The organism is Candidatus Bipolaricaulis anaerobius (genome assembly GCF_900465355.1).
Classification (GTDB): Bacteria; Bipolaricaulota; Bipolaricaulia; order Bipolaricaulales; family Bipolaricaulaceae; genus Bipolaricaulis; species Bipolaricaulis anaerobius.
Map to the genome: position 1 here is coordinate 1,019,714 of NZ_LS483254.1, position 115,343 is coordinate 1,135,056.

General features: G+C 67.3%; 99 protein-coding genes, 7 tRNA genes, 1 pseudogene and 5 riboswitches (2 of these 112 running past the window's edge). Of the genes and pseudogenes, 76 read left to right on the plus strand and 31 right to left on the minus strand.

Features of this window, described 5'->3' with window-relative positions; genetic code table 11:
* From BARAN1_RS04940 to BARAN1_RS04980, 10 genes are all read left to right on the plus strand, one after another.
* Positions 1–90: the 3' portion of a DUF401 family protein gene (locus BARAN1_RS04940; RefSeq protein ID WP_122031457.1), read on the plus strand. 1,086 nt of this gene lie to the left of the window's left edge; only the last 90 of its 1,176 coding nucleotides appear in the window; the start codon falls outside the window, past its left edge; it ends in the stop codon at positions 88–90.
* A 132-nt stretch (positions 91–222) separates the two neighbouring features.
* The gene (gene metK, locus BARAN1_RS04945; RefSeq protein ID WP_122031791.1) at positions 223–1,377 is read left to right on the plus strand and encodes a methionine adenosyltransferase; all 1,155 of its coding nucleotides are present in this window, start codon (positions 223–225) and stop codon (positions 1,375–1,377) included.
* A gap of 11 nt (positions 1,378–1,388) precedes the next feature.
* Positions 1,389–2,618: an endonuclease Q family protein gene (locus BARAN1_RS04950; RefSeq protein ID WP_122031458.1), complete on the plus strand. Its 1,230-nt coding sequence runs from the start codon at positions 1,389–1,391 to the stop codon at positions 2,616–2,618.
* A gap of 43 nt (positions 2,619–2,661) precedes the next feature.
* On the plus strand, positions 2,662–3,747 hold the full coding sequence (locus BARAN1_RS04955) for a CaiB/BaiF CoA transferase family protein (RefSeq protein ID WP_231944299.1): 1,086 nt from the start codon (positions 2,662–2,664) through the stop codon (positions 3,745–3,747).
* A gap of 4 nt (positions 3,748–3,751) precedes the next feature.
* Positions 3,752–3,994: a hypothetical protein gene (locus BARAN1_RS06725; RefSeq protein ID WP_231944244.1), complete on the plus strand. Its 243-nt coding sequence runs from the start codon at positions 3,752–3,754 to the stop codon at positions 3,992–3,994.
* Positions 3,970–4,335: an aminotransferase class V-fold PLP-dependent enzyme gene (locus BARAN1_RS06730; RefSeq protein WP_231944245.1), complete on the plus strand. Its 366-nt coding sequence runs from the start codon at positions 3,970–3,972 to the stop codon at positions 4,333–4,335. Before BARAN1_RS06725 ends, BARAN1_RS06730 begins: the two co-directional genes overlap by 25 nt.
* A gap of 193 nt (positions 4,336–4,528) precedes the next feature.
* Positions 4,529–4,978 (plus strand): nucleoside-diphosphate kinase, encoded by a 450-nt coding sequence (gene ndk, locus BARAN1_RS04965; protein ID WP_122031459.1) that lies wholly within the window; start codon positions 4,529–4,531, stop codon positions 4,976–4,978.
* Between the two features lies 1 nt (position 4,979).
* Positions 4,980–7,607 carry a valine--tRNA ligase gene (locus tag BARAN1_RS04970; protein ID WP_122031460.1) on the plus strand — a complete coding sequence of 876 codons (2,628 nt, stop codon included), beginning with the start codon at positions 4,980–4,982 and terminating at the stop codon, positions 7,605–7,607.
* Positions 7,608–7,629: 22 nt separating this feature from the next.
* The gene (uppS, locus tag BARAN1_RS04975; RefSeq protein WP_269460761.1) at positions 7,630–8,451 is read left to right on the plus strand and encodes a polyprenyl diphosphate synthase; all 822 of its coding nucleotides are present in this window, start codon (positions 7,630–7,632) and stop codon (positions 8,449–8,451) included.
* Positions 8,448–9,266 carry a phosphatidate cytidylyltransferase gene (locus BARAN1_RS04980; RefSeq protein WP_122031461.1) on the plus strand — a complete coding sequence of 273 codons (819 nt, stop codon included), beginning with the start codon at positions 8,448–8,450 and terminating at the stop codon, positions 9,264–9,266. Before uppS ends, BARAN1_RS04980 begins: the two co-directional genes overlap by 4 nt.
* A gap of 6 nt (positions 9,267–9,272) precedes the next feature.
* On the opposite strand, the gene BARAN1_RS04985 is transcribed toward BARAN1_RS04980, so the two are convergent.
* Entirely contained in the window at positions 9,273–10,718 is a 1,446-nt protein-coding gene (locus BARAN1_RS04985) for a TldD/PmbA family protein (protein WP_122031462.1), read from the minus strand.
* A 23-nt stretch (positions 10,719–10,741) separates the two neighbouring features.
* Positions 10,742–10,963 carry a NifU family protein gene (locus BARAN1_RS04990; protein WP_122031463.1) on the minus strand — a complete coding sequence of 74 codons (222 nt, stop codon included), beginning with the start codon at positions 10,961–10,963 and terminating at the stop codon, positions 10,742–10,744.
* A gap of 131 nt (positions 10,964–11,094) precedes the next feature.
* On the opposite strand from BARAN1_RS04990, the gene BARAN1_RS04995 reads away from it, so the two are divergent.
* Positions 11,095–11,823 carry a PD-(D/E)XK nuclease family protein gene (locus BARAN1_RS04995; protein WP_122031464.1) on the plus strand — a complete coding sequence of 243 codons (729 nt, stop codon included), beginning with the start codon at positions 11,095–11,097 and terminating at the stop codon, positions 11,821–11,823.
* Here the strand turns inward: BARAN1_RS04995 and BARAN1_RS05000 are convergent.
* Positions 11,816–12,298 carry a hypothetical protein gene (locus BARAN1_RS05000; protein ID WP_157959489.1) on the minus strand — a complete coding sequence of 161 codons (483 nt, stop codon included), beginning with the start codon at positions 12,296–12,298 and terminating at the stop codon, positions 11,816–11,818. The two genes, BARAN1_RS04995 and BARAN1_RS05000, sit on opposite strands and share 8 nt — an antisense overlap.
* A gap of 30 nt (positions 12,299–12,328) precedes the next feature.
* Complete coding sequence (locus BARAN1_RS05005) at positions 12,329–13,471, minus strand: GerMN domain-containing protein (RefSeq protein ID WP_122031466.1); 1,143 nt, start codon at positions 13,469–13,471, stop codon at positions 12,329–12,331.
* A 164-nt stretch (positions 13,472–13,635) separates the two neighbouring features.
* Here BARAN1_RS05005 and BARAN1_RS05010 point away from each other — a divergent pair, with 164 nt between their 5' ends.
* Entirely contained in the window at positions 13,636–14,079 is a 444-nt protein-coding gene (locus BARAN1_RS05010) for a hypothetical protein (protein ID WP_122031467.1), read from the plus strand.
* A 16-nt stretch (positions 14,080–14,095) separates the two neighbouring features.
* On the plus strand, positions 14,096–14,560 hold the full coding sequence (locus tag BARAN1_RS05015) for a GNAT family N-acetyltransferase (protein WP_122031468.1): 465 nt from the start codon (positions 14,096–14,098) through the stop codon (positions 14,558–14,560).
* Here the strand turns inward: BARAN1_RS05015 and BARAN1_RS05020 are convergent.
* The 7 genes from BARAN1_RS05020 to gyrB form a co-directional block, all read right to left on the minus strand.
* Positions 14,535–17,342: a calcium-translocating P-type ATPase, SERCA-type gene (locus BARAN1_RS05020; protein WP_122031469.1), complete on the minus strand. Its 2,808-nt coding sequence runs from the start codon at positions 17,340–17,342 to the stop codon at positions 14,535–14,537. The two genes, BARAN1_RS05015 and BARAN1_RS05020, sit on opposite strands and share 26 nt — an antisense overlap.
* Positions 17,343–17,352: 10 nt before the next feature.
* Entirely contained in the window at positions 17,353–19,410 is a 2,058-nt protein-coding gene (locus tag BARAN1_RS05025) for a sodium-translocating pyrophosphatase (protein ID WP_122031470.1), read from the minus strand.
* A 241-nt stretch (positions 19,411–19,651) separates the two neighbouring features.
* Positions 19,652–25,201 carry a CLIPPER-2 domain-containing protein gene (locus BARAN1_RS05030; protein ID WP_162297753.1) on the minus strand — a complete coding sequence of 1,850 codons (5,550 nt, stop codon included), beginning with the start codon at positions 25,199–25,201 and terminating at the stop codon, positions 19,652–19,654.
* 168 nt (positions 25,202–25,369) lie between these two features.
* Positions 25,370–25,444: riboswitch (cyclic di-GMP riboswitch) on the minus strand.
* 30 nt (positions 25,445–25,474) lie between these two features.
* Positions 25,475–25,702: a ribbon-helix-helix protein, CopG family gene (locus BARAN1_RS05035; RefSeq protein WP_122031472.1), complete on the minus strand. Its 228-nt coding sequence runs from the start codon at positions 25,700–25,702 to the stop codon at positions 25,475–25,477.
* Positions 25,703–25,763: 61 nt separating this feature from the next.
* Positions 25,764–25,838, minus strand: a riboswitch (cyclic di-GMP riboswitch).
* A gap of 67 nt (positions 25,839–25,905) precedes the next feature.
* Positions 25,906–26,976, minus strand: coding sequence for a S8 family serine peptidase (locus BARAN1_RS05040; RefSeq protein ID WP_122031473.1), 1,071 nt, complete (start codon positions 26,974–26,976; stop codon positions 25,906–25,908).
* A riboswitch (cyclic di-GMP riboswitch) is annotated at positions 26,976–27,050 on the minus strand. Its footprint overlaps the gene before it by 1 nt.
* Before the next feature lie 265 nt (positions 27,051–27,315).
* Positions 27,316–27,388: transfer RNA gene (locus BARAN1_RS05045), tRNA-Ala, on the minus strand.
* A gap of 36 nt (positions 27,389–27,424) precedes the next feature.
* Positions 27,425–29,332: a DNA topoisomerase (ATP-hydrolyzing) subunit B gene (gyrB, locus tag BARAN1_RS05050; protein WP_122031474.1), complete on the minus strand. Its 1,908-nt coding sequence runs from the start codon at positions 29,330–29,332 to the stop codon at positions 27,425–27,427.
* 126 nt (positions 29,333–29,458) lie between these two features.
* On the opposite strand from gyrB, the gene sucC reads away from it, so the two are divergent.
* From sucC to BARAN1_RS05065, 3 genes are read left to right on the plus strand one after another with little or no spacing between them, the layout of a single operon-like run.
* Positions 29,459–30,580, plus strand: a complete 1,122-nt coding sequence (gene sucC, locus BARAN1_RS05055) for an ADP-forming succinate--CoA ligase subunit beta (protein ID WP_122031475.1) — start codon at positions 29,459–29,461, stop codon at positions 30,578–30,580.
* Positions 30,577–32,307 (plus strand): SpoIVB peptidase S55 domain-containing protein, encoded by a 1,731-nt coding sequence (locus BARAN1_RS05060; protein ID WP_122031476.1) that lies wholly within the window; start codon positions 30,577–30,579, stop codon positions 32,305–32,307. Before sucC ends, BARAN1_RS05060 begins: the two co-directional genes overlap by 4 nt.
* Positions 32,308–33,687: a UDP-N-acetylmuramoyl-tripeptide--D-alanyl-D-alanine ligase gene (locus BARAN1_RS05065; RefSeq protein WP_122031477.1), complete on the plus strand. Its 1,380-nt coding sequence runs from the start codon at positions 32,308–32,310 to the stop codon at positions 33,685–33,687.
* A 54-nt stretch (positions 33,688–33,741) separates the two neighbouring features.
* On the opposite strand, the gene BARAN1_RS05070 is transcribed toward BARAN1_RS05065, so the two are convergent.
* Complete coding sequence (locus BARAN1_RS05070) at positions 33,742–34,434, minus strand: DUF554 domain-containing protein (protein ID WP_231944246.1); 693 nt, start codon at positions 34,432–34,434, stop codon at positions 33,742–33,744.
* Positions 34,435–34,483: 49 nt separating this feature from the next.
* On the opposite strand from BARAN1_RS05070, the gene mscL reads away from it, so the two are divergent.
* Entirely contained in the window at positions 34,484–34,963 is a 480-nt protein-coding gene (gene mscL / locus BARAN1_RS05075; RefSeq protein WP_420196450.1) for a large conductance mechanosensitive channel protein MscL, read from the plus strand.
* A gap of 281 nt (positions 34,964–35,244) precedes the next feature.
* Here mscL and BARAN1_RS05080 read toward each other — a convergent pair whose 3' ends face one another.
* The gene (locus BARAN1_RS05080; RefSeq protein WP_157959490.1) at positions 35,245–35,649 is read right to left on the minus strand and encodes an ACT domain-containing protein; all 405 of its coding nucleotides are present in this window, start codon (positions 35,647–35,649) and stop codon (positions 35,245–35,247) included.
* Positions 35,650–35,746: 97 nt separating this feature from the next.
* On the opposite strand from BARAN1_RS05080, the gene metG reads away from it, so the two are divergent.
* The 12 genes from metG (at position 35,747) to BARAN1_RS05140 (ending at position 44,333) form a co-directional block, all read left to right on the plus strand.
* The gene (metG, locus tag BARAN1_RS05085) at positions 35,747–37,711 is read left to right on the plus strand and encodes a methionine--tRNA ligase (RefSeq protein ID WP_122031480.1); all 1,965 of its coding nucleotides are present in this window, start codon (positions 35,747–35,749) and stop codon (positions 37,709–37,711) included.
* A 44-nt stretch (positions 37,712–37,755) separates the two neighbouring features.
* The gene (gene rplU, locus BARAN1_RS05090) at positions 37,756–38,073 is read left to right on the plus strand and encodes a 50S ribosomal protein L21 (RefSeq protein ID WP_122031795.1); all 318 of its coding nucleotides are present in this window, start codon (positions 37,756–37,758) and stop codon (positions 38,071–38,073) included.
* 6 nt (positions 38,074–38,079) lie between these two features.
* Positions 38,080–38,400 carry a ribosomal-processing cysteine protease Prp gene (locus tag BARAN1_RS05095; protein WP_122031481.1) on the plus strand — a complete coding sequence of 107 codons (321 nt, stop codon included), beginning with the start codon at positions 38,080–38,082 and terminating at the stop codon, positions 38,398–38,400.
* Positions 38,401–38,409: 9 nt separating this feature from the next.
* Entirely contained in the window at positions 38,410–38,670 is a 261-nt protein-coding gene (rpmA, locus tag BARAN1_RS05100; RefSeq protein WP_122031482.1) for a 50S ribosomal protein L27, read from the plus strand.
* A gap of 8 nt (positions 38,671–38,678) precedes the next feature.
* Entirely contained in the window at positions 38,679–39,950 is a 1,272-nt protein-coding gene (obgE, locus tag BARAN1_RS05105) for a GTPase ObgE (protein ID WP_122031483.1), read from the plus strand.
* Complete coding sequence (gene nadD, locus BARAN1_RS05110; protein WP_162297754.1) at positions 39,934–40,551, plus strand: nicotinate-nucleotide adenylyltransferase; 618 nt, start codon at positions 39,934–39,936, stop codon at positions 40,549–40,551. Before obgE ends, nadD begins: the two co-directional genes overlap by 17 nt.
* A gap of 24 nt (positions 40,552–40,575) precedes the next feature.
* Positions 40,576–41,124, plus strand: a complete 549-nt coding sequence (gene infC / locus BARAN1_RS05115; protein WP_122031485.1) for a translation initiation factor IF-3 — start codon at positions 40,576–40,578, stop codon at positions 41,122–41,124.
* Positions 41,084–41,275, plus strand: coding sequence for a 50S ribosomal protein L35 (gene rpmI, locus BARAN1_RS05120; RefSeq protein WP_122031486.1), 192 nt, complete (start codon positions 41,084–41,086; stop codon positions 41,273–41,275). The genes infC and rpmI overlap by 41 nt, the downstream gene beginning before the upstream one ends.
* 13 nt (positions 41,276–41,288) lie before the next feature.
* Positions 41,289–41,645, plus strand: coding sequence for a 50S ribosomal protein L20 (gene rplT, locus BARAN1_RS05125; protein WP_122031487.1), 357 nt, complete (start codon positions 41,289–41,291; stop codon positions 41,643–41,645).
* Positions 41,646–41,746: 101 nt separating this feature from the next.
* Complete coding sequence (locus tag BARAN1_RS05130) at positions 41,747–42,925, plus strand: Rne/Rng family ribonuclease (protein WP_157959492.1); 1,179 nt, start codon at positions 41,747–41,749, stop codon at positions 42,923–42,925.
* Positions 42,926–42,970: 45 nt separating this feature from the next.
* Positions 42,971–43,043: transfer RNA gene (locus BARAN1_RS05135), tRNA-Val, on the plus strand.
* 9 nt (positions 43,044–43,052) lie between these two features.
* Positions 43,053–44,333 (plus strand): ATP-binding protein, encoded by a 1,281-nt coding sequence (locus tag BARAN1_RS05140; RefSeq protein WP_122031489.1) that lies wholly within the window; start codon positions 43,053–43,055, stop codon positions 44,331–44,333.
* Between the two features lie 7 nt (positions 44,334–44,340).
* On the opposite strand, the gene BARAN1_RS05145 is transcribed toward BARAN1_RS05140, so the two are convergent.
* From BARAN1_RS05145 to BARAN1_RS05205, 13 genes are all read right to left on the minus strand, one after another.
* Positions 44,341–45,840: a cytochrome c biogenesis protein CcdA gene (locus BARAN1_RS05145; RefSeq protein ID WP_157959493.1), complete on the minus strand. Its 1,500-nt coding sequence runs from the start codon at positions 45,838–45,840 to the stop codon at positions 44,341–44,343.
* A gap of 58 nt (positions 45,841–45,898) precedes the next feature.
* A complete protein-coding gene (locus BARAN1_RS05150) occupies positions 45,899–46,363 on the minus strand; it encodes a TlpA family protein disulfide reductase (RefSeq protein ID WP_157959494.1) in 465 nt (154 codons plus the stop codon).
* A gap of 79 nt (positions 46,364–46,442) precedes the next feature.
* Positions 46,443–47,513 (minus strand): rhodanese-like domain-containing protein, encoded by a 1,071-nt coding sequence (locus tag BARAN1_RS05155; protein WP_122031492.1) that lies wholly within the window; start codon positions 47,511–47,513, stop codon positions 46,443–46,445.
* Between the two features lie 23 nt (positions 47,514–47,536).
* Entirely contained in the window at positions 47,537–47,785 is a 249-nt protein-coding gene (locus tag BARAN1_RS05160) for a thioredoxin family protein (protein WP_122031493.1), read from the minus strand.
* A 33-nt stretch (positions 47,786–47,818) separates the two neighbouring features.
* Positions 47,819–48,007 carry a hypothetical protein gene (locus BARAN1_RS05165; protein ID WP_122031494.1) on the minus strand — a complete coding sequence of 63 codons (189 nt, stop codon included), beginning with the start codon at positions 48,005–48,007 and terminating at the stop codon, positions 47,819–47,821.
* Positions 48,008–48,016: 9 nt separating this feature from the next.
* On the minus strand, positions 48,017–49,324 hold the full coding sequence (locus tag BARAN1_RS05170; protein ID WP_122031495.1) for a permease: 1,308 nt from the start codon (positions 49,322–49,324) through the stop codon (positions 48,017–48,019).
* On the minus strand, positions 49,321–49,626 hold the full coding sequence (locus tag BARAN1_RS05175; RefSeq protein ID WP_122031496.1) for an ArsR/SmtB family transcription factor: 306 nt from the start codon (positions 49,624–49,626) through the stop codon (positions 49,321–49,323). Before BARAN1_RS05175 ends, BARAN1_RS05170 begins: the two co-directional genes overlap by 4 nt.
* Before the next feature lie 441 nt (positions 49,627–50,067).
* Complete coding sequence (locus tag BARAN1_RS05180; RefSeq protein WP_122031497.1) at positions 50,068–50,943, minus strand: diacylglycerol/lipid kinase family protein; 876 nt, start codon at positions 50,941–50,943, stop codon at positions 50,068–50,070.
* A 72-nt stretch (positions 50,944–51,015) separates the two neighbouring features.
* A tRNA-Arg gene (locus BARAN1_RS05185) sits at positions 51,016–51,089 on the minus strand.
* A 54-nt stretch (positions 51,090–51,143) separates the two neighbouring features.
* On the minus strand, positions 51,144–55,517 hold the full coding sequence (locus BARAN1_RS05190; protein ID WP_122031498.1) for a GAF domain-containing protein: 4,374 nt from the start codon (positions 55,515–55,517) through the stop codon (positions 51,144–51,146).
* Between the two features lie 100 nt (positions 55,518–55,617).
* Entirely contained in the window at positions 55,618–56,646 is a 1,029-nt protein-coding gene (hypE, locus tag BARAN1_RS05195) for a hydrogenase expression/formation protein HypE (RefSeq protein ID WP_122031499.1), read from the minus strand.
* Positions 56,643–57,758: a hydrogenase formation protein HypD gene (gene hypD / locus BARAN1_RS05200; RefSeq protein WP_231944247.1), complete on the minus strand. Its 1,116-nt coding sequence runs from the start codon at positions 57,756–57,758 to the stop codon at positions 56,643–56,645. Before hypD ends, hypE begins: the two co-directional genes overlap by 4 nt.
* A gap of 42 nt (positions 57,759–57,800) precedes the next feature.
* Entirely contained in the window at positions 57,801–58,094 is a 294-nt protein-coding gene (locus BARAN1_RS05205) for a HypC/HybG/HupF family hydrogenase formation chaperone (RefSeq protein ID WP_122031500.1), read from the minus strand.
* 97 nt (positions 58,095–58,191) lie between these two features.
* Here BARAN1_RS05205 and BARAN1_RS05210 point away from each other — a divergent pair, with 97 nt between their 5' ends.
* The 7 genes from BARAN1_RS05210 to BARAN1_RS05240 all read left to right on the plus strand — a co-directional run bounded on the left by BARAN1_RS05210 (position 58,192) and on the right by BARAN1_RS05240 (position 66,931).
* On the plus strand, positions 58,192–59,064 hold the full coding sequence (locus BARAN1_RS05210) for a TRAP transporter TatT component family protein (protein WP_122031501.1): 873 nt from the start codon (positions 58,192–58,194) through the stop codon (positions 59,062–59,064).
* A gap of 121 nt (positions 59,065–59,185) precedes the next feature.
* Positions 59,186–59,261: riboswitch (cyclic di-GMP riboswitch) on the plus strand.
* A 14-nt stretch (positions 59,262–59,275) separates the two neighbouring features.
* Positions 59,276–59,737 carry a hypothetical protein gene (locus tag BARAN1_RS05215; RefSeq protein ID WP_122031502.1) on the plus strand — a complete coding sequence of 154 codons (462 nt, stop codon included), beginning with the start codon at positions 59,276–59,278 and terminating at the stop codon, positions 59,735–59,737.
* Between the two features lie 157 nt (positions 59,738–59,894).
* Positions 59,895–59,973, plus strand: a riboswitch (cyclic di-GMP riboswitch).
* Positions 59,974–60,019: 46 nt separating this feature from the next.
* Entirely contained in the window at positions 60,020–60,529 is a 510-nt protein-coding gene (locus BARAN1_RS05220; RefSeq protein ID WP_157959495.1) for a hypothetical protein, read from the plus strand.
* A 76-nt stretch (positions 60,530–60,605) separates the two neighbouring features.
* Positions 60,606–61,529: a hypothetical protein gene (locus tag BARAN1_RS05225; protein WP_157959496.1), complete on the plus strand. Its 924-nt coding sequence runs from the start codon at positions 60,606–60,608 to the stop codon at positions 61,527–61,529.
* 23 nt (positions 61,530–61,552) lie between these two features.
* The gene (locus tag BARAN1_RS05230; RefSeq protein WP_122031505.1) at positions 61,553–62,560 is read left to right on the plus strand and encodes a dockerin type I domain-containing protein; all 1,008 of its coding nucleotides are present in this window, start codon (positions 61,553–61,555) and stop codon (positions 62,558–62,560) included.
* A gap of 69 nt (positions 62,561–62,629) precedes the next feature.
* Positions 62,630–65,515 carry an SdrD B-like domain-containing protein gene (locus BARAN1_RS05235; RefSeq protein ID WP_122031506.1) on the plus strand — a complete coding sequence of 962 codons (2,886 nt, stop codon included), beginning with the start codon at positions 62,630–62,632 and terminating at the stop codon, positions 65,513–65,515.
* Between the two features lie 129 nt (positions 65,516–65,644).
* Entirely contained in the window at positions 65,645–66,931 is a 1,287-nt protein-coding gene (locus BARAN1_RS05240; RefSeq protein ID WP_122031507.1) for a TetR/AcrR family transcriptional regulator, read from the plus strand.
* Positions 66,932–67,212: 281 nt separating this feature from the next.
* On the opposite strand, the gene BARAN1_RS05250 is transcribed toward BARAN1_RS05240, so the two are convergent.
* Positions 67,213–67,428, minus strand: coding sequence for a hypothetical protein (locus BARAN1_RS05250; protein WP_122031509.1), 216 nt, complete (start codon positions 67,426–67,428; stop codon positions 67,213–67,215).
* Positions 67,429–67,647: 219 nt separating this feature from the next.
* Between BARAN1_RS05250 and BARAN1_RS05255 the strand changes: the two genes are divergently transcribed.
* From BARAN1_RS05255 to acs, 16 genes and pseudogenes are all read left to right on the plus strand, one after another.
* Positions 67,648–68,835, plus strand: a complete 1,188-nt coding sequence (locus BARAN1_RS05255; RefSeq protein WP_231944248.1) for a thiolase domain-containing protein — start codon at positions 67,648–67,650, stop codon at positions 68,833–68,835.
* A gap of 11 nt (positions 68,836–68,846) precedes the next feature.
* Positions 68,847–69,173 (plus strand): annotated as a pseudogene (locus BARAN1_RS06875) (Zn-ribbon domain-containing OB-fold protein); the annotation flags it as partial.
* A 168-nt stretch (positions 69,174–69,341) separates the two neighbouring features.
* Positions 69,342–70,319, plus strand: a complete 978-nt coding sequence (locus tag BARAN1_RS05265) for a 3-oxoacyl-ACP synthase III family protein (RefSeq protein ID WP_162297755.1) — start codon at positions 69,342–69,344, stop codon at positions 70,317–70,319.
* Between the two features lie 14 nt (positions 70,320–70,333).
* Positions 70,334–71,071, plus strand: coding sequence for a 3-oxoacyl-[acyl-carrier-protein] reductase (gene fabG, locus BARAN1_RS05270; protein ID WP_122031513.1), 738 nt, complete (start codon positions 70,334–70,336; stop codon positions 71,069–71,071).
* Positions 71,072–71,105: 34 nt separating this feature from the next.
* The gene (locus tag BARAN1_RS05275) at positions 71,106–71,852 is read left to right on the plus strand and encodes an SDR family NAD(P)-dependent oxidoreductase (RefSeq protein ID WP_157959498.1); all 747 of its coding nucleotides are present in this window, start codon (positions 71,106–71,108) and stop codon (positions 71,850–71,852) included.
* Between the two features lie 11 nt (positions 71,853–71,863).
* Positions 71,864–72,610, plus strand: a complete 747-nt coding sequence (locus BARAN1_RS05280) for an SDR family NAD(P)-dependent oxidoreductase (protein ID WP_157959499.1) — start codon at positions 71,864–71,866, stop codon at positions 72,608–72,610.
* A 32-nt stretch (positions 72,611–72,642) separates the two neighbouring features.
* Positions 72,643–73,467 (plus strand): enoyl-CoA hydratase/isomerase family protein, encoded by an 825-nt coding sequence (locus tag BARAN1_RS05285; protein ID WP_157959500.1) that lies wholly within the window; start codon positions 72,643–72,645, stop codon positions 73,465–73,467.
* Positions 73,454–74,275, plus strand: a complete 822-nt coding sequence (locus tag BARAN1_RS05290; RefSeq protein WP_122031517.1) for an alpha/beta fold hydrolase — start codon at positions 73,454–73,456, stop codon at positions 74,273–74,275. Before BARAN1_RS05285 ends, BARAN1_RS05290 begins: the two co-directional genes overlap by 14 nt.
* A 79-nt stretch (positions 74,276–74,354) precedes the next feature.
* Complete coding sequence (locus BARAN1_RS05295; protein WP_231944249.1) at positions 74,355–75,575, plus strand: ABC transporter substrate-binding protein; 1,221 nt, start codon at positions 74,355–74,357, stop codon at positions 75,573–75,575.
* A 69-nt stretch (positions 75,576–75,644) separates the two neighbouring features.
* Positions 75,645–76,580: a branched-chain amino acid ABC transporter permease gene (locus BARAN1_RS05300; protein WP_122031519.1), complete on the plus strand. Its 936-nt coding sequence runs from the start codon at positions 75,645–75,647 to the stop codon at positions 76,578–76,580.
* Complete coding sequence (locus BARAN1_RS05305; protein ID WP_122031520.1) at positions 76,577–77,515, plus strand: branched-chain amino acid ABC transporter permease; 939 nt, start codon at positions 76,577–76,579, stop codon at positions 77,513–77,515. The genes BARAN1_RS05300 and BARAN1_RS05305 overlap by 4 nt, the downstream gene beginning before the upstream one ends.
* A gap of 106 nt (positions 77,516–77,621) precedes the next feature.
* Positions 77,622–78,314, plus strand: a complete 693-nt coding sequence (locus BARAN1_RS05310; RefSeq protein ID WP_231944250.1) for an ABC transporter ATP-binding protein — start codon at positions 77,622–77,624, stop codon at positions 78,312–78,314.
* Complete coding sequence (locus tag BARAN1_RS05315) at positions 78,314–79,015, plus strand: ABC transporter ATP-binding protein (RefSeq protein WP_122031797.1); 702 nt, start codon at positions 78,314–78,316, stop codon at positions 79,013–79,015. The genes BARAN1_RS05310 and BARAN1_RS05315 overlap by 1 nt, the downstream gene beginning before the upstream one ends.
* A 35-nt stretch (positions 79,016–79,050) precedes the next feature.
* Positions 79,051–79,647 carry a flavodoxin family protein gene (locus BARAN1_RS05320; protein WP_231944251.1) on the plus strand — a complete coding sequence of 199 codons (597 nt, stop codon included), beginning with the start codon at positions 79,051–79,053 and terminating at the stop codon, positions 79,645–79,647.
* A 10-nt stretch (positions 79,648–79,657) separates the two neighbouring features.
* Positions 79,658–81,292: a class I adenylate-forming enzyme family protein gene (locus BARAN1_RS05325; protein ID WP_162297756.1), complete on the plus strand. Its 1,635-nt coding sequence runs from the start codon at positions 79,658–79,660 to the stop codon at positions 81,290–81,292.
* A gap of 246 nt (positions 81,293–81,538) precedes the next feature.
* The gene (gene acs / locus BARAN1_RS05330; protein ID WP_122031523.1) at positions 81,539–83,452 is read left to right on the plus strand and encodes an acetate--CoA ligase; all 1,914 of its coding nucleotides are present in this window, start codon (positions 81,539–81,541) and stop codon (positions 83,450–83,452) included.
* Positions 83,453–83,513: 61 nt separating this feature from the next.
* Here the strand turns inward: acs and BARAN1_RS05335 are convergent, their stop codons facing one another.
* A complete protein-coding gene (locus tag BARAN1_RS05335; protein ID WP_122031524.1) occupies positions 83,514–85,094 on the minus strand; it encodes a hydantoinase B/oxoprolinase family protein in 1,581 nt (526 codons plus the stop codon).
* Positions 85,091–87,115: a hydantoinase/oxoprolinase family protein gene (locus BARAN1_RS05340; RefSeq protein WP_122031525.1), complete on the minus strand. Its 2,025-nt coding sequence runs from the start codon at positions 87,113–87,115 to the stop codon at positions 85,091–85,093. Before BARAN1_RS05340 ends, BARAN1_RS05335 begins: the two co-directional genes overlap by 4 nt.
* Positions 87,116–87,404: 289 nt before the next feature.
* Between BARAN1_RS05340 and BARAN1_RS05345 the strand changes: the two genes are divergently transcribed.
* The 11 genes from BARAN1_RS05345 (at position 87,405) to BARAN1_RS05395 (ending at position 107,326) form a co-directional block, all read left to right on the plus strand.
* Positions 87,405–90,989 carry a DUF8742 domain-containing protein gene (locus tag BARAN1_RS05345; protein WP_122031526.1) on the plus strand — a complete coding sequence of 1,195 codons (3,585 nt, stop codon included), beginning with the start codon at positions 87,405–87,407 and terminating at the stop codon, positions 90,987–90,989.
* A gap of 98 nt (positions 90,990–91,087) precedes the next feature.
* On the plus strand, positions 91,088–92,305 hold the full coding sequence (locus BARAN1_RS05350) for an ATP-binding protein (protein WP_231944252.1): 1,218 nt from the start codon (positions 91,088–91,090) through the stop codon (positions 92,303–92,305).
* Positions 92,287–95,238, plus strand: coding sequence for a DUF1156 domain-containing protein (locus tag BARAN1_RS05355; RefSeq protein WP_122031528.1), 2,952 nt, complete (start codon positions 92,287–92,289; stop codon positions 95,236–95,238). Before BARAN1_RS05350 ends, BARAN1_RS05355 begins: the two co-directional genes overlap by 19 nt.
* Positions 95,235–96,608: a DUF3696 domain-containing protein gene (locus BARAN1_RS05360; protein WP_122031529.1), complete on the plus strand. Its 1,374-nt coding sequence runs from the start codon at positions 95,235–95,237 to the stop codon at positions 96,606–96,608. The genes BARAN1_RS05355 and BARAN1_RS05360 overlap by 4 nt, the downstream gene beginning before the upstream one ends.
* Positions 96,592–97,119 (plus strand): hypothetical protein, encoded by a 528-nt coding sequence (locus BARAN1_RS05365; protein ID WP_157959501.1) that lies wholly within the window; start codon positions 96,592–96,594, stop codon positions 97,117–97,119. The genes BARAN1_RS05360 and BARAN1_RS05365 overlap by 17 nt, the downstream gene beginning before the upstream one ends.
* Positions 97,100–100,432 carry a Swt1 family HEPN domain-containing protein gene (locus BARAN1_RS05370; RefSeq protein WP_122031531.1) on the plus strand — a complete coding sequence of 1,111 codons (3,333 nt, stop codon included), beginning with the start codon at positions 97,100–97,102 and terminating at the stop codon, positions 100,430–100,432. Before BARAN1_RS05365 ends, BARAN1_RS05370 begins: the two co-directional genes overlap by 20 nt.
* Before the next feature lie 62 nt (positions 100,433–100,494).
* A complete protein-coding gene (miaB, locus tag BARAN1_RS05375; RefSeq protein WP_122031532.1) occupies positions 100,495–101,790 on the plus strand; it encodes a tRNA (N6-isopentenyl adenosine(37)-C2)-methylthiotransferase MiaB in 1,296 nt (431 codons plus the stop codon).
* Positions 101,787–102,755, plus strand: a complete 969-nt coding sequence (locus BARAN1_RS05380; RefSeq protein WP_122031533.1) for a 1-phosphofructokinase family hexose kinase — start codon at positions 101,787–101,789, stop codon at positions 102,753–102,755. The genes miaB and BARAN1_RS05380 overlap by 4 nt, the downstream gene beginning before the upstream one ends.
* A complete protein-coding gene (locus BARAN1_RS05385) occupies positions 102,752–103,189 on the plus strand; it encodes a CBS domain-containing protein (RefSeq protein WP_122031534.1) in 438 nt (145 codons plus the stop codon). Before BARAN1_RS05380 ends, BARAN1_RS05385 begins: the two co-directional genes overlap by 4 nt.
* Positions 103,186–105,591, plus strand: coding sequence for an ATP-dependent DNA helicase (locus tag BARAN1_RS05390; protein ID WP_122031535.1), 2,406 nt, complete (start codon positions 103,186–103,188; stop codon positions 105,589–105,591). The genes BARAN1_RS05385 and BARAN1_RS05390 overlap by 4 nt, the downstream gene beginning before the upstream one ends.
* 13 nt (positions 105,592–105,604) lie before the next feature.
* Positions 105,605–107,326 (plus strand): proline--tRNA ligase, encoded by a 1,722-nt coding sequence (locus BARAN1_RS05395; protein ID WP_157959502.1) that lies wholly within the window; start codon positions 105,605–105,607, stop codon positions 107,324–107,326.
* 44 nt (positions 107,327–107,370) lie between these two features.
* On the opposite strand, the gene BARAN1_RS05400 is transcribed toward BARAN1_RS05395, so the two are convergent.
* Positions 107,371–107,664, minus strand: a complete 294-nt coding sequence (locus BARAN1_RS05400) for a nucleotidyltransferase domain-containing protein (protein WP_157959503.1) — start codon at positions 107,662–107,664, stop codon at positions 107,371–107,373.
* On the minus strand, positions 107,661–108,047 hold the full coding sequence (locus BARAN1_RS05405) for a HEPN domain-containing protein (RefSeq protein WP_157959504.1): 387 nt from the start codon (positions 108,045–108,047) through the stop codon (positions 107,661–107,663). Before BARAN1_RS05405 ends, BARAN1_RS05400 begins: the two co-directional genes overlap by 4 nt.
* A 117-nt stretch (positions 108,048–108,164) precedes the next feature.
* On the opposite strand from BARAN1_RS05405, the gene BARAN1_RS05410 reads away from it, so the two are divergent.
* The 13 genes from BARAN1_RS05410 to rplA all read left to right on the plus strand — a co-directional run.
* Entirely contained in the window at positions 108,165–110,123 is a 1,959-nt protein-coding gene (locus BARAN1_RS05410) for an elongation factor G (protein ID WP_157959505.1), read from the plus strand.
* A complete protein-coding gene (locus BARAN1_RS05415; protein WP_157959506.1) occupies positions 110,113–110,673 on the plus strand; it encodes a CBS domain-containing protein in 561 nt (186 codons plus the stop codon). The genes BARAN1_RS05410 and BARAN1_RS05415 overlap by 11 nt, the downstream gene beginning before the upstream one ends.
* Positions 110,670–111,065 carry a secondary thiamine-phosphate synthase enzyme YjbQ gene (locus tag BARAN1_RS05420; protein ID WP_231944253.1) on the plus strand — a complete coding sequence of 132 codons (396 nt, stop codon included), beginning with the start codon at positions 110,670–110,672 and terminating at the stop codon, positions 111,063–111,065. The genes BARAN1_RS05415 and BARAN1_RS05420 overlap by 4 nt, the downstream gene beginning before the upstream one ends.
* Positions 111,066–111,147: 82 nt before the next feature.
* A tRNA-Thr gene (locus tag BARAN1_RS05425) sits at positions 111,148–111,220 on the plus strand.
* A 63-nt stretch (positions 111,221–111,283) separates the two neighbouring features.
* Positions 111,284–111,370: transfer RNA gene (locus tag BARAN1_RS05430), tRNA-Tyr, on the plus strand.
* A 44-nt stretch (positions 111,371–111,414) separates the two neighbouring features.
* A tRNA-Thr gene (locus BARAN1_RS05435) sits at positions 111,415–111,487 on the plus strand.
* Between the two features lie 74 nt (positions 111,488–111,561).
* The gene (gene tuf, locus BARAN1_RS05440) at positions 111,562–112,776 is read left to right on the plus strand and encodes an elongation factor Tu (RefSeq protein ID WP_122031541.1); all 1,215 of its coding nucleotides are present in this window, start codon (positions 111,562–111,564) and stop codon (positions 112,774–112,776) included.
* A 1-nt stretch (position 112,777) separates the two neighbouring features.
* Positions 112,778–112,939, plus strand: coding sequence for a 50S ribosomal protein L33 (gene rpmG / locus BARAN1_RS05445; RefSeq protein ID WP_122031542.1), 162 nt, complete (start codon positions 112,778–112,780; stop codon positions 112,937–112,939).
* Positions 112,940–112,993: 54 nt separating this feature from the next.
* Positions 112,994–113,069: transfer RNA gene (locus BARAN1_RS05450), tRNA-Trp, on the plus strand.
* Positions 113,070–113,091: 22 nt separating this feature from the next.
* Positions 113,092–113,274, plus strand: a complete 183-nt coding sequence (gene secE, locus BARAN1_RS05455; RefSeq protein ID WP_157959507.1) for a preprotein translocase subunit SecE — start codon at positions 113,092–113,094, stop codon at positions 113,272–113,274.
* 10 nt (positions 113,275–113,284) lie between these two features.
* Complete coding sequence (locus BARAN1_RS05460; protein ID WP_122031544.1) at positions 113,285–114,394, plus strand: transcription termination/antitermination NusG family protein; 1,110 nt, start codon at positions 113,285–113,287, stop codon at positions 114,392–114,394.
* Between the two features lie 10 nt (positions 114,395–114,404).
* Positions 114,405–114,833 (plus strand): 50S ribosomal protein L11, encoded by a 429-nt coding sequence (rplK, locus tag BARAN1_RS05465; RefSeq protein WP_122031545.1) that lies wholly within the window; start codon positions 114,405–114,407, stop codon positions 114,831–114,833.
* Positions 114,830–115,343, plus strand: partial view of a 50S ribosomal protein L1 gene (rplA, locus tag BARAN1_RS05470; protein WP_122031546.1) — the 5' portion only. The gene runs 194 nt beyond the window's last position; only the first 514 of its 708 coding nucleotides appear in the window; the start codon lies at positions 114,830–114,832; its stop codon lies off the right edge, out of view. The genes rplK and rplA overlap by 4 nt, the downstream gene beginning before the upstream one ends.

The following is a 115,343-nucleotide window of genomic DNA, read 5'->3' on the forward strand; positions in this document are numbered from 1 at the left end:
GTTCCCCTCCGGGCAGCGTGGCAGCAGCTCATCGGCCCAACCCTGGTCGCCTTTCTGATCACCGTCGGGGCAAGCCTCATCGTCCTGTAGAAGAGCGAACACTCGGGCACCCGCCGGCGCGTTTCCGATCATCCCGCGGAGGAAGCGGCCCCCTGGCCGACGGCCCCCCTGCCGGATAGGCTTTCCACTGCCACCGTCAGGGTGGACGAGGAGCGATATGCCATGAACAGACTGATCACCGCGGAGTCCGTGGCCGAGGGGCACCCCGACAAGCTTGCGGATCGTGTCTCGGACGCGATCCTCGATGCCGTGCTCGCTCAGGACCCTCAGGGGAGGGTGGCCTGCGAGACCTTCATCACCGAGGGCCTCGTCATCGTGGGCGGCGAGATCGCCTCCACCGCGCACATCGAGCCGGCGATCCTCGCCCGGCGGGTGGTCCGCGACGCGGGGTACGTCAAGCCCGAGTACGGCCTATCGTTCGACGCCTGCGCTGTGGCGACCCTCATCCGCCAGCAGTCGCCGGACATCGCCCAAGCCGTACAGCGGAACGGGGCCGACGACCCCCGCGACCGGATCGGGGCCGGCGACCAGGGAATCATGTTCGGGTACGCTACGAATGAGACTCCGGAGCGGATGCCGCTCCCGATCATGCTCGCCCACAAGCTGGCCCGCCGCCTGGCGGCGGTGCGCAAGGACGGTTCCCTCCTCTACCTGCGCCCGGACGGGAAGACGCAGGTCACGGTGGAATACGAAGGGCATCGCCCGATCCGCGTGCACACGGTGCTCCTCGCGGCCCAACACGCGCCGGAGGCCCTCCTCGACGAACTGCGCGCGGACCTCCGGACGCTCGTCGTGGAACCGGTGCTCGATGGGTGGATGGACGAGAGAACGGACGTGTTCGTGAACACATCGGGGCGGTTCGTGGTCGGGGGCCCGGCGTCGGACACGGGGATGACGGGGCGGAAGATCATCGTGGACACGTACGGCGGGTACGGCTCCCACGGCGGGGGGGCGTTCTCGGGCAAGGACCCCACGAAAGTGGACCGGTCGGGGGCGTACATGGCCCGCTACGTCGCGGTGAACCTCGTCGCGGCCGGGCTCGCCGCGGCGTGCGAGGTGCAGGTGGCGTACGCGATCGGCCGCGCCCACCCCCTCGCCCTGAGCGTCACGGCCGAGCGGCCGACGGTGCCTGCCGCCGCCCTCGACCGCGCGGTGCGGCAGGTGTTCGATTTCCGACCGGCGGCGATCATCGACGCCCTCGACCTGCGGCGGCCGATCTACGAGCCCCTGTCCTGCTACGGCCACTTCGGTCGGCTCGACCTCTCCCCGACCTGGGAGGAGCCGGACCGGGTCGAGGCACTGCGGGCCGCGGCCTAGGGGGACAGAGGATGCGTCTCGTCGCCGACCTTCACCTCCACTCCCGCCACTCGCGGGCCACCAGCCCGGACATGGTCCTCCCCGGCCTCGCGCACTGGGCAAAGCGGAAGGGCATTGACCTCCTCGGCACAGGGGACTTCACCCATCCCGAGTGGTTCCGCGACCTCTCCCGTCACCTCCTCCCCGTGGGGGAGGGCGTATACGCGTATGGGGGGGTCCGGTTCATGTTCACAACCGAGGTCGCCGCCACCTGGACCCATGCCGGCCACATGCGGCGGGTGCACTTCCTGCTCCTCGCCCCCAGCGCGGACGGCGCCGCCCACATCAACCAGGAGCTGGAGAGGATCGGGAACCTCGCCGCCGACGGCCGGCCGATGCTCGGCGTAAGCGGGGAAGCGCTCGCCGCAGCTGTGCTCGGGGCGTGCCCCACCGCCGCCCTGATCCCGGCCCACGCCTGGACGCCCTGGTACTCGATCTTCGGATCCCAGTCGGGGTTCGATTCCCTGGACGACGCGCTCGGGGGAGCCGCAGAACACGTGTGCGCGATCGAGACCGGGCTCTCCTCGAACCCGCCCATGAACTGGCGCGTATCCGCCCTCGATCATCTGGCCCTGGTCTCGTTTTCGGATGCCCATTCTCCATCCCGGCTCGGCCGCGAGGCGTGCGTGTTCGATCTCCCTGAACTCTCCTACCCCGCTCTCGTCGCTGCCCTGCGGACGCGTGATCCCCAGCGCTTCCTGAGTACGCTCGAGTTCTTCCCGGAGGAGGGGAAGTACCACTACGACGGGCACCGCACGTGCGGGGTCGTCCTCTCCCCCACCGAGACGGCCTCCCACCGCGGCCTCTGTCCCGTGTGCGGCCGACCGGTCACGGTGGGGGTGATGCACCGGGTGGAGGACCTCGCTGACCGTCCCTGGGGATACCGTCCCCCTGACGCGATCCCGTACCGATCGCTCGTCCCCCTCGCCGAGGTCCTCGGCCAAGCACTGGGGCAGGGGGCGGATACGAAGGGCGTGACCGCCGCCTACGATGTCCTGGTGGACCGGTTCCAAAGCGAGCTCGCGATCCTCCTCGACCTCCCCCTGGCCGAACTCGGGCGGGGAGCTCCCCCGCGGGTGGTGGAGGCGATCGCCAAGGTTCGAGCCGGGGACCTCGAGATCCGGCCCGGCTACGACGGCCAGTACGGGGAGATCCGCATCCCGCTCCAGGAGGGACCCCACGAATTGCCCCTCTTTTCCTGACCCAAAGCCCCTCCACGGCATCCGCGTCCTCGACCTGTCCCGGATCCTCGCCGGCCCGCTCGCGACGATGTGGATGGCCGACCTCGGGGCAGAGGTGATCAAGGTCGAGCGCCCGGGGACCGGTGACGAGACGCGGCGCTGGGGCCCGCCGTTCGTGGGCGGGGAGTCGGCGTATTTCCTCGCCGTGAACCGGGGGAAGCTCGGGATCTCCCTCGACCTCGGGCGGGACCGGGAGGCCCTGGAAGCGCTCATCCGGACGAGCGACGTCCTCGTCCACAACTTCCTCCCCAAGACACTGGCCACGCTCAGCCTCGCCTACCCCAACGTGCAGGAGTTGAACCCGCGCCTTGTCTACACCGCCGTGGCGGGGTTTCCACCGGGCCCATACCGCCACGAGCCGGGGTTCGACGCCCTCATTCAGGCGCTGGGCGGCCTGATGGCGATCACCGGCGACGGGGACCGACCGGTCAAGGTGGGCGTGGCGATCGTGGACGTCCTCGCCGCCTGGGCGGCGCTCGCCGGGACCCTCGCGGCCCTCCTTTCCCGGACAAAGACCGGGCGTGGGCAGGCTGTGGAGACGACGCTCATCGAGTGCTCAGCCGCGGGGCTGGCCAATGTCTCCCAGGCATTCCTCCTCACCGGAGTGGAGCCGGAACGGCGGTGGACTGCGCATCCCCACATCGTCCCCTACCAAGCGTTCCCCGCCCGGGACGGCCTCCTCATGGTCGCCGTGGGCACGGACGCCCAGTTCCAAGCCCTCTGCTCCGCGCTTCGGCGGCCCGACCTCGCCACCGACCCGCGGTTTGCCACGAACCCCGACCGCGTGAGGAACCGCGACGAGCTGGTCGAGCTCCTAGCGAAGACCTTCCAATCCCGATCGCGGGCGGAATGGACAACCGTTCTAAAGGGGGCCGGCGTCCCAGCGGGCCCGGTGAACACCCTGAGGGATCTGTTCGGCGATCCGGGGCTCGTGGGGCGGCTCCTGGTCGAGGTGAACCACCCCACGGTGGGCCGGTACACGAGCATCGGCTGCCCGATGTCCGTGGCCTGGCCGCCGAGCCCGCTCCCCCCGCCGCGGCTCGGCGAGCACACGGACGACGTGCTCAAGCCCTTGGGGATCGGAAGCTAGCGCTATGCCCGCCCCACCGAGCCTGTGCGACCTGTTTTCCCTCCGACAGGACGTCGTCTTCCTCGATCACGGTCCGTTCGGCGCCTGTCCGCAGCCCGTGTTTGCGGCCTACCAGCGCTGGCAACGGGAGCTCGAGGAGGAGCCGGTGGAGTTCCTCGATCGCCGGTTCGACGCCCTGATGGCTGATGCTCGGAGGGCTCGCTTCCATCCCGGGATGAGGTTGTGGAACGGATCTGGGAACGGGTGACGTCCCGCACGCGGGTCCTCTCCCTATCCCACATCACCTCGCCCACCGCGATGGACCTCCCAGTCGGGGAACTCGTGGAGCCGGCGCGTGAGTGGGGGATCCTCACGGTGGTCGGCGGCGCCCACGCTCTTGGCCAGATCCCCATCGACCTGGGCTCCTTGGGGGCAGACTTCTACGCCGGGAACTGCCACAGGTGGATGATGGCCCCCAAGGGAGCCGGGTTCCTCTATGCGCGCCGGGAACGCGAGCCCCTCCTCCGCGTCTCTGTGCAGGGCTACAACACATCACAGGACCTCGCTGCGCTGGTCCGGGCCTTAGGCCGGGAGATCCATAGCGTGTAGCAGGTGGAGACAGATCCGGTGGTCTGGGGCGGCCGTCCCGGCCTTTCCCCCGGGGGGAGCCTCGGCGGCATGCTGATCGGCTTGCATCCCTCGTGCCCTCCACGTTCCGCCCTGCGAGCGCGGGCTGCAGCGGGATGCGCTGGTGCGGTACACTCGGGCCGTTGTCTGTATCGGGGGATTCCCAGGAGGAACCATGGAACGGACGCTTGTACTGCTGAAACCGGATGCGCTCCAGCGGCGGCTGGTGGGCCCGATCATCGCCCGGCTCGAGGCGAAGGGGCTCACCATCGTGGGGATGAAGTTCCTTCAGGTGCCCCGCGACCTCGCCGCGCGCCACTACGCCGAACACGTCGGGAAGCCGTTCTACGAGGAGCTCGTTTCGTTCATCACCTCGGCCCCGGTGATCGCCCTCGTGGTCGAGGGGCCGCGGGCGATCGCAGCCGTGCGGGCCCTGATGGGGAAGACGAACCCATTCGACGCCGCCCCGGGCACGATCCGCGGCGACTTCGGGCTCTCGGTGGGGATGAACCTCGTCCACGGCTCGGATTCCCCGGCCGCGGCGGCGCGGGAGATCTCGCTCTTCTTCTCTCCCGAGGAGATCCTGACCTACTCCATGGCCGACGCGGCCTGGCTCGGAGGGTAAGGTGCTCCCTCCCCGTTACGATCCGACCGAGGTTGAGCCGCGCATCCTCGCATCGTGGGAGAAGGCGAACCTGTGGCGCTGCGACCCCCGCAGCGGGAAGCCCCCGTTCTCGATCGTCATTCCGCCCCCCAACATCACGGGCCGCCTCCACCTCGGGCACAACCTCGTGTACACCCTCCAGGACCTCCTCATTCGCTACAAGCGGATGGCGGGGTTCGAGGCGTGCTGGTTCCCAGGGACCGATCACGCCGGGATCGCCACCCAGAACGTGGTGGAGAGGGCCCTCGCCAAGGATGGGCTCACCCGCCAGGCCCTCGGCCGGGAGGAGTTCGTGCGCCGGGTGTGGGAGTGGAAGAACCGCTACGGGAACGAGATCGTGGATCAGCTGAAGGTCCTCGGTTGCTCCTGCGACTGGTCGCGGCAGAGGTTCACCCTCGACGCGGGCCTGTCCCGGGCGGTGGCGCTGGCGTTCGTTCGCCTCCATGAGGAAGGGCTCATCTACCGCGGGGACTACATGGTCCACTGGTGCCCCCGCTGCGGAACGGCCCTCTCCGACATCGAGGTCGAGCACGAGGAGGTGGACGGCCATCTCTACTTCATCCGCTATCCGCTGGAGGGTGGAGGATCCGTCACCGTGGCCACGACGCGCCCGGAGACGATGCTCGGGGACACAGGGGTCGCCGTGAACCCCCGCGACGAGCGATACCGCAGCCTCATCGGGAAAACGGCGCTCCTCCCCCTCCTCGGACGGAAGCTACCCCTCGTGGGGGCCGATGAGGTGGATCCCACGTTCGGGACTGGCGTCCTCAAGATCACCCCGGGACATGATCCCGTGGACCGGGAGATCGGCAAGCGCCACGGGCTTCCCACGATCGACATCCTCAACCCCGATGGGACGATCAACGACCACGGCGGCCCGTTCGCGGGGTTGGACCGGTTCGCGGCGCGGGAGGAGATCGTCACCCGGCTCAAGGCGGAGGGGCTCCTGGAGAAGGTCATCCCGTACCGTCACGCCGTCGGACACTGCCAGCGCTGCCGGAGCCAGGTTGAGCCGCGGATCTCCACCCAGTGGTTCGTGCGCATGAAGCCCCTCGCCGAGCCGGCGCTCGAAGCGGCGCGGGCGGGGAGGGTCCAGTTCATCCCCGACCGGTGGGCGAAGGTGTACTTCGATTGGCTGGAGGGGATCCGCGACTGGTGCATCTCCCGCCAACTGTGGTGGGGACACCGGATCCCCGCCTGGTACGGTCCGGATGGGGAGACGTTCATCGCGCTTGACGAGGCGGGGGCGCGCCGCCTCGCAGCGCAGCACTACGGCCGCGACGTGCCCCTCCGCCAGGACGAGGACGTCCTCGACACCTGGTTTTCGTCATCCCTATGGCCGTTCTCGGTCATGGGGTGGCCGGAGAAGACGGTCGAGCTCGAGGTGTTCTACCCAACGTCGGTCCTCGTGACCGCGTTCGACATCCTCTTCTTCTGGGTGGCGCGAATGGTGATGATGGGCCTCCACTTCATGGACGAGGTGCCATTCCGCGAGGTCCTCATCACCCCGTTTGTCGTGGATGAGCACGGCCAGAAGATGAGCCGGTCGCGGGGGAACATGATCGATGCCCTCGAGGTGAAGGAGAGCCACGGCATGGACGCCCTTCGCTTCACGATGGCCCAGAGTTCGACCAAGGGGCGCGAGATACGGGTCTCGCTGCGCCAGCTCGATGAGGCACGCAACTTCGAGAACAAGCTGTGGAACATGGCTCGTTTCATCCTGATGAATACGGAAGATCTCCCCCCGGCGGCCACGCTCGAGGGGCGATCGCTCGCTCCCGAGGATCGCTGGATCCGGTCCCGGCTGAGCTGGCTCGTGGACAAGGTCCGCACGGAGCTCGATCGCTACAACTTCCACCTCGCGAGCGATGCCCTGTACCACTTCGTCTGGCACGAGCTGTGCGACTGGTACCTGGAACTGGCCAAACTGCGGCTGGGAGGGGAGGACGGAGAGGAGAGGGTGACCTCCCAACTCGTCCTCCGTGAGGCGCTGGACATCGTAGTCCGGCTCCTCCACCCGTTCATGCCGTTCATCACCGAGGAGATCTGGGGGCACATGGGGCAGGGGGGGGCACTCGCCCGCGCCGAGTACCCCGTGCTGCGCCCGGAGTGGCGGGACGAGGAAGCAGAGAAGAGGCTGAACCGGGTGATGGACCTCATCCGCGAGGTGCGGGCGGTGCGCGCAGAGGTCGGCGTGCCGGCCGGGACGGAGGTGGAGGTCGTCCTCGTCTCGGGGGGAGGAGCCCGGGATCTCGCGGACACGTTCGCCCCCGCGATCCAGCGCCTCGCCCGCGCGCGGGAGGTCCGCTACGCGCCGGGGGCCCGTCCGCCCGCGGCCGCGGCCCGCGGGGTGGCGGGCGAGATCGCGTTTTTCCTCCCCGTGGGGGGCCTCGTGGACTGGGAGGCGGTGCAGGATCGGATCCGCCGCGACCGGGAGAAGACGGAGGCCGAGCTTGGGAAGCTGGAAGGGCGGCTGGCGAATCCCCAGTTCCGGGAGCGGGCGGCCGCGGAGATCGTGGCCAAGGCGGAGGCAGAGGCGGAGGCCCTACGGACCCGCCGGTCGCGCTTGGAGCGGTACCTCACGGAGTGAGGGCGCAGCGGGGGTTGGCGGGATGGGCATCCGCGCGGAAGATGGGGTGGTGATGATCCCGGGCGGGGTGGACGCGGCGAGGGGGGATAGCCGGGGTCCCGCGACGGACGGGGACCTTCTCGAAGCGGTGCGGGCACGGTCCCTTCCCGGGCACGTGGCCCTGATCATGGACGGCAACGGCCGTTGGGCCCAGGCACGCGGCCTGCCGCGCCTGGAGGGCCACCGCCGGGGGGTCGCCGCTGCCGAGCGGGTGGTACGGTTCGTGGCCGAGGAGCGGCTGTTCCCCTGCCTGAGCTTGTTCGCGTTCTCCACCGAGAACTGGAACCGCCCGCCGGAGGAGGTGGAGTCGCTCTTCACTCTCCTTGAGCAGTTCATCCGCGCCCGGGGGGACGAGTTCGTGGAGCGGGGCGCTCGTCTCGAGGTGTTGGGGGCGATCGGCGCCCTGCCCGCCTCCCTCCGCCAGGCGATCGTGGAGATCGAGGAGCGGACGCGGGGCGGGGACGCCCTCCACCTTGTCGTGGGGATCAACTTCGGGGGGCGGTGGAGCATCCTCGAAGGCGTTCGGCAGGCGATGGCCCTCGCCCGAAAGGGCGACCTGACCCCGGATGCGCTCGACAACGCCGCGTTCTCCCGCCTGCTGCCCACGGCGGGCCTCCCAGAGCCGGATCTCATCGTGCGAACGGGGGAGGAGAAGCGGATCTCCAACTTCTACCTCTGGGAGGCGGCGTACTCCGAGCTTTACTTCACCCCGACCCTGTGGCCGGACTTCGACGAGAAGGCGCTCCTCCTCGCGATCCAGGACTTCCAGGGCCGCCGGCGGCGGTTCGGGGGGGGGACGCAATGACCTCGCTCGCCAAGCGCCTGCTCACCGCGGCCCTCGCCATCCCCCTCGTCCTCGCCGTGTTCTGGGCCTGCGACCACTACCACGTGGACTGGGGGGTGTGCTTGTTCCTATCCATCGTGACGATGATCGCAGGCTGGGAGTACCTCCACCTCGTGGCAAACCTGGGGATCCCGCTGCCGCGGGAGCTCATCATGTTCGCGATCCCGGCGTACCTCATGCTCCTCGTCCCGTGGGGAGGGCAGTACGCGATCGTGCTCGCGGGGGCGGTGGTGTACCTGATCGTGTTCTACAGCTTCTCCCGCCGCGGAGCGCGGGAGGGGTTCTTTGCCTCGCTCGCCGGAACCTTCGGGTTCCTCTACCTCGCGGTCACGATCAGCTTCATCTACCTCTTACACCAAGCGGGGTTCCCCTACATCGTCCACTTCCTGCTCATGGTGTGGGGGTACGACTCCGGGGCGTACTTCACGGGCAGCCTGTTCGGCCGGCACCAGCTCCTCCCCCGGATCTCGCTCGCCAAGACGTGGGAGGGGGTGGCAGGGGGGATCGCGCTGGCCATCGTGGCCGCCGCGATCCTGCCCGAGTTCTGGGGTGACATCCCACGCTGGCTGCCCCACATCGTCGCCCTCGGTGCACTCGAGGGAGCGTTCTGTCAGATGGGCGACCTGTTCGAGTCCCTGGTAAAGCGGGCCGCTGGGGTGAAGGACGCCGGCTGGCTCCTCCCCGGGCACGGGGGGATGCTCGACCGGATCGACGGCCTGCTTGCCGCCGTCCCCGTGTACTACTTCTACATGCACTTCGTCATCGGCCTCATCTGATCCCGCTCACGCGGCTCCCCGCACCTGGACCCGGGCGAACTTGGCCGGTGCGGTGCCATGTCCGACCTGCATCACCTGCCCCGGCTCCCCTTTCCCGCAGTTCGGCACGCCCCACATGTGCCACTCCTCCGGCCCCGCGATCGCCACGCATGACCCCCAGAACTGGGGCGTGATCCCGGTGTAGAGCGGATTCTTCAGGATGCGGGCCTTTCGTCCGCCCTGGATCTCCCACGCGATCTCCGTCCCGAACTGGAAGTTCACCCGTCGGTCGTCAATGGACCACGACTTGTTCGTCTCGAAGTAGATCCCGTGCTTCGTGTCCCGGATGAGGTCATCGCACGTCCCCTCCCCGGGGAGGAGGTTGATGTTCGTCATCCGGATGAGCGGGATCCGGGCCCAACTCGACGCGCGGGCGGCCCCTCCGCTGCGGCGGGCCCCGACCTTGAGGGCCGTCTCCCGCGACGTGAGGTAGCCCACAAACAGGCCCTCCTTCACGAGGTCCACCCGCTGGGAGGGGACGCCCTCATCGTCGTACCCGAACGTGCCGAGGCCGGTGGGGACTGTGGCATCGGCCACGATGTTCACAAGGTTCGAGCCATAGCGGAACTTCCCCCTCTTGTCCAGGGTGAGGAAGCTCCCCCCAGCGTAGGAGAGCTCCGTCCCCAGCACCCGGTCGAGCTCCGTGGGATGGCCCACCGACTCGTGGACCTGGAGCGCGAGCTGCGATCCCTCGAGGATGATGTCGAACACGCCGGTGGGACACACCGGAGCCGAGAGGAGGGCCACCGCCTCCTCGGCGATCCGCGATGCGTGGCCGAGGAGGTCGAGCCCGGTGACGAACTCGTAACCGGCGCTCGCGAAGTTCCCGCCGAACGAGCAGGGGTAGGAGCGGCGCTGGAACTCCCCTGCCCCGGCCGCGTAGGCCTCGATCCCCGCTCCGCAGCTGGTGAGGGTCTGGCGGATGTGGCTGCCCGTGGTGTTCCCGAAGAACTTCTCCACCCGCCAGGAGGAGATGGCCCCCTTGGCCATCGCCACCCCGGGGACGGCGAGGATCCGCTCAGCACAAGCGAACAGGAGTTCGAGCTTCTCGCTGAGGGGGACGGCGAGCGGGTCCCGCTCGCACGGACCGGTGAACGTGGCGCGGTGGGCAGGCTCGGGCGCAAGCGCGACGCGCTCCCGCTGTACAGCTGCCGTGGCACGGGCGATGGCGAGGGCGGACTGCGCCGTGCGGGCGATCGCGTCCTTGCCCGTATCCCCGGTCGCGGCGAACCCCCATGCCCCGTTGTGGAGGACGCGGATCCCGATCCCGCGCGACTCGCGGCGGGAGAGGGAGTCCACCTCATGGTTCCTCGTGTGCACGTCCTCCTCGGTGCGGTGCTCAGCGCGCACCTCTCCGTAGTCCACGCCAAGCGCCTCCAGTGCGTTCAGGCCTTCTTCAACGATTCCCTCCATCGCATTCCCCCTTTCCGGTTGGCTCAGGCGGCCTCGACCGCCACCACCTCGGGCACTTCCTCCCTCAGCATCCGCTCAATCGTGTTCTGGAGCGTCATCATCGCCATCGGGCACCCGTGACAGGCCCCGACGAGCCTCACCCGTACCACGCCCTCCTCCGTGACTTCCACGAGCTCCACGTCGCCGCCGTCGGCCTGGAGGTACGTTCGGATCCCCTCCAATGCATCCCGCACCTTGTCTTCCATGGAACACGCCTCCTTAGTAGGTCTCGCAGGGAAGGATACCCGCTCCGGGCCATCAAGGGGATGCGCCCCTCGTGGGCAGCCGTGAGGCAGCCCGTTGTTTGCCTCTCCCCCCCCGGGTAGACTGACGGGCCATGCTCGTTGAGAAGCTCGACCAGTACTTCCAGCGCGAGGAGCGAACCCGGCCGCGGGACTACTTCTACGTGAGCGAGGTCGGCAAGTGCCCCCGCCAGATCTACTACGCGATCAAGGGATTCCCCCGCCCACCGCTCGATGGCCTCACCGCCCGCAAGCTGGCCGTGGGGGACGAGGCCCACAAGCGGCTCGCCCAAGCCCTGTTCGGGATGGGGGTCGTCGTCGCTGCCGAGGTCCCGATCCCGCCGGGGAACCTGTTCCATGGCCGATGTGACCTGATCGTGTCCCTCGACGGCAAGAATTACGTGGTGGAGGTGAAGACCGCCCACCCGTACACCTTCGACCAGATGGCCTCTGCTCCCCGCCGCGACCACTACCTGCAGCTCCAGCTCTACCTTCACTACTTCGGAATCCCTCAGGGGGTCATCCTCGCCGAGAACAAGGCCACCCAGGAGCTGCGGGAGTTCGTGGTCCCCCTCGACAAGGAGGAGATGGGGCGGGTCATTCGCACCTTCGAACGGCTGCAGCGCACGATCTTCGTCGCCGGGCAGCTACCCCCCCTCCCTGGCCAGGAGGAGAAGAGGGATTGGGAGTTCGACCAGTGTCGGTACTGCCCCTATGTTCCGTTCTGCAGCGAGGACGTCGCCGAGATCCCTGGCCACAACGAGGTGGACCTCGCCGCCGCGGAGACGGCCGGCCCGCGGACGTTGTTCGACGACCTCACCTAGCCCCCACGTCACCGCCCATGGTGGGGGGTCCCCCTGCCAGCGCGCCGACGTTGAACCCGGCGGTGGCCAGCGCGGCCGCGAGGGGAGGCGCAAACGGGATCGCCGTCTCGGAGATGTCGAACGCGAACCCGATTCCGAACGCAGCCCCCGTCCCCCCCGCTGCGCCGAGGAAGCACAGGCCAACGTCCCCCTCAACCCCCAGGGCCGAGCCGGCCACGATCACCCCCACCCCCGACCCCACGATCGTGCCCCCCGCGAACCCGAGGAACGCCCCGAAGATCGTCCGGGCGAGGGCGTCCCAGCCGGTGGCCCCCGCAGCGAACACCCACGCCAGGGTCTGGGCGCCAATGACGGCTCCCGCGTAGCCACCGAGCGTGCCGACGAGGAATTCGGGGAGGATCGCATCCTCCGGCTGGGCGGCCCACGCCGACCCACCCACGAGGAGCACTAAACCCAGCACCAGCACCCTCTTCACGGTCAACCATCTCCTTGAGTATCCGCTACCCTACGGCTGGAGGGCCTCCGGCGGGAGGATGCGGACCTCCGCCACGCCGGGGAACTGGAGGGCGGTCTTCTCGATCTGTGCCCGCAGGATCCCCGTCCGACACGCTCCCCCCGACGTTCCATGCTCCGGGTCGGCGAGGACGACGGCCAGCACCCCATCCTCAGCGTACACCTCGGCCAAGGATACGCCCGGAAGGGGGAACTCAGAGGTGTAGCCGGCCTCGCCCTCCCAGGGCGCGAGTCCCTCGCCCAGGAGGAGGGTCAGGGCCGCCACCAGCGGTGAGGCATCGAGCGGCACCCACCGCGCCAGGGGCAGCACCGCGTCCGCACTGCACGCAAGGTACCCGTGGAGGAGGAGGTCCACCGCTGGGTGGTAGGCGAACACCTGGATGGCCCACACCTCGTCGGGGACCCTCCCGACGGGCAGGTCCGGCACCCGCACCAAGCGTTCCCCGGCTACCCGGCACTCGAACTCCCGGCCCTCGTTCGCCAGGCGGACCACGTAGCCAGGGGTGATGGCTTGGGCGTAGGCTGTCCCCGGCACGCGCACCCCAAGGCTTGCGTCGGGGAACTCGCGGGCGAGGACCTCGACTACCTCAAACTTCCGCGCGCATACCTCCAGGTCCATAGCGAGGGCGGCCCGCGCCCAGGCCACCGCGCGCCGCGCGTCCGGGTCCGCCTGCCAGAAGGGGTGGTCGGCCACGGCGATCGTGTACGGGGTGAGCGGGGAGATGAACCTCTTCGGTGCGATGAGGACCTGCCTCCCGGCCTCATCGGCCGCCACGGAGAAGGTCACCTCGGTCGTCCCCTCGCAGGGCTCGCCCCACGTGAGGGTGTACGTCCCCGCGGGAAGGCGGATCCGCCAGTCCACGAAGTTGCGCGCCTCGCCAGGGTCAAGGGACAGGGGAACGGCAAACGTGGCCACGATGCGCCACGATCCGCCCTCCGGCCCAAGCGACCCGTGAAGCTCGGCCGGGCCGGTGTACCCCGCCGGACCGACCGGGGCCACCCCGCACCGCATGCGAACGCTTCCCACCGCGTCCATGGTCAGGGTGACGTTCGGCTGAAGCGCCTCCACCATCGGCCCGGCAGCCACTGCCCACCCTGCGAGCACGCACCCGATCACCGCCCCGACGCCCCTCATCGCGCACCTCCTCGGCTCGGCCCTCCTGCCCCGATGGGGCGGGAAGGCACTGGGGGGAGGATACCCAGTTTCAGGAAAAACCGCTCCCCGGGCCCCCTGTCCCGCCGGCCCCTGCCCGTTACACTAGCTCCCGCCCGACAAGCGCCGGGCGACAAGGAGGCGCGATGCGAGCGCGAACGTGGATCGGGGTAGCTGTCGTCATCGTCGTGACCGCCCTGCTCGTGGTCATCCTCTGGCCGACGCCGGACCCGTTGGCCAACGTGGAGACGGTGGCCATTCGCCCCCCGGATTGGGAGCGGACGGATCAGGCGCTGTGGGCGCCGTTCATGGATGGGCTCACCGTATCCCTGGGCGCGAAGGACGTTCGGATCGTTACGGACGCCGATGAGGCGGATGCCGTGCTCGTGGTCCGGGATGTGCGGGTGGATTCGGTCGAGCTCCGGCTCGACTCCGGGGAGATCATAGGGCGGATGAGCGCAACGTGCGCCCTCACCGAGCTCCGCACCGGACGGACGCGGGTGATGGACTTCCGCCTCGACCTCCGCAACGGCACCGTGCGCGCGACCCTCACCCCCCGCAAGTTCTGGCAGTTCTGGAAAGGCAGCTGAGGTCCCCGGAGCCACTGTGCAGGTCCGCCCGGCCCGTCTCACCGACCTCCCCGCCATCGCCGCGATCGAGGCACGCAGCTTCCCCAACCCCTGGCCGGAGGCCCTCCTCGCCGGCTACTTCGACGATCGCCAGACCCTGATCATCCTGGCCGAGGAGGAGGAGCCGCTGGGGTTCCTCATCGCCCGGGCCGAGTCCACGCCCTGCGGCGGCCGGACCCTCCACATCCACGACCTGGCCGTGGACCCCCCTCACCGACGCCGCGGCGTGGGGAGCGCGCTCCTCACCGCCCTGACGCAGGCCGCTCTCCGGGAGCACATCCCCTGCCTCCAGCTCGAGGTGCGGGTCGGGAACGAGGCCGGGCTGCGGTTCTACGAGCGACATGGGTTCCGCGTGACCCGACGGCTCGCCCACTACTACGAGGACCGCGAAGCCGCCCTGCGCATGGAGCGCCACCTCACGCCCGCTTCGCCCTCCAGCTGAACCACAGCTTGCGCACCTCAACGAGGAGCGCGGGCAGGAACACGAGGGGCAGCACGATGAGCCACTCCTGGGCCCGCAGCGGCCGCGTGTCGAACGCCTGCTGCAGACCAGGCACGTACAGCACAAGCATCGTCAGGGCCAGGGACACCACGACCGCCCACTGCATCCAGCGGTTGGTCAGGAACCCGATCTGGTAGAGAGGTACGTGCTCGGAACGGGCGGTGTACGCCCGCGCGAGCTCGGCGAGGACCAACGTCGTGAAGGCAAGCGTCATCGCGTCCTCGTGGAGGATCCCGTGGCCGAGGTGCCCGAGGGCGTACACGCCGAGGACTGCGGCGGTGAGGGCCCCCGCCTGGAACAGGATCCCGATCGCCATCTCGCGGTTGATGATCGGCTCCCGCGGCGAGCGCGGCGGCCGGTTCATGATCCCCGGCTCGCCCTTCTCCACCCCCAGCGCCAGTGCCGGGGCACCGTCGGTGAGGAGGTTGAGCCACAGGAGCTGGATTGCCGTGAGCGGGGCCGGCCACCCGATGAGGCTCGCCCCGAAGATGACCGCGATCTCCGCGAAGTTGCAGGAGAGGAGGAAGTTCACCGTCTTGCGGATGTTGGAGTAGATGATGCGCCCCTGCTCCACCGCCGCCACGATCGAGGCGTAGTTGTCGTCGGTGAGGACCATGTCCGCCGTATTCTTGGCGACGTCCGTGCCCGCGATCCCCATCGCGATCCCGATGTCCGCCCGCCGCAGGGCGGGGGCATCGTTGACCCCGTCCCCGGTCATGGCCACGATCTCCCCCCGCGCCCGCAGGGCATCGACGATCTGGACCTTGTGGTAGGGAGAAACACGGGCGAAGACGTCGATCTCCTCAATCTGCAGCGCCAGTTCCCCCTCCACCATCCGGTCGAGGTCGGCCCCCGACGCGACGCGCCGCCCGGGCTGGAGGAGGCCGATCTCACGGGCGATCGCCTCCGCTGTCGCGACGTGGTCGCCGGTGATCATGATTGTGCGCAGCCCGGCCTGGCGGGCCCGAGCGATCGCCTCCGCCACCTCCGGCCGCGGCGGGTCCTGCATCCCAACGAGCCCCAGGAACACGAGGTCCGTCTCCACGGTCTCCGGGGCGACCTCCGTCGGCAGTTCCCCCAACGGCTTGTAGGCCACGGCGAGCACGCGCAGCCCCTGGGAGGCCATCCCCTCGTTCGTGCGGTTGATCCCCGCCCGCCGGTCGTCGGAGAGCGGCGCAGGGCCCGTCGCATCTTGAATCCTCGTGCACAGGGAGAGGACGACGTCCGGAGCTCCCTTGACGAGGGATACGTAACGTCCCCCTGGGACCACAAGCGGGGCGGAACTGTCCAGGGCGTGCAGGGTCGCCATCCTCTTCCGCTCGGAGTCAAACGGGGCCTCCGCCACCCGGGGGAACGCCGCCACGGTGGCCTTGTCCATCCCCGCCTTGGCCGCCGCCACCACGAGGGCACCCTCCGTCGGGTCGCCGATGATCCGGTACCCCTTCGCCTCCTGGCGGAGCTCGGCGTCGTTGCAGAGGAGCCCCGCCCACAGGGTCGCGAGCAGCACAGGTTCTTCCTCGACCCGGATCTCGCGCCCGTCGCACCGGAACCCTCCCACCGGCTCGAACCCCTGGCCGGAGACAGCGAATGTCTTCCCCCCTGCCCAGATCTGCGTCACCGTCATCTGGTTCTGGGTGAGGGTTCCTGTCTTGTCCGTGCAGATGACGGTCGCCGAGCCGAGGGTCTCCACCGAGGGCAGGCGCCGCACGAGCGTGTGGCGACGCAGCATCTCCCGCGTCCCCAGGGCGAGGCACATCGTGACGATCGCCGGCAGCCCCTCGGGGACAGCGGCCACCGCCAAACTCACCGCGACCATGAAGAACCCGATCAAGGCGTGCTGGGCGTGGTCAAGGTAGACACGCAGGCCCTCCGTCCACAGAAGGTTGATTTCGGTCTGGCGGAGGATGGACAGGACAAACACCAGCACGCAGACCACGAGGATGGCCGTCCCGAGGACCTTCCCGAACACTTCGAGCTTTTTCTGAAGCGGGGTCTCCTCGACCGTCTCCTCGATCATCTCCGCGATCGCGCCGAGCTGGGTGTCGGTGCCGGTCCCCACCACGATCCCCCGGCCCCGACCGTAGACGACGGTCGTCCCCATGAACGCGGAATTGGCGCGATCGGCGATCGGCGTCTCTGCGGCGAGGACAGGTTCCGCCTTCTTCTCCACCGGGACGGACTCCCCGGTGAGGGACGATTCATCCACCCGCATCTGCGCTGCCTCGATCAGGCGCAGGTCAGCGGGCACGATCGTGCCCGCCTCGAGGAGGACCACATCGCCGGGGACGAGATCCCGCGCTCGAACGGTCGTCCTCTCCCCGTCGCGCACGACTTGAGCCTCGGGCGCCGCCATTTCCTTGAGGCTCTGCAGCGCCTGCTCGGCCCGGCTCTCCTGCGTCGCGCCCACGAACGCATTGAGGATAACGATCGCGAGGATGATGACCGAATCAAGCCATCCCAGTGGCTCAGGCTCAATCACCTGCACAATCAGCGAGATGAGCGCTGCTGCAAGGAGGATCCACACCACGAATCCACGCAGCTGCGCAACGAGCCGCTTCCAAAACGGCGTGGGTGGGGTCTCAGGGAGGGCGTTCGGGCCGTAGCGGGCGAGCCGCTCCCGCGCCTCCGCCGAGGTGAGCCCCGTCCCGGGGTTCACCTCGAGGGCGGCGGCGACGTCACTAGCCGAGAGAGCGTGCCACGTCTTCTTCGTTTCCACCGTCATCTCCTCCCCACTACGCCCAGAGGAGGAGGATCACCGGTGCGAACACCTCGGCGACGAGCGACATCACGGTGATCATCGTGTTCAGGGACGGACCCGCGGTGTCCTTGAACGGGTCGCCCACCGTGTCCCCCGTGACCGCCGCCTTATGGGCCTCCGATCCCTTTCCGCCGTAGGCCCCGGTCTCCACGTACTTCTTGGCGTTATCCCACGCCCCACCGGCATTGGCCATGAACAGAGCGAAGATGATCCCGGTGAGGATGCTCCCCGCCAGGAACCCCGCCAACGCCTCCTTCCCCAACAGCAGCATCACCACCACGGGCACGAGGATCGCGAGCGAGCACGGGAACAGAAGCTCACGGAGCGCGCCCCGGGTCGCGATGTCCACGCACGTCTTGTAGTCAGGTTTCGCCTTCCCCTCGATCAGCCCGGGGATCTCCCGGAACTGCCGCCGCACCTCCTCCACCATCCGCCCCGCGTTCCGCCCCACGGCGAGGATGAGGAGGGCCGAGAAGAGCGGGGGCATCATCGCCCCCAGGAACAGGCCGATGATCACGGGGTAGCTGATGAGGTTGATCCCCTGGGCGAGGTCGATGTCCACCAGGTGGGTGTACGCAGCGAACATGGCGAGCACGGTGAGGGCCGCCGCCCCGATCGCGAACCCCTTCGTGACCGCCTTCGACGTGTTGCCCTGCGCATCGAGGGCGTCTGCCACGGCGAGCGCGTCCGGGCCCAGGTCACCCTGCTCCGCGATCCCGCGGGCGTTATCCGAGATCGGGCCGAACGCATCGGAAGAGATGATCGTGGCCACGATGGACAGCATCCCCACCGCGGATACCGCGATCCCGTAGAACGGGTTGACCCCGAACATCTCCGCCAGCGTCCAGGAGGCGAACGTGGCGATGCAGATCCCGAGGATGGAGGGAACGATACTGAGCAGTCCATATGAAAACCCGGTCATGATGTTGATCGCTGCGCCCTTCGTCGCCGCCTCGGCCGTGTTCAACGTGGGACGGCGGTCGATCGAGGTGAAGTAGTCCGTGGTCATTCCGATCACAATCCCCGCCCCCAACCCGGCCAGGGTGGGGAGGAACACGCCCAGCCACTCCTGCCCCGGGAGCCCCGCGGTGTAGGTGACCGCGAACAGGAGCACGAGGAACAAACCGGATGTCGCAAAGAGACCGCCGTTCAAAGCCGCCCCCGGGTTGCCCCGCATGAGGAAGCGCACCATGAACACCCCAGCGATGGAGGCAACCAGCCCTACCGTGGCGATCATCAAGGGGAGCAGGGTGAAGACCCCCCCCCCGAGCTCCGCGCCGAGGATCATCGCCGCCACGATCGCCGCGATGTAGGAGTCCACAAGATCGGCGCCCATCCCCGCCACGTCGCCCACGTTGTCGCCAACGTTATCGGCGACAACGGCTGGGTTTCGCGGGTCGTCCTCAGGGATCCCGAGCTCCACCTTGCCCACGAGGTCCGCGCTGATGTCCGCCGTCTTCGTGTAGATGCCGCCACCGGCCTTGGCGAACAGGGCGAACGCGCTCGCTCCGAAGCTGAACCCGAGCGTGACCTGGGCCGCGTCCATCTCGGTCCACCCCAGGGCGGTCCGGCCGAGGTAGTAGATGAGGCTGATCCCAAATAGGGAGAGGCCCACGATCGCAAGGCCCATCACCGCACCACCGTAGTAGGCGACGGGGAACGCGGCAGTCAGCCCCTCCCGTGCCGCATTGGCCGTGCGCACATTGGCCCGCACCGCAGCCGTCATCCCCAGCGACGCGGCAAGCGTAGAGCAGCCTGCGCCGAGCAAGTACGCTACGGCTATCGCCACTCCGTGTTCGGCCCCCTGGGTGACCCCCACCAGGATCCCGATCACGGGGGCCACGATCCCGAGGAATGCGAGCAACGTCACGTTCTGACGCCGAAGGTAGGCGCTCGCCCCGTCCTGAATCGCTTTCGCCACGTCCAGCATCCGGTCCGTGCCGCCCGCGCGACGCGTCACCTGGCGATACAGATAGAGAGCGAACAGGATAGAAACAAGACCGGCTCCCGCCGCAACGAACTCCCACATCATCTACCATCCCTCCTTGCCCCGCGCCGCTCGTTTCCCTCCGGCGCACGGGACACCCTAAGGGCCCGATCATCTCTTGGAAGTGTCCCCCCCGCAACCTCGGCCAGTCGACGCGTCAGGATGGCAGTGCTGTCCCATACCGAGAAAACACCCACCCACAGGATGCGGAGCAGGCAATAGGAAACCCGGGAGCCGAAGCCCCCGGGTTCACGCCTCGTTCACCCGTTGTCCCAGGATCACGCCCTCACATGCCGGGAGCCGCCACGATCTGGAACACAACGACGCGGACCACCGTGCTCCCGAGGGAAATCCACAACCGATAGGTCCCGAGCGCGAGGTCAGCGGTAGCGAACTGGAACTGGTAGTTGTCCGTAGGTTCGATCCGCTTCCCCACCAACACCCTCTTTCCGAGATCTGGCGTGACCACTGCCCCAGCACCGCCCGCCAACTCATCCGCCGCCGTGAGGACGGCATGGGGGAGGCACGGGACCGCGCCGCACGCGGCCGGGGCGACCACCGCCACCGTGATCACCTCTCCCCGGCGGACCGTCTGCGGCACCTGCTCCCCGGCGAACCGGATCAGGACAGGCTCGTTCGTCGTACGGGCCGTGGCCGCCAAGCACACTGCGGCAGCGTCGAGCCCGTTGATCACGATGTAGTGGTTACCGTCCCAGCTCGTATCTAGATCAGGGAGCGAGGGATCCACCCGTTCCATCGTCGCGTACTTCTCCGCCCCGCGCACGCCGTAACCCGCCGCCCACCCATCGCGGTGGGGGTCGTCGGCGTTGGCGGTGTCTACGATGTTCCCGGCCGGATCGACGAGCTCCAGGATCTCCCCCCGGTCGGCGAGATCGAGGACAAACGGAAGGAACACGAGCTCAGACGGGAACCAGGTTGGGTCCACGTCAGGATAGGCCCAGAGGAGGAACTGTTCGTTCACCGCCTGCGCGGTACCGACGAGCGGGTTTCCGTTCCGGTCGGCGCCATGCGTGAGGATGCCTTCGTTGGCGCGCCAGTTCTGTTCCGTGTCCCGCGCGAACGGGTTCACCCTCTCCATCGTCGCGTACGGATGGGCGCCACCCACGCCGTAGCCAGTGGCCCACCCGGACCGCCCGAGGCGTTCCGCGTTCGCCGTGTCCACCGCTGTGCCCACCGAATCCACAAGCTCCACGACCTCACCCTGCGGATCGAGGGGCACGTTGTAGATGAGGTCAGCCGGGATGCCGCGAACCACGTCGTCACTACCCCGCTCGAGGAGGTACGTTGCGTACGGGGCAATCGTCCCGCGGAGTTCGACCACCTTCCACTCCGGCTCCCCGGCCGTGGCCGGCTGGGTAAGGCGCCAACGGAGGGTCCACCCTGTGAGGTCCACCGCGTTCTCCGTAATGTTGGTCAGCTCGATCCACTGATCGTTCGGGCTTGCCGCGGTCCCCCCCCACGCGATCTCCGTGATGACGACCGGTCCCGTCTCCTCGTAGATGAGGTCGGCCGCGATGTCGCTCACCACGTCATCGGTGCGGCGCTCCATGAGGTAGAACCCGAACTCGTCGATCGCCCCGCGGAGCTCCACGGTTTTCACGTATTGCTCCATCACGTGCCCCGGCTGCTTGCGGCGCCAGCGGAGGGTCCACCCGGTGAGGTCCAGCGACTCGTCGAATGAGCTATAGAGCTCAACCCATTCGTGCACCGGATCGGCTTCCGTGCCGCCCCAAGCGACCTCGTTGATCACGATCCGCGGCCCGAGGGCGCCGCCTCCACCGGCGATCTCCTCGCCGCAGTCCACAACCGTGATCCGAACCGTTCCCACCGCGAACGCGCCGGTAGGGTCGGTGACGGTGTACGTGATGAAGTCGGTCCCCAGGAAATCAAGCTGCGGTGCATACACCACGTCCACCGACGCCTCGTGGGGCGCGCTGTACGTGACAGCACTCAGGTTCCCGCTCAGGGCACCGTAGGTCGGGGCCCCCACGATCGCGAGCGTCAATGGATGCGACGCCGGGGCCGCTGGGTTCACGTTGGGGTCGCTGCCACGCAACGAGAAGGTCAGCGGGGTGTTCTGGCATGTGACGAGGGACAGGCTCTCCGCGGTGGGGGGCTCGTTATTGCGCACCCAGCTCTTGAGGGCGTCCGGGCCGTTCACTCCACCTGAGCCGGTTGCCCTGCGCAGCACGAGTCCGCCCATGGTCACGTCCGCCATCGCCCGAATGACGACACTGCCCTGATTCGACGCAAACACGGTCACCGAGGCCACGCCGCCGCGGGTCGTGGTGGTCGAGGCCGTGACGAAGGTGGCTCCGGCTGCGTTGTTGAGAAGTGTGAACACGACCGATGTCCCATCGGGGGCGAGCACCCAACCCGCTCCGGTGCTAACCTCCACGAGCGCGGTCACCGTGTGGTTCGTGCCCACCGGGTTCACCGCCTCAAGCGGAGCAACACCGATCCGGGCGTCGACGTAGGTCTTCTCGGCGTTGTTGCCGCTCCCGGCCGTGCCCGTGGTGCGGATGACCGTCCGATCGCCGAACACGTCCGCCGCGGCCTGGACGACCACCGTTCCCGGTGCAGAGGAGACGATCTGGACCGTCGCCTGCCCAGCCCCGTTCGTGACCGCGGTGTTGACCCCACCCACGAAGCTTGCCACCCCGCTTAGGATGGAGAACGTTACCTCGGCCCCTCCTGCCGGTGACCAGGTGGACCCGTTACTCGACGTCTCCACAGTCGCCACGATCGTGTGGGGATCGCCCACCTCGTTTGAGGCGGACACCGGACTCAGGCTGATCCGACCCTGTACATAGGTCTTCTGCGCCGGCATGGTGCTCCCGCCCCGGCCATCCGTCGTCCGTACGACCTGCGTTCCGCCAGGGAACGACATCGTTACCGTCGGGACCGCCGTGAGAACAGAGGGGACAGCGCTGTTGACCGTCAAGCTCCACGTCGCGCTCATCCCATCCGAGGACACCGTTGGTCCGCTCAGGCTCTGGCTCCCCGGCGTCGGTACCACAGTGTAGCTGAGAGCCCACGAAATCGGTGCCGCCCCCTGCGCGTGCGCCGCGATCGCGAACGTGTGCGGGGCACCCACTGCATTCGTCGCGTGCCCCGGGGTGATCGCGATGTAGCCGCTCACGTACGCCTTCGTCGCCAAACCGGTTGACCCGCCCGAGCCGTTCGTCTCCACGGTAACGCCCCCCACTGTCGCCTGGGCCTTCACCGTCACGGTTCCGGGTTGGGTAGCGCCGATCGTCGCCTGGGCCTGGCCCCCGCTGGTCGTGGTGGAGCTCGATCCCACAAACGTAGCTCCGATCTGGTTTGAGACGAAGCTGAACGTGACCGGCGTGCTATCAGGGGCGGCGATCCAGCCTACTCCCACCACGTACGCCTCGACCGTGGCCGTGAAGGTGTGGTCGTCGCCGACCTCGTTGGTGTCGGCAAGAGGGCTGAGGCGGATCCGTGCCTGGCGGTACTCGTACGTCTTCTCGGCGTCGGGGCCGCTTGAGCCGACGCCGGTTTCGGCGACCACCGTTCCAGTGCCGAGGGCGTCGGCCACGGCGTGGACCTTGACCAGACCCGGCGTGATGGCGCGGATCGTGACCTGAGCTTGTCCGCCGACAAGGGAGGCGGGGTTCGGGCTCACGATGGTGGCGGAGCCGGTGGTATCCGAGGCGAGGGAGAAGGTGACCGACCCGCCGTCGGGGGGCACGACCCAACTCGTCCCGTTCCACACCCGCACCGTGGCCGTGATCACATGGTTATCCCCTGCTTCGTTCGTGTCAGAACCCGGGGCAAGGTCGATCTTCGCCTGGCGGTACGCGTAGGTCTTGGTGGCGGGGGCGCTGTTGGGGGAGATTCCGTTCGTCGTCAGCACCACTTGCGTCCCGCCGGAGAACATCATCGTCACCGTGGCCGATGCCGTGAACACGGCCGGGCTGGCGTGGTTGATCGTGAGGTTCCAGGTGGCACCCATCCCATCAACGGCTACTGTGGGCCCGCTCAGACTCTCACTGGCTGAGGTTGGACTCACCGTGTAGGCCAAGTTCCACCCGCTGGGAGCCGTCCCCTGAGCGTACGCCGTGATCAGGAACGTGTGGGAGGCCCCCACCTCGTTCACAGCCGACTGCGGCGTGATCGCGACGTAGCCAGCTACCCCTACGTAGTGGCTCGGATCGGTGGCGCTCACCGTCTGCCCGCTGTACGTCGTCTGCGCGGTTCCCACGTTCGCGTACTGCCCAGCAACGGCCGCCCCTGTCTTGGTCAGCGTCGCGCTCGCTCCCACCCCCAACGTCGGGATCGTCCCGATCGTGCCCGCCTTATCGTCGGTGACAGCGATGTTCGTCAGCGTCACGTTCCCCGTGTTCGTCACTTCGTACGTCCAGGTGATCGTCGACCCCACCACCACCACCGGACCAGTCGGACCATCGGCGTCTTGCCCGTTCGTCCTCTTCTCAAGCGAGAGGCTCGGGGCCTGCGTGGCCGTGATCGTCTCATCGTCTTGCCCCGTTACGTTCGGCCCCGTGGGCGGTGTCCCGGTGGCGGTTGCCACGTTGGCAACGGTTCCCGCATCGAGATCGGACTGGCTGATCGTGTAGGCGGCCTGCGCCGTCCCTATCTGCCCTGGCCCCAGCGTCGCCGGCGTCACAACGAGGTTCGCGACCCCTAGTCGCACATCGTCGATCTTCACGCTCGTGAGCGTCACGTTCCCCGTGTTCGTCACCGCGAACGTGTACGTGATCCCTTGTCCTACCGCGCTGTACGTCTTCGGGCTCGCGCTCTTCACCACCGCCAGCGCCGGCGCCGCCACCAACGTCTGGGTGTCATCGTCGGTGTCGCTCACGTTCGATCCCACCGGCGGCGTCCCGGTCGCTGTCGCTACGTTCGTGAACGTCCCCGCGTCGATGTCCGCTTGCGTAAGGGTGTAGCTGCCGCTGAATGTTGTCGTGTCCGTAGCCCCCGCCGCCAGCGATGCGATCGGCCCACCCGTCACCGTGACCTTCGAGTCCGTCACGACCACGTTCGTCAACGTCACGTTCCCCGTGTTCGTCACCGCGAACGTGTAGCTAATCGTATCTCCCGCGTCCGCTCGCCCGTTACTCCCTAAGTTCAGCGTCCCGCTCTTCGCAAGCCCGATCGAGGGCTGCGCTCCGTAGTAGTGGCTCGGATCGGTGGCGGTGACCGTCTGCCCGCTGTACGTCGTCTCGGCCTTCCCTACGTTACTGTACTGCCCAGCAACGGCCGCCCCTGTCTTGGTCAGCGTCGCGCTCGCTCCCACCCCCAACGTCGGGATCGTCCCGATCGTGCCCGCCTTATCGTCGGTGACAGCGATGTTCGTCAGCGTCACGTTCCCCGTGTTCGTCACTTCGTACGTCCACGTCACCGTCGACCCCACCACCACCACCGGACCAGTCGGACCATCGGCGTCTTGCCCGTTCGTCCTCTTCTCGAGCGAGAGGCTCGGCTGCGCGGGAGGGGGGCATGCTGGTCCCTCGACTTGGTAGTCGCACTTCTCCTGCCCAGCCTTGACAGCGACCTGGGTGCGCCCAGTGGGCCAGTACCCCCGCAGCGTGACCCAGTAATCCCGGCATTCCCTGTCGCTGAACCCCTGATCGAACTTCACCCCGAAGATCCCCGTCGTGGGATCTCTATTGCACTCGTACTTGTGGCTTGTCGCGACCACATCCTTGCACGTAGCACAGCTATCGGGAAGCTCCAGGACCCAATGGCTGATCGCAGGAGAGTCACTGGAGCACACGCGGTAGCTAAACGTGGTGTTCGCCCCGTCGAACGTGGCCCCGAGGAGCGTCACCGTATACTTGGAGCAGTCACAGGCCGAGGATGAGACCGAACTCCCTGCACTCAGCAACACGACGAGCAGGAGAGGGAAAAGCGCTCTTCCTGTCTGTCGAATCCACGAATTTTCCGTCCTGCCACTCCCAAACAACCTAGCCATGGTTCCCTCCCTCCCAGCTTGCGCTTCGGCAGCCTGGCGGCCTCAAGGAGGTCCATGGCTTTGCGCCCCCGGATCGCTCCAGGTTTACCTTTTCGGCAGACGCGACTATGCTTCGATCATGCTCCTACCCTAACTTCGGTTGAACCGGCCCTGGACAACCAGGGCCCGCTTCACGGTCTCGTCGCGGACCAAACCCTTCTCAACGAGGATCTCCCCTAGACGTTTCCCACGCTCGAAGTGCTCCTCGAGGATGGACATGATCACTGCAGACCGAGACTTGCGCTCCCGTTCGGCCAGCTCGTCCACCAGTTCCAGGAGGTACTGGTCCTCTTCGTTGTAGTACAACGTTACCTGCACGTCGCCGCCCTCCTTTTGTGCTGCCCCGCCCAATAAAAAAGGGCTCCAGGTGGTTTGCCCTCCTGGCAGCCCGACTACCCGTCCTGGGTTCGTAGCTTTGCGCCCCCACGTTCCCGTGGGTTTGCCCTTTTCAGGCTCTGTTTATGTTGGTTTGCACTGTAAGCCGGCCGGCGTTCCTTGTCAAGCGGACATTCGTCCGAGACCTACCGGCCCGCGGCCGACGCGGTCGCCACCGCCGCACCCGCATCCACGAGCCCAGCGCCGAACCGCGGATCGCACCCCTCGGCAAGAGGGGTGGAGCTCTCAAGGAGGATATCCACCGCCTCGGACGCCGTGAGCGAAGGATCGGCGGAGAGGATGAGAGCAATGGTTCCGGCGACGTGGGGCGCCGCGAACGAAGTCCCCGAGTTCCGGGCGGCGCGACCTCCGGGGAGGAGGGAGGCCACTTCGTGCCCCGGTGCGGCCACCGCTACCTCCGGTCCCCACGAGCTGAACGGAGCCAGGCCGTCCGTCGCGTCGGTGGCCGATACCGCGAGCACGGTCGGGTATTTGCCCGGATACAGGACTTCGGGGTTCGCCTCGTTCCCAGCAATCCCCACCACGACCACACCCTGGGCCGCGGCATAGGAGAGAGCCCGTTCGACGACCGCGGGGGGAATGCCCCTGGCGTACAGGCTGAGGTTGATGATCCGAGCGCCGTTATCCACCGCATACCGAATGGCCTCCGCCAACCGATCCCAGTCCCTCGTCAAGAAGAGCCCGCGCGAGTCGAGGAACCGCACGTCCATGATCCGCACGGTAGGGGCCACGCCCGCCGCTCCCTCCACCCCCGCTCGGGCGGCGATGATCCCAGCGACACAGGTTCCATGCCAGTAAAGCGGCGTGCGCCGGCGATCTGCCGGTACCCCATCGCGAAAATCCCACCCGAAGACATCATCCACATACCCGTTCCCATCGTCATCGATGCCGTTCGTGGGGATCTCGTGAGGGTTCGTCCACCGCACCGCGGCGAGCTCGGGGACCGTCCAGTCAATGCCGCTATCGATCACGGCGACGACGATCTCCGGGCTCCCCATTGTGACCTGCCACGCTGCGGGAACACGGATTCGCTCCAGGCCCCAGGGCAGGTTCGCCGTCACCGGGCTCGGGGAGCCCGCCGTCCCTGCCCCGCCAGCGATGTCCGGGCCATCAAGGGTGGGTGTGGCCAGGAAGAGGAAGAACAACCCCAGGCCGGTCCCTACCCACCGCCACCGCACGTGTCGTCTGCGTTCCATTCGGCAACCCGGCTGTCCTCATGGGACCCGTGGCTTTGCGTCCCCCCCTCGCGAGGGGTTTGCCCTTGTCGTGGCCCGCTTCGGGCGGCGCCACTGGTTTATAGTGGAATATACGAGATCCTAGGACTCCCGTCAAGCCCACCTCCCGGAAAGTGTGATCGGAACAAAGTGCGCCGCGGGGCGATCGCGTCGGGAGGAGCGAGATCCTGGCCACCCAGGGCGACCTCCCCCGACGAACGAGCCTTGGGATAAATAGAGGTCCCAGTGGGGGATCCGATGAGCCTCTTGGGCACCGCTGAAAGAGGAGCTAAAGGCTAGAGAGAGGACGGTGCTACCAACTGGAGCCGACGGGAGTCGAACCCGTGGCCTCTAGCATGCCATGCTAGCGCTCTCCCAACTGAGCTACGGCCCCACCCGATTCTCCCCGTCGGGGCCCGCGATGCAACCGCTAGATGTCCAGCGCCACCACCCGATGCGCGTTCTCGCGGATGAAGTCCCGCCGCCGTGGGACATCGGTGCCCATGAGGGTGGTGAACACCTCGTCCGCCTCCAATGCGTCGCGGATCGTAACCTGGCGCAGGATACGGGTCTCCGGGTTCATCGTCGTCTCCCACAGCTCCTCGGGGTTCATCTCCCCAAGGCCCTTGAACCGGCGCACGATGTACTTGCCGTCCTCCTCGGCCTGATAGGCCTCGAGCTCCTCATCGGAGTACAGGTACCTCCGCACCTGGCCCCGCTGGGCGAGGTAGAGGGGGGCCTTGGCGATGTACACGTGGCCGCGCTCGATAAGGGGGCGGAGGTTGCGGAAGAAGAACGTGAGGAGGAGCGTGCGGATGTGCGACCCGTCCACATCGGCGTCGGCCATGATGATCACCTTGTGGTAGCGCAGCCCGTCGAGGTTGAACTGGTCGCGGATCCCGGTCCCGAGGGCGGTGATGATCGCTCGCAGCTCCTGGTTGTCGAGGAGCTTCCCCAACCGGGCCTTCTCCACGTTGAGGACCTTTCCCCGGAGGGGAAGGATCGCCTGGAAGTTCCGGTCTCGGCCCTGCTTGGCCGACCCGCCGGCCGAGTCGCCCTCGACGATGAACAGCTCCGACTCCTCCGGGGAGCCGCTCGTACAGTCGGCGAGCTTTCCGGGGAGACCACCCCCGAACAGGGCCTCCTTCCGCCGCACGAGCTTCCGTGCCTTCGCCGCCGCCAGCCGCGCCCGGTGGGCGGAGAGCGAGTTCTCGATGATCGCCCTCCCCACACTGGGGTTCTTCGCCAAGTACTGGCCCAACTGCTCGCGGACCACTTCCTCCACGAACGCGCGAATCCCCGGGCTCCCCAGCTTGGCCTTCGTCTGCCCCTCGAACTCCGGCTGCTGGAGTTTCACGGACACGATCGCCACCAACCCCTCGCGGATCGCCTCCCCGGGGAGGGCTTCGTCCTCCTGGCGCAAGATGCGCTTCTCGCGGGCGTAGTCGTTGAGGACCTTCGTCAGCGCGGCGCGGAACCCCGTGAGGTGGGTGCCCCCCTCGCGGGTGTTGATGTTGTTGGCGAAGGTGAACACCTCCTCCTCCATCGCGTCCGTGAACAGCATCGCCACTTCCACGGATTGGCTCCCGCGGCTCTCGGCGAGGTAGATCGGCCCCTCGTGGAGAGGTTCCTTCCCCGTCGCGAGCTCCTGCACGAACGCGGCGATCCCGCCCTCGGCGTGGAAGGCCCGCTTCACACCGGTGAGGCGGTTGTCAAACTGGATCGTGAGCCCGGCGTTGAGGTAGGCGAGCTCCTGCAGCCGGTGAGAGAGCTTAGAGAAATTGTAGTGGATCTCGTCGAAGATCTCCCGATCGGGGAGGAACGTGATCGTCGTGCCTGTCTCGTTGCTCTCGCCCACCACCTCCAGCTCGGTCGTCTTCCTCCCCCGGCAGAACTCCTGGCGGTAGACCTTCCCATCCCGCCACCGCACCTCGACCACGAAGTGTTCGGACAGGGCGTTCACCGCCGATACACCCACCCCGTGGAGCCCCCCCGACACCTTGTACCCTCCCTCGTCAAACTTCCCTCCGGCGTGAAGGGTGGTGAGCACGAGCTCGACCGTGCTCACCCCAGCCTCGGGGTGGATCCCAACCGGGATCCCTCGCCCGTCGTCGCGGACGGTGATCCGTTTGTCCTCGTGGATCACGATCTCGATCGTCGTACAGAAGCCAGCAAGGGCTTCGTCCACCGAGTTGTCGACGACCTCGTAGATCATCTGGAGGAGGCCATCGGGGCCGGTGGAGCCGATGTACATCCCCGGCCGCTTGCGGACCGCGTCGATGTCCTCCAGCACTTGGATCTTGTCTACGTCGTAGCTTGAATCCTGGTTCGCAGCCATTGCCCTTTAGTGTACCCCGAACAGGGAAAAACCGCAAGCGAACGGCATTTGGCCCTCAAGAACCGGCCGCATGTCTCTGGCCCCACCCGCAGCCGGCGGGTAACCTTCCAGTAAAAGGAGGCACGGGTGCGGCTTCTGGAGTGGCAGGGGCGAGTGATCTTGGAGAAGGAGGGGATCCCCGTCCCCGCAGGCGGGCGGGCGACGACACGCAATGCCGTGCGGGAAGCGGCCTCCGCTGCGGGAGGAGCGGTCGTGCTCAAGGCCCAGGTGCCGGTGGGCGGACGGGGCAAGGCGGGCGGCATCCGCATGGCCCGCGACCCGGATGAGGCGGCGCGGATCGCTGGAGAGATGCTGGGGTCGGAGCTCAAGGGCCTCCCGATCCACGAACTCCTCGTGGTAGAGGCGGTCGCCCCCGTGTCCGAGCACTACCTTTCTGTCACCCTCGAGCGCCGCCGGCGGGCTCCGGTGATGATCTACTCCCCCCGCGGCGGGGTGGACATCGAGGAGGTCGCGCGCACGGATCCGGGCGCGATCCGCCAAGTGCCCATCCCGCCCTTGGAAGGCCCCCTCCCGTTCCGCCTCCGGCAGCTCGTGTCCCCCGCCCCACCCGAACTCAGGAAGCCCCTCGCCGCGATCGCCGGGAAGCTCTACCACATCTTCACGCGCTACGAGGCAACCCTCGCCGAGATCAACCCCCTCGCCGAGACGGAGCGGGGCCTGGTTGCCCTCGATGCAAAGCTCATCCTGGACGATGACCACCGCCCCGGGGACCAGTTCGCCGGACTGGCGGACGCCCTCGTGGACCCGCTCGAAGCCGATGCCCGCGCGGTGGGGATGAGCTATGTCCGCCTCGAGGGGGATATCGGCGTCCTCGGAAACGGTGCCGGGTTGGTCATGGCCACGCTCGACCTGGTGGCCCAGGCCGGGGGGCGGCCGGCGAACTTCCTCGATATCGGGGGAGGAGCACGGGCGGAACGCGTGCGCAAGGGGGTCGAGCTCATCCGGCGCGATGGGAAGGCGAAGGTCCTGTTCGTGAACGTGTTCGGCGGCATCACGCGCTGCGACGAGGTCGCCCAGGGCGTGGTCGAGGCCACGGTGCGGAGCGGGCTACCGATGGTGATCCGGCTCACGGGGACGAACGAGGCGGAGGGGAGGGCGATCCTCTCCCGAGCTGGACTTGTCCCCGTGCACACGATGGAAGAGGGCGCTGCCCGGGCGGTGGCGCTGGCCAAGGAGGCACAGCCGTGAAGAGGGTCGGGTGGGTTGCGGTGGCGTTCGTCGGGCTGGCTGCCCTGGCAGCGGACACGATCCCCCTGGCTGAGATCGAGCCCGGGATGACAGGGTACGGCCTGACCGTGGTCGGGGGGACGGAGATCTCCCGGTTCGAGGTCGAGGTGGTGGCGGTCCTCGACGAGCCGGGGGAGCGGGATGATTTCATCATCGTCCGCGCGTTCGGACCGGCGATCGCCCGTTCCGGAGGGGTCGCCCAGGGGATGTCGGGGAGCCCGATCTACCTCGACGGGCGGCTGGCGGGGGCCCTATCCCGGGCCACGGCGTGGTCAGCAGACCGCGAGCGGCCACTGGCGTTGGTGACCCCCATCGAGGCCATGCTCAAGGTCCTCGACGAGATCGCCCCCCCGAAGACGCAGCCCATCCCCTACGATGGACCGCGGGCCGAGACGAGCGACCCTCTGGAGGGAAGTGCGATCCTCTCCGCGCCGGTGATGGCAAGCGGGCTCTCCGCCCGCGCGCTGGAGGCCCTCAACCAGGGGGTCGACCTCCGGGCGCGGTGGCATCCGCTCGCCGATCTCCTCCCCACCTGGCGGAACGGAGCCCCAGGCCTGCGGAGCCTCGGCGTGTCGCGCGTGGTCGCGGCGCCCGCTGCGTCCGGGGACGCCTCGCCCCTCGGCCTCGAGCCGGGAGCTCCGGTCGGGGTCGGGCTGGCCACGGGCGACATCGCGATCGGGGCCCTGGGGACAGTGACCCTGGTGGAAGGGAAGGCCGTCCTCGCATTCGGACATCCGTTCCTCTTCACCGGCCCTGCCCGCTACTTCCTCACCCAAGCGCACGTGTTCGACACCGTGGCCGCGCTTGACTTCTCCTACAAGCTGGGCACGGTGGGGGAGGTTGTGGGGGGGGTGTTCGCCGACCGCTCGGCAGGAGTGGGTGGCATCATCGGGCGGATCCCGAGCGGCCTCTCCGCCAGCTTTCGCATCCGCGACCTCGGTCGGGCCGAGGACGAGGTCCTCACGGTCGAGCTCGTGGACGAGCCGCAGCTCTCGGCCCTCCTCCTCTACGTCGCCGGCCTCGAGGCAGCGGACCGAGCCCTGGATCGGATCGGACCGGGCACGGCGACCCTGAACTATACGCTCACCGGCCGCGGCCTGCCGCGGCCCCTCACCCGCGAGAACGTCTTCCTCTCGACCGCGGACATCGCCCCCTACGTATCCTGGGAGATGGCCCTCATCGCGGATGTGCTCGCCTACAACGAGTTCGCTGATCCGGGGCTCCTCACCGCCACCCTGGAGGCGACGGTTCGTCCCGAGCTCTCCGCTACCGAGATCGTTGCCCTCGAGACGGATCGGGACGCCTATGCGCCGGGTGACCGGGTTCAGTTCATCGTCACCCTCCGCGGGTGGCGGGGCGAGGTCGAGGAGTGGGAGGGGTGGGTGGAGATCCCCGCCGACGCGGCGCCCCCCTACGTCGAGCTCCGCGCCTACGGCGGGCCCCGCCCGCGGGAGAAGGGGGAGCCGGCACCCGCGCTCGCATCGCTTGGGGAACTCCTCGACTACATCGAGGGGATCCCAACCTACGACACGCTGACCATCGAGCTGTTCGCGCTCGATCCGATCTCGAACGTGATCGGGGAGGCCTGGCTGTATGGGGTCGATGGGGCAGCCGACCGCATCCCCGGTTCGGTCGTGTACGGCACGGTGTCGGTCATCCTCCCGCTCCAACCGACTGAGGGGGAGTAAATGTGGGACCTTCGCGAGGCAGCGGAAGCGCTCGAGGCGCGGCTCATCCGGCCCACAGCGCCGTTCTCTGTCTTCGGGGCCGCCTGCGACTCGCGACGGGTCCAACCGGGGGATGTGTTCGTTGCCCTCCCCGGGCACCGGGCCAACGGGCACGACTTCCTCAGCGAGGCGTTCGCCCGCGGGGCGATGGGCGCCGTCGTGTCCCGGGATCCCGGGTTCGGGACCAATCTCTTCCTTGTACCCGATGTCCCCACTGCCCTCCGCGAGCTCGCCGCCTGGCGCCGGGCGGCGATCGAGGCGCCGATCGTGGGGGTCACGGGTTCGTTTGGGAAGACGACGACGAAGGAGCTCGTCGCCGCTGCCCTCTCCGCCCGCTACCGTACCTACCGCGCCCCTGAGAACTACAACACCGAGATCGGCGTCCCCCTCGCAATTCTCTCCATTCCCGACGATGTGGAGGCGGCGGTGTTCGAGCTGGGGATGACGGCGCGAGGGGAGATCCGCGAGCTGGGCGAACTCCTCCAGCCGTGGGCGGGGATCATCACCTCGGTCGGGCCGGCCCATCTCGGGAGCCTCGGTTCGCTGGAGGCGATCGCGGAGGCGAAGTGGGAACTCGCCGCGGCCCTGCCCGAGGAGGGGATCCTCGCCCTGGGTTGGGACTCCCCCGAGCTCCGGTCACGGGCCGACCGCTGCCCTGGCCTCTGCCTGCGGTTCGGGAGCACGCCCGACGCCGACTTCCACCCTGAGGATCTCGTCACCGACCGACCGGAGGGGGTGACGTTCCGCGCCGTGACGCCGGCGGGGGACCTCCCCGTCCAGCTGAAGCTCCTGGGGGAGCACGTGCCCGTGCTCGCCTGTGGCGCGATCGCCCTCGCCTGGGGGATGGGGGTCCCGGAGAAGAGCGCCGCCCAGGCCCTCGCTCACGTGGAACCGATCCCGCACCGGCTTCAGCTCCGGCCAGCCCCGTTCGGGTGGCTGCTCGACGACTGCTACAACGCGAATCCTCTCTCGGTGAAGGCGGCGTTGCGCACGCTCTCCACGCTCAAGCTCGCGGTGGCGCGGCGGGCCATCCTGTTCGGGGACATGCTCGACCTCGGCTCGGACGAGGATCGGTTCCACGCCCAGGCGATCCACGACGCCCAGGACCAAGGCGTGGACGTCATGTTCTGCTACGGACCCCGCTCGGCGGCGGCGTTCCGTTTCTGGAACGGTCCCGGTGCGGCGGAAGCGGAGGACCTCGATGCCCTCCTCACCGAGATCCGCAAGGAGGTGTGGTCCGCTCCCACCCTCCTCCTCGTGAAGGGATCGCGGGCGATGGCCCTCGAACGGGCGATCGAGGCCCTCGTAAACCACGTCACCACGACCGGCTCCCCCGGCTGAACCCGGCCGCGACCCCCCACCGAGGCACCCGAGGGACGACCTCCGCCGGAACCCTCACAGAACCGAGGCGACCCACGCCAGAAGCGGCGCCAGGGCCAAGGCCGGGAGGAGGTCAGCCACCTTGAACTCCCGGAGCCGCAGGAGGGTGATCCCGAGCGCGAGGACCACCGCCCCCCCCGCGGCGGACAGTTCCACCGCCGCTGGCGCCTGCGGCGAGAACCCAGCGAGGTGCGAGGAGAGGAGCGAGGCCGCCACGGTCAGCCCTCCCTGGTAGGCGAGGATCACCACGAGCGAGAGGAGGACCCCCGGTCCCAGCGCGGCGGCGAGGGTCAGGGACGAGATCCCGTCCAAGATGGACTTCGCCGCCAAGAGGGACCAGTCCCCGTACAGCCCGTCCTGAATCGCCCCGAGGAGCGCCATCGGCCCCACGCAGAAGAGCAAGCTCGCGGCGAGGAACCCCTCCCCCAGCGGACGCCCCCGAAATAGGCGCTCCACGCGCTGCGTCCCCCGTTCGATGCGTTCCCCCACGCGGAGGGCTGCCCCCAGCGCCCCGCCGAGGATTACGGACAGCATGAGGACGAGGATGTTCCCCGTCCCCAGCGCCAACCGCAGCCCGAGGACGACCGTCGCCAGGCCCACCCCAATCGTCGCCCCCTCCCGCACCCGGGATGGAACACGAGCCCCGAGGGCCCACCCGAGGCTCCCCCCCACGAGCACGGTCGCCATGTTGACCCACGTCCCGATCACAACGGAATGGTAGCCCCCCACGAGGCCGGGACCAACGGTTGCCAGGGCGGTGCCCCTCGCGCTACAGTGCGCGGATAAGGAGGCGATCGTCGTGTGGCAGGAGTTCAAGGCGTTCATCGTGAAGGGCAACCTCGTCCAAATCGCCGTGGCGTTCATCATGGGCGTGGCGTTCAGTTCGGTCGTGAGCTCGTTCGTGAACGACCTCGTGATGCCGATCATCGGCAAGCTCATCGGCAACGTGGACTTCGCGAACCTGTACCTCAACCTATCGGGAGAGGCGTACGCGTCCGCCGCAGCCGCCCGGGCCGCGGGGGCGGCCGCGATCTACTACGGCGCGTTCATCAACGCGCTCGTGAACTTCCTCCTCATCGCGGTCGTGGTGTTCGTGGTGAGCAAAGCCTACCAGAAGCTCGAACGGCCGAAGGTCGCTCCCGCTCCGACCACGAAGGAATGCCCGTTCTGCAGGACCCAGATCCCCCTCGCTGCCCGGCGCTGCCCTCACTGCACCTCCGAATTGGGGGAGGGGTAGACCGCGAGACTGGGGACTGGCCTCCATTCTTGGGCTAGCCGGTGCGGGCGAACAGCGGCACAGCGATCATCGCCGCGAGGGCGAGGATCCCGGCGATGCCCACCAACGCTCGATCACGCTTGGACAACTTCATCCCCTCCGTCAAATTCCGCTTGACTTTGCCCCTCTGCTGTGCACAGGGCATGGAACGGCGATGGATCTTCCCAAGATCGCAGACGGGGATCCGTGCCAGATGTCCTCCCCTGCTCGGACACCCGCGGCCTAGGGTGCGCCGCGGGGGCCTACTTCTCGCGGAGGAGGGTCACCGCCTTCGCGTTGTTCGTGCAGGAGAAGACGACGAGGGAGCTATGGCCAGCCTCGAACGCGCTCGCGTAGAGGTAGCGGATATCGAGGTCCTGGCGCGCTAGGACGTCGGTGATCCGACGCAGAAATCCCGCGCGGTGGGGAAGTTCCACGAGGACGATATTCCGTTCCTCAACCTCGAATTCTGCCTTCCGCAGCGCCTCCAGCGCGTAGCTCGGGGAGTCCGGGACCAGATGGAGCTCTGCCTCCTCCCCCTCGGCGAACACCGCCACCGCGAGGATGTTGATCCCCTGGTCAGCGAGGACGCGGGCGATGTTTGCGAGCACGCCCACCCGGTTGCCCGTGATGATCACCAGTTCTTTCCCCACTGTCGCTTCGCGCATCGCTACCTCCGCCAGGGGGGTAGTGTACCCGGGCGACCCCCCGCCGTCCTTTCGATCCGGACCGAGCCCGCTATAATCGGCCCCTCGCGGAGGATACGTGGACGCCAACATCAAGCGGATCCTGGTGTGCAGCGCCTGGCCCTACGGTTCGGGCCTGCCCCATCTCGGCAACCTCATCGGGTGCCTCCTCTCCGGGGACGCGTTCGCCCGCTTTTACCGGCTCCGCGGGTACGAAGCGCTCCACGTGTCGGGGACCGATGCCCACGGGACGAAGGTCGAGTACGAGGCAGCACAGCTCGGGATCTCGCCCCGAGAGCTCGCCGAGCGGGTTCACCAAGCCATCACCGCTGTCCTCGCCCAGTTCGAGATTGCAATCGACAACTACACCACCACCGAGTCCCCCGTCCACTACGAGTTTGTGACCGAGATCTACCGGCAGATGGAGAAGAACGGGTACATCATCTCTCAGGAGGAAGGTCGGGCGTTCTGCCAAGGATGCAACCGGTTCCTGGCCGATCGGTTCATCGTCGGGACCTGTCCCCACTGCGGGTACCTCCATGCCCAGGGGAACCAATGCGATGCCTGCGGGGCGTTGCTCGAACCGGAGAACCTCCACCGCCCCCGCTGCGCGTTCTGCGGTTCGTCGTCGGTCGTCACGCGCACCACCCGGCATTGGTACCTCGACCTCGCGCAGCTGACCCCGCAGCTCCTCGCCTACGTGGCTAGCCGCGGCTTCCGCGGGAACGTGAAGCTGTTCACGGAGCGCCTCATCCAGGAGGGGCTCCGCCCGCGGGCGGTGACGCGCGACATCGCGTGGGGGATCCCCGCTCCGTTCCCCGGCGCCGCGGGGAAGGTCATCTACGTGTGGGCAGAGGCCGCGTTGGGCTATGTGTCCGCGACGATCGAGCACTTCCGCCGACGGGGGGAAGAGGAACGGTGGCGGGAGTTCTGGTTCGGGGACGAGGTGTGGCAGGTGTACACCCAAGCCAAGGACAACATCCCGTTCCACACGATCATCTTCCCCGGCCAGCTCCTCGCCTCGGGCCAGGGGTACCATCTGCCAGACCAGATCGCAGCCACGGAGTACCTGAACTGGATCGGAGGGGAGCAGTTCTCGAAGACCCGCCGGATTGGGATCTTCGCCGACGAGGCCCTGAAGCTCCTCCCGCCCGTGTACTGGCGGTTCTACCTCTTCTACAACCGCCCCGAATCCAAGGACGTCGAGTTCTCGTGGGAGGAGTTCGACAAGGCGGTCAACCACGTGCTCGTGGACAACATCGCGAACTTCGTGCACCGGGTTCTCTCCTACATCGGGTCCAAACACGGAGGGACGGTCCCCAACGAGCCGACTGACCCCGAGATCGTGCAGGCGATTGACCGAACCTGTGCCGAAGTGGTGGACACGATCGAGCGGGGATCCCTCGCCCCGGCCTTGCGGGCAATCGCCCTCCTCGCGGGGACGGGGAACGAGTACTTCCAGCGCAAGGCACCGTGGCGGAGCGGCGACAGGGGAGCCGTGGCCTCGGCCGCTCACCTCGTGAAGGCTGTAGCGATCCTGCTCGAACCGTTCATCCCCATGTTCTCGCGGGAGGTTTACGCAACGTTGGGCATCGAGGCGCCCACCCTAACGGCCGTCCGCTCCGGACTCGCCGGCCACGCGCTCGCCCGTGAGCCGCGGCCGCTCCTTGAGCACGTGGACATCGCGGAGTTGAAGGGGAGGTATCAGACGATGAAGGAAGAAGGGCTCATCTCGATCGAAGAGTTCCAGAAGCTCGACCTGCGGGTGGGGAGGGTCCTCGCCGCTGAGGAAGTGGCCGGGGCGGACAAGCTCCTCGCCCTCCAGGTGGACCTCGGGGATCGCCAAGCGCAAGCCGTGGCCGGGATCCGCAAGCACTATCAGCCGGCGGACCTCGTGGGGAAACTCGTGGCGGTGGTCGCGAACCTGAAGCCGGCCACGATCCGCGGGCTCCGCTCAGAATGCATGCTCCTCGCTGCCTCCGATGGCACCCTGTGCCTCCTCACGCCGGAACGCGAGGTGGAGCCGGGCACCCGGATTCGCTAGAATTGTCGTCGCGCATCGTTTCCACTACGATGACCGAGGTGGCTATGTACGCTGTCGTCGAGATCGGAGGCAAACAGTACCGCGTCGAGGCCGAGGCCGAGATCGTGCACGAGCTCCTTCCCACGGTGAACGTGGGGGACAAGGTGACGTTCGATCGCGTGCTCCTCGTACGCAACGGCGCGGGGGTGGAGGTCGGCCGCCCCTACCTGACCGGTGTCAAGGTCGTGGGGGAGGTCATGGAGAGCGGGCGCGGGCCCAAGGTGATCATCCGGCGGTTCGCCCCCAAGAAGGGGTACCGGCGGAAGAAGGGGCACCGCCAGCCCTACATGCGCACGCGGATCCTGGCGATCGAAAAGGGGTAGCCGGGCATGGTGGAAGTGGTGATCGAGCGAGACGAGGAGGGCCGGGTCCAGGCCGTGACCCTGCAGGGCGACGAGTCTGCGGAAGGGCTCGCCGCCGCCGCCCTCGTGGAGGCGCCGGTCCTCGGCCTGCGGGACTACCTCCACCTCGATCCCGCGGTCACGAAGGAGGGGCATCTCCTGCGGTTCCAGGTGGACCGGTCGGCGTTCTTCCTCGACCGCGAGGTCGACGCCATCGTGGAGACGATGGTCTTGGGATTGCGCGCTCTCTCCCGCAACCGCCCGGGGCGGATCGCGGTGCACGAGGTTGGGGAGAGCGTAGCGGTGTGAGAGGACAGGATGGCACATAAGACAAGTGGCGGTTCAACCCAAAACGTCCATGACTCCCCCGGCCAGCGGCTGGGGATCAAGCGCTACGGCGGCGAGCTCGTGCGGCCGGGGTGCATCATCGTCCGTCAGCGGGGAACCAGGTTCTACCCGGGTTTCGGCGTCGGCATGGGCCGGGACTTCACGATCTTCGCCAAGACCACGGGCACGGTCCGGTTCGCCGGGCACAACCGCGTGTACGTGAACGTGGACCCGCTCCACGAGGAGGGGTAGCCCCCCGAATGTGGGTCGATGAGGCGAAGATCCATGTCGCCTCGGGACGGGGGGGGAACGGACTCATCAGCTTCCACAGGACCCGCACCAATCCCCGCGGCACCCCCGACGGCGGGAGCGGCGGTCGGGGAGGGGATGTCCTCCTGCGTGCCACCCGTTCCGTGGGGACCCTCCTCCAATTCCAAAACCAGATCCACTTTCGCGCCGGCCACGGCGGCCACGGTGGTCCGAACTGCCGCCAAGGGAAGAATGGCACCGACCTCGTGATCCACGTTCCAGTGGGCACCGTGGTCCGCGACGCCGGGACGGGGGAGATCCTCGCCGACCTCGCAACCGACGGGGCGGAGGCCCGCATCGCCCGGGGGGGACGCGGCGGGCGTGGGAACAAGGCGTTCACCAATTCCGCCCGCCAGGCCCCGTGGATCCGCGAGTTCGGGGAGGAGGGAGAGGAGCGGTGGATCCGGCTCGAGCTCCGCGTCCTGGCCGACGTCGGGATCATCGGGTTCCCCAACGTGGGCAAATCGTCGCTCCTCGCGCGGGTGTCGCGGCGGAAGGTGAAGGTCGCTCCCTACCCGTTCACCACCCTCGCCCCGAACCTCGGCCTGGCCGAGGTCGGGGACGGCAGCTCGCTCGTGCTCGCGGACCTGCCGGGCCTGATCGAGGGCGCCCACGAGGGGAAGGGCCTCGGGGACCGGTTCCTCCGCCATGCGACCCGGGCGAGGGTCCTCCTCCACGTGGTGGACCTGGCCGGGGTGGAGGGACGCGATCCCCTGGCCGACCACGGGTTGCTCCGTCGCGAGATCGAAGCGTGGGAAGAGCTGAGGGCGAAGCCGGAGGTCGTGGCGGGGAACAAGGCCGACCTCCTCCCCCCGGAGCGTGTGTCCGCAGAAGTGCACCGGTTCCGCGAAGCGGGGATCGAGCTTCACCCCATCTCCGCCGTGACCGGACGGGGGATCCGGGAGCTCCTGCTCCTCCTCGGGCGCAAGCTCCAGGAGAACCCTCCGCCGCTTGCGGCGGCAGAGGCCCCGGCGCGACGGGTGTGGCAGCTCACCCCGGACCGGGTTCCGTTCGAGGTGGCCGAGGAGGAGGGTCAGCTCGTCGTGCGCGGGCCGGCGGTGGAGCGCCTGGTGCGGCGCCTTGATCTCTCAACCCGCGACGCCCAGGAATACTTCCAGACGAGGTTGGAACGCCTCGGGGTGCTCGCTGCGCTCAAGCGGCGCGGCTTCCGTCCCGGGTCCACCGTGCGCATCGGAGGACAGGAGTTTGAGCTTACAGGGTAGGACAGGGTTGTTCGGCGGCACGTTCAACCCGATCCACATCGGCCACCTCCGTGTGGCCGAGGAAGCCTGGCGCCAATTCGGGCTGCGAAAGGTCGTGTTCATCCCCACCGGGCGCCCCCCCCACCGCGCGGTGGACGAGGGGACACCCGCCGAGGCCCGGTACACGATGGTCTGCCTCGCCGTGGAGGGACATCCCCAGTTCTCCGTATCCCGGATCGAGGTGGACCGCCCCGGTCCCTGCTACACTGTGGACACGGTGGCGACGATGAGGGAGCTCCACCCCGAGGGCGTGGCCTACATCGTGGGGGCAGACATCTTCGCCCGGATCGAGACCTGGCACGACTGGCCGCGGCTCCTTGCAAGCTGCCCGTTCATCGTTGCCCCCCGGCCCGGGACGCCTCCGACCGTCTTCCACCGCCCCCCGTTCGACCGTGCCCAGATCCACTTCCTGGACATGCCCCTCATCTCCATGTCCTCATCCGAGATCCGTCGCCGCTACCGGTGCGGCCTCCCGACGGAGGGCCTCGTCCCCCCGGCGGTGGACCAGTGGATCCGCGCCCATGGTTTGTACGGCGTGGCCACCCCCCGCCTGGGCGGCTAGAATACATGTTATGAGGAGGGACCCATTCGACGGGAGTTCCGAGTAAACGAGCAGATCCGAGCGAGAGAGGTTCTCCTGATCGACCCCGAAGGACGCAGCTTGGGCGTGCTCCCTGTGGACCGGGCGCTGGCCATGGCGCGTGAGAAGGGGCTCGATCTTGTGGAGGTGGCTCCCGAGGCGAACCCGGTGGTGTGCAAGATCGTGGACTACGGGAAGTACCGGTACCAACTGGAGAAGCGGGAGAAGAAACAGCAGAAGGCTACCCGCCTCAAAGAGGTGAAGTTCACGATCCAGACTGGGGAACACGATTTTCAGACGAAGCTCGCGCGGATCCGCGAGTTCCTCAGCGCGGGCCACATGGTGCGCGTGTCGGTGTTCTTCAAGGGCCGGCAGATCATCCATATCGGCAAGGGGGAAGAGATCCTGGCCCGGGTGGCGGCGGCGACGAAGGACATGGCGAAGGTCGATCAAGACATGACGAGCAAGGGAAGGACGCTGCAGATGCTGCTCGTTCCCGTCAAAGGAGGGCGCGTTGAAGACAAAAACGCACAGAGCGTCAGCGAAGAGATTTAGGATCTCGGGGACGGGGAGGATTTTCCACCAGCACGCCAACCGCAAGCACAAGCTGTCAAAGATGCGACCCCAGTACCGCCGCGAAGCAGGGCGGCCCGTCGAGGTGCGCGGTGCCGATCGCAAGCGGTTGCGGCGGATCCTGAGTATCTAGAGGAGGAAGGACGATGCGAGTTCCAGGCGGGGTGAAACACGGCCGGCGGCGGCGGAAGGTCCTCCAGCAGACCAAGGGGTTCCAGGGGAAGCGGCGCTCCTGCTACCGAATCGCGAAGCAGTCCGTGTTCAAGGCGCAGCGGCACATGTACGTGTCGCGCAAACTGGAGAAGCGGACGATGCGCAGGTTGTGGATGGTCCGCATCGGAGCGGCAGCGAAGGGCCACGGGCTCTCCTACTCCGCGTTCATGGGGGGCCTGCACAAGGCCGGCGTGGGGCTGAACCGGAAGATGCTCGCCGACATCGCTCAGCGCGATCCGCAGGCATTTTCCCAGGTGGTAACCGTCGCCAAGGAGATGCGGCGCGCCTAAGGGCCCCCGGGCCCGCGCTACGCTGACGTGGAGGTCGCACGCTCAAGGGCAATCACATCCTGATCACGGTCGAGCGAACGCCCTCCGGCCCCCGGAGGCGGGTGGCGATCGTCGAGGACGGCGAGCTCGTCGAGGTCCACTTCGATGCCCCGGCACGCCGGGCCCTGGTGGGCAACATCTACCAGGGGAAGGTGGAGACGGTCCTCCCCGGGATGGGGGCCGCCTTCGTGAATGTCGGGGAGAGGAAAGCCCTTTTTCTCTCCGAGCACGAGATCAGCGATGCCCTCCTCGTCGCCAAGGGGTTCGAGCCGTGGAAGGAGAGCGTGCCCATCCAGAAGGTGCTCCGCCCCGGGGATACCGTGCTGATCCAGGTCCGGCGGGAAGGGATGGGGAAGAAGAACCCCCAGGGGACGACGAAGATCAGCCTCCCCGGGCGGTACTGGGTGTTCCTGCCGACCGAGGATCGGGTCGGGATCTCCCGGCGGGTGGGGGATCCCGAGGATGCGAAGCGCCTCCGCCGGATTGCGCACGAGCTCAAGGGAGAGGGGCAGGGCCTCATCGCCCGCACCGCCGCGTTCCACGCAGATGAAGAGGAGCTCGCCGTTGACTTCCGCCGCCTCCAGGAGGTCTGGGGCGGGATCGAGCGGGCAGCCGCGGAGGCCACCCCCCCGCAGCTCCTCCACGAACCCCTCGACCTCGTGCGGACCCTCGTCCGCGACCGCTTTCTCGAGACCGTGAACTCCCTCATCGTGGACGACGCTGACGAGCAGAAGGGGATCCAGGAGTTCCTCGGCGAACTACGCCTTCCCCACCTCCGCCGCCGCGTCCGGCTGTACCGGGGGCAGGTCCCCTTGTTCGTGCGCTACGACATCGAGCGCCGGCTGCGCGAGGCGCTGCAGCGCAAGATCCCGCTCCAGGCGGGCGGGTTCCTCGTGGTGGACGAGACGGAGGCCCTCACCGCGATCGACGTCAACACGGGCTCCGACATCCGGCACCGCACACAGGACTCGGCGATCCTCAGCACCAACCTCGAGGCAGCGAAGGAAATCCCGCGCATCCTCCGGTTGCGGAAGATCTCGGGGATCATCATCGTGGACCTGGTGGACATGGAGAGCGAAGCCGATGAGCAGAAGGTGATCGCCCGCCTCGAGGCCGAGCTGAAGAAGGACCGCGTGCCGGTGGACCTCATCGGGATCACCAAGTTGGGGCTGGTCGAGATCACCCGGCGCCGGGAAGGGGAGTCCTTGATCGCGATGATCGAGGACAACGGCGAGAGCTAGTCCCAACTTGCGCGTGCAAAACGGGCCGGCTACCATCGCTACGCAGGGCGGATAGCTCAGTTGGTAGAGCGCTCCCTTCACGGGGGAGAAGTCGGGGGTTCAAGTCCTCCTCCGCCCAGTCCCCCCTATGCACATCTCAGTCGAAGGCCTGCCCGCGCTGGGAAAGAGCGAGGTCCTGTCCGTTCTTCGCTTGTACTACCCCGATCAGGTGGTGGTCCTCCCCGAGCTGGTCAAGGAGGCTGCCGAGCAAGAGGGGATCGATCTCTTCCGCGAGAGGGCCCGACTGAGCGAGGCGATCTGGGCGCGGCTCCCCGAGCGTGAGCGCGCGATCCGCGACGCTCTCTCCGCTGGGAGGACCGTGATCGAGGAGTCCCACCTCGCCGTCCACGCTGCCTACGCCGCCGCGTTGGGCGATACCTCGTTCCTCGCCCAATTCCGGGAGCGGGAACCGAACATCGTTTGGCCGAACCGGTTCGTGCGGTTCGTCGCCCCCATCGCAGTGTCCCGCGCCCGCCAAAGGGGCCGAGCCAATCCCCGTTACGCCGTGTCGGAGGAGATCCTGAGGAGGATGCTCCCCTGGCTCGACGCCTGGCACGCCAGGCAGGGGAGCGATCTCTGGCTCGTCGAGGCCGACCGCCCCCCAGCCGAGGTCCTCGAGGACGTTACTTCCGCCGCCGGGCTCGCCTACCGCGGGCAGTCCAATGGAGAGGTCCTCCCGTACCTGTTCCTCCTCGGCCGACCTGCGGCGGGGAAGTCCGAACTGATCCAGTTCCTCCGCCACCTATCCCCGGACGAGCGGGCGGCCGCCTACCACCTCGGCCGGCTGCGGGTGGCGGACGACTTCCCCCTCCTGTGGGAGCTGTTCGTGGCGGATGACCTCTGGGAGAAGGCCGGGCGGGGCCGGCTTCATTCGCGCCGGGCCGGGGAGAACTACGCGGTCACCGATGAGGGGGTATGGCCGTTCCTCATCCTGAAGCTCCAGGAGGACCTGGCCTGCCACCCCGTCGCCCCCGGGGAGACGGTGATCGTCGAGTTCGCCCGCGGCGGACCGACCGCGTACCGAGATGCCCTCCATCTGTGGTCCCCGACGTTTTTACCGAAAGCGGCGATCCTCTACCTCGACGTCACATTCGCGGAATCGTGGCGCCGGAACATCGCCCGCTACGATCGCGACCGCCGGGCGGGGATCCTCACCCACTCTGTCCCCCGCGAGGAGATGGAGCGCACCTACGCCCGCGACGACTGGGCCACCCTCGCCCCTCACGGCCAGGGGTACCTCCCGCTCGGGGGCATCCGGGTTCCGTACGAAACCGTCCCCAACACGCCCGAGCCGACGAGCGCGGACGCGTTCGCCCATCGCTTCCAGCCCGCCCTCGCCACCCTGTGGGAGCTCCACCGCAACCGCTGACGCAGGTCTACAGGTAGCCCAGGAGGACCCCAACGATCATCCCGACCCCGAGGAGGACCATCACCAGCCCCGCCGCGAAGTGGAGCGTCCCCAGCTTTGCCGTCCGCCACCGCTCCGCCCGGGCGGTGGTGGTGAACCCGAAGTGGACCATGAGCGCGATCGCGATCATGGGGAGGATGAAGATGAAGTTGTAGAGGAGGAGCCACAGCGCCCCTTGGACCCGGCTCGTGGTCTGGGAGAGGAGGGTGAGGATCACGATGTAGGGGCCCGACGTGCATGGGGCGAGGAACAGGGAGTCCACGAGCCCGATCACGAACGCGCCGGGGACCGACACCACCGACGCCGTGATCCTCTTCACCGACGGCTTCCACCTCTCGGGGACCTCGATCGAGAACCACTTCCCGTACCAGAGGAGGTCCTTCATCTCCCACAGGCCGATGAGAATGGCGAGCGAGGAGACGGCGAGGATGAACGGCACGCGGAACGCCCGCGACCCGACCGTGATCCCGAGCACAGCGTACAGGCCGAACCCGATCGCGAAATAGGCCACGAAGATCCCCGCCGCGAAGGCGAGGCCGGCCCAGATCACCTTGACCCTCTTCCCCACGACGAGCAAGGTCCCGAGGAGGAGGACCAGAACAGCGAAGTCACAGGGGTTGATCGAGTCAAGGGCTGCACCGACGACCACCGCTCCCAAGGTGAGCTGCTCCCGTAGCCGCAGCCGGTCGAGGGGGGAGGTCGCCTTGGCCTCCACCGCCTTCGCCACCGCCTCGCGGAGCGCGACCTCCCCGGCCGGGCTCGAGAGAGGAACAGGATCGCGCCGCGGGAGGTACACGTTCCCCCCCACCACCGCCGCATCGCCCACGAACAGGGCAGGCGGATCCCCCCGCACCCCATACAGCCGCAGGAGCTTCTCGAACGTGGACGATGCATTCGGATCCGTGACCGCCAACCGGCGGATCCCGAGGGCGGGGTACGTCTCCCCAAGCTGGGTTAGGTGGAGGTCGAGGAGGACGCAACCCGAGTCCAAACACGGATCGGAGGGGACGATGACCACCGCCTCCGTCGCCACCGGAGGAAGGAGGGTGAGCGGGGAGGGAGCGTTCGCGACCACGGCCGCCCGCACCGCCTCCTCCAGCACGAGGTCGTAGGCCGCCCCCGTGTACACGATCGGCTCAGGGCCCAGCCCATAAAACGTGTCCCCCACCACCGCAACCTCGCCCACGAACACCATCGGGACAGAACCGATGTCAGCGTGGTAGACGCCGAGGAGCCGGAGGAGGAGGTTCCACCCTTCTGGGGCGTGAATCTCGTAGCGTTCGATCGTGAACTCGAGGCCAGCCTGCTGGAGATCCGTCAGGAACGACTCAACTTGCTTACAGTGCGTGCAGCTCTCGTCGTAGAAGAACAGGAGTTCGGTCGCCCCGCCCGCGAGGCCAGCCCCCACCACGAGGCCCACGGCGGCGAGCACCAGGATCCATCGCTTCCAGTCCATGACCGCGTTCATCCGCCCTCCTTCGCGGGCGACCCCGGCCCCAGCGCTTCGCGCGTGGAATCCAGCACGTTCATCCTCCACCGCCCACGACCAAGATCAGCAGCACCCCCACCGCCAGAAGCACCGCGATCTCGAGTGGGCTCAGCACAGGGCGGAGCTTCTGGGGGAGGCGAGCCAGGGGGGAAGGACAGCCGGCCCCGAGGCAGCGCTCCACCTCTTCCCGGATCTGCAGTTCCACCGCCCGACCGATTCCGGCCACGGCCAGGTCCCCCACGAACACCGTGGGCGTGGTCTCCTTCTCCAGGCCGTACGCCTGGGCAAGGGTGGCCATGAGGCGCCAGTTGTCGGGGGTGAACGTGACCTCGTGCGCAACGATTGCGAGGTCGGGGTACTCCTGGGCGAGCTCGGCCAGGAACGCCTTCATCACCTGGCAGTCCGGGCAGGTTGCGGACCAGAAGTAGTGGAGCTCGACCGGGGCCGCAGCTGCGACCGCTCCCGACAGGATGAGTGCTACCACCATTCCTACCGTCCTCACGCTCCCTCCTTGCGCGTCACGGAAGCAGGGGAGCCCAGTTCCTCCCAGGGCCTTTTGCTCCCCCCGCAGCCAGATCCGACTACCGCTCCGGGAAGAGGAGCTCGTCCCCGAACTGGGCCCGCCAGGCCGCGACCCCCCCGAACAGGCACCGCGCCTGGGTGAACCCGATCCCCTGCAGGTATTGGGCCACGTCGCACGCCTGGGAACCATCCTCGTCCACAATCCAAATCGCAAGCGACGTCCCGGGGATCGGGCGCGGGAGGCGGGCCGCCCACGCCACGAGCTCATCCCGGGTGGCGAGGGCCACGTTCTCCGCCCCTGGGAAGTGGCCCGCAGCGTAGGTCGGCGGGGAGCGGAGGTCCACCACGTACTGGTACTTCTTCGCGAGCTGGGACGGCTGGACCACCGCCCACGTGCCGTAGTACGGCGTCCCCGTCGGCGGGGTCCGCACTGCATCGGGGGCCCACACGAAGAACAGGTCCCCATACGCCTGCCACCATCCGAGGAGGCCACCCGCGAGGACACGGGCGAGGGTGAACGCGTTCTGCTGGAGAAGCTGGACGGCCTGAGTGGCCTCGATCCCCGTTGCATCGTAGAGGTAGATGATCTTCGACTTCGGGAGCTCCCCGAGGTGCGCGGAGAGTTCGGCGACCGGGATGTTCACCGCGCCGAGGAGGTGCCCCCGGGCGTAGTCCTCGGCCGACCGAAGGTCGACGAGCACGTAGAAATCCTGTTCCAACAGGGACGCTGTGCCCTCGTAGGGGGCAAGGGTGCGGACGATGCCGCGCACCACGATCGGCAGCTCGGGTCGGGCCGGGTCGTTCGAGTGGATGGTCACCAGCTGGGAGACGGGCTGAGCGTGGCTGCTGTAGTTCCGGGTGTTGAACGTGACCGTCATCGTCGTCGACTCGCCCGGGTTGAGGGTCCGCACAGCCAGGGAATAGCTCGTGCAGGAGCAGTTGTAGCCCACGCTGCTGATGTAGAGCGTGCTGTCGCCGCTGTTCTTCAGGGTAACGACGAATCGGATGACCGTCCCGTCCATCGCCGTTCCGAAGTCATAGACCTCCGGGTCCACCACCAGCCGGGGGGCAGCCGCGGCCATCCCCGCGACCACACCCAACGCCAGGACCAAGTACGCCATCCGCTTCATCTGTTCCTCCCTTTGGCACGGCGCTAGCCACGCCCCTTCTCTTCGAGGTGTTTCTTGATCTCCGCCACGGGAGCGATGTGGCCGGACACGACGATCTCGCCGTCGATGGCGAGCGCCGGCGTCATCATCACTCCCCGCGCCATGATCTCCCGCAAATCCTCCACCTTCACGATCTCCGCGTCCACCCCCAGCTCGGCCACCGCCTGCTCCGCGTTGCGCAGGGTGGCCTGACACTTGGGGCACCCCGTACCCAGTACCTCAAGCTTGAGCATCTACACCTCCTTAGCAGCCCCGGTTTCGCTCGCTCACGGCGCCGCGTAGACCACGTCCAAGCCCGCCCGGATCACCACAACCCCGCACACCGCCTTTACAACCTTCGCCCCCCGTGACTCCTCGTTCCAGTTGAGGTAACGCTGGACCATCCCCCTGGGACGTCCCTCCGCCGCGCACGAGCAGCGCGCACGTTCCCGTAGGCCCTTCGTCCTGAGGACCACAGCACCCACTCATCCTCCGATCACCGTCCCGTAGAGCTTCCCCGCCAAGGTGGACAACACCACCACGAGCAGGATGAACGCCCCTGTCCTCTTCGTTCCGAGGACACGGCGGAGGACGAGCATCGAGGGCAAGGACAGCGCCGGGCCGGCGAGGAGGAGGGCCAGGGCCGGCCCCTGGCCCATTCCCGACCCGAGGAGCCCGTGGAGGATCGGGACTTCGGTGAGCGTGGCAAAGTACATGAACGCCCCCGCCACCGATGCCACCGCACACGACGCCCACGAGTTCCCGCCCACCGCGGCCTGGACCCAAGCCGAGGGGATGAGGGCCTCCTCCCCCGGCCGTCCGAAGAGGAACCCCGCCACCAGGACGCCGCCGAACAGGTACGGGAGGATGAGGAGCGCGTAGTCCCACGTGGAGCGGGCCCACGCCAATCCCTCCTCTTTGCCGACCCAGAACGGGAGAAGAACAAGCAGCGCGACGAGGAACACCCCGGCCACCGCGTACCGGTGCCGCCAAAGGGTGGTATAGGCCGACGGGCTGTACTCCACCCCTACGATCTCCGCCTTGGGGAGGGAGGCGATCTCCTCCCCTCCTTCCGGCACCAAAAGAAGAGAGGAGGCTTCCTCCCCAGCGCGGGTGCCGGAGACGACGGACCCGTCGCGGAGCGTCACCGTGACGCCCGCCGGTCGGCCCCAGGTGGCGATCACGAGCACCGCGATCATGAGCGCAAACAGAACGACCGTCTTCCACAGCGCGCGGGCCGGGGGAGGGGGCGTCGGCACCGCGGCATCCGCCTTCGCCTTCTCCTCCTTCCGGAACAGGGCGTGCATCGCGAGCCCGATCACGATCGAGAAGACCACCGCGCCGATCGCGCGGGCGATCCCGAGGGACGGCCCCAGCACGCGCGCGGTGAGGATGATCGCCAGCACGTTGATCGCCGGCCCCGAGTAGAGGAACGCCGTCGCCGGCCCGAGGCCCGCGCCCCGCGTGTAGATCCCGGCGAACAGCGGCAGCACGGTGCACGAGCACACGGCCAGCACCGTCCCCGCGACCGAGGCCACCCCGTAGGCGAGGATCCTCTTCGCCCCGTAGCCGAGGTAGCGGATCACGGACGCCTGCGACACGAGCACCGCGATCCCGCCGGCGATGAACAGGGCTGGGATGAGGCAGGTGAGCACGTGCTCCCGGGCGTAGTCCTGGAGGAGGAGGACCGCCTCCGACAGGGCCTTCTGCACGGCCGGAGCCGACCACGGGACGAGGTACGCAGCGAGGAACGTGCCTCCCAGGAGGAGGGACAGACGCAGTTCGCGCTTCATTCAGATTGCCGTGAGCACTGCAGGTTGGCCAGGCAGGACAACAGACGGGGGATGTCGGGCCGGACGAGCCGCCACATGATCCGCACTCCATCGCGCCGAGAGACGATCAGACCCGCCCGCGAGAGAACGGCGAGGTGCCGCGAGACGACGGATGGATCGAGGTTGAGCGAGGGCACGAACTCGCACCCGCACCGCTCGCCGTCCTCGAGAAGGCGCAGCAGCTCCACCCGGGCCGGGTGGGCGAGGGCCTTGCCGATCGTGCTCAGAACCGATTCATCCGTCTCTATCGCGTTACTTGTCATATTGCACAACCATGCACGAATGCCCGCATCCTAGTACGGACAACCCATCCTGTCAAGGCCGATGGAAGGCCCTCGTGTCCCGGCTGAGAGGGACACCCGGGGGAGATGCGTGCGCGAGCAGCATGGCTGAGAAGGGCCTGTGGGGCCTTCGACCGCGCGGAGGACACCGGATCCTTGAGGCTAGACAGTGCTCCCCCGCAAAGTGCGCGGAGTGGGCAGAGAGACGATCGTAGCGTCGATCTTTGTTCCCAACGGAATTTTGGTGATCCCATAACTGCCGAACCGCGGGAAGCGGCCAACGGACCCCGAACAGCGGGGTTCGCGGCGCCCTTCCAGGTTGGGGATGGCGATGCGCGCCAATCCGCCTGCGGGTGGCGTGCCAGCAGGAGACGTGCACCGAGGGGGCCGCGGGCCTCGGAGCTCCCCCAGCGTCTCCGAGGATCAGGCGACTACGTGCAAAGCCTGGGGCCGCAGCGAAACCTCGATCTCCTGGATGGGTTCCGGAAGGAGCTCCCCATCCATGTGCACCGGGACCGGCCGATCGCTGCGGATCGAAACCCGCTGGGCCTTCTTGGCGTGCACGCGCGCTAAGTCGAGGTAGGTCCCGTCGCGCGTCTTGGGGAGGACCACGCACCGCACCACGCGCGGGTAATCGCCGATGATCCCCACATCGAGCGCCCCGTCATCGAGGCAGGCCTGCGGGGCGAGGCGGTACCCTCCCCCGGCGTAGGAACCGTTCATCACCGATACGGCCAACACCTTCCCCGTGAACGTCCACCCATCGCCCACGACCTCCGCCCGGAACGCGCGGAAGCGGATCACCTCGAGGACGGTCGCCGAGAGGTACCCAAGTTCTCCCTTCAGGGCCCGCATGCGGAGGTAGTCCGCGGCGATCTGGCCGTCAATGCCCATCCCCACCGAGTTGAGGGAGAACTGTCCGTTGACGTTTGCCACATCCACGATCCGCACCTCACCGCGGGCGAGGATTGCCGCGGCGCCGGCGAGGTCCCGGGGGATCCCCAGCACCCGGATGTAGTCGTTCCCTGACCCCATGGGGAGGATCCCCAGGGCGACGTCCGTCCCCACCAGGGCCTGGCCGACCTCGTGGACCGTCCCGTCCCCCCCCGCCGCGGCGACGACCGTCGCCCCCGCCCGCACCGCATCCCGGGCGAGCTCGATCGCGTGTCCCGGCCCGTCCGTGAGGACGACCTGGGCTAGAATCCCCGCCGCCTCAAGGGCCTGGCTCAGCTCCTCCCGTCGCTCCCCGGCCCGGCCGCGATCCGCCGCCGGGTTGAGGACCACGTGTACCTGTCCCATGGCCTCATTCTACCTCGGTTGACGGGGAGGATGAGCTTTACTTCCCTGCCCCGGCCGGCCGCCGCGGACGGGTACGCCCGGGAGGACTCGAACCTCCGGCCTGCGGTTTAGGAAACCGCTGCTCTGTCCAGCTGAGCTACGGGCGCCTCGCCCGCCATCATAGTCGGCGCCGCCCCACCGATGCAACCGGCCGTGCGCTGTCACCTTCTGCGGGCCCGGTGCCGCTTCATCCCATAGAGGACCTCGTCCGCCCGGCGGAGGAGGGCCTCGACCGTGGTCGGGCCATCCCGGACCGGGTTCCACACCGCGTGGCCCACGCTCAGGCTCACCGAAAGGCCGGGCACGTCAGGGAGGGAGATCCCCCGCACCGCCTCCTGCAGCCGCGGGAGGACGCCCGTCCCGTCCCCCGTCTCGGGGAGGACAAGCACGAACTCCTCCCCCCCATAGCGGAACACGTAATCCCCCGCCCGCACGCTCCCGCGGAGGACCTCCGCAACGCGGCGCAGCACGGCGTCGCCCACCAGGTGTCCATGACGATCGTTCACACTCTTGAAGTCGTCAACATCCGCCATGACGAGGGTCAGGGGGTGTCCATAGCGCTTCGCCCGCTCGATCTCCCGCTCCAGGACCCCCACCAGAGTCCTCCGGTTGTAGAGGCCGGTCAGGGGATCGCGGATCGCCTGCTCCCGCAGTTGTTCCTCAACGCGGATCCGCCGGATCTCCTCCTGGAGGTGCCCGGCGAAGATCTCGGCCACGAGCGTATCCTCGGCGGAGAAGGCATCGCACGCCGTGGACACCACCTGGAACACGCCGAAGTCCCCGATCGGAACGGACAGGATGCTCCGCAGATCGGGCCGGACCGGCCGCGCTTGCGGCATGTCCTCGAGGTTGCCCGAGATCGTTTGGCCGCGCGCAAGCGTCTGCCAGGCGACCCCCTCCCCCTGCCGCAGGGGGCGGCCCTCGACCCCCACCGAGGCCTGGGGGACGAGCCAATCCCCTTCGACCAGGCTCACGGTGTAGGTGGTGAACCCGAGGATCCGCACCGCCTCGTGGGCAGCCACCTCACACAGCTCTTCCACCGTCGTGCAGCTTGAAAGCCGCATCACCAGCCCGTGGAGGCCAGCCAGCCGCTCGTTCACGGCCTCCACCTGTCCCAGCCGCTCCAACCCGGCCAGAGCCACAGCGAGCTCGGAGGCAACGATGTTGAGGAGATCCCGGTCCTCGGCGGGGATCCCGCTTGCCGCCGCAGTTTGGACATCCAAAATCCCGAACACCCTCTCCCCGAGGACGATGGGGACGGCGAGCTCGCTATGCGTGGTGGGGTCCCCGATGACGTAGCGCTCATCGCTCGACACGTCCGCCGCGTACTCCGGTTCCCGCGACCGGAACGCGGCGGTGGTGATCCCCCTCCCGTTCCTGCCGAATCGCATCCCCTGGGCCCACGCGATCTCGTCGTGCCCCGCCACCACCGTCAGCTCTTCCCCACATGGCTCGAGGATCGCGCATGGCCGATAGCCCAACACGGACCCGGTCAGCTCGAGGACGAGGCTGTACAGTTCACCCTTATCGCGGGCGAGCTTCATTCGGCGCGAGTATGCCTCCACCCTCCTCAGCTTCTCCTCGAGGACCGCCAGTCCGGCGTAGGTGCGCGCGTTGTGGATCGCCGTGGCCACCGGGGCGGAGATCGTCTCCAGAAGGCGGAGGTCCTCCTCCCCGTAAGCGCCCGGAGCGAAACTTTGGACCGAGAGGGCGCCCAGCACCTCATCCTGAAAGAGGAGGGGGACGCCAAGCCAACTCCGCACATCCTTGCCCACCAATTGCGGCGCCGCCGGGAGCTGATCGCTCTCGGCCTCGAAGTCGCGGACGAGGAGGGGACGCTTGGTGGCCACGATCCAGCCCGTCAGGCTCTGCTCATGATCGAGGGGGTGCACGACCTCGGGAAGGCGCTCCCCTTCCTCCACTGCGTACGCAAGCCGGAACTCACGGCGGGCGGCGTCCACCAGTGCGAGGACGAACGCATCGCAGGGGATGAGCCGGGCGATCTCCTCGTACACCCGGGCGAACACGCTCTCGAGGTCGAGGCTCGTCCCCAGGGCAACCGACACCTCATACAGCCCTCGCAGGTTGGCGTTCAGGGCCTGGAGGTCCTCCACGATCTTCGCCCGCTCGATCGCCGCGCCAAGCGTCCTCGCTGCCATCCGGAGGGCCTCGACCTCGATCTCTGACCACTCCCGCTCCCGGACGCAGTCGTCGAGCCCGAGGAACCCCCACCGCTCGGTGGCCACGAAGATCGGCACGGCGAGGAGGGAGAGGATCCCCTGAGGCCGAAGGACGGACTGCTCCGCGGGGGGGAACTCCCGCACCGGGCCCGCGATCGGCTCCCCGCGGGAGAACGCCTCCTCCCACCGGGATAACCCACCCTCCAGGTACGGAAGACCCTGGAGCTTAGGGTTACCGATCTGGGGAGAGATGCCAGGTGCCACCCATTCGAACTTCTGGCTGGCCAGCCGTCGCCCGGCTGCGTCGCGGTGGTCCTGGAAGAGGTAGACCCGGCTCACCCCGATCGCCTCCCCTAGGCGAGCCAGAACCCCCGGGATCTCCTCATCGAGGGGCTGGGCCCGCAGGAACAGCTCTGCAGCGAAGGCCACGGCGCCGAGCACCGCGTCGCGGCGGGCGGTCGCCTCCTCGGCCGCCACCCGCTCCGTGAGATCAACGAGGGACACGAGAACGCGGTCGTAGGTCTTTTCGTGGCCGGGGAAGACCCGCCACTTGAGCTGAACGTGAACCGCCCTTCCCTGGACGTCTGGATTGACGACGAGGAAGGTCGCCTCCGTCTTCCCCTGCCAGATGGCGAGGAGCTGTTGGACAAACGGGGCGCCCGGTTCCGTAAGGATCTTCCCCCGAAGATGGGCGACCTGTTGGGCCTGGTCCCGCGCGCCGTAGAGGGCGAGGGCAGCGCGGTTGGCATGGACGAGGCGCATCGCTTCCGCACACGCCCGGAGGAAGTCGGGGTTCTCCGCGACGTAGGCTATGAGGTCGCTCACCCCCTGCCCACGAAGGGCGTCGAGCATCGTCTTGACCCCTGAGAAGTCCTCCACGTGAATCCCCACCGGCGATTCCTCGAATAGGAGCCGCCACTGGGCCTCGCTCTCCCGGAGCGTGGCGTAGAGGGAGGCGTTCTCCAACGCCACCGCAATCTGGCGGGCGAGAGAGGTCAGGAACTCGACCTGCCCAGCGAAGGCCCTTCTCTCGTAGCTGTGGACGTAGAGGATCCCCATCACCCGCCCCTCGCCGCGGATGGGGATCCCCGCCAGGGACCGGATGCCTCCCTCAATGAGGACGGGGCTCACCTGGAGGGGGGCCTGGCGACGGCCCGGCCACCGGATCGGAGGATCGGTGGTCCCATCGTCCCGGATCTCCTCGATCACCACCGGCTGCCCCGTCTCCCGGATCCAGGCCGATAACCCGCGTTCGCGGATCTGGAGGGGGATCGGGGGCGCGCCGTGGGGCTCGAGGGTGCGGAGGGGCCGTCCCCCCTCATCGAACAGGAGCACGTTGGCGAAGTCGGCCCCCGTGGCATCTTGTACCAGCGTAACCACGTCCTGGACAAGCTTATCTCGGTCGAGCGTCGCGGAGAGGAGGATGGACGCGCGGTAGAGGGCCTGAAGCTGCGTCAACCGGCTCTCCAAAAGTTGTTCGAGGCCTTTGCGGTCCGTGATGTCCCGGTTCACCGACAGGGTGGCCGGCTTACCCTTGTACTCGAACAAGGTGATGGCGCAGTCGGTGATAAAGACTGTTCCATCCTTGCGGCGCTTCTTCTCCTCGAAGTGGACGATCTCCCCGTGGGCGAGCCGCTCGTTGGCCGTGTCATAGGTGATTGCCGGCTCCTCCGCAGCCAGATCGCGCATGATGTTCATCCCGATGAGCTCGGAGCGGGAGTAGCCGGTCTGCCTCTCCGCCGCCGGGTTGGCCTCGAGGATGGTCCCGTCGAGAGAGGTGATGTAGACGGGATCGGCCAGGCGCTCGAACAGGAGCCGGAACCGCCGCTCCGAATCAGCGAGCGCTGCCCGCTCCCGGGCCCTGCGCACAGCGAGGGTGATCTCCTCCCACACCCCCTGCAGACGGTCGAGATCAGCCGGAGAGAAGGCATCGGGATCGTCCCGGCTGTTCACGTTGAAGTAGGCGATCACCTCTCCCGCGACGAGGATGGGAAACGTGATGAACGCGGCAACGGGGAACGCATCGAGCTCGCGCGCAATGGGGGGAGGGAGGAGGTCGCGGTAGAGCCGCTGCGGATCGCGGATGATGGCCGGGCTCGTGAGGCCCAACTGGTGCTGGATGGTGCGGTCTTGGGGGAGCTTGAGCTGGGATAGCTCCCCCAGGTCATAGCCCACCGCGGCCTGATACTCGAACACCCCCTCCTCGTCGTTCAGGGAGAGAAAGGTCGCGGATTGGGCTTGGGGGAGGATCTCCAGGGCATGCTCCAGAATCGTGCGCGCGACAGCCGGGAGAGCGGGGTCGCTGTTCAGCGCCCGCAGGAACTCCACGAGATGTGCCCCATGTCCGTGGTCCATCAGCGCGGCACCTTCCTCCGGACGAGCGGCATTATCCGAAGCTTACCGGTCCCGATCCAGGCGCGGGGCTTCCGTCAAGAGGGCAGATCAGCCACCTCCGCTAGCAGATGCGGGGAACGGGGTCGCCGAGGGGCATCTCGAGGAACCTCCGTCCCCCGATCCCCGTATCGAGGATCACCCGGCCAGGGTAGGTGGGGATGACCTCCCCGATGATCTGGCTGTCCCGCCCGAGCGGGTGGTCGCGGAGGAGGGACAGGACCGCCTCGGCTCGGTCTGGGACGACCGCGAGGACAGCCCGGCCCTCGCATGCCACCTCAAGGGAGCTGATCCCGAGGAGCTCGGACAGCGCCCTCGCCTCGGGGCGGAGCGGGATCGCCTCCTCGTGGATCTCGATCCCGACCCCTGCCTTCCGCGCCATCTCGTTGAGGGCTGCGGCGAGCCCGCCCCGGGTGGGGTCCTTCATCGCCGTGATCCCCCCCGAGGCGAGTACGGGCGCGAGGAGCGGCCACAGCGGGGCGACGTCGCTCGTGAGCCCAGTCGCGAGCTTGAACCCCTCGCGGGCAGCGAGGAGGGCCATCCCGTGGTCCCCGACCGTCCCCGTGACGAGGATCGCGTCCCCCACGCGGAGCCCCGCATCGGAGATGACCCGCTCCGCAACGCCGATCCCCGTCGTGTTGATCGCGATCCGATCGAGCTCTCCCCTCCCCATGACCTTCGTGTCCCCGGCGACGAGGGGCACTCCGAGTTCCGCGAGGACCCCCGCCGCGGAGCGAAGGACCCGCTCCAGATCGGAGAAGGGGAAACCCTCCTCGAGGAGGAGCCCCAGCGTGAGGGCCACCGGACGGGCCCCCATCACAGCGAGGTCGTTCACCGTCCCGCACACGGCGAGCCTCCCGATGTCCCCGCCGGGGAAAAGGAACGGTTTCACCACGTGGTTGTCGGTGGTGACAACGAGGTGGCCGGGGGGGAGGTCCACCACCGCCCCATCGTCGAGCTGGTCGAGCCCGATCGGCCCCGCCGACCGCAGCTGGAACAGGGGCAGGACCCGCTCGGCGAGGAACTTCCCCATCAGCTCGCCGCCGGCACCGTGGAGGGCTGTTACCCCCTCGTCCGACAGGCGGCCGGTCATAGGTCGGGCCTCCCCCCGTACCGGTACCACACGTTGCATGCCCCTTCCGATCCCACCATGCATGGCCCCACCGGAGAGAGGGGCGTGCACCCGTTGCGGAAGAGAGGGCACTCCGCGGGCACGGCCCGCGCGAGGAGGACCTCCGAGCACAAGCAGCCCGGAGGCTTGTCCTCCCCTGGCTCGGCCGGAACCGAGAACGCCCGCTCCGCATCGAGATGGGCGAGCTCCTCGCGGATCCGCAGGCCCGAACCGGGGATCAGCCCGATCCCCCGCCATACAGCATCGGAGGGCGCAAACGCCCGCGCGAGGAGCGCCTGGGCGCGGAGGTTCCCGTCCTCGCTCACCGCCCGCGGGTACCCGTTCTCCACCTCCACCCGGCCCTCGCGAAGCTGGCGCAGGAGGAGGGCGATCGCGTACAGGATGTCCAGGGGTTCGAACCCAGCGACCACGACCGGGACGTGATACCGCTCAACGACGAACCGGTACGCCCGCGCCCCGATGATCGTGGACACGTGCCCCGGCGCGAGGAACCCCGCGATCGGCGCCGGCGGGCCGGCGAGGAGCGCCCCCAGCGCGGGGGGGATGAGGCGGTGGGAAGAGAGGACGTAGAAGTTGGGCGGGGGGGAGTCGAGGAGCACGGCGGCCGTGCCGGGGGCGGTCGTCTCGAACCCCACAGCGAAGAACACCACGTCGCGGTCCGGATGGGCCTGCGCCACATCCACCGCATCCGCCGCGGACAGGACCACCCGCACGTCGGCGCCTTGGGCCCGCGCCTCGGCAAGCGTCACGCGGGTCCCCGGCACGCGCGTCATGTCCCCGAACGTGCACAGGATCGCCCCCCCCGCGGCCAGTTTCGCCGCCCGATCGAGGTCCACGGTCGGGGTCACGCACACCGGGCACCCTGGCCCCTCGAGGACCTCCACCCCTTCCGGGAGGAGGGACCGCAGCCCGTGCTGGGCGATCGCCATCTCGTGGGTCCCGCAGACGTGGACGATCCGCACCGGGTACGGTGGGGCATAGCGGCGGATGAGGTCGCCCAACGCCCGCGCCCGGTGTGGGTCACGCAGCGGGAAGGTCGTGCCCGAGGACGGCATCAGGACGCCGGCGGGCATCGCCCCTCTTTTTCCGTCGCAGGGGCGCGGTCGAACCCTCGTTCAGGCGGGACGCGAGTCATGCCGTGGTCCAGCGGGATCCGGGGCCACCCCTGTCGGAGGAGAGGCACCCTGCGGATCGAGGGCGAACAGCTCATCGAACAGGGCCAACGTTTCCGCGGCATCCTGGGGATCGAGGCGGCGGATGGCGAACCCGGCGTGGACGAGGAGGTAGTCCCCGATCCGAACCTCCTCCCCGAGGGCATCGAGCCGCACCCGGGCCTGAACGCCCTGCACGTCCACCGTGGCCACGTTCCCGTCCAGCGTGAGCACCTTCGTCGGGATGGCGAGACACATGCGCGATCGGAACCCATTCTAGCGGGCCCCATCCCCCCCCACAACGGGCCGAGCGAGGGCTGTGCCTCAAAACGAGAGCGTGTGTATCATCGGGCTCATGCGCGCCGCGTGGAATGGGGGCCTCTGGCGAGCGGGGGCGGTGGCCCTCGTGGCCGCCCTGGGCGTCGTGGGGAGCGGAACCTCCCCGCAGGAGAAACTCGCCGCCGCTGAGGCGCTCTACAACCGGTGGGATGGGGCGTTTGAGTTCACGGCGTACGAGGCCCGCCTCCGGGGGGCGATTTCGCTGTGGGAGGAGGTGTTGGCGGCCACGGACCTGACGGTGGACGAGCGGGAGGCGGTGCTCGTCCGCCTGTCCCGGGCCTACTTCGAGCTCGCCGAGGCGTACCTCCCGGACGGGGAGCGCCGCGCGGCGTACGCGACGGGCGAGGCGGCGGGCCTTGCCGCGCTGCGCCTCGATCCGGAGTTCGCCCGCGTGGAGGGCATCCACGGGTTCCGCGCCGCCCTGGGGGCGGCCGCGGAGGTTGGGGCGATCTTCTGGTACGGGAACAACCTCGGCCGGAGCTTGAATTACGACTACGGCCGGGCGTTGTTCGGGGGAACGCGGGACGTGCTCGCCGCGTTCACGCGGGCGGTGGAGCTTGACGAGGCATACTGGGGCGGGGGGCCCCACCGCGCGCTCGCGAACTTCCTCGCCCAAACCCCGGGGTTCCTCGGTGGCGATCAGGCCCAGGCGGGCCTCCACTTCGCCCGCGCTGTCGAGCTCGATCCGGCCTTCGTCCAGAACTACGTGGATTGGGCCGAGTTCTATGCCAAGCCGCGCCGCGAGTGGGACACGTTCTGCCGGCTCCTCCACGTAGCCCTCGCCGTCGGGGACGACCCCGCCCAGCGGGAGCGGTGGCCCCTCTACAACCACCTCGCCCTCACCCGAGCCACGGCCCTCCGCGCGGAGCCCCCGGAACGCTGTCCCTGAGGCTCATCCCCGTGAACGTGATGGATGCACTTGTCGGTTGACCGAACTTGCATATAATGCAATCACTTACTTACCCCCGTCTCGGGGGAGGGGAGGTGGCACCGGGCAACTGACCTCGACCGTCCGATAAGGGCAAACCCACGGCAACGTGGGGACGCAAAGCCAACAGGTCCCTCAGGGATGGCTGGGTTGCCGAAGCATGGTCAGGAAAATGGTTGTGCTGGTGATGATTGGCCTCGCGGCGGGGAGCGTCCTGACATGGGGGAGCGAAAAAACAGCGGGGGCTCAAGCTGCCCTGACGATCCCCTCCCTCTCCCGCCTCTCCGTGGCGGGGACGAGCGCTACGGGGCGAGAGGTCTCGGTCTCAGTGGAGATCCCTCCTGGGGCGGCCCCCACCACAGGGGGCATTGAGCTAGCGAGAGCAGTCGTCCTCGTGGTGCGTAGCAACGTGCCGTGGACGCTCGTCGCACGGCCGGGCGACCTCCTCACGGAGGGGGCCATGGAGGCCCGCGTCGGGCGTGACGACTACCGGCCGGTCCGGCCGGAGGGGCTGGTCCTCGCCCAGGGAGCGCCCGGGGTGCACGAGATCGTGCTCGACTACCGGGTAGCCTGGGGCGAGGCCGGGTGGAGCGGTGAGAGCTCGCTCACCCTGGTGTACACGATCGAGGGATAGGTGGGCCCATGCTCGAGGACGGACGCGGCGTGGGGCGATGGACGCTGGCCGAAAGCCTGCGGGGAGCCCGTGTACGATCGGGCCAGAGTAGAGACGGAGGTGAAAGCCGAAGCAAGGCCACTACGGAAAGGGACAACGGCATCTGGACACAACGAGGTGACCGAACAGGCAAACCCGGGGCGACCCGGGGACGCAAAGCCACAGGTCTCCCAGAGGGAGATGGCTGGGTTGCCGAAACGCCTCCAAGAGAAGGACAATTCAAACTTTCTTGGAGGTGCAGTGATGAAGGTTCGTACGCTTACGGTTGGCATGTTGGCATTGGGGCTGCTGGTGGGCGTGGCAGGGATGGCGCAAGTGACACAGGGCTCGACGGCTCAGTTCACGGTGCCGACGTTGATCCGGCTCTCCCTTACGACGAGCACGGTCAACTTCGGTGCCCTGACCGAAGACGACTACGATCTAGGGTTCAAGGATCTCTATACGGCACAGGGGATCCAGATCTGGAGCAACAAGAGCTGGACCCTGACCGTGGCCGCAGACGCTGCGACGTGGACCGGTCCGTGGGCGAAGCCCTCCACCGACCTTCAGTGGCGGGCCGTGACCTCGGATGGACGCGTCACCTCGTTCGAGAACACGTTCACTGGGCTGACGAGCGGAGCGACCCAGGTTGCCGCTGGCACGAGGGGCGGGAACATCCAACTCTCGATGGACTTCCGGGTCCTCGTGAGCTGGGAGAACGACCCGGCCGGCGACTATAGCGTGGGGTTCACCTACACGCTCACCGCCCCGTAATGAGGGCACAACCATGGGCAGCCCGGGTTCACGCGGAATCCGGGCTGCTCCTGTTCTCGTGGGAAGACGGGGGAACATGATGAACCGCACGCGGCAGCTATTGGGCCTGCTCCTCTTGTTCGTGGGGCTGGCGGGACTGGCCCAAGAGACGGGGTGGATGGACCCGTCGGCGGATATGGGGCAGTTCACGAATGGCCCCCGTGCCTACCACCGCGACGGACGCTACGCGGTCGCTTCTCACGGGCAAGAGCACAGCTACGAGGGCTACGGGATCTCCCTTCCCGGGGGGAGCGAGGTCGTGGGGATCGAGGTCCTCTTCACGGCCCGCAAGGACGGCCCCACCAATTCATCGCTCGAGGTGGAACTGTCATGGGATGGCGGGGTGAGCTGGACCGCCACGGGCTACGGAGTGGGGCCAATGCCGGCCAGCTGGAAGAACTACGTCGCAGGGGGGAGTTCCGACACGTGGGGGCGGACGTGGGCACCCAATGAGCTCGGCGATGGAGCGTTCCAGGTGCGGATCCGGGCGACCCACAATTCGCGTTTGGACTGGGTAGCGGTGCGGGTCCACTACCGGGAGGAGATCGCCCAGACCCTGATTGTGACCCCGCCGCTCGTGGATCTGGGGGCGCTGACCCTCGCCCACTACGACGCAGGCTACAAGGAAATCTCCCCCGCCCAGAGGGTCACGGTGTCGAGCCCCACCGCATGGTCCCTCGTTGTAGCCGCGGACGCCGCGACCTGGACCTACACCGGGTCGGAGGCCCCGCCGGGGAAACCTTCCTCCCACCTCGAGTGGCGGGTCAACGCATCGGGCCCGGGGACCACCGACTCTCAGACGAGCTACACTGGCCTGACCACGGCGTCCCACACGGTGGCCCGGGGGGCGGCGGGTAGCGGCCTGTGGCTCGAGGTCAGCCTGCGGGTCCGGGTGGACTACGACACCACAGTCCCCGGCACGTACGAGCTCCGCTTCACCTACACGCTGACCACACCGTAGACGACGGCGCGTATACTTCGGTCATGAGAAAGCTCCTCTGGATCACGATCCTTCTCGCCAGCTTCTCGGGGGCAGGCCTCGAGGTGAACCTCCTCGAAGTGGACCTCTCGGTAGCTCCAGGGCAGGCGTACACGTTCTCGTTCACCGCCCGCAATGAGACGGAAGCCCCGGAGACCTTCTTCGTCTACGCCGGCGACTGGGACCGCGATGAGATGGGCGAGAACAGGTTCTACCCTCCCGGGACGCTCCCCCGCTCGCTCTGCTCCTGGCTCACCGTAGCCCCTGGCTCCTTCACGTTGGGCCCCGGGGAGACCCGCGAGATCGGGGGAACGCTGCACGTGCCCACCAATGCCGCGCCGGGGACCCACTGGGGGATCGTGTTCGTCCACGGCGAGCCGCGGCCGGTGGAGCACCAGGGGACGACGGTGATGGTCGCAAAGCGGATCGGGATCAAGGTCTACGCCACGGTGGGGTCAGCCCCGGCCGAAGGAGAGGTGCGGAGGATGGAGTTCCGCGGCCTGAATCCCCTCTGGCTCGGGGTGGAGTTCACCAACGCCGGGCCCACCAACCTCCGCGAGGTCCGGGTGGAGGTTCAGATCTACGACGCCGTGGGGGAGCGCGTGGCCGAGGTCAAACCAGCTCCCGTTCCCTGCCTCCCCGGGGCAAGCCGATGGGTGATCGTGGAGACGGACCTGCGCCCCACCCCCGGGACGTACCTCGTAGTGGCGCGGGTGGACCTGGGAGGGGAAGAGATCCTCGCCGCCCAGGCCTACCTACGGGTGCGACCCCTGTCCCTCGTCCCCCTCTCCGGGGGCACCGTGCCGGGCGACCTCGATCGCGATGGCCTGTACGAGGACGCAAACGGGGATGGCACGTTCGATGAAGAGGACGTGGCCTTGTTCCGGACCCATGTCACGAGCGCGCCCGTGCAGGGCAATGCCCGGGCGTTCGACTTCACCAACGACGGCCGCGTGGACGAGGCGGACGTGGAGGCCCTGATGGCGCTCCTCGCTGCCGCACCCGTGCCGTAGGCAGCACTTCCCCTCGCCCCCGCACCTCCTTCCTCGCCTCCCCCCCTCTCGCCCTCTACAGTCACGAAGATGGGAACGTGGCGGGTGTGCCTACGCATCGGGCTTGGGCTCGGCCTCGGAGCGTTCCTCGTCGGCATGGGGCTCGCAGCCGGGGCAGGGATCGCGTTGGAGCTCGTTTCCCCCCCCCGCACCGTCGCCCCGGGCGAGGTGGCGATCCACGTCTTTTCGGTCTCCAACCCAACCTCATCCACCGTGGTGGTCGAGCTAAGCGCGGATGCCCCTCTGGGTTGGGGCACGCTCGATCTTCCTCCCATCGTGTCCCTTGGGCCGGGAGATGAGGAGGCACTGTTCGTGACGGTCGTCGTGCCCCGCACCGCGGTGGCCGGCGCGCACATCGTGCGCCTGAAGGCAGCCTGGGACAGCGGCGAGGCGGTAGCCGAGGCGACGGTGCACGTCCTCGCCATGGCCGCGGTCGGGCTCATCCCCCCGCCCGCCGGCGAAGGGGAGCCGGGAGCGACCGTGGCTTACACCCTGACGGTCCTCAATCGGGGGAACGGGCTCGACCGCTTCCTCGTCGCCGCCTCCTCCGCCCACGGCTGGCCGGTGCGGATCGAGCCCCAGGAGCTCGCCCTGCGCCCCGGGGAGAAGGGGACCATCGAGCTCCTCCTCTCCCTCCCCAGTTCGGCCGAACCAGGGCGCGACCTCCTCACCGTGACCGTCCGCTCGACCGAGGGGGCGGAGGCCCGGGCCGCGTGGTTCACGACGATCCTCCCCCCGGGGCCGGAGGCAATCGTGGGCACCGTGTTCTCCGCGCTCGAGATGCGCCTGGGCGGGAGGCTCGGGTACGACCCCCTCTCCGGGCGCCGGCTGTCGCTCCTGACCCTGTCCGGGGGTGGGGAGGTCCTGGGCGGGGAACTGGGCCTTCACCTCCAGCTCACCGGGCCCTGGGGGCCGGATCCGTACAGCCTAGCAAGGTTTTCACTGCGCTACCTCCAGGATTGGGCCTGGGTCGAGGCGGGGGAGGTCGGCCTCGATCTTTCCTCCCTCCTTCTCTCGCTTGGGGGAAGCGGGATGTGCGCCGGCGTCGCCAGCGAGAGGGGGGAGGCGGCCCTCCTCACCGGCTGGCAGGGGGACGAGGGGAGATTCGGAATCCGCGGGGCATGGCGGGGGGGATGGGGGGAGCTCGGGGTGGCGGCGCGGGAAACGCGAGGGACGGACTCCCTCCACGCCGGCTCTCTCTGGATCACCGGGCACCTCGGGGAGGGCCTCACCCTGCGCGGGGAGGGGGGGATCGCAGTTTCGGGCCCGCATCGGGAGGCGGGGGTCCTCGTCGGCCTCACCGCGGGGACGGGGGCGACCCTCTCCTTCCAGGCCGATGCCTACGCAGTGGGGCCGCGGCTCCCCAGCCCGCGGGCGGACCGGGCGGGGATCAGCTTCGCGGGGCAACTCGCGGCGGACGCGGTGGCGCTGCGGTTCATGACGCGCTGGGAGAGGGACAATGTCCTCGGGGTCGCCCTCGTCCCGACCGTGGTCCGATCGGACCTCACCACCGCGGTGGATTGGTCCCCGTCGGGGTCGCGTCTGGCGCTGTTCGCGACGACCACCGTCCGCCGCAGCCAGGGATTCGGCCCTGGCCCCGCGCTCGACCGGCGGAACCGCATCCTCGACCTGGCACTGGCCGTCACCGACCCTTCGTTCGCGTTCCGGCTGAGCGGACGGTGGAGGTGGGAGGAGGACCTCGCGGCCATCTCCTGGCAGCGGACCGACGAGTATGCCCAACGGTTCACCCTCGCCCTCGGGCAGACCAAGGCGACCCTAAGCCTGACCGAGGTCGCCTCCATCGGTGACGGAGGCGCGACCCCGGTGGTGAGCCAGGCAAGCGTGGACGTCCTCACCCCGGCGGGGCTGGCCCTTGGCTTCCGCCACGCCTCCGATGGGGGAAGGGTGGGGATCGAGATCCCAGTTGCCCTCTCCCCCGCAAGCTCGATCACCCCCCGCCTTGAGGTGCGGTGGGATCCCGCCGGTGAGGCGAGCTCCCTCTACGCGGAACTCAGGTTCGAGCACGCCTTCATCGCGACCCCCCCCCTCCTCCCCGCCCGGGGGTGGATCGAAGGCGTGGTGTTCGTGGATGACGATGGGAACGGACGCCTTGACCCGGGCGAGCTCGGGATCGTCGGGGCGGTGCTCGAGATGGACGGGACCCGCGTCGCAACCGGGGCCGATGGGCGGTTCCTGTTCCCTCCCCTCGCTCCGGGAGCGTACAGCCTTGCCATCGGGCGCCTCCCCGCGGGGTTCCGGGCCCAGGTAGAGCTCCCTCTCCAGGTCGAGGTCGCGCTCGCTGGGCGGACGGTCGTCCACATCCCGTGCAAGCGGTTGGGGGAAATCGCGGGCGTGGTGTACGACGACCAGGACAAGAGCGGATCCCGCGACGGTGGGGAACCGGGGCTGGGGCGGGTGCGCGTGGTCCTCGCCCAGGACGGGGTGGACGTGGGGGAGGCCCTCTCGGATCCAACGGGGGCGTTCTCGTTCCCCGACCTCCCGGGGGGCGAGTACTGGGTAAGGGTGGACGCGACCTCCCTCCCCGAGCGGTACGAGCTCACCACGCCCGTCGCGGTGGTGGTGGGGTTGGGGCCGGGTGAGAGCGAGGAAGTGCTGTTCGGGGCCTGGCAGAAGCCGCGGCCGGTGGTGGTCGTGTACCGGCCCCCAGTGGCGGACTTCACGTGGGAGCCGACTTCCCCTCAAGCGGGGCAGCCGATCACGTTCGACGGCGGGGCCTCGCTCGGGGAGATCGTGAACTACCGCTGGGACTTCACCGCTGATGGGACCTTCGATGCCGAGGGCGTCCGCGTGGCGTGGACGTTCCCCGAACCCGGGTTCTACCTCGTAACCCTCGTCGTGACCGACGACAAGGACCTGACGGGCAAAACCGAGCTCCTCATCTCGGTGGTTCCCTGAGGGGGAAGCCACAGCGGCGCCGACGGGGAGCCTCTACCATGGTGTACACTCGCCTCACTTCCTCGGGCGGATCGCGCGAGTTCCATCCGCTTCAGGTATTGCGATGGGTTGCTGCTAGGGAGGCGTAGCATGGCTGCACCAGGAGAGAAGACAGTCAGCCGTCTGCCGCGCACGGACCGCGGCCGGGCGACGCGGGAGCGCCTCCTCCACGGCGCGGAGGAGGTGTTCCGCGAGCGGGGGTACAAGGCGGCCTCCGTGTCCGCAATTTGCCGGCGGGCGGGGCTCGCCCAGGGCACCTTCTACCTCTACTTCGTGAGCAAGGAAGAGGTCTACGTCAACCTGGTGGAGGCTCTTCAGAATGACCTCGTCGCGACGCTGCGGAGCAGCACTGCTCCGAACCCCGACCCGCGCGCACAGCTCATTGGTGCGTACGACGCCCTACTGGATTTTATCTCCGAGAATGCAGGCCTCTTTCAAGTGTTCCGCGAGGCGGAGTTCGTCCGCCCGGAGATCCCGAAGCGGTTCTATGCCGCAGTGTGTGCCGAACTGATCTCTGTCCTGGAGGCCGGCATCGCGGCCGGGGCGTTTCGCGACTTGGACCCGGAGGTGGTCGCGTACGCGGTCCTGGGGGCGGTGTTCTTCCTCGCAGTGCGGTACGTGATGTGGGAGGGGAGGGCCATTCCCCCGGAGGCGCGGCGCGTCGGGGCGGATCTCATCCGACAGGGGATCGCAGGCGATCGCAGCCCGATCAAGTACGGAGGGGAACCCGCGTCGGGGTCTGTTCAAGACAGCGCAGCGGCGCCATCTCCGCAGGGGCTGGAAGGAGGGGAAGCCACCCGACACGCGCTCCTCATCGCTGCCGAACGGGCGTTTGGCCAAGCAGGGTTCCACCAGACCACGATCTCGACCATCACCTATCTGGCCGGGGTTGGCCAAGGCACGTTCTACATCCACTTTCCGAGCAAGGTCGCCATCTTCAGCGAGCTGGTGCGGGAGATCAGCCGAGAGTTCCGGTACCGACAGAGTCTCGCGGTGGCCCACCACGTGGATCGACGAGCGGTTGAAGCTGAGGGATTCCGTTCGTTCCTGCGCTGGGTGCGTGATCACCCGGGGGCATACCGCATCGTCCGGGAGGCGGAGTTCGTGGACGAAAACGTTGGCAAATGGTACTACACGCGCCTTGCGCAAGGGTACGCGCGGGGACTGTCCGCTGGCATGAACCGCGGAGAGATCCGCCGCTGTGACCCAGAGGTCCTGGCGTACACTCTCCTCGGCATCGGGCACTTCGCAGGCCAGCGGTGGGAACTGTGGGGAGGGGAGAAACCAGCCGAGAAGGCTCTCCCCGACTTGATCAGTCTGATCCTGTACGGGGCCCTGAAGGAACCTCACGCTACCAAAGTCCCCTGCGACTACTAGTCTGGGCGTGATGTCCCAAAACACATGGTAGCGGGGCGATTTCCCGCCCGAGGGAACTGGATCCCCTCCTCGGAACGCTGCGTCGTTGTCCGAGCCGAACCCCGTAGCGGGAACGGGAGGCGCTCCCGGATCCCAGGGATCGCTTCCCGCACCGCCTCCTGGCTTTGGGAGCGGTGGGTGGAGAGCAGCCGGTCGATCGTGGCCGGGTTCAGCTGGACCAGGGGCCTCGGCGTCTCCAGGGCAAGGGCGAGTCCCTCTTCCCGCTCCAGCACAGAGCGATCTTAGGCAGGAACGGAGCGCCGTCTCACATCCGGGGTATCCGCCCGAGGACGTTCCTTGGGCTTCCTTCCGGTCCGGAGGGCGCGGATCGCGGCCTGGCGGTGGTACCCGGTGAGGGCCACGAACTCGTCGAGGATCATCGTCTTGTCGCCGCGCCTCGCACGCAGGTAGCGGGCGCACAGTGCTCCCACCACCTCCGCCACGCTCGCGTGGGTCATCGGTACCTCCTCGTCTTCGGTAACCCGAATTCTGAGGAACCGACACCCCGTCCGGTAACACCGTCACGGAGGCAACTCGGGGGGTTGACACGGGCCTCGGCTAGCGCTATGCTGACAGGTGATTCAGGTGTCATAGCAAGCCCGGCCGGGGCCCGAACCGCCGGAGCCGTGGGTGCTGGCGCCGGTCCTTCGTGCCTGGCGAGGCGAAGGGGGCGGCGCGTGGCAACGAGGCGGACTGCGGGCAAGAGGGCGAGGGTTGGGATCGTTGGCGTTGGACTGACCCGGTTCGGCGTTCGTTCTGATGCGTCCCTGCGAGAACTAGCCTTCGAAGCCGCAAAGGCGTGCCTTGAGGACGCAACCGTGCGGCTGGCTGACGTCGAATCCATGATCGTCGCAGTTGCGTCGGACGAACTCAGCTTCTCTCTTCAACCTTCGGCCCAGGTCGTGGACTACTTGGGGTTCTATCCCAGACCAAGCTTCCGGGCCGAGGGTGCCTGCGCGTCGGGAAGCATGGCGATTCGCGCGGGATGGATGAACGTCGCGTCTGGGCTAGCTGATCTCGTATTGGTGGTGGGGGTAGAAAAGATGACGGAGGTTCCCACCCCGACGGTTACAGAAGTACTCGGCCGTGCTGGCGATACAGTATGGGAGTACCCCTTCGGCATGACCTTCCCCGGGTACTACGCGATGCTCGCCCGTGCGCACATGGCAAAGTACGGAACGACAGAAGAACAGCTGGCAGCCGTCGCGGTGAAGAACCATCACTATGGCGCGCTGAACCCATACGCCCACATGCAGAAGGAAATCACACTTGACACAGCGTTGAGTTCGCGCGTGGTGGCTGATCCGCTCAAGTTGTACGACTGTTGTTTGATCTCCGATGGAGCCGCAGCGGTCCTGCTTGCCACGGAGACAACGGCCAAGCGCCTTCGCGTCGACCCGATTTGGCTAACAGGGTTGGGCCTCGGCACCGGCACCCTCAACATCGCTCACCGTGCGGACCTGACCACACTGGAAGCGAGCACTGAAGCCGCCGGTCAAGCCTACGAGATGGCGCATGTCACACCTAGGGACATTGATGTGGCAGTTGTTCATGACTGCTTCACAATCGCGGAGATCGTAGCCTACGAGGACTTGGGATTCTGTCCACGTGGCGAAGGAGGGCAGCTGATCGAGGAGCGACGGACGTATATTGAGGGTGAAATCCCAGTTAACGTGGATGGGGGGTTGAAGTCAAAGGGGCATCCGATCGGAGCTACTGGGGTGGCTATGGCTGTGGAGATTGTCAAGCAGTTGCGAGGAGAGGCTGGTGCCGGACGGCAAGTCCCTGGGGCAGAGATCGGGCTGTCTCACAACGTCGGTGGGAGCGGGCAACACTCGGTTGTCCACATCTTCAGCCGGTCGTGAGGGAGGAAGGAATGGAGTTTCGGGACTTCAGTTTGCTGGTTCAGCACACCAAGGTCAGAGGGTTCACAGATGGGCTGGAACGCGGGGAACTTCTTGCCTCCCGGTGCACGACGTGTGGTGCAACATCGTACCCCCCTCGTAGCGACTGCCCCCGGTGTCTGGGGAGCGAATTCGAGTGGGTTCCAATCACAGGCAAGGGCCGACTTCTCACGCACACCGCGGTATTCGTCACGCCACGCCACTTCACCCCGGACCTGTCGCAAGTCGCACCTTTCTCCTCGTATGCCTACCGCCCAGCTGCGGTAGGAATCGTGGAAATGGCCAATGGGCTCCGCGTCATGGGATGGATTCGCGGCCTAGCCATTGAGGAGATCCGGATTGGCATGGAGCTGGAACCGCGCCCAGAGATCCTGCCGGACGGCCGGGCGACTGTGACCTTGTACAGCGGGGAGCGCTGATTGGGGATGCGAAACGGTGGTAGGACGGCAAGGATCTCGGGCGTAGGGATGTATCTCCCACAGGAGCGAGTTACCAACGCTGACCTCAGCGCGATCATGGATTACGACGTCGAGTCATACCTGGCGGAGAAGGGGATCGGCGTGCGGTACCGGGCAGCCCCCAACGAGGCAACATCCGACATGGGGGTGCGTGCAGCACGGGAGGCGTTGCTCCGAGCTGGCCTCGTTCCGGAGGACGTCGATTTGATCATCCTCGCTACCGATACACCAGACTTCATCAGTCCTCCCACATCGGCTGTGATTCAGCATAAGTTGGGCGCGACGAACGCTGGCGCCTTCGATATCAACGCCGCTTGCACCGATGAGACGATCGCGTTGGCGCTTGGAGCGCACTATATCGCTCTAGAACCGGGGATTGACCATGTCCTGGTTATCGGCGCCTATGGGATGACTAAATGGCTTGACTGGCGCCCATACGGCGAATCGGTGTCCAAGGTTCTGGCGATGCTCTTCAGCGACGGAGCGGGAGCGGTCGTCCTCTCCCCATCGGAAGAGGCGGGATACTTATCCTCCAAGATGCTCACGGAGGGCAGTTACTGGGACACCTACGGGATCTACCTCGGTACGGGTCAGCCGCCGACACCGACCATGATCGAGACACGTCGGCACTGTTTGCGGTTTCACGAGAACGGGCACCGTGTGCCGGCAGACTTCAACAGTAGTCGTTGGCCACGCCTATTGCGAGAGACGCTCCGGGTCGCCAACTGCACGCCCGACGACTTGAACCTCGTGCTGATGAACCAGGTGGACCTGAGCACCGTCCGCATCACACTAGAGGGACTCGGGTTACCGATGGATCGCACCCACTGGGTGGCTGATCGGTTCGGGTACGCCGGTTCAGCGTCGGTGTTCATGGCACTGTACGACGCTGTCGAGCAAGGGAAGCTTTCCGCAGGCGATCTCGTAGCCTTTTGCACCTCCGGCGCGGGATTCGTCTTGTCGACGGCGTTGTTTCGATGGCGCTGAGAAGGGGGGAGCAGATGCGGCTGAAGGAAAGGGTGGCGATCATCACTGGCGCAGCACGGGGCATCGGCCGTGAGACAGCATTGCTATTCGCCCGGGAGGGGGCGAAGGTCGTTGTGGCCGATGTGGACAGCCGTGGTGAGGAAGTGGCTACCGAAATCAGGCAGGGGAACCGTGAGGCGCTGTTCATGCGAACGGACATCACCGATCGCGAGGCATGCCGAATGATGGTCGAGTCCACCATAGCGAGGTTTGGAGTGGTGGATGTCCTCGTCAATAACGCTGGGATTGTCCGCGACGGCCAGCTGACCAAACTTTCCGAGGCCGACTTCGATCGGGTGATCCACGTCAACCTCAAGGGAACGTTCAACGTAACGCAAGCTGTGGCCCCATACATGATCGAGAAGGGCTGTGGGCGCATCATCAACGTGGCGTCAGTTGTAGGGTTGTACGGGAACTTCGGTCAGACCAACTACGCGGCGAGCAAGGCCGGCGTGATAGCGATGACGAGGGTGTGGGCACGGGAACTCGGCAGGAAGGGGATCAACGTCAACGCGGTCGCCCCTGGGTTCATCAGCACCGAGATGACCGAAGGGGTTCCGGAGAAGGTGCTCGGCATGATGCGTGACAAGACCCCCCTCGGCCGGTTGGGAACGCCGCGCGAGGTCGCAAACGTCTTCCTGTTCCTCGCCTCCGATGAGGCCGCGTACGTCCATGGAGCGGTGATCTGCGTTGACGGAGGACTGATCACATGAGGCTGAGGGTAGCAGAGGGACTCAGGGGCTCATGATGAGCCGACTAAACGGCAAGGTTGTGATCATCACCGGGGCCAGCTCGGGGATCGGTGCTGCCCTGGCGCGGTCCTGCTCAAAGCGCGGTGCCCACGTGGCACTTGCGGCACGGCGAGGCGAACAGCTTGCCGAAGTGGCAGTCACCTGTCCCGGGGAGACTATGGTCGTCACCTGCGATGTCACCGTCTCCGAGGACCGCCAGCGTCTCGTGAACGCTGCAGTCGAGAGATGGGAGCGGATTGACGTTCTTGTGAACAACGCTGGCATCGGTCTTTACGCCCCGTTTGACAAGACAGGCGAGGCCGATCTGCGCGCTCTGATGGAGGTTGACTTCATGGCGGTGTTCGGCATGACACAACTCGTGCTGCCGCTTATGCGCGCTACGGGGCGGGGAGCCATCGTCAGCGTAGCTTCTACCGGCGGACTGATCGCCCATGCACCGAACGTTTCGGCGTACTTGGCAGCCAAGCACGCCGTAGTCGGACTCAGTAGGGGCCTCCGCCGAGACCTTGAGGGAACGGGGATATCTGTACAGGTAGCGTGCCCACATCTGACCGACACGGGCTTCTTTGAAACGGGGGTGGGGGCTGAAGAGATGCAGGTAGTTGCCGCTCCGCTGCGCTGCCTGATGGACACCGCAGAGGACGTGGCCGAGGGAACGGTGGAGCAGATCGGAGCGGATCCGTTCGTCATCTTCCCAACAGCACGCTCTCGAGCTGCGTACGAACGATTTCGGGACCTATGATGGGAGGAAGCGTGGCCGCCTACGTGTGCACTACAGCTTTGGTGACCGGCGGTGCATCGGGCATCGGCCGGGCGATCGTTGAGGCCCTGTGTGCGGATGGCGTACGCGTGTTTTTGGCAGACCTCGATCAGGACCGGGCCGAAGAAGCGGTTGGCATGATCACCCGTGGAGGTGGGGCGGCAGAGGCACACTGCGTGGATGTTGCGGACAGCGCTGGGGTCACGAGGCTCTTTTCCGTTCTGAGAGGGAGATGTGACCGATTGGACCTTCTTGTGAACTGCGCTGCGATCATGGGTGCAACAACCTTCATTGATGATATGTCGGACCGGGAGTGGGATCGGGTGATAACGGTCAACCTTACCGGGACCTTTTACTGTTGCCGGGAAGCGGTCCGCTGGATGAAGGAACATCGGCATGGTCGCATCATCAATTTCTCCTCGGTCGCCGCATTGATGCCTACCCCGGGCGCCATCCACTACAGCACAAGCAAAGCAGGCGTGGCCCAGCTCACCAAAACACTGGCACGGGAGGTGGCCCGATACAACCTTCGCGTGAACGCTGTTGCTCCTGGATACGTGGAAACCCCGATGCTCTTTAAGCTAGACGTGAAATTTAAGGAGCAGATTCTCCGGCGAACCCCGCTTGGGCGGTTTGCGTTGCCAAACGAGATCGCTGCGCTCGTACGATTCTTGGCTAGCCCTGAGGCCGACTTCTTCACCGGCCAGGTGCTCAGTCCCAACGGTGGGCTGGTGATGTAGTGAACGGGTTCAACGAGAGAGGAGGGCGCGAGTTGAGGAACAGGTTTCCGAACTTAGCGATTAGCCAGGCACAGGATGCCCTGTGGGTCACCATCAACCGGCCGGGCGATCGGAACTCGCTGGACTCCGAGACGATTGCGCAGTTGCAAGCACAGCTTGAGGTCGCCGAGGCTTCCGGTGTGAGGGCAATTGTCTATCAAGGCAGTGGGGAGAAGTACTTCATCGGAGGGGCGGATGGGGTGGAGATGTACCGACTATGTCCGGACGAGGCACGGGGCTTTTCAGTTCGCATCCAAAGACTGTTCAACCGGATGGAGCGAAGCCCCCTCTTGTTGATCGCGGCGATTGATGGCCTTTGTTTTGGGGGCGGGCTGGAGTTCGCCCTAGCCTGCGACCTGCGCGTGGCGAGCGACGGATCGCGGCTCGGCCTGCCTGAGGTGAAGCTGGGGATCATCCCGGGTGGGGGCGGGACACAGCGGCTGCCGCGAGTGGTCGGCTTCGGCCGGGCGGTGGAAATGATCCTCTGTGGGAGGCTACACCCGGCGCACGATGCGCTGGAGATGGGCCTGGTTCATGCGGTGGTCCCGGCGACACAGCTCGTGAACTGGGCTGCTGAGATGGTGGCACGGGTGAACGCAATCCCCGCCTTTGCATTCGCCGCCGCAAAGCGGGCCGTCTACGGTTCGCGGAGCCTACCACTCGAAGCGGGACTCGGACTGGAGGCCGATCGGTTCGCGGAGTGCTTCGCCGAGAACTACTTCGCCGATCGCGTACGCGAGCAGCTTGCGGACGGCCGGCTGCAGTCCACTAGGGAGACGCATACTGAGCGGGAGGTGGGAGAACATGGCGACGTTTAGGGCGAAAGACGGGCTCGAGCTTTATTACGAGGAACACGGACAGGGTGACCCGGTGGTGCTGCTCGGGGGGATCATGATGAGCGCAGCCAGCTGGGCCCTGCATGTGCCGGTGTTCGCACGGCACGTTCACCTGATCTTGCTGGATCTACGGGACCAAGGGCGGTCCGGGAAGATGGATCGTGAGTATCGCTTGGACGTACACGTCCCTGATGTCGTTGGACTGCTTGACGAACTTGATATCCCAGCGGCGCATCTGATTGGCCTTTCTTATGGTGGCCAGGTGGCCCTGCGTGTCGCTTTGGCTCATCCTGACCGATTGCTGACGCTCATCCTCGCCAACGCCAACCACTACATTCCAAATCATCTGGCCGCGATTGGTCGGGCCTGGGAGGTAGCGGCTCAGCTGAACGACGGTGAACGGTTCTTCGAACTGGCCATCCCGTTCATCTACTCGGCTGACTTCTACGCTAAGTACCTGAATGCTCTCCGCCAGCGTCAGGCAATGTTCAAGTCCGCTCTGACGAAGGAGTGGTTTGAGGCTTTTCAACGCTTGTGCCGAAGTACCAACGGCTTCTCCGTGTCCACCGAGCAGCTGGCTCAACTTCGTATGCCGACGCTCCTTCTTGGCGCGGAGGATGACATGATCACGCCGGTCCGCCTGATGGAGGAGATGTACCGCGCAATCCCCGGTTGTGAGTTCATCACGCTACCCAGGGCAGGACACGGCGCATTTCTTGAGCGTGCCGGCGAGTTTCTGACAACGGTGGTTGGCTTCCTGGCGAAACATAGGCAGGAAACCCTGGCCTAGCTCGTCAGGATAGAGGGCCAATCGAAGGGGGTGATGGCAGAGACCGAGCGAACTGAAGGGAAAAGGAGATCATCAATCTGTGCCTACTAAGGAGGTTTACGTGAGAGTGAAAGGATGCGGGCTTATTGTAGTGATGTTACTGCTAGGCATGGTGACCCTCGCGGTGGCGGCTGCAGAGCCGATCAAGATCGGCGTGGTCAGCCCGTTGGGTGATATCACCGGCCGCCAGTCGACGCGAGCGATGCAGCTGGCCGTTGAGGAAATCAATGCCGCCGGCGGTGTGCTTGGAAGGCCACTGGAACTCATCATCATCGATGATGAGATGAATCCCGCCAAGGGAGCGGCGGCGATCGACCTCTTGGCCACTCAACACAACGTCGATGTGTTCATCGGCGGCATGGGCAGCGGTGTCCATCTCGCGCAAATCCCGCGGCTCAAGATCTACGAGAAGGTGACGGTCTGGATCGGCGCCGCCTCGTCGCTCGCCGAGCAGGCGCTGGAGGGATGTGACTGGTACTTCCACATCCACCCCTGGGACTACCTCCAGGGCGCCAGCTACGTGGTAGGATGGGCGGCAATCCAAGAAGAGTACCCGATGATCCGCATCAAGAAGGCATTTTGGGCATACGAAGAGGGAGCGTTCGGAGCGAGCTCGTACCAGGGTAGCCTGGTCGCCCATGCGGACTGGGAGAACACCGGCATGTCGTTCAAGAGCGCCATCGTCGGCGGCGGCGACTACCGCGCCGTCCTTCGCCATGCCAAGGATGTGAACCCCGACATCTTCATCTGGGTTGGGTACGATGCAGATGCACTCCCGATCATGGAACAGGCGCGCGAGATCGGCTTCACACCGCCTCTGTTCGTCGGATCGCCTCCCGGCTGGCCAGCCGACTTCGGGAAGTCCCCGCTGGCTGAGGGCGTCATTCTGTACGGGATGTGGGCACCGTCTATCAAAGAGGTGAGCCCAGTCAGCAAGCACTTCTGGGACGCCTACATCGCTCGGTGGAACGAAGAGCCAGCGACGTACTTCGCCCCACTTGGATACACCAACGTCTACGTAGTCGCACAAGCGATCGAGCGGGCCGGGACCTTGGAGAAGGCAGCGCTGATCGCCGCCCTGGAGGCGACGGAGTATGAGTCGCCCATCGGCGAGACCCTCACGTTCACTCCATCGAACATCATCAAGCACCAAGGCTTCCAGGGCCAGAAGATCCTGCAGTGGCAGGATGGACGCCAGGAAGTGCTCTGGCCGTTTGAGTTCGCTACGGCACTACCTCGGTATCCGTTCCGCTGGCGCTAACACCGCAGCATCAGGGGCCGGCCCGGCTCGGCCGGGCCGGCTCACTTCAACAGCGGGGGATGAGGAGAGATGACGCTCGTTCATCGACTGGAGCGGAAACAGTGTCTGATAGGCCTGATCACGCTGGTTGTGCTAGGGGTCGTAGCGGCATGGAAGCCATACGCACTAATCGAGGGCCTTCAACGCGGCGGACTCTACTCGCTGATTGCGCTACCGATGGCGTTGATCCTCGGGATCGTGGGGATCATCAACTTGGCGCACGGCGAATTCATGATGCTTGGGGCCTACTTCGCCTACTGGCTGTGGGCTTACGCGGGACTGGATCCCTTGGTAGCGATGGTCCCCTCTCTGGGGGCCTTTGCCCTCATCGGTGCTGTAACCTACAGCGCAACGATTCGTCGTGTGCTGAAGGCGCCGGAGCTAACCCAGTTGCTACTCACATTCGGGCTGGCACTGATGGCTGTGGAGTTCGCCAATCTGATGTGGACCTCGCGGCCGTGGAAACCCCACCTCAGCTACATCTACTCCTCAGTGTCAATAGGCTCACTCACTTTTGGCATATATCCCTTCGTGTACACGGTAGGTGCGATCGTGGTTTTGATCGGATTGATGGCGTTCCTGCGCCGTACACGGATTGGCAAGGCGGCGCTCGCGGTCGGACAGAATCCGCGGGGGGCAGAGCTTGTGGGGATCAACGTAAACCGGACGTATCTTCTGATCTTCACTTTGTCAATCGCCCTGGTCGGGGCGATCGGAGGGCTATTCCTTACACGCCACTCTGTCTTCCCGGCTGTCGGATCGCCGTTCACGCTGAAGTCGTTTTGTCTGATCGCTATGGCTGGCGTGGGCAACTTGCCAGGGGTGCTGTGGGGTGGCTTTGCCCTCGGCATTGCTGAAGCTCTCGTGTTGTCATTCCGCGAGGCATACATGTGGGCCGATGTGGTGTTCTTTGCCGTGCTGGTTGGGGTGATCCTTGGCAGATCGTATCGGAGGCATACCACATGAGGATCAAGAGGCTCCTCCCTTATGTCGTTGGCGCCGCGATAGCTGTGACGTTCCCGCTTTGGACGGGCATGTACCAACAGCAAGTGGCGGTAACGATACTGATCTACCTGACGCTCGCCCTGAGCTGGGACATGCTGTTGCGCTCAGGACAGCTCAATTTCGGCACTGCTGGGTTCTTTGGGATAGGGAGCTACACGGCGGTGCTGTTGTTCCTTAACTTGGGTGTGCCTCCCCTGCTGAGCATCGCTCTTGGGGGGCTGATCGCTGGTGTAGTCGCTCTGTTTCTTGGGCTGGCGGTGTTGCGGCTGCGAGGCATGTACTTCGCCATCACCACCCTAGGGGTAGCCAGCATCTTCCAGGTGGTGGCGCGAAACATCCCTTCCTTGACCGGGGGACCGGAGGGGAAGATGCTGCCCACGGCCATCTTCCGCGGGAACGTGTCAATGGCATACTGGCTTGTCCTGGGTGTAGCCCTCCTCGCGGTGGTGGTCTCCGAGGTCTTTGAGCGGACGCGGGTCCGCCTTGCGTTGACCTCCATGCGCAACAATGAGTGGGTTGCCAGATCGAGTGGCATCGATGTCTTCAAGTACCTCGTGTTTATGTTCACGGTTACCTCCATCATCCAGGGAATTGCAGGTGGGACTTATGCCCATGTCTACGGGTTCGTCGCGCCCGAGGCAACCTTCCACGTGAACTTCCTCCTCCTCCCTCTGGCCATGGCTCTGCTCGGGGGAATCTATGGCACGTGGGGGCCAGTGATCGGCGCGCTCATCCTGGGGATCCTGAGCGAATACCTGAAGCTGCAGATTCCATATGGGCACCTTCTCGTCTATGGAGGGATCATCGTGGTCGTCACGTTGTTCGCGCCCCACGGCGTTGTTGGGCTGGTGAAGGCAGGCCTCCAGAAGTGGGCCGCGGAGCGCGGTCCCCGATGATGCGGCTGATGGAAGGTCACGGCCGGGAGCGGCTGCAGCAGGTGCGGCGACGCGCCAGAACCGTGGATTGGGGGTGCGAACGATGGCGGTCTTGAGAACCGAGTCCTTGACGAAGCGCTTCGGAGGGTTGGTAGCTGTCAACGAAGTGACGTTCGAGGTAGCCAAGGGCGAGATCCTCGGCATCATCGGCCCCAACGGAGCGGGGAAAACGACCCTGATCAATGTCATCTCAGGGTTGTACCTGCCCGACGCGGGGCGGATTCTCCTCGACGGACGGGACATCACATTCACCCCCCCGCATGTGCGGTGCCGATTGGGGATCGGCCGGACGTTTCAGTTGGCCTATCCGCTCATGGATCTGTCGGCTAGGGAGAACATTATGGTGGGCGCGGTGTTCGGTCAGCCGCAACGTCTACGGGAGGCACGCCATACTGCCGATGAGATCGGACAACTCCTGGATCTCCCGGCGATGGATCGCGGCGTATGGAACCTGACGGCCCTGGAGATCAAGAAGCTAGAGCTTGGCCGCGCACTGGCGACGCATCCCAGCGTTCTCTTCCTAGACGAGGGCATGGCGGGACTGAACCAAGACGAGACGAGGGCGATGATCGCCGTGGTCCGTAGGATTCAGGAGCAGGGCATAGGGATCTGCGTGGTAGAGCATGTGATGAGCGTGATCGGCGAGCTGACCGATCGGGTGATCGTCCTGAACGGGGGGGCGGTCATCGCCGAGGGAACGTACGCGGAGGTTTGTTCCGACCCAGAGGTCATCGCTGCCTATCTCGGGAAGGAGGAATGATGCTCAACGTCTCTGATGTCGACCATTACTACGGCAAAGCCCATGTCCTGCGCAACCTATCCTTGAGCGTCGGTGCGGAATCAGTCGGGGTGTTCGGCCCGAACGGGGCGGGCAAGACAACATTGGTTAATGCAATTACAGGCTTCGTGCGGCCTAGGCGCGGCGAGATCGTATTTGATGGAACTCCCTTGCTTCGCTTACAACCACATCAGATCACCCGCTTAGGGATCGCGATGGTTCCACAAGAACGGGAACTTTTCCCGTTCATGTCCGTGTACGGCAACCTCGAGTCTGGGGCAGCGTACGTCCCGGGCGCGCGAGAGCGGATGCGGGAGTCACTGGATGCTGTGTTCCAGCTGTTCCCGATCTTGCAAGAACGGACGCGCCAGCTTGCCGTGACACTGAGTGGCGGTGAACAGAGGATGCTTGCCATCGCGCGGGCGCTGATGTCTGCCCCAAAACTTCTGATCTTGGACGAACCTTCACTCGGCCTACAGCCGTCGCTCGTCACGGATGTATTTCATACTCTTCGCGATGTCAGCCAACGGATCTCGATCTTCTTGGCTGAGCAGAACGTGCGGCAGAGCCTCAAGGCAATCGATCGTGGCTACATCATCGAGAACGGTCAAGTCGTACTGGAAGGACCTTCCGACGAGCTACTCGACAACGAGCACGTGAAGCGGGCGTACCTGGGGTTGTGAACAACGAGGATGCATAGCGGGGAAAGGAGACGGATGTGAATCCCAAGGTCCTGGCCCTCTGCGGAAGCCCGCGGCCGGGTGGGAACACCGAGTCCTACCTCAACGCGGCGTTGGATGTGCTGCGCAACCACGGTATGGAAACCGAGCTCGTGGCCCTGCATGACAAGACGATCGCGAGTTGCCGTGCCTGCTACCAATGCTGGCATAGTGGCCAGGGTGTCTGTCAGCTCACGGGGGATGACTTCCACGACATCTACGCCAAGATGGTTGCGGCTGACGTGCTGCTTGTTGGATCACCGGTCCACTATAGCGCGGTGCATCCCGACCTGTGGTCGGTGCTCGTACGCGCTGGGTTCCCTGGGATGGCCGGCCACCCTCACAGCGCCCCGCGACCATTCTCACGCAAGATCGGTGGCCCGATCACGGTTGCACGGCGCGCTGGGCATAACTTCGCATTTGCCCAATTGCTGTTGTGGTTTTACATCAATGAGTTCATCGTCCCTGGGTCGATCTACTGGACCGTCGGTGTAGCTCGTTCCCCGGGGGATGCCGCTCTCGATCGTGAAGGGATCGATACCGCAAAGCGGTTTGCGGAGAACATCGCCTGGTTATTCGGAAAGATCAGAACGTGAAGGAGGACGTATGGCTGGAAGCGTCAGACGGGAGAGGGGAGAGCGGATGTCGACAGGACCGAATGTCACAGCATATCCTGGCCCAGGTGCTGTCTACAACCTCGGGAACATCCTGGAACGAAACGCGGCTCCGTCAGGGTCTCCCGATCGGCCTGCGGTAGTCGACGCCGATCGGGCGGACGACCGACACGTCTCATCCTACCGAGCGCTTGACCGCCGTGCTAACCGGTTCGCCCAGGCACTGACGTCGCTGGGGGTCAAGAAGGGTGACCGGGTTTTCGTGGTGCTTCCGAACAGGGTAGAGATGCTGGAGGTCCTGTTTGGGTGCCTCAAGGTTGGGGCGGTGTTCACGCCAGCCAATTTTCGGTTCTCCGCGGAGGAGATCTCGTTCCTTATCGATGACGTGGATTCGGGGATCCTCGTCTTCGACAGCGAGTACGCGGAGAAGATCCAGGAGGTGGTGTCTGGCCACCCTGGCCTACGGACGATTGAGATCGGCGGGCATGTGCTGAGCGGCTCACTCGACTACCGCCAGCTACTCACCAAGGCGTCTGAGGACGCGCCGGCCTGCCCAACTGCGCCGGACGAGACCGCTATGATCCTGTTCACGGCTGGGACGACGGGGCATCCCAAGGGGGTCAGACTCACCCATCGAAGCACGTTCTTTGCCTGTCTAGCGAACGGGATCTCAGCGGCACTGACGCGGGATGATGTCTACCTGGGGGCGCCACCGATGTTCCATAGCGGAGGATTGACTTGCTTTCAGCTGTACATGCTGATGATCAACGGAAAGCTGATCCTCCAGCGTCGCTGGACCCCGGAGGGAGCACTCGCGCTGATCAAGAAGTACGGCGTGACATACCATTTTGGAATAGCCACGCAGCTCAAGATGATGGTCCAGGTTCCAGGGTGGGAGAGGTGCGTCTCCTCCCTCCGTGCTGTAAACGGGGGTGGGGAGCCACAACCCGTTGAGTTGAAGCGGGCGTTCATCGATCAGGGGATCACCTACATATGCGGCTATGGGCTAACCGAGACCGGCGCGACCGGGCTCAACTGGCCCGCATCATCACCTGACGATCCGCTGTTGAGCAAGGCAAGCGAGTGCATGGGCAAGCCCCCAGCATTCGTCGAGGTGAAGATCGTGAGCGAAAGTGGCGACGAAGTCGCTCCTGATGAGATCGGCGAGATCATCATCCGCCGCGAGCCCACGGGCGCAGCAGGCTACTGGAATCGTCCAGAAGAGGAGGCAAAGAAGTTCCGCGGCGACTGGATCTTCACTGGCGACCTGGGGAAGCTCGATGGGGATGGGTATTTCTACGTCCTTGGCCGGACCGATGACATGATCATCAGTGGGGGAGAGAACATCTACCCAGCTGAGGTTGAGCGCGCTATCTACTCTCACCCCAAAGTCGCCAACGTAGTGGTTGTCCGCGGGAAGCACCCTCAGTGGGGGCAGACGCCGAAAGCGATCGTTATGCCCAAGGAAGGGCAGACGATCACCGTAGAGGAGATCCTGGAGCACGTGAGCGCCCATCTTGCCTCGTTCAAGAAGCCTCGCACGGTGGTGATTGTGGACAGCCTGCCAAGATCTGAAACAGGCAAGATCGACCGTAAAGCGGTTAAGAATATGTACGAGGAGCTCTAGCGCGCAAGCTGTGTTGTTCCGCAGTGCGAAGGCATGAAGCACCGGTTCGCCCTGCGCAACACGCTCCCCGCCCTCGTCAACGTGTGGTGGTCGACTCCCGCCTAGGAGGAGATCATCCGTTGCCTGTTCCAGGTCCATCTAGGGGGAACTGACCTTCGTGATGGACATTGCCGGCTTAGCCAGTTCGCTCCTGGCCGGCGGGGGGTGCGAGGATTCCCTGTAGGCGTGGGTCCGAGAGGAGGGAACATGGGACGGCAGTACGAGGAGGTTTACCACCGATCGGTCGAGGATGCGGAGGAGTTCTGGGCTGCGGAAGCGCAGAAGCTGCACTGGTTCCAGCGCTGGGAGCAGGTACTCGACGATTCCAAGGCTCCGTTCACCCGCTGGTTCTCTGGGGGACAGACGAACCTCTGCTACAACGCGGTGGATCGCCATGTCGTGGCGGGAAAGGGGGACCGGCCGGCGATCCTCTGGGAAAGTCCGGAGTTGGGACAGAGCCGGACCCTCACCTTTCGCGAGCTCCACCGGGAAGTGAACCGGTTCGCCGCGGCCCTGCAGCGATGCGGGGTGACGAAGGGGGATCGGGTGCTCGTGTACATGCCGATGGTCCCCGAGGCGCTCATAGCGGTGCTCGCCTGCGTTCGGATCGGCGCCATTCACTCCGTGGTCTTCGCCGGGTTCTCCGTGGAGTCCCTCGCCCACCGAATTGAGGACTCGGGGTCGCGGGTCATCGTGTGCGCCGACGGCGCTCTCCGGAAGGGGAAGCCGATCAACCTCAAGGAGATCGTAGACCGGGCCGTGGATCAAGCGCGGACCGAGGTCGAGCGCGTGATCATCCTCGATCGCGGTGTCGTCCCGTGGACCCCGGTCCCCGGGCGCGACGTACGGTGGGACGAGGCGATGGCGGAGATCGGCGAAGCCGAGGTGCCCGCCGTTCCCCTGAATGCCACGGACCCGAGCTACATCCTCTACACGTCGGGCACCACCGGGAAGCCCAAAGGGGTGGTACGGGACACGGGCGGGTACATGGTCGCCCTCCACGCTTCGATGGACCTCATCTACGGGTGCACCCCAGAGGACGTGTATTGGTCCACGTCCGACATCGGGTGGGTCGTCGGCCACAGCTACATCATCTATGGGCCGCTCCTGTACGGGATCCCGACCCTCGTGTACGAAGGAACGCCCGACAGCCCCAACCCCGGGATCTGGTGGGAGACGATCGAGAAGCACCGGGTGTCCGTCCTCTTCTCCGCTCCCACCGCGATGCGCATGCTACGCAAGTTCCCGTCGAGCTGGATCGAAGGTCACGATCTGTCCTCGCTTCGTCACGTGTTCCTCGCCGGCGAGCCCCTGGACGAGCCCACCTACCGCTGGGCGGCCGAGACCCTGAACAAGCCCGTCATTGATCACTACTGGCAGACCGAGAGCGGCTGGCCGATGATCACGAACCACATGGGGATTCCCCCTCTTCCGGTGAAACCTGGATCCCCGACGCGGGAAGCGATCGGGTGGCAGCTCGACGTGGTCGACGAGCAGGGCGATCCGGTCCCCCGTGGGCAACGGGGGTACCTCGTCGCCTATCCTCCCCTTCCACCGGGCGCGCTCCAGACCCTGTGGAAAGACGACGAACGGTTCGTAGGAAGCTACTGGAAGCACTTCGCCCGTCACGGAAAGCGGCTCTACTTCTCCGGGGACTATGCGATTAAGGACGAGGATGGGTACTACTGGCTCCTCGGCCGGGCGGACGAGGTGATCAACGTCGCCGGGCACCGCATGGGGACGCGCGAGGTAGAGGAGGTCATCTCCGGGCACCCCGGGGTGGCCGAGGTATCGGCGATCGGGATCGACGATGAGATCAAGGGCCAGGCGATCGCGGCGTTCGTGGTCCTCAAGAAGGACGTTGCCGATAGCCCTGCTCTCCACCAGGAGATCATCCACCTCATCCGGGAAAGCATCGGCCCCATCGCGACCCCGAAGGTGCTGCGGGTCGTGCCGCGGCTTCCTAAAACCCGCTCCGGGAAGGTGATGCGCCGCGTGTTGCGGGCGATCTGCGAGGAAAAGGCGCTGGGGGACCTGTCCACGATCGAGGACGGGGCGAGCGTAGACGAGGTCCGGAAGGCCCTTGATGAGCTGGGAGAAGTGACACAACCGAGGACCTAGTCAGGTCCTCTGTCCATCCGTTAGGAGCCAGCCTTGCCCCGATCGACCCACCACCGGCGGCCTACCGCTCGGCCGGAGGGCCGTAGCCGCCCCCGCCGGGGGTGCGGATGCTCAGCGTCTCCCCGGGGTGGAGGTCGAATTCCGTCTTCCCCGGGAGCCGGATCTCCTCCCCATCGCGGACGAGGATGTTCTCCCCCCGTTCCCCCGCCTCCCCACCCCTAAGCCCGTAGGGACGCCCGATTCGGCGGTCGGTGAGGAGGGAGACGTGGGCGGCGTGCCCAAGCGGAGCGAGGTCGCGGCGGATCCCGCACCCGCCGCGGAACCGGCCGCGCCCGCCCGTCCCCGATCGGAGCTCGTACCTCTCCACGCGTAGGGGATAGGCAAGTTCAAGCGCCTCCACGGGCGTGTTGAGGGTGTTCGTCATGTGGCTGTGAACCCCGTCCACCCCGTCCCCTTTCGGCCGGGCCCCGCTCCCTCCCCCGATCGTCTCGTAGAACGCGTACGGCCGGCCGGTGCGGGGATCCGTGCCCCCGATCGCGACGTTGTTCATCGTCCCCTGGCTCGCCGCAGGAACCCGCTCCGGGATGAGCTCGGCAAGGGCCCCGAGGACGACGTCCACGATCCGCTGCGATGTCTCGAGGTTCCCCCCCACCACCGGGGCGGGGGGACGCGGGTTCACGATCGTGCCCTCCGGGGCGAGGAGCTCGATCGGCCGGTAGCACCCGGCGTTGGGGGGGATCGTGGGGTCGGTCACGGCGCGGAGGGCGTAGTACACCGCGGACGCGGTCACAGCGAACACGGCGTTCAGCGGCCCCCGCACCTGGGAGTCTGACCCGGCGAAGTCCACCCGCACCGTGTCCGCGCGGATCTCGATCCGGACCAGGATCGGGACCGGGCCGGTCCCCACGCCGTCGTCGTCGAGGGCATCCGCGAACTCGGCCGCTCCCTGGGGGAGGCGCCTGATCTCCGCCCGCATCCGCCGCTCGCTGTAGTCGAGCACGCCGGCCATCCCCTCCCCGAGGAGTTCCGTCCCGTACCGGGCGACGAGGTCACGGATCCGCCCAATCCCGGTCCGGCACGCCGCGTGCTGGGCGCGGAGGTCGCCCCACCGCTCGTCGGGGGTACGCACGTTCTGAAGGAGGATCCGGAGGAGGTCCTCGTCGAGTTCCCCCCTCTTCCACAGCCGCACCGGCGGGATGCGCAGCCCCTCCCCGTAGATCTCGGTTGCCGTGGGAGCGAGGCTCCCCGGCGCGGGGCCGCCGATGTCGGCGTGGTGGGCACGGCAGGCGACGAACGCCACGAGCCCCGACCCCGCGAACACGGGGGCAACGAACGTCACGTCGGGGAGGTGCGCCCCCCCGAGGTACGGATCGTTGAGGATAACGACATCGCCCTCTTCCCACTCCGCCACCCTCGCCAGCGCCGCCCGCACCGAGAACGGCATCGCCCCAAGGTGGACGGGGATGGATTCCGCCTGGGCCACGAGTTCGCCGTGGGGATCGAATAAGGCCGATGAGCAGTCCCGCCGTTCCTTGATGTTCGGGCTGTAGGCGGACCGAACGAGGTTCGCGTTCATCTCCTCGGCCACGCTCGTGAGGGCGTGGCGGAGGACTTCGAGCGTGACCGGATCGATCGTGCTCATCCGACCTCCACGATGAGCGCGCCGTGCTCGTCCACCGCCCCCTCGCTCCCCGGTGGGAGGAGGGTCGTCGCGTCGGGCCCGAGGACGATCGCCGGCCCCGTGATCCGCGTTCCGGGGCCGAGGTCCGCCCGGTGGACGAGCCGGGCGGCGACGGGGCCGGTCCGGTCGAACCACGCCGCGCCCGTCGCGGGGAGTTCGGGAGCAGAGGAGAAGGAGGGTCGGATGTCCACGGGCAAAGCGGGGACGCTCGCCCGAACGCGGACGGCGACGAGCTCGATCTCCTCCCCCGGCGCGGCGTGGCCGTACCTCTGCTCATGGGCCTTGTGGAACACCTCTTCTAGCTCCGTAACCCACTGCGGTCCCACCCTCCCTTGGGGAACGGGAATGTCGAGTTCGTGGGCCTGGCCCGCGTAGCGGAGTGCGGCCACGGTCGCAAACCGAAGGCCCTCCTCGGGACCACCGTGGCCGACGAGTTCCTCCCCCGCCCGCTCGCGGAGGCGCGCAAGGAGCTCGGCCAGTTCCGCTACCGAAAGCGAGCGGAGCGGGCGGACGATCCCCTGGCTCGTCTCGTGCCCAACCTCGGCGAGGAGGAGCCCGAGCGCCGACAAGACCCCCGCTGTGGGTGGGACGAGCACCTTCGGGATCGAGAGCCGACGGGCGAGGGGGACGGCGTGGAGGGGGCCCGCCCCCCCGAACGCCAGCAGCGCGAATCCCCGTGGGTCGTGCCCCTGCTCGACCGAGATCACCCGGATCGCCCGCTCCATCGCCGCATCGGCGACGTCGAGGATCCCAAGGGCGGCCTCCTCCACCGTGAGGCCGAGCGGATCGGCGATCCGGCGCACCGCGGTCCGCGCCGCGTCGAGGTCGAGCGCGGGGAGCCCGCCCAACGGGAACTCGGGGAGGAGGTGGCCAAGGACGAGGTGGGCGTCGGTGACCGTGGGCTCCTCTCCCCCGCGGCCGTAGCAGGCCGGACCGGGGTCAGCCCCCGCGCTCTCCGGCCCCACCGCGAGCGCGCCCCCGGGGTCGAGGCGGGCGAGGCTCCCCCCGCCGGCACCGATCGTGTGGATGTCCACCATCGGGAGGGCGACCGGGTGCCCCCCGACCGCGCCCCCCACCGTGCGCGCGACCGTGCCCCCCTGGACGAGGGCCACGTCGCAGCTCGTCCCGCCCATGTCGAGGGTAATGAGGTCAGAAAACCCCGACCGGAGCCCGATCTGGCGTGCCCCCTCCACCCCACCCGCCGGCCCCGAGAGGAGGATCCGCGCCGGTTCCTTCTGGGCCGTGGCGGCGTGGGCGATCGTCCCGCTCGACTGCATGACCTGCCACGAGGCGGGGAGCCCGAGACCGGCCGATCCCCCCTCGACCGCCGCGAGGTAGCTCCCCACCACCGGCCGCAGCGCGGCGTTGACGACGGTGGTCGAGGTGCGCTCGTACTCGCGGAACTCGGGGAGGAGGTCACAGGACAGGGTCAGCGGCACCCCGAGCCCGGCGAGGACCTCCCCCGCCTCCCGCTCGTGGTCCGGGCAGAGGAACGAGAACAGGAAGCACACCGCCACCGCCTCCACCCCCCGGGCGCGGAGCTCGGGGAGGAGCTGGGCGACGGCCGCCCGGTCGAGCGCGCGGACCACGTTCCCTTGAGCGTCCACCCGCTCCGGGACTTCGAACCGGAGCTCGCGGGGCACGATCGGCTGCACCCGCTCGAAGAAGAGGTTATAGAGTGACGGCCGGTTCTGGCGGCCGATCTCGAGCACGTCGCGGAACCCGGCCGTGGTGACGAGGGCCGTTTTCCCGAGCTTCCCCTCCAGGACCGCGTTCGTGGCCACCGTCGACCCGTGGGCGATCCTGGTCACAGACTCCGGCCGGATCTCCCCCCGCGCGATGAGCTCCGCCAGGGCGGCGAGGACGCCGCGGGCCGGGTCGTCCGGCGTGGAGGGGAACTTGTAGAGGCGTGGCCCGCCCTCCCCGAGGATGACGATATCCGTGAACGTCCCCCCAATATCCACCCCCATCGCCACAGCCACAGCGTGGGAGTATAGGCTAGCTCGTCCTTTTCAGCAAAGGCAACCCCCGAGGTCGGCGAGGTATTCGAGTTCAAGAGAGGGCGTCTTCGGCCCTAATCATGAACAGGTCGGGCCCGGCCGCGACGCGCGCACGGGCTCAACGATGCCCACCGTCTTCACGATGAGCCCCTGCAGTTCATGAAACGATGGACACCCCCTCGGAACGGCCGATTGGAGGTCCCAGGCGGCCCAGCTACAATCCGTTAGCTGCGGGGAGGAACCGGATGCTCAGCTCCACGGTGGAACTGAGATGATGCGTCTCGAAGACCTACGGCCGGGGACCGTGGTCCGGGGCCTCGTTCTCAACTCTGCCGTCACCGTGATTCAGGTCCAGTGGCTGGGATCGGAGGCCCTGGAGATCACGTTCAAGGAGCCCTCGGGCCGCGTAGGATCCCAGCTTCTCTTCCGGAGCGACGAGGAACGCCTGGACATCGTGGAACGGGGCCGGCCGTGGAGCTTCGACGGTGACGGCGCTCTGTTCCGGCTCGTCGCTGAGGCGCACAGAATTCGACTCGCTCACCTGTTCGATCCTCTCTTGGCGGTGCACACATCGCTCGTGGAGCCGCTACCGCATCAGATCACCGCTGTCTACGAAGCCATGCTCCCTCGTCAGCCGCTGCGGTTCCTCCTGGCCGACGATCCGGGGGCCGGGAAGACGATCATGGCCGGCCTCCTCATCAAGGAGCTCATCGTCCGCGGGGACGTCGAGCGGTGCCTCATCGTGTGCCCGGGTGGCCTCGTCGAGCAGTGGCAGGACGAGCTCTCCCAGCGCTTTCATCTCCCGTTCGAGATCATGACCAACGACAAGCTGGAGGCAGCCCGAACGGGGAACTGGTTCACCGAGACCCCCCTCATCATCGCACGGCTTGACAAGTGCGCTCGTGACGAATCCGTCAAAGCGCGACTTGCTTCCCCGGAGTGCCGGTGGGACCTCGTGGTGGTGGATGAGGCGCACAAGATGTCGGCAACCTTCTTCAGCGGGGAGATCAAATACACCAAGCGTTACCAGCTTGGGCAGCTCCTCTCCGGCCTCACCCGCCACTTCCTCCTCCTCACCGCGACCCCGCACAACGGAAAGGAAGAGGAGTTCCAGCTGTTCATGGCCCTGCTCGATGGCGACCGCTTCGAGGGGAAGTTCCGCGACGGAACACACCAGGTGGACGTCTCCGACCTGATGCGGCGGATGGTGAAGGAAAAGCTCGTCCGGTTCGACGGCACGCCCCTGTTCCCTGAGCGGATCGCGTACACGGTCCCGTACCGCCTGTCGGACCTCGAGGCCCGGCTCTACCAGGAGGTTACGGAATACGTTCGCCAGGAGTTCAATCGCGCCGAGGCCCTGGCGGACAACAAGCGTGCGGGGACGGTTGGGTTCGCGCTGACCATCCTCCAGCGCCGGTTGGCCTCCTCTCCCGAGGCGATCTACCAGTCCCTCCGCAGGCGGCGGGAGAGGCTGGAGCACCGGCGCCGCGAGCTCCAGGTGCTCCACCGAGGCGCTACTGTGCCCGCTCTGGTCACCCCGGCCCTCGATGAAGAAGCCCTCGACGACCTGGAGGATGCGCCCGACACAGAAGCAGCGGCTATCGAGCAGGAGATCCTCGACCAGGCCACCGCGGCGCGGACGCTGGAGGAGCTTCAGGCCGAGATCGAGACCCTGAAACGCCTCGAAGACCTCGCCCTCCGGGTGCGGCAAAGTGGGGAAGACCGCAAGTGGCGCGAGCTCGCGAGCCTGCTCGGGGAGATCTTCGCCCCCGCGGCCTTCGCCCCCCAGGTGAGCGAGCCCACCGCGCCCTACAGCGCGCGCGATGTGCCCAAACCCGTCCCCTCCCCCCGCCAGAAGCTCATCGTCTTCAGCGAGCACCGCGATACCCTGGCCTACCTGGAACAGCGGATCGCCACGCTCCTTGGGCGCGGCGATGCCGTGGTGACGATCCACGGCGGGATGGGCCGCGAAGAGCGCCGGAAGGCTCAGGAAGCCTTCCTGTACGACCCGAATGTTCACGTGCTGGTCGCCACCGATGCGGCCGGGGAAGGGATCAACCTCCAGCGGGCCCACCTGATGGTCAACTACGACCTCCCGTGGAATCCAAACCGGATCGAGCAGCGATTCGGGCGGATCCACCGTATCGGCCAAACTGAGGTCTGCCACCTGTGGAACCTCGTGGCCGTGGATACCCGCGAAGGCGACGTGTACCGCACCCTGCTCGACAAGATCGAGCAAGCCCGGCAGCGCCTCGAGGGCCAGGTGTTCGACGTCTTGGGGAAGGTTCAGTTCGAGGGCCGCCCGCTTCGGGATCTCCTCATCGAAGCCGTCCGCTACGGCGAGCGGCCGGAGGTCCGCATGCGGCTGACCCAGGTCATCGCCGATGCGTTCGACCCTGCCCATGTTCAGGATCTCGTCGAGAACAAGGCACTGGTCGAGGAGGTGATGGACCCGGCGCGCCTCGGTCGGATCCGCGAGGAGATGGAGCGGGCCGAGGCACGGAGGCTTCAGCCGCACTACATCGAGGGGTTCTTCTTGGAGGCGTTCCGGCGGTTGGGCGGCTCCGCCCGCCAGCGCGAGCCCAGGCGGTACGAGATCACCCACGTCCCTCCTCCGGTCCGACGCTGGGACCGGCAGACCGGGATCGGCGGTCCCATCCTCCCGCGCTATGAGCGGATCACGTTCGAGAAGGATCTCATCTCCCCGCCCGGGCAGCCACTGGCAGCGTTCGTCTGTCCGGGGCACCCGCTCCTCGACGCGGTGGTGGATCTCACCCTCGACGCCCATCGGGACCTCCTGCGACGGGGGACCGTGCTCGTGGACGAGGCGGACCTCGGCGAGAAGCCGCGGGCTCTCTTCTTCGTCGAGCACACGATTCAGGACGCGGGGGTTCTCCCGACGGGCGAGAACCGCGTGATCTCCCGCCGGGTTCTGTACGTGGAGACCGACGCCGAGGGGCGGGCCCGCCACCTCTACCACGCCCCCTACCTCGACTACCGCCCGCTCCGAGCCGACGAGCCTGAGACCGAGGCCATCCTCGCCCGGCCGGAGTGTCGCTGGGTGAACGAGGCGCTCGAAGGGCGGGTGCTCGAACACGCGGTGTCCACCGTGGTCCCCGAGCACGTGCGTGAGGTGCGGGAGCGGCGCCTCCGGTGGATCGAGAAAACGCGCGCCGCTGTGAAGGACCGGCTGACCAAGGAGATCTACCATTGGGACAGCCGGGCGACCCAGCTCAAGCTTGAGGAGGAGGCGGGCAAGGTCGGGGCCAGACTGAACTGGCAGGAAGCGCGCCGGCGGGCCGACGACCTCCAGGCCCGGTTGGAGCGGCGCCTGGCCGAGCTCGACCGGGAGGCGCAGATCACCGCCCTGCCGCCGGTCGTGCTGGGTGGCGTGCTCGTGGTCCCGCTGGGGCTCCTGGCGAAGATGAGCGGAAGGCCACTTTCTGAAGAAGAGCGCCGGGTCGTGGACAAACAGAAGGTCGCGGCGGCAGCGCGGGCAATCGTCATGGACGTGGAGCGCCGGCTTGGCTGCACGCCCGTGAATAGGGAAGAAGAAAAGCTGGGGTACGACATCGAGAGCCGGGACCCCCGCACGGGGAATCTCCGGTTCATCGAGGTGAAGGGCCGGGAGGCAGGCGCGGACACGATCACCGTGACCAAGAACGAGATCCTGACCGCGCTCAACAAGCCCGACGCCTACATCCTGGCGGTCGTCGAGCTCGCGGGGGATGGAACCCACGCCGTGCACTACGTCCGCCGGCCGTTCGAGCGGAGCGGCGTGACCGTTGACTTCAACGGAGCGAGCGTGAACTTCCACTTCGCCGATCTCCTAAAGCGGGCCGAGGTGCCAACATGAGGACGCCCACTGCTCCAACCTTCCCCAACACTTCGCGCGTGGTGGACGAGGCGTCATGGCTATTGCCATCCATCTCATGAATGATTATCATCCACAGCGTGAATACTCTTCCCCGCCTGGTCGAGCCCGCGCTGGCTGAGCGGCTCCAGGTGATGCCGGCGGTCGTGGTGACTGGCGCCCGGCAGACAGGCAAGAGCACGCTCGTGGCCGAGCGCATCGGGCGGGGGCGGCGCTATGCCTCGCTCGACGACCTCGACGTCCTCGACGCCGCGCGCCGCGACCCGGAGATCCTCCTCGGCGGGCCCGGACCCGTGACCCTCGACGAGGTCCAGCGCGAGCCCTCCCTGCTCCAGGCCATCAAGCGGGCCATTGACCGCGACCGCACGCCGGGGCGCTTCCTCCTCACCGGCTCGGCGAACCTGCTCCTCATGAGGCAGGTCTCCGAGTCGCTCGCCGGCCGGGCGAGCTACCTAACGCTCTGGCCGATGACCCGGCGCGAACAGTGCGGGGAGGGTCGTTCCGGCCGCTGGGAGGACCTGCTCGCCGCGCCCGACGAGGAGTGGCCCGAGGTGCTGGGGGCAGGGAAGGCGGAGCCCGAGGACTGGCGCGCGCTCGTCCGCCGCGGCGGATTCCCCACGCCCGCGCTCGAACTCGCCGACGCCAAGGAGCGCGCCATCTGGTTCGATGGCTACGCGCGCACCTACCTCGAGCGCGATCTCCAGGACCTGGCCGCAATCAGCGCGCTCCCTGACTTCCGGCGGCTCATGCGCGCCGCCTGTCTGCGCCTGGGCCAGCTCGTCAACCAAACGGAGCTCGGCCGCGACGTATCGCTGCCCCAGGCCACCGTGCACCGCTGGCTCAACCTGCTCGAGACCTCCTGCCTGCTCGTTCGCCTGCCGGCCTACGCCGTCAACCGTACCAAGCGGCTCATCAAGTCGCCCAAGCTCTATTGGGCCGACACCGGCCTTGCCCTCCACCTGGCAGAGGCAGACGAGCCCAACGGCGCGCACCTCGAGAACTTGGTTCTGGGCGATCTCTTGGCCTGGCGTGATGCCCGGCTCGAACGCGCCGAGGTCACCTACTGGCGCACGGCGAGCGGGGAAGAGGTGGACTTCGTGGTCGAGGCTGGGCGGAAGCTGCTCCCGATCGAGGTGAAGGCGGGCAGCCGGCCACGTCTGGACGACGCGGCGCACCTCCGGTCCTTCCGCCGCGAGTACGGCCGGAAGGCGCGGGTGGGCCTCGTGCTCCACACCGGCAGCGCCATCGAGTGGCTGGCGCCGGACGTGCTCGCCGCGCCATGGTGGAGGGTGTTGTGAAGAAGAAACTGATCGAAGTCGCGCTGCCGCTCGAGGCGATCAATGCCGCGAGCGCGCGGGAGAAGTCCATCCGCCACGGGCATCCCTCGACGCTCCACCTGTGGTGGGCGCGGCGGCCGCTTGCCGCGGCGCGGGCAGTGATCTTCGCCCAGATGGTGGACGATCCATCCGCCAACCCCGACCTCTTCCCCACCGAGGCCGCCCAGGAGAAGGAGCGCCAGCGCCTGTTCCGGATCATCGAGGATCTGGTGCAGTGGGAGAACACCACGAACGAGGAGGTGCTCCAGCGGGCGCGGGACGAGATCTGGGAGAGTTGGCGCCGGACGTGCGCCGAGAACGCGGATCACCCGCGGGCGAGGGAGCTCTTCAACCCCGAGAAGCTCCCCGCGTTCCACGATCCGTTCGCCGGCGGCGGGTCCCTCCCCCTGGAGGCGCAGCGGCTGGGGCTGGAGGCGTACGCGAGCGACCTGAACCCGGTTGCGGTGCTCATCTGCAAGGCGATGATCGAGATCCCGCCCAAGTTCGCCGGCAAGCCCCCCGTGAACCCGCGCTATCGTTCCCTCTCCTCCACGAGGGGAGGGGAGGGTGAGGAGGAGGTTTCAGGGCAGCGCGAGCTCGGCACCCGCCCGTGGAAGGGGGCACAGGGCCTCGCCGAGGACGTCCGCTACTACGGCCAGTGGATGCGCGACGAGGCCGAGAAGCGGATCGGGCACCTGTATCCCAAGATCGAGGTCACGGCGGAGATGGCCCAGGACCGGCCGGACCTCAAACCCTACGTCGGCCAGAAGCTCACCGTGATCGCCTGGCTGTGGGCCCGCACCGTGAAGAGCCCAAACCCGGCATTTCGCGAGGTGGATGTGCCGCTCGCCTCCACCTTCATGCTCTCCACCAAGCCGGGCAAGGAAGCCTATGTGGAGCCGGTGATCGAAGGCGCCGGCTACCGGTTCACGGTGAAGACGGGCAAGCCGCAGGACGCCGAGCGGGCGAAGCGCGGCACGAAGTTGTCGCAAGGCAGTTTCGAGTGCCTCATGTCTGGCTCTCCATTTCGGTACGAATACATCGACGCAGAGGCCAATGCAGGTCGCATGGGCGCACGGCTGATGGCAGTCGTCGCTGAAGGTAGACGCGGTCGCGTATATCTGGATCCGCAGCCGGAGCACGAGACTATCGCTCGAAGTGCCAGGCCCACTTGGAAGCCAGATGCGCCAAGCCGCGGGACGTGGGCAAGCAATGCTCAAGGACGTCGATACGGCTTTCAGACGTTCGGCGACTACTTCACCCCGCGCCAGCTCGTGGCGCTGACGACCTTCTCCGACCTCGTCGGCGAGGCGATGCAGCAGGTCCGCCGCGACGCCCTCGCCGCCGGCCTCTCCGACGACCCCACCCCGCTGCGCGACGGCGGCACTGGCGCGACGGCGTATGCCGAGGCGGTGGGGGTGTATTTGGCGATGGCGGTGGACAAGGTTGCAGATCGTAATTCGACTGTTTGTGCATGGGCCAGTCTGCGTGAACACGCTCGAAACACATTTGGTCGGCAAGCCATTCCCATGGTCTGGGACTTCGCTGAGAGCAACCCGCTTTCTGATTCCAGCGGGAATTATGAGGGCGGTATCGTTTCTATCACTGTGGCGCTTTCCGCGTTGAATCCACCCGCACTGGGTGCCGTTTGGCAGGCAGATGCTCAATCCCAAGAGATTGCCGCAGCTAAAGTCGTATCCACCGACCCGCCGTACTACGACAACATCGGCTACGCCGACCTTTCGGACTTCTTTTACGTCTGGCTGCGCCGCGCGCTGCGACCGGTGTTTCCCGAGCTGTTCGCCACGCTGGCGGTGCCCAAGGCCGAGGAGCTGGTCGCCACGCCCTACCGCCACGGCGGCAAGGAGAAGGCCGAGACCTTCTTCCTTGACGGCATGACGCAGGCGATGCATCGCCTAGCCGAGCAGGCGCATCCGGCCTGCCCGGTCACGATCTACTACGCCTTCAAGCAGTCCGAGAGCGGCGGCACTGACGGCACCACCAACACCGGCTGGGACACCTTTCTGGCTGCGGTGATCGAGGCCGGCTTCGCCATCTCCGGCACCTGGCCGATGCGCACAGAATTGGACAGGCGCATGATCGGCTCGGGCACCAACGCCCTGGCCTCCAGCATCGTGCTGGTCTGCCGGCCGCGGCCGGCGGATGCGCCCACCGCCAGCCGCCGCGAGTTTCTGAATGCGCTGAAGGCCGAGCTGCCGGCGGCGCTGGCGCACTTGCAGGCCGGCAACATCGCGCCGGTCGATCTGGCGCAGGCCGCCATCGGTCCCGGCATGGCGGTCTACACGCGCTACGCCAAGGTGCTCGACGCCGAAGGCAAGCCCGTGCCGGTGCGCGAGGCGCTCGCCTTGATCAACGAGATGCTCGATGAGACGCTCGCTGAACAAGAAGGGGAGTTTGACCCCGACACGCGGTGGGCCCTCGCCTGGTTCGAGCAGCACGGGTTCGCCGACGGCCCGTTCGGCGATGCGGAGACGCTCTCCAAGGCCAAGAACACGAGCGTCCAGGGCATGGTCGAGGCGGGCTTCCTCCGCTCCAAGGCGGGCAAGGTGCGGTTGCTCAAGCCCGAGGAGCTGCCGGAGGACTGGGATCCGGCGGTGGACACGCGGCTCACGGTCTGGGAGACCGTGCATCAGCTCATCCGCGCCCTGGAGGCGGGGGGCGAGGGCGCGGCGGCGGACCTCGTGCGGGTGCTAGGGGCGAAGGCCGAGACCGCCCGCGGGCTCGCGTACCGGCTGTACACGATCTGCGAGCGGAAGAAGCGCGCTCCCGAAGCCCTCGCCTACAACGCCCTCGTCCAGAGCTGGCCCGAGATCGTCCGCTTGGCACGGACAGGGCCCAGCGAACGCGCGGAGACCCGCGAGATGTTCGATGGTGCTGTGAGGGGGAATACATGATTACAGACCTGCACTTGAGGGGCTTCAAGGGATGGGCTGATACTGGCCCACTAAAGTTTGCGCGAATCACGGGTTTCTTCGGGCCGAACAGTTCCGGTAAGAGCGCTCTCATACAAGCGCTTCTAATGTTGAAACAAACAGCGGATTCCCCCGACAGAAACCTTCCTCTCTTCCTGGGCGACGACAGAAGTCTAGTCGAGCTCGGAGGGTTCCATGAGGTCACCCACAGGCACGACACAGAGAGAGGAATTGAATGGGACATATCGTGGCGTCTTCCGAAGCAGATCACGATTACGGATCCGACTGTCCCATCGCGGACTCTGTTCTCTACTGAGCAGCTCTCGCAGTTCGCGCGGGTGACTCAGGGGGGGGCCGGGCTCCGAGTGGAGCGAATGGGCTACAGGATTGACAACCTAGAGCTTGGGATGCAGGCTCGCGAGAAGCAAGGCTACGACCTTTTCCCATCGCGGGCTGAGGGACGAGACTTCCACTTCGTCCGAACCCGTGGACGCGCTTGGCCTCTACCTCCCCCAACGAAGTGCTACGGCTTCCCGCCTGAAGTCAGGGCCTACTACCAGAACGCTCAGTTTCTTGCAGATCTCGAACTGGCAGCTGAACACCTGTGGGGACGGGTCTTCTACCTGGGCCCGCTGCGCGAGTATCCAAGACGGCACTACATCTGGGCAGGGGGCGAGCCTCTCGATGTTGGACGGCGAGGAGAGCGTGTCACTGATGCGCTGCTCTCATCAAGGGCAAGGGGCAAGTACATCTCCCCGGGTCCCAGGAGACATAGGAGGACTCTCGAGGAACAGGTCGCCAGCTCGCTGGCTGATCTCGGGATTGTACATAAATTCGAGATTGAATCAGTAGCAGAAGACGTCCAGATCTACAGGATGATGCTTCAGACCGACAACGGAGGGCCTTTGGTTCCCGTAACAGATGTGGGCTTCGGCGTCTCGCAGGTGCTTCCCGTGATAACCCTATGCTACTACGTCCCGGAGGGCTCGGTGGTAATTCTTGAGCAGCCTGAGATACACCTGCACCCAGCTGTGCAGGCGGGGCTCGCTGATGTTCTGATTGACGCAGTGAAGACGCGCCGCATACAGGTGATCCTGGAGAGCCACAGTGAGCATCTCCTGCGAAGACTGCAGCGCCGAATGGCTGAAGGAAAGATCGATCCCGAGCAGGAGGTTGCGCTGTACTTCGTCCACCGGACTGGGCGGGCTTCTGATATTCAGCGCCTCTTGCTGGATCTCTTCGGACGGATCTCGAACTGGCCACCGGGCTTCTTCGGAGATGACCTTGGCGAGGTTCTTGCCACGCAGGCTGCCATCCTCCGGCAGAAGGGTGCAGATGCGCAGGGTGGTTGATGTCAACGTCCTTGTGGTAGCGAACGAGCGCTGCGACCACGCAACAGAGCGCTGCGTCCTGGCTGTGACTGGGGAGTTAAGCCAGATAGTCAAGAAAGCTAACGAGGGAAGCCTGAAGGTGGTGATTGATGCAGGTGACGAGATCTTGAAGGAGTACGGTCGTCACGCCAGCCGCAGCGGACGCCCGGGCGCAGGGGATTTCTTCTTCAAGTGGCTCTGGGACAGGCAGACAGACCCACACTTCTGTGAGCAAGCCTCCGTGAACCGAGATGCTCAGCGCGGGTACAGCGAGTTCCCCGCAGATCAAGATCTTGCGGCCTTCGACAGAGGGGATCGCATCTATGTTGCAGTAGCGATTGTAAGCGGGGCAGATGTCGTGAACGCCGTCGACACAGACTGGGCTATGTTCGAGATGGCGTTGCGGAAAAACGGTGTTCGCGTGAAGAACCTATGTGCTGACATGCTGCAGCACACAGGAGGAGGTAACAGCCATGGCGACCACAAACCATGAGCGAGTAGGGAAGGCGCTGGAGCTCCTGAAGATCGGACTCGGGCCGTTCATCGAACGTGAGGTGAAGACGCTCTCCGACGACGAGGCGCACAGGCTCGTCGAGCGGCTTTCGGCCGACGAGCGCCTCGCCTCGGGGAAGCCCCTCTCCCAGTGGGACGCCGCGGCTCTCCTCAAGCTGATGTGGGACGGGTGGCAGCCGGTGTTCCGCCGCACGCTCGGTCCAGTGGAGCGAAGCCTCGTCTCGGAACTGCGCGAGATCCGGAACCGCTGGGCTCACCAGGAGGCGTTTTCGAGCGACGACGCGTACCGTGCCCTCGACTCCGTGGAGCGCCTGCTCACGGCGGTATCGGCCCGAGAGGCGGCGGAGGTGGCGAAGATGAAGCGCCAGCTCCTCCGCCAACAGTTCGACGAAGAGGTGCGCGGCGAGAAGCGGCGCGTGGGCGGCTCGCTCGTCGAGGCTGCGGCCACAGGCGCGCTTAGGCCATGGCGCGAGGTCATCTCCCCCCACCCCGACGTGGCGAGCGGCCACTACCAGGAGGCGGAGTTCGCCGCCGACCTGTGGCAGGTCTACCGCGGCGAGGGGAGCGACGAGTACAAGAACCCGGTGGACTTCTTCCGCCGCACCTACCTCACCGAGAGCCTCCAGCGGCTCCTCGTGCGGGCCGTGGAACGCCTCGCCGGCACGGGCGGAGACCCCGTGGTCCAGCTCCAGACGAACTTCGGCGGCGGGAAGACCCACTCGCTTCTTGCCCTGTACCACCTCTTCTCGGGGAAGGCCCCGCGCGAGCTCCCGGGAGTGGAGGAACTCCTCGCCGAGGCTGGGGTGGAGAAGCTCCCGGCGGTCCACCGGGTGGTCCTGGTAGGGAACAAGATCTCGCCAGCCAACCCAACGAAGAAACCCGACGGAACGGAGGTTCGCACCCTATGGGGTGAACTCGCCTGGCAGCTCGGCTACGCCAAGGGCGGAGAGAAGGAGGCGCGGAAGGCGTTCGACCGGATCCGGGCCGACGATGAGCGAGCAACGAGCCCCGGCGACCGGCTACGGGAGCTCCTGCGCGACTACAGCCCGTGCCTCATCCTCATTGATGAGTGGGTGGCCTATGCCCGCCAGCTCCACGACGGCGCCGACCTCCCCGCGGGAAGCTTCGAGACCCAGTTCACGTTCGCCCAAGCCCTCACCGAGTCGGCAAAGGCGGCCCCGCAATGCCTGGTGGTGGTGAGCTTGCCGGCGTCGGAGAGCGAGGTCTCGCCCCACGCCCAGGTCGAGGATGCCGAGGTGGGGGGGCTGCGCGGACGTGAGGCCCAGGATCGGCTGCGAAACGTGATCGGCCGGGTGGAGTCGTCGTGGCGGCCGGCCAGCGCCGAGGAGAGCTTCGAGATCGTCCGCCGGCGCCTGTTCCAACCCCTGGCTGGCCCAGAGGAGTTCAAAGCCCGCGATGTGACCGCGCGGGCGTTCGCCGACTTCTACCGCCAGCACCGCGACGACTTCCCCCCGGAATGCCGCGAGGCGGACTACGAGGCGCGGATCAAAGCCGCGTACCCCATCCACCCCGAGATCTTCGACCGCCTGTACAGCGACTGGTCCACGCTCCTCAAGTTCCAGCGGACGCGGGGCGTGTTGCGGCTGATGGCAGCGGTCATCCATTGCCTGTGGGAACGGGGTGATAAGAACCCGCTCATCCTCCCCTCCACGATCCCGCTCGACGAGCCACGGGTCCAGTTCGAGCTCACGCGGTACCTCTCGGACAACTGGGCCCCGGTGATTGAGAAGGACATCGACGGGCCGAACTCTCTTCCCGTGAGGCAGGATGGGGAGGCGTCGAACCTCGGGAAGTACGCGGCGTCACGACGCGTGGCGCGGACGATCTTCCTTGGGTCGGCCCCGATCCAGAAAGCGGCCCACCAGGGGATCGAGGACCGGCGCGTCCACTTGGGGTGCGTGATGCCGGGCGAGCCGGTGGCCGTGTTCGGGGATGCCCTCCGCCGGCTGGCCGCAGGGGCGACGTACCTCTACCAGGACGGCCACCGCTACTGGTACGCGACCCAGCCGACCGTGACCAAACTCGCCGAGGACCGGGCCGAGCAGTTGGTGCGCGAACCGGATAGGGTCGCGAAGGAAATCGAGGCCTGCGTGCGCAGGGATGTACGGGAGCGCGGGGACTTCGCAGGGGTGCACCCGTTCCCGCAGTCGAGCGCAGACGTGCCCGACGATCGCGATGCCCGGCTCGTGGTGCTGGGGATCTCCACCCCGCACGGCAAGGGGGAGGAGAGCCCGGCCCTGGTGGCAGCCCAGAAGATCCTGGAGACGCGGGGCAATGCGCCCCGCCTCTACCGCAACGCGCTTGTGTTCCTGGCTCCCGACCGATCCCACCTCCCGGATCTGGAGGCGGCCCTGCGGCGGTACCTCGCCTGGGGTTCGATCCTCCGGGACAAGGACACCCTCGACCTCTCGCCATCTCAGGTGCGCAGCGCCGAGGAACGGCTGCAGGGGGAGGAGGCTACGGTCGCGGCCAAGCTCCCCGAGGTCTACCAGTGGCTCCTCGTCCCTGTTCAGCCGAGCCCCCAGGAGCCGGTCCGATGGGAGGAGTTCCGCCTCCAGGGGAGCGATCCGCTCGCCGTGCGGGCGGGGAAGAGGCTGCGGAACCAAGAGCTCCTCGTGACGAGCTTGGGCGGAACGCGGCTGCGGCTGGAGCTCGACCGGGTGCCGTTGTGGCGCGGAGACCACGTGGAAGTGCGCCAGCTCGGGGACGACTTCGCGCGGTACGTGTACCTGCCACGCCTGAAGAGCCCGGCCGTGCTCGCCGCGGCGGTGAGCGATGGCGTTGGACAGCTCACATGGCAGAAGGACGGGTTCGCCTACGCGGAAGACTACGACGTGGCCACCGGGCGCTACCGCGGGTTGAGGGCAGGGGCCCAGGTGCGGGTGACGGAGGACGACCCAGGCCTCGTGGTGAAACCCGACGTGGCGCAGCGCCAGCTCGCGGCGGAGGTGCCGGCCGCCCCGCCGGCGCGCGCTGCGGACGGGAAGGTGCAGACCGGGGCGGGGGAGCCGCCCGAGAAGGAGAAAAAGCCCCGCCGGCCGAAGCGATTCCATGGGACCGTGGTGCTCGACTCCACCCGCGCGGGGCGGGACGCGAGCCGGGTGGCCGAAGAGGTCGTGGCGCACCTGGCGGGGCTGCCGGGAGCAGAGGTGACCGTGACCCTCGAGATCGAGGCCCTGATCCCCGACGGGGCGCCGGAGAACGTGGTGCGGACCGTGACCGAGAACGCAGCGGCGCTCAAGTTCGCGTCCCACGGGTTCGAGGAGGAGTAGCGTCCGAAGGGCACAGCCTCGTCCCCTCGTCGGGGCGTCCGCAACCGGGTATCGTTCGGGCGATGAAGGCGTGCATCCTGACCTGGGGCTGCCAACAGAACGAGCACCATAGCGAGGAGATCGCGGGCGTCCTCCGGGAGGCTGGCTACACCGTCGTGGACGACCCGGAGGACGCCGACATCGTCCTCCTCAATACGTGCATGGTCCGCGGGCGGGCGGAGGAGAAGGTGATCGGGCGCGTCGGGGAGCTCCAACGCCTGCGCCGGACGCGCCCCCGCCTGATCGGGGTCGGAGGATGCATGGCCCAGGGCCGGGGGGAGGGGATCCTCGACCTCCTCCCCGGGGCGGACTTCGCGTTCGGGACGAGCGGGGTCGCCGAGTTGCCGGCCCTCATCTCCCGCGCCCAGGCCGGGGAACGGTTTGCCTCCCTCCCGAGCCCGAACGGGCTCGACCGCCTGCCCATCGCGCGACGGAGCCCATTCCAGGCCTATGTGACGATCGCCGAGGGCTGCTCGCATGGCTGCGCCTACTGCGTCGTCCCCCGGGTGCGGGGCCCGCTCCGCTCCCGGCCGATGGGGGAGGTCCTCGCCGAGCTCGCGGGCCTCGCTCGCGCCGGGTACCAGGAGGCGACGCTCCTCGGGCAGAACGTGGATGCCTACGGCCGCGACCTCGGCGACGGACCAGACTTCGCCGCGCTCCTCCGCGCGGCAACCCAGATCCCCATCCCCCGCATCCGCTTCACGTCCTCTCACCCCGCGTACATGTCCGACGACGTCATCTCCGCCCTCGCCAACGGCGGGAACCTCTGTCCCCACGTCCACCTCGCCGTCCAATCGGGGAGCGACCGCGTGCTTCAGGCGATGGGGCGCGGCTACACCCGGGCAAGGTTCCTCGCCCTCGTCCACCGCCTGCGGGAGGCGATCCCGGAGGTGAACGTGACCACGGACGTGATCGTCGGGTTCCCCGGCGAGACGGAGGAGGACTTCGCCCTCACCCTGTCGCTCATCGCGGAGGCGCGGTTCGGCACGGTGTACGTGGCAGCGTACTCCCCCCGGCCAGGGACGCGGGCGGCGCGGCTTCCCGACTCCGTCCCGGCGCGGGTGAAGGCCGAACGCCTGGCCAGGGCCCTCGACGCGTCCCGCCAGGTGGCCCTCTCCCTCCACCGGGCGCGGGTCGGGACGACGGTCGAGGTCCTGGTGGAGGCGTTCCTCCCCGCGAAGGGGCGCCTCGTCGGCAAGACCCCGGACTTCCGGACCGTGCTCTTCCCCGGGGATCGGGCTATGATCGGGGGGCTCGCGATGGTGACGATCGAGGGGGCCACAGCCGGGGCGCTTCACGGGCGGGTGGAGGGGGAATGATCCTCACCGTCACCCTCAACCCGACCCTCGACAAGTTCTACTGGGTGGATAAGCTCCCCCTTTCCCTCGACCAGCCGGAGGAAGCGATCCTCATCCGGTCAGAGAAATCGCACATGTTCGCTGGGGGGAAGGGGATCAACGTGTCCACGTTCCTCGCCGGTGAAGGGGTAGAGACGGTGGCGCTGGGGTTCCTCGCCGGCCACACGGGGCAGATCATCCTCCAGGATCTCCTCTCCCGCGGGGTGACGGTGAACTTCGTGTGGATGCCCGGCGAGAGCCGGACCAACGTCACGGTGATCGCCAAGGGTCAGGAGTACCACCCCCTCCTCATCCACGAGGAGGGCCCGCCCGTGCCGGAGGAGGCGATGAGGATCTTCCTCCGCAAGTACGAGCGGATGGTGCGCCGGGCGGAGTACGTTGTCCTCGGGGGAGCCCTTCCCCCCGGCTGCCCCCCCGACTGCTACCGCACGCTCGTCCAGCTCGCGCACCGCGCGGGGGCGCGCGTGGTCGTCCACGCCGGCGGCGAGGCGTTGCAGCGGACGATCGCGGAGGGCCCATTCCTCGTGAAGCCCGATGTCCGCACGGAACTCGAACTGCAGGGGATGCCGGTGCGCTCGGCCGAGGAGATCATCCACGCCGGGAAGAAGGTCATCGAGCAGGGGGTCGAGGCGTGCCTCATCTCCCACCGCATCACGGGCGATATCCTCGTCACCCGGGACGGGGTGTGGGAGTTCGAGGCCCGGGTCCCGCTTACCACGTTCAAAAACCTCGTCGGCGCCGATGACGCCCTCGTGGGAGGGCTCCTCGCGGCGCTCCTCCGCGGCGAGCCGTTGGTGGAGGCGGCCCGGTACGGGATGGCAGCAGCCGTGGCCTCAGCGGGGGTCGAGGAGAAGCTGTGCCTGGACCCGGGTGCGATCCGCCGCGAGCTCGATCACGTGGGGGTCCGCCGAAGGGGGGAGGGATGAAGGCCCACGAGGTCATGCGCCGCGACCTGACATCGGTGGACCTCGACACCACGGTATCCCACGTCATGTACCTCCTCTACCAGTCCGGCCTGTCGTCGCTCCCGGTCGTGGACGAGGACGGCCGCGTGGTGGGCGTGATCTCTGAGCGAGACCTGATCCGGGCTGTCCTCCCGGGGTACGTGGACATGCTCCAATCGACGGCGTTCCTGCCGAGCCTCGATCAGCTGAGCCGCCGGCTGCGCGAGATCGGGGGGGAGCCGGTGGCAGAGTTCATGGTGCGCGACGTCATCGCCGCGCGGCCCGACGACACCGACCTCCACCTCGCCGACCTCATGATCCGCAAGGGATTGAAGCAGATCCCGGTGCTGGATAAGGAGAGGCGGCTGGTGGGGGTGGTGCGGAGGATCGACCTCCTCCACCACCTCCAACGGTGAGCGTCGAGTTCGTCGCCCTCGCCGTGGCGGGGGATAGCGTCGGGGCGGTTCAGTTCCAGAACGGTAAGCCGATCGCGCGGGCCTCGTTTCCCTTGACGAGCGACGGCCTCCCCAAGGGGGCACTCGCCCGGTTCGCGAGGCTCCCCCTCGTGGGCCACGACCTGGCCCCCCTGCGGGCGCGGCTCGGTGGGGCGGACACGGTCGGGGCACCCTGGGTGGACACGCGGGCCCTGGCGTGGGCGGTGTGGTCGGAGGACCCGGATCCCTCCCTCCCTGGCCTCGCCCGGCGCCTTGGCCTCCCGGTCCCAGACAATGCCGTAGGCTGGGCGGAGGTCACCGGCGCCCTCCTCCTCTCCCTCCTCGTGGCCGCAGGGGCGTTCCCCCCCTACGCCCGCTCCCTCGTCGCCGATCTCCTCCCGGACCCCAACTGGATCGGCCCTCCCCCCGCTCCCCCCGCACGGGGGAGGACCCCTGCGCCGCCGCGGACGGTGGAGGAGGCGTTCGCGGGCCTCACCTCAGCCGGCCTCCTCGCCCGGCGAGAGGGGCAGCTCGCCTACGCCCAGGCCGCAGGGGAGGCCTTCATGGGGGGAGGGATCCAACTCCTTGAGGCCGGCCCGGGGACGGGGAAGACGATCGGGTACCTCGTCCCGCTCCTCCTCTCCCTCGCCGACGGGACGGGGCGGGCGGTGGTGGCAACCCGCACCCGCGCCCTCCAGGAACAGCTTTGGCGCCGCGACCTTCCCTTCCTCCTCGAAACGCTCGCCCTCGACCCCACGTGCGCGCTCCTCAAGGGGCGCGAGAACTACCTCTGCCTGCGGCGGCTCGAGGAAGTCCGGCACCAGCTCGTCGCCCGGGAGGTGCTCGTGCCGCTCCTTTCCTGGGCGGCGCGGACGGAGACGGGCGACCTCGACGAGGTGGCAGGGTTGCGGACGGATCCGGTCGGACGTGAAGTCCTCCGCCAGCTACCGGACCTCCCCTTCCGGTGCGGGGGGCGGTTGTGCCCGTTCTGGGAACGGTGCCCATCGCGCCGGGCCCGGGACCGAGCTCGTGCCGCCCGCCTCGTGGTCGTCAACCACGCCCTCCTCGGCGCGGACCTCGCGAGCGGGGGGGCGATCCTCGGCCCGTACGATCTCCTCGTCGTGGACGAGGCCCACGCCCTGCCGCAGGGGATGCGCGATGCGCTGAGCGCCGCCCTCTCCCCGCCGGTCATCCCGCGCCTCCTGGGGGAGCTGCGGCGGGGCGCGGGGGGGTTGCTTGCGGCGTGGGGGACGGACGAGGCGGTCGCGGCTTGGGAGAAGGCGGCGGCGGCCCATCGCCAGTTCTGGGCCACGGCCGGGGCCGTCCTCCCCCGGGAGATCGGCCGCTACAGGGCAGCCGACGTCGCCCCCCTCCTCCCTGCCGGTGCGCTCCTTACGGAGGCGCTCGACGACCTCGCCGCCGCGATCGGGGAGGTGGCGCGGGACCTCGCCGAGGAGGATGGGGCACAGGCCCGTGGCCTGGCGGGCGAGATCCGCCGCGCGGCGGGGCTGGTGGGGCACCTCCTCCGCCCCGACCGCGACGATGCCGTGTTCTGGTACGCCCGGGGGGCTCACGGGCTCACCCTCACCGCATCGCCGGTGGATATCGGGGATCACCTCGGCGCGGCCCTGTGGCCGAACCTGAGAGGCGGGATCCTCACCTCCGCCACCCTGTCCGTGGGGGACGACGGGAGGACGCTCGCCCGCGAGCTCGGGCTCGACCCGCCGCCCCCGTTTCGGGCGTGGCCCTCCCCGTTCCCCTACGACCGGGTGGGGGCGTTCGTCCTCCGCTACCTCCCTCACCCCGACGATCCCGGCTTCCCGGAGGCCCTCGCTGCTACCCTGCGCCAGGTCATGACCGCGGTGCCGCGGCGGGCGCTCGCCCTGTTCACCTCCCGCCGCCTCCTCGACGCCACTGCCGCCCACCTCGCGGGAACGCCCCACCTCGTCCAGCGCCGGGACGGGGAACGGGAGCAGCTCCTCACCCGGTTCCGCCACCACCCCCCACCGGTGGTCCTTCTCGGGCTGGACACGCTGTGGGAGGGGATCGACCTCCCGGGGGAGGAGCTCGAGATCCTCCTCGTGGTGCGCCTGCCGTTTCCCGTCCCGACGGACCCGTTGATCGAGGCCCAGTCAGAACGGATCCTCGCCCGAGGGGGAAGCCCGTTTCAGGAGCTGTTCCTTCCCCGAGCGGTGCTCCGCCTGCGCCAAGGGGTAGGGCGGCTCGTGCGCACCCCGGCCGACCGCGGGGCCCTCCTCCTCGCCGACCCCCGCCTCGCCACCCAGCGGTATGGGGACGCGTTTCTCCGTGCCCTCCCCGTCCCGGGGCGCTGGATGGACGATCCAGACCAGGTGGCCGTTGCCCTGGCCGACCTTTTCCGCTAACCTCAGGCCCATCATGGCGTACGTCCGTTGGAGCCACTATTTCCTCCCCACGTGGAAGGAGGAGCCCGCTGAGGCCGACCTCGCCAGCCACAGGTTGATGCTCCGCGCTGGCTTGATCCGCCCCCTGGCGACGGGGATCTACACCTACCTCCCCTGCGGGTGGCGCGCCCTGCGCAGGGTGGAGGCGATCGTGCGCGAGGAGATGGACGCGATCGGGGGCGCGGAGCTCCACATGCCGGTCGTTCACCCCGCTGAGCTGTGGGCGAGGACGGGGCGGCTGAGCGACTTCGGCCCGAGCCTCGTCCGGTTCCAGGACCGGGCGGGGCGGGAGATGGTCCTCGGGCCAACCCATGAAGAGGTCGTGACCGACCTCGCCCGGCGGGAGATCCAATCCTGGCGCCAGCTCCCCCTCATGCTGTACCAGATCCAGACCAAGTTCCGCGACGAGCCGCGCTCGCGGGGCGGGCTCATCCGGGCTCGGGAATTCACGATGAAGGACGGGTACAGCTTCCACGAGGACGCCCCCGACCTCGATCGGTACTACCCTGAGGTGTACCGCGCCTACGAGAGGATCTTCCGCCGCTGCGGGCTCTCCCCGGTGCCGGTGGAGGCCGATCCGGGGCTGATGGGCGGATCGGGCTCGCACGAGTTCATGCTCGCCCATGACCAGGGCGAGGACACGTTCGTCCGCTGCGCGGGGTGCGGGTACGCCGCCAATCGCGAAGGGGCAGTGGCGGTGAAGGAACCGGACCCCGACGAGGCATTGCTCCCCCGGGAGGAGGTGGCCACCCCCAGCTGCACCACGATCGAGGCGGTGGCGGCCTTCCTCGGCATCCCCACCCGCAAGACGGCGAAGGCCGTGTTCTACCGGGCGGGAAAGGCGCTCGTGTTCGTCGTGATCCGCGGCGACCTCGAGGTGAACGAGGCAAAGCTCGCCCGCGTCCTCGGGACGGCGGAGCTCTCCCCGGCTACGGAGGAGGACATCGTGGCCGCAGGGGCTGTGCCGGGATACGCATCCCCGATCGGCATCTCCGGCGACGAGGTCGTGGTGGTGGTGGATGACTCAATCCCCCCGGCGCGGAACCTCGTGGCGGGAGCGAACAAGGAAGGGTTCCACCTCCGCAATGTGAATTTCCCGCGCGACTTCCAGACTCAGCTCGTCGCTGATGTCGCCCTTGCCCGCGACGGGGATCCCTGCCCGCGCTGCGGGGGGACGCTCCACATCCAGCATGGGATCGAGCTCGGGCACATCTTCAAGCTGGGAACAAAGTACTCCCAGTCCCTGGGGGCGACGTTCCTCGACCGAGACGGCCAGGCGCGGCCCCTCGTCATGGGCTGCTACGGGATCGGGATCGGCCGCCTGTTGGCGGCGGTGATCGAATCCCATCACGATGAGGAGGGGATCGTGTGGCCGACGGCGGTGGCCCCGTTCCACGTCCTGGTGGCGGTCCTCAACCCCAAAGATGGGAACCAGGTCGCGCTCGCGACCTCGGTCGCCGCACACCTTGCCGAGGCGGGTTGGGACGTCCTCCTCGACGACCGGGAACGGAGCCCCGGGGAGAAGTTCCACGACGCGAAGCTCGTCGGGATCCCGGTCCTCGCCGTGATCGGCCCCCGCAGCCTGCGCACGGGGGAGGTGGACCTCGAACGCCGCCACAACGGGGTGCGGAGCCCGGCCCCTGCGTCGCCGGATTCGATCCAGCGCGCGGTGCAGGACCTCCTCCGCACCGAGTAGCCTCCGGCGGGCCTAGCGCGGGCGGGACCTCCGGGCGTTCCGGCTCACAGTTCGATGCCCACCGGCTTGACCTCATCGCCGACGAACGTCCCCTCCCCGAGCGCGGCGTACTCCTCCGCCGTGTAGCCGAGGGCCTGAACGGGCTCCCTGATCCGGGCGGCGGCCATCCCCAAGAGCTCCAGCCGCTCCCGCAGGTTCAGACGGGAAAAACCCGACGCGATGACCACCAGATCAATGTCCTTATCCTCCGCGACGATCCCCTTGGCGCGGGACCCGTAGAGGATGACCCGCTCCGGCTCGATCCCAAGCCGGCGCAGTTCGTCCTTGTACTGCCTCACGGCTTCAACTGTCCCGCGATCCAACCCACCGCCTCCTCCGCCCACCGCAGGTGCTCCTCGGCCACCTCGCGCGGGTAGCTGCGCACCACTTCCTCCAGGTCCGCCGGGTAGCGGGTGGCCGTGCTGGTCCCCGCCATCTTGCCGAGGGAGTCCCGCAGATCCGGAGGGGGATAGAGCTTCGCCCGCTTCAGGAGGACGATGAGGTCGTGGACCCGCGGCGGGGTCTTCCCCGTCTCCTCCTGGACCTTGGCCTTGAGCGCCTTCTCCACCGCGAGGTGAGAGAAGAAGATCGTGTACACGAACCGGCCTGCGGCCAGCATGTCCCGCGCTGCAGCGAGGTCGTAGCGCGCCGAGTTCAGCCAGTTCTCAACCCTGGGGTCCATCTTCCTCCCCACCATCCCCTGATCAGGCCCGTCGGGGCCCCATCGCCCCTCGGGTGTCCCCTCCCGGGTTAGGATATACTGCCGCCGCGTCGCCAAGCAACTTCTGAGGTGATCGGGATGAGACAAGCCCACAGCGTATGCTTCGTTGGCCACTCCGGATCGGGGAAGACCGCGCTCGCGGAGGCGATGCTCCGCACCGCGGGGACCACCGGAGAGGTCGCCCTCGACCGCACGCCGGAGGAAAAGAGCCGCAAGCAGTCCATTGACCTCTCCATCGGCTCCTGCACCTGGCACGGGAAGCGGATGGACCTCCTCGTGACCCCCGGCCTGGGGGAGTTCATCGAGGAGATCTACAAGGGCGTGGACGCGGCTGACATCGTCGTGCTCGTCGTGAACGCGGAGAAACCGGTGGAAGTGGTGACGGAGCAGGCGTGGGAGATCCGCCGCGCCGCCCGTCGCCCGGCGATCGTGTTCGTGAACATGCTCGACAAGCCCCTCGCCGATCCCGACGCCGCGCTCGCCGCCGTCCGCAGCTCCCTCGACGGGGCGTTCGTCCCCCTCGAGCTCGCGGTCCGAGAGGGCGACACGTTCGTGGGCGTGGTGGATGTCCTCACCGGCGCTCCCACCTCCGGCCAGTTCGCCGTCACGGCGGAGATCAAGGCCCGCGCCGAGGAACTGCGCGCCGAGCTCGTCGAGGAAGCAGCGACGTGCGACGACGCCCTGTTGGAGAAGGTGCTCGCCGACGAGACGCCATCGCGGGAGGAGATCCTGGCGGCGGTGCGGTCGGGGATGCTCTCCGGCCGCCTCGTCCCCGTGCTGTTCGGGTCAGTCCCGAGCGGGCACGGCGTGCCGGAGCTCCTCGATGCCCTCCATCTCCTGTCCCCCGACGGGGCGGAGGGCGCCGGGACGCGGCTCCGCGTGTTCTCCCTCTCCCTCGACCCTTACCTCGGCCGGCTCGCCTACGTGAAGGTGATGAGCGGCGAGGTCCGCGACGGGGACACGCTGTTCAACCTCGCGACGAAGGACAAGGTCCAAGTCCGCGACGTGTACGCCTTCAACGGGGCGAAGCTGGAGAAGGCTGGCCACGCGGTAGAGGGGAGCATCGCCGCCCTCGGGAAGCTAGAGGGCATCGAGCTTGGGGCCACCCTCGCCGCGGATGCAACCGCCGCTTCTGAACCCCCGATCCCGTTCCCGAAGCCGGTGTTCATCCGGGCGATCGCCGCCAAATCGCAGGCCGAGGAAGAAAAGGTGAGCTCAGCCCTCCGTGACCTCGTGACCACCAAGGCCACCCTCACCTTCCAGCGCGACCCGGTGACGAAGGAAGGGCTCGTCTCGGGGATGGGCGACGTCCAGCTCGATGTCCTGGCCGAGCGGCTGCGCAACAAGTATGGGGTGGAGGTCCACTACAAGGTCCCCAAGGTCCCGTACCGGGAGACGATCCGCAAGACGGCGAGCGCCATGTACCGCCACAAGAAGCAGACCGGGGGACACGGGCAGTTCGGGGAGGTCCACCTCCGCATCGAGCCCCTGCCGCGGGGAGCGGGGTTCGAGTTCGTCGACGAGATCAAGGGTGGGGTGATCCCACAGCAGTTCATCCCGGGGGTGGAGAAGGGCGTGCGCGAGGCCCTCGAGGAGGGGGTCCTCGTCGGGTTCCCGGTGGTGGACGTGAGGGCCGCCGTCTACTACGGGACCTACCATGAGGTGGACTCCTCCGAGCTCTCGTTCAAGATCGCGGCGCGCACGGCGTTCAAGTTGGCGGCCGAGAACGCTGACCCAACGCTTCTCGAGCCGATCATGTCCCTCACCGTGACCGCCCCCGACACGTTCACCGGGGACATCATCTCCGACATCACGTCCCGCCGGGGGCGGATCCTTGGGATGGAGGCCGGGGGGGGGCGGACGACGATCCGGGTGGAGGTCCCGATGGCAGAAACGCTCTCCTATGCGCTCGACTTGAAGGCACTCACCCAGGGCCGGGCCACATTCCAAATGGCGTTCGCTCGCTACGATTTCGTGCCTGCACAACTCCAGGAGCGGCTGCTTGGGCAGCTGCGGGCGGCGGCCCATGAAGGTTAGCGATTTCATGATGCGCGACCCGCCCGTGGCCCGGGCGGACGCCCCGGTCGCCCAGGCACAGAAGCTCGCCGCCGAGGTGGGGGTAGCGGTGTTGTTCGTCGTGGATGGTGAGGGGCACCTCGTTGGTTTCCTCACGCGCAAGGCGCTCTCCGCCGCCCCGGACCCAACCCTCCCCGCGGGGAAGCTCGCCTCGTCCCCCACGGTCACGATGAGCCCCGACGATCCCCTCGAGCGGGCGGTGGTCCTCCTCTCCGAGCGCTACCTCCTCCTCCCGGTGGTGGATGGGGAGAAGCGCCTCGTGGGGGTCCTCACGAGCGTGGGCCTCCTGCGGGGGCTCGCCCAGATGGCGGGGCTGGGGGAGGAAGGGACACGCATCCTGATCCAGCCTTCGTCCCCCGCGGATGCCTACCGGGCGCTGGGCGCCCTCGGGGCACGGGGGTTGCCCCTCGTGGCCGTCCTCCGCGGCCACGGCGGGGAGCTCATCATCCACGTCCAGGGGGTGCAGGACCCAGCGCAGCTCCTTGCTGAACTGGAGGGGACCCTGCGGTGACGTACGCGAGGATTCCCGTCCGCACCCGGGCCCGCGAAGAGGTCCTCGACATCACGGGACCCGTCGCCGACGCGCTCCCGGCGCTCGGCGTGACCGAGGGCGCGGTCCTCCTCTTCTGCCCCCACACCACGGCCGCCCTCACCGTGAACGAGGCCGCCGACCCCGACGTGCGGACCGACGTGGGGGCCGCGCTGTCGGCCCTCGTGCCGCGCCTCCCGTTTCGCCATCCGGAGGGCAACTCCCCCGCCCACGTTCGCTCCGCCCTCCTCGGGCCGTCGCTCGTCCTCCCCGTCGTCGCGGGCAAGCTTGAGCTTGGGACCTGGCAAGGGGTCTACTTCTGTGAGTTCGACGGCCCGCGCGAGCGCGAGGTGTGGGCGTTCCCCTTGCGCTGAACCGTGGGGCCTTGCCCCGTTCCACGCCTCCCGGTATATTCGTGCTCGGTTCCCCCGGGAGTACGGTTCCTTCGGCGGCGCAGCCAGTGTAGCTCAATTGGCAGAGCATCCGCCTTGTAAGCGGAAGGTTGCCCGTTCGATTCGGGCCACTGGCTCAAATCGGTGCCTCAGCTACCGGCCCGCGGAGGCGGCACCGACACCCGGAGAACCGGTTGCCCGGAGGGGTAGCAAAGTGGTCAAACGCACCGGGCTGTAAACCCGGCGGCCTGAGGCCTTCGGGGGTTCGAATCCCTCCCCCTCCACCATGACTTGCGCGCCATGGGCGCGGTAGGGTAGACTGTGCCTCCTCGCCCGTGTAGCTCAGTCGGCAGAGCACTTCCTTGGTAAGGAAGAGGCCGTCGGTTCGATTCCGACCGCGGGCTCTTGGATAGGAGCGGGCAGCGAGCGGCCCGGCGATCCGGATCCGAGCTGGGGAGGAAAACGAGGAGGATGGAGGATGGCAAAGGAACAATTCGTACGAACGAAGCCGCACGTCAACATCGGCACGATCGGGCACATCGACCACGGTAAGACGACCCTGACCGCGGCGATCACGAAGGTGCTCGGGCTCAAGGGGCTGGCCAAGCAGCGGTCCTACGACGAAGTCGCGAAGGCCGATGCGAAGCTATTCCGCCGTGATGCGACGAAGATCCTCACCGTGAACGTGGCCCACGTTGAGTACGAAACGGATACCCGCCACTACGCGCACATCGACTGCCCGGGGCACCAAGACTACATCAAGAACATGATCACCGGCGCCGCGCAGATGGACGGGGCGATCCTCGTCGTTTCGGCGGCCGATGGGCCGATGCCGCAGACCCGCGAGCACGTGGTGCTCGCCCGCCAAGTGAACGTTCCGGCGATCGTCGTCTTCCTGAACAAGGTGGACCTCGTCGATGACCCTGACCTGGTGGACCTCGTCGAGATCGAGATCCGCGATCTCCTCTCCAAGTACGAGTTCCCCGGCGACAAAACGCCCATCATCCGCGGGTCGGCATCGAAGGCGCTCACGGTGGAGTCGCCGGATGACCCGGCCGCCAAGCCGATCCTCGACCTGATGGATGCCGTGGACAGCTTCATCCCGCTCCCGAAGCGCGAGGAGGACAAGCCTTTCCTGATGCCGATCGAGGACATCTTCTCCATCAAGGGCCGCGGCACGGTCGTCACCGGCCGCGTGGAGCGGGGCCGGATCACCCCCGGGGCGGAAGTGGAGATCGTCGGGCTCACGGACGAGATCCGCAAGACCGTCGCCACGAGCCTCGAGATGTTCAACAAGACCCTCGACGAGGCGATCGCCGGGGACAACGTGGGGATCCTCCTCCGCGGCATCGAAAAGGACGAGGTGGAGCGCGGACAGGTGCTCGCCGCACCTGGCTCGATCACCCCCCATACGGAGTTCGAGGCCCAGGTGTACGTCCTGTCCAAGGATGAAGGAGGGCGGCACAGCCCGTTCTTCAACGGCTACAAACCGCAGTTCTACTTCACGACCACCGACGTGACCGGTGAGGTCCAGCTCCCACCGGGGGTGGAGATGGTCATGCCCGGCGACAACGTGGATCAGCTGCGGTGCAAGCTCATGAAGCACATCGCGATGTCGGAGGGCCTGCGGTTCGCGATCCGCGAGGGCGGGCGCACCGTCGGGGCGGGCGTGGTGACGAAGATCATCAAGTGACATGGCGAAAAAGGATACGATCCAGCTTGTGACGCTGGCTTGTTCCGGATGTGGACGGCACAACTACCACACCCGCCGCAACCGGAACAACACGCGGCAGAAGCTCGCCTTAAGCAAGTACTGCCGTTGGTGCGGGAAGCACACCGAACATAAGGAAGCCTAGCCCCTCGACGGAGGGGAGCGGTATCCCCGCCGGCCGATCGGGCGGCGGGGTTCGAGGCCCGTAGCTCAAGTGGCAGAGCGGCGGACTCCAAATCCGCAGGCTGGGGGTTCAAGTCCTCCCGGGCCTGCCAGCGAGGGAAGAGGATGAATGCGATGCAGAGGGTCCGGAACTACCTGACGTCCGTCCGGACGGAGGTCGCTCGGGTGAGCTGGCCATCGCGCAAGGAAGTGGTGAGCCTGACCGTGCTCATCATCATCCTGTCCGTGGTGCTGGGGGTCTACCTCGGGCTCGCCGACCTGATCATCACCCAGATCCTCCGCCTCCTCCTCAGCTAAGGTATCCACGATGCAACGGAAGCGGTGGTACGCCATCCAGACGTACGCGGGTTCGGAATTGCGCCTCAAGCACCAGCTCGAGGAGCGGGTCCGCAACCTGGGTTGGGAGCGGCAGTTCGAGCCATTGCGCACCGGAGAGGAGGAGGAGTTCTTCTTCGTCCCGGTGGAGGAGGTGGTCACGTCCCGTTCGGGGAGGGGCCGCGCGAGCGAGTACCGCATCCCCTACGACTACGACCTGCTGGTGGCGAACAATGAGCGTGTCCAGCGGGGCGATGTGATCGCCCGCCGCCCCCCCACCCACCTCGCCCGCCCCGCGGAGGTGGTGGCGATGGAACCCCTGTGGCGGGTGGTGGTGGAGACCCCCACCCACGCTGAGATCGAATACCTGGTCCCTCAGGAGAAGGGGTTGCGCCGCGATGTGCGGGTCGGGGAACGGACCCGGCCGGGCCTGCCGCTCACGGTGGACTCCGACGACCGCTACACCGCCGGCGAGCGCGGGGAGATCGTGGCTCGGGAGAGGGTGAAGCGCGTCACGCTGCGCTACGGGGACGGGACAGAGGAAACGCGGATCATCCCTGAGGCCTACCTCCATCCCCAGGTCCGCGTGGGGGCAGCCCTGGACGAGGGGGCGGAGATCGAGCGGGAACACAAGATCCAGGCCCGTGCCTCGGGCCTCGTCAAGGTCAAGGAGTACAAGGACAAGCGCGAGGTATCCGTGCAACGGATCGAGAAACGGCGGTTGATCCCGGGGTACGTGTTCACCAAGATGGGCCTCGACGAGGAGGAGATGTTCGAGCTCCTCCGGGGCCTGGAGCGGTCGGCGCGGTTCGTGGGGAGCAAGACCCGGCCCGTGCCGATCGAGGGCCCGGAGATCCTGCTCGTGCAGCGCAAGGCGGGCCTCGTGGAGACCCCCCAGGCCGCGGAGGCAGCGAAGGCGCCGCGGGTCGAGGTCGAGTTCGAGGTGGGAGAGGTCATCCAGATCGTGGAGGGGCCGTTCGCCGACTTCACGGGCGAGATCCGCGAGATCGACAAGGAAGCCGAGGAAGCGGTGGTCATGGTGAAGATCTTCGGGCGGGAGACGCCGGTCCGCATTTCGTTCGACGGAATCGAGAAGGTGTAAGGAGACGACGGTGGCGAAACAACAGGTGGCGAAGATCAAGCTCCAGATCCCGGCCGGGCAGGCCAACCCCGCCCCCCCGGTGGGACCGGCGCTCGGGGAGCACAAGGTCAACATCATGGACTTCTGCAAGAAGTTCAACGAGGCGACGAAGGGAGAGGAGCCCGGCCTCATCATCCCCGTGGAGATCACGGTGTACACGGACCGCTCATTCGACCTCACGTTGAAGCAGCCGCCGGTGGCGGTCCTCCTCCGCAAGGCAGCGGGGGTGGACAAGGGTTCACCGACCGCGAAGCGGTTGCGGGTGGGACGGGTGAGCATGGAACAGGTGCGCCGGATCGCGGAGCGGAAGCTCCCCGATCTCAACACGGATGACCTCGCGGCGGCGATCCGGATGGTGGTGGGCACGGCGGAGAACATGGGGCTCGAGGTGGTGCCATGAAGCGCAGCCGAAGTTACGAGGCGAAGGTCGCCCTCCTGGAGCGGGAGAAGGCCTACCCCGTCCGCGAGGCGATCGAGCTCCTCAAGAAGACGAGCACCGCCAAGTTCCCGGAGACGGCGGAGGCCGCGATCGTGCTCGGGATCAACCCCTCGCAGCACCAGGTGCGGGGGACCTGTGCACTCCCTCATGGGACGGGCAAGGCGGTGCGGGTGCTCGTGTTCGCCCGCGGGGAGAAGGTCCGCGAGGCGGAGGCCGCGGGGGCCGACTACGCGGGGGGGGAGGAGCTCGCCGAGAAGATCCAGAAGGAAGGGTGGCTTGAGTTCGAGCGGGTGGTCGCCACCCCGGACATGATGTCGGTCGTGGGAAAGCTGGGGAAGATCCTCGGCCCCCGTGGCCTCATGCCCTCCCCGAAGACCAACACCGTGACGATGGACGTCGCGGCGGCGGTGCGGGAACTGAAGGCGGGGATGATCGAGTTCCGTGCGGATCGGGCGGGGATCGTCCATTCCA

Excerpts from the sequence above, each read along its gene's own strand:
- BARAN1_RS05065 (WP_122031477.1), top strand. The coding sequence starts at position 32,308 with ATGTGGGACCTTCGCGAGGCAGCGGAAGCGCTCGAGGCGCGGCTCATC.
- BARAN1_RS05005 (WP_122031466.1), bottom strand. The coding sequence starts at position 13,471 with ATGAGGGGCGTCGGGGCGGTGATCGGGTGCGTGCTCGCAGGGTGGGCA.
- BARAN1_RS05025 (WP_122031470.1), bottom strand. The coding sequence starts at position 19,410 with ATGATGTGGGAGTTCGTTGCGGCGGGAGCCGGTCTTGTTTCTATCCTG.
- secE (WP_157959507.1), top strand. The coding sequence starts at position 113,092 with ATGCAGAGGGTCCGGAACTACCTGACGTCCGTCCGGACGGAGGTCGCT.
- rpmA (WP_122031482.1), top strand. The coding sequence starts at position 38,410 with ATGGCACATAAGACAAGTGGCGGTTCAACCCAAAACGTCCATGACTCC.
- fabG (WP_122031513.1), top strand. The coding sequence starts at position 70,334 with ATGCGGCTGAAGGAAAGGGTGGCGATCATCACTGGCGCAGCACGGGGC.
- hypD (WP_231944247.1), bottom strand. The coding sequence starts at position 57,758 with ATGCCCGCCGGCGTCCTGATGCCGTCCTCGGGCACGACCTTCCCGCTG.
- BARAN1_RS05415 (WP_157959506.1), top strand. The coding sequence starts at position 110,113 with ATGAAGGTTAGCGATTTCATGATGCGCGACCCGCCCGTGGCCCGGGCG.
- BARAN1_RS05230 (WP_122031505.1), top strand. The coding sequence starts at position 61,553 with ATGAGAAAGCTCCTCTGGATCACGATCCTTCTCGCCAGCTTCTCGGGG.
- BARAN1_RS05145 (WP_157959493.1), bottom strand. The coding sequence starts at position 45,840 with ATGAACGCGGTCATGGACTGGAAGCGATGGATCCTGGTGCTCGCCGCC.
- BARAN1_RS05240 (WP_122031507.1), top strand. The coding sequence starts at position 65,645 with ATGGCTGCACCAGGAGAGAAGACAGTCAGCCGTCTGCCGCGCACGGAC.
- BARAN1_RS05410 (WP_157959505.1), top strand. The coding sequence starts at position 108,165 with ATGAGACAAGCCCACAGCGTATGCTTCGTTGGCCACTCCGGATCGGGG.
- rplU (WP_122031795.1), top strand. The coding sequence starts at position 37,756 with ATGTACGCTGTCGTCGAGATCGGAGGCAAACAGTACCGCGTCGAGGCC.
- rplT (WP_122031487.1), top strand. The coding sequence starts at position 41,289 with ATGCGAGTTCCAGGCGGGGTGAAACACGGCCGGCGGCGGCGGAAGGTC.
- BARAN1_RS04950 (WP_122031458.1), top strand. The coding sequence starts at position 1,389 with ATGCGTCTCGTCGCCGACCTTCACCTCCACTCCCGCCACTCGCGGGCC.
- BARAN1_RS04990 (WP_122031463.1), bottom strand. The coding sequence starts at position 10,963 with ATGGAAGACAAGGTGCGGGATGCATTGGAGGGGATCCGAACGTACCTC.
- rpmG (WP_122031542.1), top strand. The coding sequence starts at position 112,778 with ATGGCGAAAAAGGATACGATCCAGCTTGTGACGCTGGCTTGTTCCGGA.
- BARAN1_RS05460 (WP_122031544.1), top strand. The coding sequence starts at position 113,285 with ATGCAACGGAAGCGGTGGTACGCCATCCAGACGTACGCGGGTTCGGAA.
- BARAN1_RS05210 (WP_122031501.1), top strand. The coding sequence starts at position 58,192 with ATGCGCGCCGCGTGGAATGGGGGCCTCTGGCGAGCGGGGGCGGTGGCC.
- BARAN1_RS05095 (WP_122031481.1), top strand. The coding sequence starts at position 38,080 with ATGGTGGAAGTGGTGATCGAGCGAGACGAGGAGGGCCGGGTCCAGGCC.
- miaB (WP_122031532.1), top strand. The coding sequence starts at position 100,495 with ATGAAGGCGTGCATCCTGACCTGGGGCTGCCAACAGAACGAGCACCAT.
- BARAN1_RS04980 (WP_122031461.1), top strand. The coding sequence starts at position 8,448 with ATGACCTCGCTCGCCAAGCGCCTGCTCACCGCGGCCCTCGCCATCCCC.
- tuf (WP_122031541.1), top strand. The coding sequence starts at position 111,562 with ATGGCAAAGGAACAATTCGTACGAACGAAGCCGCACGTCAACATCGGC.
- BARAN1_RS05395 (WP_157959502.1), top strand. The coding sequence starts at position 105,605 with ATGGCGTACGTCCGTTGGAGCCACTATTTCCTCCCCACGTGGAAGGAG.
- BARAN1_RS05220 (WP_157959495.1), top strand. The coding sequence starts at position 60,020 with ATGAAGGTTCGTACGCTTACGGTTGGCATGTTGGCATTGGGGCTGCTG.
- BARAN1_RS05365 (WP_157959501.1), top strand. The coding sequence starts at position 96,592 with ATGCGCAGGGTGGTTGATGTCAACGTCCTTGTGGTAGCGAACGAGCGC.
- gyrB (WP_122031474.1), bottom strand. The coding sequence starts at position 29,332 with ATGGCTGCGAACCAGGATTCAAGCTACGACGTAGACAAGATCCAAGTG.
- BARAN1_RS05215 (WP_122031502.1), top strand. The coding sequence starts at position 59,276 with ATGGTTGTGCTGGTGATGATTGGCCTCGCGGCGGGGAGCGTCCTGACA.
- BARAN1_RS05250 (WP_122031509.1), bottom strand. The coding sequence starts at position 67,428 with ATGACCCACGCGAGCGTGGCGGAGGTGGTGGGAGCACTGTGCGCCCGC.
- BARAN1_RS05020 (WP_122031469.1), bottom strand. The coding sequence starts at position 17,342 with ATGACGGTGGAAACGAAGAAGACGTGGCACGCTCTCTCGGCTAGTGAC.
- BARAN1_RS05155 (WP_122031492.1), bottom strand. The coding sequence starts at position 47,513 with ATGAAGCGGATGGCGTACTTGGTCCTGGCGTTGGGTGTGGTCGCGGGG.
- BARAN1_RS05325 (WP_162297756.1), top strand. The coding sequence starts at position 79,658 with ATGGCTGGAAGCGTCAGACGGGAGAGGGGAGAGCGGATGTCGACAGGA.
- BARAN1_RS05040 (WP_122031473.1), bottom strand. The coding sequence starts at position 26,976 with ATGGAACGCAGACGACACGTGCGGTGGCGGTGGGTAGGGACCGGCCTG.
- BARAN1_RS05160 (WP_122031493.1), bottom strand. The coding sequence starts at position 47,785 with ATGCTCAAGCTTGAGGTACTGGGTACGGGGTGCCCCAAGTGTCAGGCC.
- BARAN1_RS05385 (WP_122031534.1), top strand. The coding sequence starts at position 102,752 with ATGAAGGCCCACGAGGTCATGCGCCGCGACCTGACATCGGTGGACCTC.
- BARAN1_RS05360 (WP_122031529.1), top strand. The coding sequence starts at position 95,235 with ATGATTACAGACCTGCACTTGAGGGGCTTCAAGGGATGGGCTGATACT.
- BARAN1_RS05405 (WP_157959504.1), bottom strand. The coding sequence starts at position 108,047 with ATGGACCCCAGGGTTGAGAACTGGCTGAACTCGGCGCGCTACGACCTC.
- BARAN1_RS05010 (WP_122031467.1), top strand. The coding sequence starts at position 13,636 with ATGCGAGCGCGAACGTGGATCGGGGTAGCTGTCGTCATCGTCGTGACC.
- BARAN1_RS05315 (WP_122031797.1), top strand. The coding sequence starts at position 78,314 with ATGCTCAACGTCTCTGATGTCGACCATTACTACGGCAAAGCCCATGTC.
- BARAN1_RS06725 (WP_231944244.1), top strand. The coding sequence starts at position 3,752 with ATGCCCGCCCCACCGAGCCTGTGCGACCTGTTTTCCCTCCGACAGGAC.
- BARAN1_RS05235 (WP_122031506.1), top strand. The coding sequence starts at position 62,630 with ATGGGAACGTGGCGGGTGTGCCTACGCATCGGGCTTGGGCTCGGCCTC.
- BARAN1_RS04995 (WP_122031464.1), top strand. The coding sequence starts at position 11,095 with ATGCTCGTTGAGAAGCTCGACCAGTACTTCCAGCGCGAGGAGCGAACC.
- BARAN1_RS05140 (WP_122031489.1), top strand. The coding sequence starts at position 43,053 with ATGCACATCTCAGTCGAAGGCCTGCCCGCGCTGGGAAAGAGCGAGGTC.
- obgE (WP_122031483.1), top strand. The coding sequence starts at position 38,679 with ATGTGGGTCGATGAGGCGAAGATCCATGTCGCCTCGGGACGGGGGGGG.
- BARAN1_RS05190 (WP_122031498.1), bottom strand. The coding sequence starts at position 55,517 with ATGGACCACGGACATGGGGCACATCTCGTGGAGTTCCTGCGGGCGCTG.
- BARAN1_RS05300 (WP_122031519.1), top strand. The coding sequence starts at position 75,645 with ATGACGCTCGTTCATCGACTGGAGCGGAAACAGTGTCTGATAGGCCTG.
- ndk (WP_122031459.1), top strand. The coding sequence starts at position 4,529 with ATGGAACGGACGCTTGTACTGCTGAAACCGGATGCGCTCCAGCGGCGG.
- BARAN1_RS05380 (WP_122031533.1), top strand. The coding sequence starts at position 101,787 with ATGATCCTCACCGTCACCCTCAACCCGACCCTCGACAAGTTCTACTGG.
- BARAN1_RS05355 (WP_122031528.1), top strand. The coding sequence starts at position 92,287 with ATGGTGGAGGGTGTTGTGAAGAAGAAACTGATCGAAGTCGCGCTGCCG.
- BARAN1_RS05225 (WP_157959496.1), top strand. The coding sequence starts at position 60,606 with ATGATGAACCGCACGCGGCAGCTATTGGGCCTGCTCCTCTTGTTCGTG.
- BARAN1_RS04985 (WP_122031462.1), bottom strand. The coding sequence starts at position 10,718 with ATGGAGGGAATCGTTGAAGAAGGCCTGAACGCACTGGAGGCGCTTGGC.
- BARAN1_RS05290 (WP_122031517.1), top strand. The coding sequence starts at position 73,454 with ATGGCGACGTTTAGGGCGAAAGACGGGCTCGAGCTTTATTACGAGGAA.
- acs (WP_122031523.1), top strand. The coding sequence starts at position 81,539 with ATGGGACGGCAGTACGAGGAGGTTTACCACCGATCGGTCGAGGATGCG.
- BARAN1_RS05170 (WP_122031495.1), bottom strand. The coding sequence starts at position 49,324 with ATGAAGCGCGAACTGCGTCTGTCCCTCCTCCTGGGAGGCACGTTCCTC.
- hypE (WP_122031499.1), bottom strand. The coding sequence starts at position 56,646 with ATGACCGGCCGCCTGTCGGACGAGGGGGTAACAGCCCTCCACGGTGCC.
- BARAN1_RS05180 (WP_122031497.1), bottom strand. The coding sequence starts at position 50,943 with ATGGGACAGGTACACGTGGTCCTCAACCCGGCGGCGGATCGCGGCCGG.
- BARAN1_RS05335 (WP_122031524.1), bottom strand. The coding sequence starts at position 85,094 with ATGAGCACGATCGATCCGGTCACGCTCGAAGTCCTCCGCCACGCCCTC.
- BARAN1_RS05345 (WP_122031526.1), top strand. The coding sequence starts at position 87,405 with ATGATGCGTCTCGAAGACCTACGGCCGGGGACCGTGGTCCGGGGCCTC.
- uppS (WP_269460761.1), top strand. The coding sequence starts at position 7,630 with ATGGGCATCCGCGCGGAAGATGGGGTGGTGATGATCCCGGGCGGGGTG.
- BARAN1_RS05275 (WP_157959498.1), top strand. The coding sequence starts at position 71,106 with ATGAGCCGACTAAACGGCAAGGTTGTGATCATCACCGGGGCCAGCTCG.
- BARAN1_RS05370 (WP_122031531.1), top strand. The coding sequence starts at position 97,100 with ATGGCGACCACAAACCATGAGCGAGTAGGGAAGGCGCTGGAGCTCCTG.
- BARAN1_RS05175 (WP_122031496.1), bottom strand. The coding sequence starts at position 49,626 with ATGACAAGTAACGCGATAGAGACGGATGAATCGGTTCTGAGCACGATC.
- metK (WP_122031791.1), top strand. The coding sequence starts at position 223 with ATGAACAGACTGATCACCGCGGAGTCCGTGGCCGAGGGGCACCCCGAC.
- BARAN1_RS05080 (WP_157959490.1), bottom strand. The coding sequence starts at position 35,649 with ATGCGCGAAGCGACAGTGGGGAAAGAACTGGTGATCATCACGGGCAAC.
- BARAN1_RS05205 (WP_122031500.1), bottom strand. The coding sequence starts at position 58,094 with ATGTGTCTCGCCATCCCGACGAAGGTGCTCACGCTGGACGGGAACGTG.
- BARAN1_RS05305 (WP_122031520.1), top strand. The coding sequence starts at position 76,577 with ATGAGGATCAAGAGGCTCCTCCCTTATGTCGTTGGCGCCGCGATAGCT.
- BARAN1_RS05265 (WP_162297755.1), top strand. The coding sequence starts at position 69,342 with ATGTATCTCCCACAGGAGCGAGTTACCAACGCTGACCTCAGCGCGATC.